108 protein-coding genes and 1 tRNA gene (2 of these 109 cut by a window edge) are annotated in these 115343 nt (G+C 33.7%); 42 read left to right on the top strand and 67 right to left on the bottom strand.

The window, feature by feature from the left end; translation table 11 throughout:
* On the bottom strand, nucleotides 1-4343 hold the 5' portion of the coding sequence (locus AC000W_RS03895) for a DUF8202 domain-containing protein (RefSeq protein ID WP_474746195.1). The gene continues 1732 nt to the left of window position 1, outside the view; only the first 4343 of its 6075 coding nucleotides appear in the window; its start codon is at nucleotides 4341-4343; the stop codon falls past the left edge of the window.
* Nucleotides 4344-4387: 44 nt separating this feature from the next.
* Nucleotides 4388-6778, bottom strand: a complete 2391-nt coding sequence (locus AC000W_RS03890; protein WP_474746194.1) for a right-handed parallel beta-helix repeat-containing protein — start codon at nucleotides 6776-6778, stop codon at nucleotides 4388-4390.
* Between the two features lie 572 nt (nucleotides 6779-7350).
* Here AC000W_RS03890 and cls point away from each other — a divergent pair.
* Nucleotides 7351-8751, top strand: a complete 1401-nt coding sequence (gene cls, locus AC000W_RS03885; protein WP_474746192.1) for a cardiolipin synthase — start codon at nucleotides 7351-7353, stop codon at nucleotides 8749-8751.
* Here cls and AC000W_RS03880 read toward each other — a convergent pair.
* The 11 genes from AC000W_RS03880 to AC000W_RS03830 form a co-directional block, all read right to left on the bottom strand.
* Nucleotides 8746-9753 (bottom strand): 2-hydroxyacid dehydrogenase, encoded by a 1008-nt coding sequence (locus AC000W_RS03880; protein WP_474746191.1) that lies wholly within the window; start codon nucleotides 9751-9753, stop codon nucleotides 8746-8748. The two genes, cls and AC000W_RS03880, sit on opposite strands and share 6 nt — an antisense overlap.
* Nucleotides 9734-10390, bottom strand: a complete 657-nt coding sequence (locus AC000W_RS03875) for a hypothetical protein (RefSeq protein ID WP_474746189.1) — start codon at nucleotides 10388-10390, stop codon at nucleotides 9734-9736. The genes AC000W_RS03880 and AC000W_RS03875 overlap by 20 nt, the downstream gene beginning before the upstream one ends.
* A 31-nt stretch (nucleotides 10391-10421) precedes the next feature.
* Entirely contained in the window at nucleotides 10422-10859 is a 438-nt protein-coding gene (locus AC000W_RS03870) for a hypothetical protein (RefSeq protein WP_474746188.1), read from the bottom strand.
* 58 nt (nucleotides 10860-10917) lie between these two features.
* Entirely contained in the window at nucleotides 10918-11355 is a 438-nt protein-coding gene (locus AC000W_RS03865; protein ID WP_474746186.1) for an Hsp20/alpha crystallin family protein, read from the bottom strand.
* A gap of 111 nt (nucleotides 11356-11466) precedes the next feature.
* Nucleotides 11467-11889 carry a hypothetical protein gene (locus AC000W_RS03860; RefSeq protein ID WP_474746184.1) on the bottom strand — a complete coding sequence of 141 codons (423 nt, stop codon included), beginning with the start codon at nucleotides 11887-11889 and terminating at the stop codon, nucleotides 11467-11469.
* A 76-nt stretch (nucleotides 11890-11965) separates the two neighbouring features.
* Nucleotides 11966-13336 (bottom strand): MBL fold metallo-hydrolase RNA specificity domain-containing protein, encoded by a 1371-nt coding sequence (locus AC000W_RS03855; protein ID WP_474746183.1) that lies wholly within the window; start codon nucleotides 13334-13336, stop codon nucleotides 11966-11968.
* Between the two features lie 7 nt (nucleotides 13337-13343).
* Entirely contained in the window at nucleotides 13344-14186 is an 843-nt protein-coding gene (locus AC000W_RS03850) for an ATP cone domain-containing protein (RefSeq protein WP_474746181.1), read from the bottom strand.
* Between the two features lie 43 nt (nucleotides 14187-14229).
* Nucleotides 14230-14643, bottom strand: coding sequence for a hypothetical protein (locus AC000W_RS03845; RefSeq protein WP_474746180.1), 414 nt, complete (start codon nucleotides 14641-14643; stop codon nucleotides 14230-14232).
* 11 nt (nucleotides 14644-14654) lie between these two features.
* Nucleotides 14655-15503 carry a universal stress protein gene (locus tag AC000W_RS03840; protein WP_474746178.1) on the bottom strand — a complete coding sequence of 283 codons (849 nt, stop codon included), beginning with the start codon at nucleotides 15501-15503 and terminating at the stop codon, nucleotides 14655-14657.
* 61 nt (nucleotides 15504-15564) lie between these two features.
* Nucleotides 15565-16410, bottom strand: a complete 846-nt coding sequence (locus tag AC000W_RS03835; RefSeq protein WP_474746177.1) for a universal stress protein — start codon at nucleotides 16408-16410, stop codon at nucleotides 15565-15567.
* Nucleotides 16411-16414: 4 nt separating this feature from the next.
* On the bottom strand, nucleotides 16415-17263 hold the full coding sequence (locus tag AC000W_RS03830) for a universal stress protein (protein WP_474746175.1): 849 nt from the start codon (nucleotides 17261-17263) through the stop codon (nucleotides 16415-16417).
* A gap of 119 nt (nucleotides 17264-17382) precedes the next feature.
* Here AC000W_RS03830 and trxA point away from each other — a divergent pair, with 119 nt between their 5' ends.
* Nucleotides 17383-17682 carry a thioredoxin gene (gene trxA / locus AC000W_RS03825; protein WP_474746173.1) on the top strand — a complete coding sequence of 100 codons (300 nt, stop codon included), beginning with the start codon at nucleotides 17383-17385 and terminating at the stop codon, nucleotides 17680-17682.
* Between the two features lie 100 nt (nucleotides 17683-17782).
* Nucleotides 17783-18217, top strand: a complete 435-nt coding sequence (locus AC000W_RS03820; RefSeq protein ID WP_474746171.1) for a hypothetical protein — start codon at nucleotides 17783-17785, stop codon at nucleotides 18215-18217.
* Nucleotides 18218-18281: 64 nt separating this feature from the next.
* Here AC000W_RS03820 and AC000W_RS03815 read toward each other — a convergent pair whose 3' ends face one another.
* The 3 genes from AC000W_RS03815 to AC000W_RS03805 form a co-directional block, all read right to left on the bottom strand.
* A complete protein-coding gene (locus tag AC000W_RS03815) occupies nucleotides 18282-18650 on the bottom strand; it encodes a GerW family sporulation protein (protein WP_474746169.1) in 369 nt (122 codons plus the stop codon).
* A gap of 12 nt (nucleotides 18651-18662) precedes the next feature.
* On the bottom strand, nucleotides 18663-18935 hold the full coding sequence (locus AC000W_RS03810; RefSeq protein ID WP_476658665.1) for a hypothetical protein: 273 nt from the start codon (nucleotides 18933-18935) through the stop codon (nucleotides 18663-18665).
* Nucleotides 18936-19252: 317 nt separating this feature from the next.
* Nucleotides 19253-20221 (bottom strand): ROK family protein, encoded by a 969-nt coding sequence (locus tag AC000W_RS03805; RefSeq protein ID WP_474746167.1) that lies wholly within the window; start codon nucleotides 20219-20221, stop codon nucleotides 19253-19255.
* 115 nt (nucleotides 20222-20336) lie between these two features.
* Here AC000W_RS03805 and AC000W_RS03800 point away from each other — a divergent pair, with 115 nt between their 5' ends.
* Entirely contained in the window at nucleotides 20337-20609 is a 273-nt protein-coding gene (locus tag AC000W_RS03800; RefSeq protein ID WP_474746165.1) for a hypothetical protein, read from the top strand.
* 4 nt (nucleotides 20610-20613) lie between these two features.
* Here AC000W_RS03800 and AC000W_RS03795 read toward each other — a convergent pair whose 3' ends face one another.
* From AC000W_RS03795 to AC000W_RS03770, 6 genes are all read right to left on the bottom strand, one after another.
* Nucleotides 20614-21465 (bottom strand): universal stress protein, encoded by an 852-nt coding sequence (locus tag AC000W_RS03795; protein WP_474746163.1) that lies wholly within the window; start codon nucleotides 21463-21465, stop codon nucleotides 20614-20616.
* 10 nt (nucleotides 21466-21475) lie between these two features.
* Nucleotides 21476-22324, bottom strand: coding sequence for a universal stress protein (locus tag AC000W_RS03790; RefSeq protein WP_474746161.1), 849 nt, complete (start codon nucleotides 22322-22324; stop codon nucleotides 21476-21478).
* An 18-nt stretch (nucleotides 22325-22342) separates the two neighbouring features.
* Nucleotides 22343-23185: a universal stress protein gene (locus tag AC000W_RS03785; RefSeq protein WP_474746159.1), complete on the bottom strand. Its 843-nt coding sequence runs from the start codon at nucleotides 23183-23185 to the stop codon at nucleotides 22343-22345.
* 83 nt (nucleotides 23186-23268) lie between these two features.
* Nucleotides 23269-24114 carry a universal stress protein gene (locus AC000W_RS03780; protein ID WP_474746157.1) on the bottom strand — a complete coding sequence of 282 codons (846 nt, stop codon included), beginning with the start codon at nucleotides 24112-24114 and terminating at the stop codon, nucleotides 23269-23271.
* Nucleotides 24115-24210: 96 nt separating this feature from the next.
* Nucleotides 24211-25260: a response regulator gene (locus AC000W_RS03775; RefSeq protein ID WP_474746155.1), complete on the bottom strand. Its 1050-nt coding sequence runs from the start codon at nucleotides 25258-25260 to the stop codon at nucleotides 24211-24213.
* Nucleotides 25257-26495, bottom strand: coding sequence for a PAS domain-containing sensor histidine kinase (locus AC000W_RS03770; protein ID WP_474746153.1), 1239 nt, complete (start codon nucleotides 26493-26495; stop codon nucleotides 25257-25259). Before AC000W_RS03770 ends, AC000W_RS03775 begins: the two co-directional genes overlap by 4 nt.
* A gap of 86 nt (nucleotides 26496-26581) precedes the next feature.
* On the opposite strand from AC000W_RS03770, the gene AC000W_RS03765 reads away from it, so the two are divergent.
* Entirely contained in the window at nucleotides 26582-26995 is a 414-nt protein-coding gene (locus AC000W_RS03765; protein ID WP_474746151.1) for a hypothetical protein, read from the top strand.
* On the opposite strand, the gene AC000W_RS03760 is transcribed toward AC000W_RS03765, so the two are convergent.
* Both AC000W_RS03760 and hpf read right to left on the bottom strand, forming a co-directional pair.
* Nucleotides 26985-27806 (bottom strand): universal stress protein, encoded by an 822-nt coding sequence (locus AC000W_RS03760; RefSeq protein WP_474746149.1) that lies wholly within the window; start codon nucleotides 27804-27806, stop codon nucleotides 26985-26987. The two genes, AC000W_RS03765 and AC000W_RS03760, sit on opposite strands and share 11 nt — an antisense overlap.
* Nucleotides 27799-28107 carry a ribosome hibernation-promoting factor, HPF/YfiA family gene (gene hpf, locus AC000W_RS03755; RefSeq protein ID WP_474746147.1) on the bottom strand — a complete coding sequence of 103 codons (309 nt, stop codon included), beginning with the start codon at nucleotides 28105-28107 and terminating at the stop codon, nucleotides 27799-27801. The genes AC000W_RS03760 and hpf overlap by 8 nt, the downstream gene beginning before the upstream one ends.
* A 118-nt stretch (nucleotides 28108-28225) precedes the next feature.
* Between hpf and AC000W_RS03750 the strand changes: the two genes are divergently transcribed.
* Nucleotides 28226-28678 carry a DUF2267 domain-containing protein gene (locus AC000W_RS03750; RefSeq protein ID WP_474746145.1) on the top strand — a complete coding sequence of 151 codons (453 nt, stop codon included), beginning with the start codon at nucleotides 28226-28228 and terminating at the stop codon, nucleotides 28676-28678.
* Nucleotides 28679-28697: 19 nt separating this feature from the next.
* Nucleotides 28698-29327 carry a WG repeat-containing protein gene (locus tag AC000W_RS03745; protein WP_474746143.1) on the top strand — a complete coding sequence of 210 codons (630 nt, stop codon included), beginning with the start codon at nucleotides 28698-28700 and terminating at the stop codon, nucleotides 29325-29327.
* Nucleotides 29328-29334: 7 nt separating this feature from the next.
* On the opposite strand, the gene AC000W_RS03740 is transcribed toward AC000W_RS03745, so the two are convergent.
* Nucleotides 29335-29733 (bottom strand): DUF302 domain-containing protein, encoded by a 399-nt coding sequence (locus AC000W_RS03740; protein ID WP_474746141.1) that lies wholly within the window; start codon nucleotides 29731-29733, stop codon nucleotides 29335-29337.
* A 50-nt stretch (nucleotides 29734-29783) separates the two neighbouring features.
* Nucleotides 29784-30116 (bottom strand): DUF1801 domain-containing protein, encoded by a 333-nt coding sequence (locus AC000W_RS03735; RefSeq protein WP_474746139.1) that lies wholly within the window; start codon nucleotides 30114-30116, stop codon nucleotides 29784-29786.
* 217 nt (nucleotides 30117-30333) lie between these two features.
* Between AC000W_RS03735 and AC000W_RS03730 the strand changes: the two genes are divergently transcribed.
* Genes AC000W_RS03730 through AC000W_RS03715 form a run of 4 tightly spaced genes read left to right on the top strand, consistent with a single transcriptional unit; the run spans nucleotide 30334 to nucleotide 34457 of the window.
* Entirely contained in the window at nucleotides 30334-31425 is a 1092-nt protein-coding gene (locus AC000W_RS03730) for a site-2 protease family protein (RefSeq protein WP_474746137.1), read from the top strand.
* Nucleotides 31426-31431: 6 nt separating this feature from the next.
* Nucleotides 31432-32514, top strand: coding sequence for an efflux RND transporter periplasmic adaptor subunit (locus AC000W_RS03725; RefSeq protein WP_474746135.1), 1083 nt, complete (start codon nucleotides 31432-31434; stop codon nucleotides 32512-32514).
* Nucleotides 32511-33773, top strand: coding sequence for an ABC transporter permease (locus tag AC000W_RS03720; protein ID WP_474746133.1), 1263 nt, complete (start codon nucleotides 32511-32513; stop codon nucleotides 33771-33773). The genes AC000W_RS03725 and AC000W_RS03720 overlap by 4 nt, the downstream gene beginning before the upstream one ends.
* A gap of 9 nt (nucleotides 33774-33782) precedes the next feature.
* Entirely contained in the window at nucleotides 33783-34457 is a 675-nt protein-coding gene (locus tag AC000W_RS03715) for an ABC transporter ATP-binding protein (RefSeq protein ID WP_474746131.1), read from the top strand.
* 30 nt (nucleotides 34458-34487) lie between these two features.
* Here the strand turns inward: AC000W_RS03715 and pckA are convergent, their stop codons facing one another.
* Together pckA and AC000W_RS03705 are read right to left on the bottom strand one after the other, a co-directional pair.
* Entirely contained in the window at nucleotides 34488-36104 is a 1617-nt protein-coding gene (gene pckA, locus AC000W_RS03710) for a phosphoenolpyruvate carboxykinase (ATP) (RefSeq protein WP_474746129.1), read from the bottom strand.
* Nucleotides 36105-36109: 5 nt separating this feature from the next.
* Nucleotides 36110-36964, bottom strand: a complete 855-nt coding sequence (locus AC000W_RS03705; RefSeq protein WP_474746127.1) for a universal stress protein — start codon at nucleotides 36962-36964, stop codon at nucleotides 36110-36112.
* A 137-nt stretch (nucleotides 36965-37101) separates the two neighbouring features.
* Between AC000W_RS03705 and AC000W_RS03700 the strand changes: the two genes are divergently transcribed.
* Nucleotides 37102-37617, top strand: a complete 516-nt coding sequence (locus AC000W_RS03700; protein WP_474746125.1) for a hypothetical protein — start codon at nucleotides 37102-37104, stop codon at nucleotides 37615-37617.
* A 9-nt stretch (nucleotides 37618-37626) separates the two neighbouring features.
* Nucleotides 37627-37896 carry a heavy-metal-associated domain-containing protein gene (locus tag AC000W_RS03695; protein ID WP_474746122.1) on the top strand — a complete coding sequence of 90 codons (270 nt, stop codon included), beginning with the start codon at nucleotides 37627-37629 and terminating at the stop codon, nucleotides 37894-37896.
* A gap of 36 nt (nucleotides 37897-37932) precedes the next feature.
* Here AC000W_RS03695 and AC000W_RS03690 read toward each other — a convergent pair whose 3' ends face one another.
* The 12 genes from AC000W_RS03690 to AC000W_RS03635 all read right to left on the bottom strand — a co-directional run bounded on the left by AC000W_RS03690 (nucleotide 37933) and on the right by AC000W_RS03635 (nucleotide 49329).
* The gene (locus AC000W_RS03690) at nucleotides 37933-38760 is read right to left on the bottom strand and encodes a hypothetical protein (RefSeq protein WP_474746120.1); all 828 of its coding nucleotides are present in this window, start codon (nucleotides 38758-38760) and stop codon (nucleotides 37933-37935) included.
* 26 nt (nucleotides 38761-38786) lie between these two features.
* On the bottom strand, nucleotides 38787-39083 hold the full coding sequence (locus AC000W_RS03685) for a chaperone modulator CbpM (RefSeq protein WP_474746119.1): 297 nt from the start codon (nucleotides 39081-39083) through the stop codon (nucleotides 38787-38789).
* 10 nt (nucleotides 39084-39093) lie between these two features.
* Nucleotides 39094-39981, bottom strand: a complete 888-nt coding sequence (locus AC000W_RS03680; protein ID WP_474746117.1) for a DnaJ C-terminal domain-containing protein — start codon at nucleotides 39979-39981, stop codon at nucleotides 39094-39096.
* Between the two features lie 5 nt (nucleotides 39982-39986).
* Nucleotides 39987-40781: a DUF6544 family protein gene (locus AC000W_RS03675; protein ID WP_474746115.1), complete on the bottom strand. Its 795-nt coding sequence runs from the start codon at nucleotides 40779-40781 to the stop codon at nucleotides 39987-39989.
* An 11-nt stretch (nucleotides 40782-40792) separates the two neighbouring features.
* Complete coding sequence (locus tag AC000W_RS03670; RefSeq protein ID WP_474746113.1) at nucleotides 40793-41530, bottom strand: sulfite exporter TauE/SafE family protein; 738 nt, start codon at nucleotides 41528-41530, stop codon at nucleotides 40793-40795.
* 147 nt (nucleotides 41531-41677) lie between these two features.
* Nucleotides 41678-42310: a hypothetical protein gene (locus tag AC000W_RS03665; RefSeq protein WP_474746111.1), complete on the bottom strand. Its 633-nt coding sequence runs from the start codon at nucleotides 42308-42310 to the stop codon at nucleotides 41678-41680.
* Nucleotides 42311-42381: 71 nt separating this feature from the next.
* Nucleotides 42382-43425 carry a hypothetical protein gene (locus tag AC000W_RS03660; protein WP_474746109.1) on the bottom strand — a complete coding sequence of 348 codons (1044 nt, stop codon included), beginning with the start codon at nucleotides 43423-43425 and terminating at the stop codon, nucleotides 42382-42384.
* Nucleotides 43422-44585, bottom strand: a complete 1164-nt coding sequence (locus tag AC000W_RS03655) for a M20 family metallopeptidase (RefSeq protein WP_474746107.1) — start codon at nucleotides 44583-44585, stop codon at nucleotides 43422-43424. The genes AC000W_RS03660 and AC000W_RS03655 overlap by 4 nt, the downstream gene beginning before the upstream one ends.
* 8 nt (nucleotides 44586-44593) lie before the next feature.
* On the bottom strand, nucleotides 44594-45199 hold the full coding sequence (locus AC000W_RS03650; protein ID WP_474746105.1) for a flavin reductase: 606 nt from the start codon (nucleotides 45197-45199) through the stop codon (nucleotides 44594-44596).
* Nucleotides 45200-45306: 107 nt separating this feature from the next.
* A complete protein-coding gene (locus tag AC000W_RS03645; protein WP_474746103.1) occupies nucleotides 45307-46506 on the bottom strand; it encodes a M14 family metallopeptidase in 1200 nt (399 codons plus the stop codon).
* A 1-nt stretch (nucleotide 46507) separates the two neighbouring features.
* A complete protein-coding gene (locus AC000W_RS03640) occupies nucleotides 46508-48364 on the bottom strand; it encodes a CBS domain-containing protein (protein WP_474746101.1) in 1857 nt (618 codons plus the stop codon).
* Between the two features lie 2 nt (nucleotides 48365-48366).
* The gene (locus tag AC000W_RS03635; RefSeq protein WP_474746099.1) at nucleotides 48367-49329 is read right to left on the bottom strand and encodes a 1-phosphofructokinase family hexose kinase; all 963 of its coding nucleotides are present in this window, start codon (nucleotides 49327-49329) and stop codon (nucleotides 48367-48369) included.
* Nucleotides 49330-49514: 185 nt separating this feature from the next.
* Between AC000W_RS03635 and upp the strand changes: the two genes are divergently transcribed.
* From upp to AC000W_RS03620, 3 genes are all read left to right on the top strand, one after another.
* On the top strand, nucleotides 49515-50168 hold the full coding sequence (upp, locus tag AC000W_RS03630) for a uracil phosphoribosyltransferase (RefSeq protein WP_474746098.1): 654 nt from the start codon (nucleotides 49515-49517) through the stop codon (nucleotides 50166-50168).
* Nucleotides 50169-50284: 116 nt separating this feature from the next.
* Nucleotides 50285-50749 (top strand): Hsp20/alpha crystallin family protein, encoded by a 465-nt coding sequence (locus AC000W_RS03625; protein WP_474746096.1) that lies wholly within the window; start codon nucleotides 50285-50287, stop codon nucleotides 50747-50749.
* A gap of 130 nt (nucleotides 50750-50879) precedes the next feature.
* Entirely contained in the window at nucleotides 50880-53522 is a 2643-nt protein-coding gene (locus AC000W_RS03620) for a cation-translocating P-type ATPase (RefSeq protein WP_474746094.1), read from the top strand.
* Nucleotides 53523-53546: 24 nt separating this feature from the next.
* On the opposite strand, the gene AC000W_RS03615 is transcribed toward AC000W_RS03620, so the two are convergent.
* Nucleotides 53547-54341, bottom strand: a complete 795-nt coding sequence (locus tag AC000W_RS03615; RefSeq protein WP_474746093.1) for a patatin-like phospholipase family protein — start codon at nucleotides 54339-54341, stop codon at nucleotides 53547-53549.
* Between the two features lie 226 nt (nucleotides 54342-54567).
* On the opposite strand from AC000W_RS03615, the gene AC000W_RS03610 reads away from it, so the two are divergent.
* From AC000W_RS03610 to AC000W_RS03600, 3 genes are all read left to right on the top strand, one after another.
* Nucleotides 54568-55698 (top strand): PAS domain-containing sensor histidine kinase, encoded by a 1131-nt coding sequence (locus AC000W_RS03610; RefSeq protein ID WP_474746091.1) that lies wholly within the window; start codon nucleotides 54568-54570, stop codon nucleotides 55696-55698.
* Nucleotides 55676-56746, top strand: a complete 1071-nt coding sequence (locus AC000W_RS03605; RefSeq protein WP_474746089.1) for a response regulator — start codon at nucleotides 55676-55678, stop codon at nucleotides 56744-56746. The genes AC000W_RS03610 and AC000W_RS03605 overlap by 23 nt, the downstream gene beginning before the upstream one ends.
* 110 nt (nucleotides 56747-56856) lie before the next feature.
* Nucleotides 56857-57624: a sigma-70 RNA polymerase sigma factor region 4 domain-containing protein gene (locus tag AC000W_RS03600; protein WP_474746087.1), complete on the top strand. Its 768-nt coding sequence runs from the start codon at nucleotides 56857-56859 to the stop codon at nucleotides 57622-57624.
* Between the two features lie 58 nt (nucleotides 57625-57682).
* On the opposite strand, the gene AC000W_RS03595 is transcribed toward AC000W_RS03600, so the two are convergent.
* From AC000W_RS03595 to AC000W_RS03580, 4 genes are all read right to left on the bottom strand, one after another.
* Nucleotides 57683-58051 (bottom strand): response regulator, encoded by a 369-nt coding sequence (locus tag AC000W_RS03595; RefSeq protein ID WP_474746085.1) that lies wholly within the window; start codon nucleotides 58049-58051, stop codon nucleotides 57683-57685.
* 167 nt (nucleotides 58052-58218) lie between these two features.
* A complete protein-coding gene (locus tag AC000W_RS03590) occupies nucleotides 58219-59898 on the bottom strand; it encodes an ABC1 kinase family protein (RefSeq protein WP_474746083.1) in 1680 nt (559 codons plus the stop codon).
* A 21-nt stretch (nucleotides 59899-59919) separates the two neighbouring features.
* Nucleotides 59920-61857, bottom strand: a complete 1938-nt coding sequence (gene ftsH / locus AC000W_RS03585) for an ATP-dependent zinc metalloprotease FtsH (RefSeq protein WP_474746081.1) — start codon at nucleotides 61855-61857, stop codon at nucleotides 59920-59922.
* The gene (locus tag AC000W_RS03580; protein ID WP_474746078.1) at nucleotides 61857-62207 is read right to left on the bottom strand and encodes a carboxymuconolactone decarboxylase family protein; all 351 of its coding nucleotides are present in this window, start codon (nucleotides 62205-62207) and stop codon (nucleotides 61857-61859) included. The genes ftsH and AC000W_RS03580 overlap by 1 nt, the downstream gene beginning before the upstream one ends.
* A gap of 157 nt (nucleotides 62208-62364) precedes the next feature.
* Here AC000W_RS03580 and AC000W_RS03575 point away from each other — a divergent pair, with 157 nt between their 5' ends.
* Entirely contained in the window at nucleotides 62365-62751 is a 387-nt protein-coding gene (locus AC000W_RS03575) for a hypothetical protein (protein ID WP_474746076.1), read from the top strand.
* 37 nt (nucleotides 62752-62788) lie between these two features.
* On the top strand, nucleotides 62789-63265 hold the full coding sequence (locus tag AC000W_RS03570) for a hypothetical protein (protein ID WP_474746074.1): 477 nt from the start codon (nucleotides 62789-62791) through the stop codon (nucleotides 63263-63265).
* A gap of 63 nt (nucleotides 63266-63328) precedes the next feature.
* On the opposite strand, the gene AC000W_RS03565 is transcribed toward AC000W_RS03570, so the two are convergent.
* Together AC000W_RS03565 and pta are read right to left on the bottom strand one after the other, a co-directional pair.
* Nucleotides 63329-64513: an acetate/propionate family kinase gene (locus AC000W_RS03565; RefSeq protein WP_474746072.1), complete on the bottom strand. Its 1185-nt coding sequence runs from the start codon at nucleotides 64511-64513 to the stop codon at nucleotides 63329-63331.
* Nucleotides 64514-64527: 14 nt separating this feature from the next.
* Nucleotides 64528-66618 carry a phosphate acetyltransferase gene (pta, locus tag AC000W_RS03560; RefSeq protein WP_474746070.1) on the bottom strand — a complete coding sequence of 697 codons (2091 nt, stop codon included), beginning with the start codon at nucleotides 66616-66618 and terminating at the stop codon, nucleotides 64528-64530.
* A 174-nt stretch (nucleotides 66619-66792) separates the two neighbouring features.
* On the opposite strand from pta, the gene AC000W_RS03555 reads away from it, so the two are divergent.
* Nucleotides 66793-67668, top strand: a complete 876-nt coding sequence (locus tag AC000W_RS03555) for a universal stress protein (protein ID WP_474746068.1) — start codon at nucleotides 66793-66795, stop codon at nucleotides 67666-67668.
* 10 nt (nucleotides 67669-67678) lie between these two features.
* Nucleotides 67679-67975 (top strand): hypothetical protein, encoded by a 297-nt coding sequence (locus AC000W_RS03550; protein WP_474746066.1) that lies wholly within the window; start codon nucleotides 67679-67681, stop codon nucleotides 67973-67975.
* Between the two features lie 509 nt (nucleotides 67976-68484).
* On the opposite strand, the gene AC000W_RS03545 is transcribed toward AC000W_RS03550, so the two are convergent.
* Nucleotides 68485-69432 (bottom strand): 1-phosphofructokinase family hexose kinase, encoded by a 948-nt coding sequence (locus AC000W_RS03545; RefSeq protein ID WP_474746064.1) that lies wholly within the window; start codon nucleotides 69430-69432, stop codon nucleotides 68485-68487.
* 4 nt (nucleotides 69433-69436) lie between these two features.
* Complete coding sequence (gene ppsA / locus AC000W_RS03540; protein WP_474746062.1) at nucleotides 69437-71842, bottom strand: phosphoenolpyruvate synthase; 2406 nt, start codon at nucleotides 71840-71842, stop codon at nucleotides 69437-69439.
* Nucleotides 71843-72412: 570 nt separating this feature from the next.
* On the opposite strand from ppsA, the gene AC000W_RS03535 reads away from it, so the two are divergent.
* Together AC000W_RS03535 and AC000W_RS03530 are read left to right on the top strand one after the other, a co-directional pair.
* Complete coding sequence (locus tag AC000W_RS03535) at nucleotides 72413-72919, top strand: nicotinate-nucleotide adenylyltransferase (protein WP_474746060.1); 507 nt, start codon at nucleotides 72413-72415, stop codon at nucleotides 72917-72919.
* A 62-nt stretch (nucleotides 72920-72981) separates the two neighbouring features.
* Entirely contained in the window at nucleotides 72982-73185 is a 204-nt protein-coding gene (locus AC000W_RS03530) for a dodecin family protein (RefSeq protein WP_474746058.1), read from the top strand.
* A 130-nt stretch (nucleotides 73186-73315) separates the two neighbouring features.
* On the opposite strand, the gene AC000W_RS03525 is transcribed toward AC000W_RS03530, so the two are convergent.
* The 3 genes from AC000W_RS03525 to AC000W_RS03515 are packed head-to-tail and all read right to left on the bottom strand — an operon-like array spanning nucleotide 73316 to nucleotide 75783.
* The gene (locus AC000W_RS03525) at nucleotides 73316-73996 is read right to left on the bottom strand and encodes a phosphoribosyltransferase (protein ID WP_474746056.1); all 681 of its coding nucleotides are present in this window, start codon (nucleotides 73994-73996) and stop codon (nucleotides 73316-73318) included.
* Nucleotides 73953-74600: a dienelactone hydrolase family protein gene (locus AC000W_RS03520; protein ID WP_474746054.1), complete on the bottom strand. Its 648-nt coding sequence runs from the start codon at nucleotides 74598-74600 to the stop codon at nucleotides 73953-73955. The genes AC000W_RS03525 and AC000W_RS03520 overlap by 44 nt, the downstream gene beginning before the upstream one ends.
* Complete coding sequence (locus AC000W_RS03515; RefSeq protein WP_474746052.1) at nucleotides 74578-75783, bottom strand: DUF8173 domain-containing protein; 1206 nt, start codon at nucleotides 75781-75783, stop codon at nucleotides 74578-74580. The genes AC000W_RS03520 and AC000W_RS03515 overlap by 23 nt, the downstream gene beginning before the upstream one ends.
* A 186-nt stretch (nucleotides 75784-75969) precedes the next feature.
* Here AC000W_RS03515 and AC000W_RS03510 point away from each other — a divergent pair, with 186 nt between their 5' ends.
* Nucleotides 75970-76242, top strand: a complete 273-nt coding sequence (locus tag AC000W_RS03510; protein ID WP_474746051.1) for a hypothetical protein — start codon at nucleotides 75970-75972, stop codon at nucleotides 76240-76242.
* A 27-nt stretch (nucleotides 76243-76269) separates the two neighbouring features.
* On the opposite strand, the gene AC000W_RS03505 is transcribed toward AC000W_RS03510, so the two are convergent.
* Genes AC000W_RS03505 through AC000W_RS03495 form a run of 3 tightly spaced genes read right to left on the bottom strand, consistent with a single transcriptional unit; the run spans nucleotide 76270 to nucleotide 78842 of the window.
* Nucleotides 76270-77256 (bottom strand): MlaD family protein, encoded by a 987-nt coding sequence (locus AC000W_RS03505; protein WP_474746049.1) that lies wholly within the window; start codon nucleotides 77254-77256, stop codon nucleotides 76270-76272.
* A gap of 4 nt (nucleotides 77257-77260) precedes the next feature.
* Nucleotides 77261-78037: an ABC transporter ATP-binding protein gene (locus AC000W_RS03500; protein ID WP_474746048.1), complete on the bottom strand. Its 777-nt coding sequence runs from the start codon at nucleotides 78035-78037 to the stop codon at nucleotides 77261-77263.
* Nucleotides 78038-78065: 28 nt separating this feature from the next.
* Complete coding sequence (locus AC000W_RS03495; protein ID WP_474746046.1) at nucleotides 78066-78842, bottom strand: MlaE family ABC transporter permease; 777 nt, start codon at nucleotides 78840-78842, stop codon at nucleotides 78066-78068.
* 168 nt (nucleotides 78843-79010) lie between these two features.
* Between AC000W_RS03495 and AC000W_RS03490 the strand changes: the two genes are divergently transcribed.
* The 5 genes from AC000W_RS03490 (at nucleotide 79011) to AC000W_RS03470 (ending at nucleotide 83422) form a co-directional block, all read left to right on the top strand.
* Nucleotides 79011-79931, top strand: a complete 921-nt coding sequence (locus AC000W_RS03490) for a L,D-transpeptidase (RefSeq protein ID WP_474746044.1) — start codon at nucleotides 79011-79013, stop codon at nucleotides 79929-79931.
* An 83-nt stretch (nucleotides 79932-80014) separates the two neighbouring features.
* A complete protein-coding gene (locus AC000W_RS03485) occupies nucleotides 80015-80857 on the top strand; it encodes a C-GCAxxG-C-C family (seleno)protein (RefSeq protein ID WP_474746042.1) in 843 nt (280 codons plus the stop codon).
* A 23-nt stretch (nucleotides 80858-80880) separates the two neighbouring features.
* A complete protein-coding gene (locus AC000W_RS03480; protein ID WP_474746041.1) occupies nucleotides 80881-81369 on the top strand; it encodes a hypothetical protein in 489 nt (162 codons plus the stop codon).
* Entirely contained in the window at nucleotides 81366-82556 is a 1191-nt protein-coding gene (locus AC000W_RS03475; RefSeq protein WP_474746040.1) for a PQQ-dependent sugar dehydrogenase, read from the top strand. The genes AC000W_RS03480 and AC000W_RS03475 overlap by 4 nt, the downstream gene beginning before the upstream one ends.
* A gap of 137 nt (nucleotides 82557-82693) precedes the next feature.
* Entirely contained in the window at nucleotides 82694-83422 is a 729-nt protein-coding gene (locus AC000W_RS03470) for a DUF4386 domain-containing protein (protein WP_474746039.1), read from the top strand.
* 212 nt (nucleotides 83423-83634) lie between these two features.
* Here AC000W_RS03470 and AC000W_RS03465 read toward each other — a convergent pair.
* Nucleotides 83635-83708: transfer RNA gene (locus AC000W_RS03465), tRNA-Pro, on the bottom strand.
* 219 nt (nucleotides 83709-83927) lie between these two features.
* Between AC000W_RS03465 and AC000W_RS03460 the strand changes: the two genes are divergently transcribed.
* Both AC000W_RS03460 and AC000W_RS03455 read left to right on the top strand, forming a co-directional pair.
* Nucleotides 83928-86819, top strand: coding sequence for a glycosyl hydrolase 115 family protein (locus AC000W_RS03460; RefSeq protein ID WP_474746038.1), 2892 nt, complete (start codon nucleotides 83928-83930; stop codon nucleotides 86817-86819).
* Between the two features lie 67 nt (nucleotides 86820-86886).
* Nucleotides 86887-87345, top strand: coding sequence for a GyrI-like domain-containing protein (locus AC000W_RS03455; RefSeq protein WP_474746037.1), 459 nt, complete (start codon nucleotides 86887-86889; stop codon nucleotides 87343-87345).
* A 190-nt stretch (nucleotides 87346-87535) separates the two neighbouring features.
* On the opposite strand, the gene AC000W_RS03450 is transcribed toward AC000W_RS03455, so the two are convergent.
* Nucleotides 87536-88480 carry a TIM barrel protein gene (locus AC000W_RS03450; RefSeq protein ID WP_474746036.1) on the bottom strand — a complete coding sequence of 315 codons (945 nt, stop codon included), beginning with the start codon at nucleotides 88478-88480 and terminating at the stop codon, nucleotides 87536-87538.
* Nucleotides 88481-88769: 289 nt separating this feature from the next.
* On the opposite strand from AC000W_RS03450, the gene AC000W_RS03445 reads away from it, so the two are divergent.
* Nucleotides 88770-90473, top strand: a complete 1704-nt coding sequence (locus tag AC000W_RS03445; RefSeq protein ID WP_474746237.1) for a glycoside hydrolase family 2 protein — start codon at nucleotides 88770-88772, stop codon at nucleotides 90471-90473.
* Between the two features lie 242 nt (nucleotides 90474-90715).
* Here AC000W_RS03445 and xylA read toward each other — a convergent pair whose 3' ends face one another.
* Nucleotides 90716-92041 (bottom strand): xylose isomerase, encoded by a 1326-nt coding sequence (gene xylA / locus AC000W_RS03440; RefSeq protein ID WP_474746034.1) that lies wholly within the window; start codon nucleotides 92039-92041, stop codon nucleotides 90716-90718.
* A 12-nt stretch (nucleotides 92042-92053) separates the two neighbouring features.
* Nucleotides 92054-93538: a xylulokinase gene (locus AC000W_RS03435; protein ID WP_474746032.1), complete on the bottom strand. Its 1485-nt coding sequence runs from the start codon at nucleotides 93536-93538 to the stop codon at nucleotides 92054-92056.
* A 314-nt stretch (nucleotides 93539-93852) separates the two neighbouring features.
* Here AC000W_RS03435 and AC000W_RS03430 point away from each other — a divergent pair, with 314 nt between their 5' ends.
* Nucleotides 93853-94911, top strand: coding sequence for a LacI family DNA-binding transcriptional regulator (locus AC000W_RS03430; protein ID WP_474746030.1), 1059 nt, complete (start codon nucleotides 93853-93855; stop codon nucleotides 94909-94911).
* On the opposite strand, the gene AC000W_RS03425 is transcribed toward AC000W_RS03430, so the two are convergent.
* From AC000W_RS03425 to uxaC, 6 genes are read right to left on the bottom strand one after another with little or no spacing between them, the layout of a single operon-like run.
* Nucleotides 94888-96174, bottom strand: a complete 1287-nt coding sequence (locus tag AC000W_RS03425; protein WP_474746028.1) for a TRAP transporter large permease — start codon at nucleotides 96172-96174, stop codon at nucleotides 94888-94890. The genes AC000W_RS03430 and AC000W_RS03425 overlap by 24 nt on opposite strands.
* The gene (locus AC000W_RS03420; protein ID WP_474746026.1) at nucleotides 96174-96635 is read right to left on the bottom strand and encodes a TRAP transporter small permease; all 462 of its coding nucleotides are present in this window, start codon (nucleotides 96633-96635) and stop codon (nucleotides 96174-96176) included. Before AC000W_RS03420 ends, AC000W_RS03425 begins: the two co-directional genes overlap by 1 nt.
* A complete protein-coding gene (locus AC000W_RS03415) occupies nucleotides 96635-97609 on the bottom strand; it encodes a TRAP transporter substrate-binding protein (protein WP_474746024.1) in 975 nt (324 codons plus the stop codon). Before AC000W_RS03415 ends, AC000W_RS03420 begins: the two co-directional genes overlap by 1 nt.
* Nucleotides 97610-98275, bottom strand: coding sequence for a bifunctional 4-hydroxy-2-oxoglutarate aldolase/2-dehydro-3-deoxy-phosphogluconate aldolase (locus tag AC000W_RS03410; protein ID WP_474746022.1), 666 nt, complete (start codon nucleotides 98273-98275; stop codon nucleotides 97610-97612).
* Nucleotides 98276-98301: 26 nt separating this feature from the next.
* On the bottom strand, nucleotides 98302-99342 hold the full coding sequence (locus AC000W_RS03405; protein WP_474746021.1) for a PfkB family carbohydrate kinase: 1041 nt from the start codon (nucleotides 99340-99342) through the stop codon (nucleotides 98302-98304).
* A 21-nt stretch (nucleotides 99343-99363) separates the two neighbouring features.
* Entirely contained in the window at nucleotides 99364-100791 is a 1428-nt protein-coding gene (uxaC, locus tag AC000W_RS03400; RefSeq protein WP_474746020.1) for a glucuronate isomerase, read from the bottom strand.
* Between the two features lie 280 nt (nucleotides 100792-101071).
* On the opposite strand from uxaC, the gene AC000W_RS03395 reads away from it, so the two are divergent.
* The 7 genes from AC000W_RS03395 (at nucleotide 101072) to AC000W_RS03365 (ending at nucleotide 111560) form a co-directional block, all read left to right on the top strand.
* A complete protein-coding gene (locus AC000W_RS03395; protein ID WP_474746019.1) occupies nucleotides 101072-103243 on the top strand; it encodes an alpha-glucuronidase family glycosyl hydrolase in 2172 nt (723 codons plus the stop codon).
* A gap of 22 nt (nucleotides 103244-103265) precedes the next feature.
* Nucleotides 103266-104006 (top strand): SDR family NAD(P)-dependent oxidoreductase, encoded by a 741-nt coding sequence (locus AC000W_RS03390; RefSeq protein ID WP_474746017.1) that lies wholly within the window; start codon nucleotides 103266-103268, stop codon nucleotides 104004-104006.
* Nucleotides 104007-104032: 26 nt separating this feature from the next.
* Nucleotides 104033-105193, top strand: coding sequence for a mannonate dehydratase (gene uxuA, locus AC000W_RS03385; RefSeq protein ID WP_474746016.1), 1161 nt, complete (start codon nucleotides 104033-104035; stop codon nucleotides 105191-105193).
* 28 nt (nucleotides 105194-105221) lie between these two features.
* Nucleotides 105222-106412 carry an endo-1,4-beta-xylanase gene (locus AC000W_RS03380; protein ID WP_474746014.1) on the top strand — a complete coding sequence of 397 codons (1191 nt, stop codon included), beginning with the start codon at nucleotides 105222-105224 and terminating at the stop codon, nucleotides 106410-106412.
* Nucleotides 106413-106492: 80 nt separating this feature from the next.
* Nucleotides 106493-109165, top strand: coding sequence for a sialate O-acetylesterase (locus AC000W_RS03375; protein ID WP_474746012.1), 2673 nt, complete (start codon nucleotides 106493-106495; stop codon nucleotides 109163-109165).
* A 9-nt stretch (nucleotides 109166-109174) separates the two neighbouring features.
* The gene (locus AC000W_RS03370; RefSeq protein ID WP_474746010.1) at nucleotides 109175-110710 is read left to right on the top strand and encodes a glucuronyl esterase domain-containing protein; all 1536 of its coding nucleotides are present in this window, start codon (nucleotides 109175-109177) and stop codon (nucleotides 110708-110710) included.
* A 1-nt stretch (nucleotide 110711) separates the two neighbouring features.
* Entirely contained in the window at nucleotides 110712-111560 is an 849-nt protein-coding gene (locus tag AC000W_RS03365) for an alpha/beta hydrolase (RefSeq protein ID WP_474746009.1), read from the top strand.
* Between the two features lie 3 nt (nucleotides 111561-111563).
* Here the strand turns inward: AC000W_RS03365 and AC000W_RS03360 are convergent, their stop codons facing one another.
* Complete coding sequence (locus tag AC000W_RS03360; protein WP_474746008.1) at nucleotides 111564-114809, bottom strand: VCBS repeat-containing protein; 3246 nt, start codon at nucleotides 114807-114809, stop codon at nucleotides 111564-111566.
* Nucleotides 114810-114969: 160 nt separating this feature from the next.
* Nucleotides 114970-115343, bottom strand: partial view of a carbohydrate binding domain-containing protein gene (locus AC000W_RS03355; RefSeq protein WP_474746007.1) — the 3' end only. Its footprint extends 1603 nt past the window's final position; only the last 374 of its 1977 coding nucleotides appear in the window; the start codon falls outside the window, past its right edge — the gene reads right to left on this strand; it ends in the stop codon at nucleotides 114970-114972.

The raw sequence follows: 115343 nt of genomic DNA, 5'->3' as shown, positions 1-115343 counted from the left end.
GTACTGCCTGTACTAAAATTGTCATTATTATCCTTAAGAAGGTGCCACTTGGTACCAAAACCTTCAAACTTAAGATTTATGGTCTGCGTAAAATTGGCTGTCTTGTCTACTTTCCATTCCCTACTAATTCTTCTGTTAAAGTTAATACCGTCTATCTCTGTTAATTGCGTTGTAATGGCATCTCCGTTATGGGCAAATAACATAAACTGCATATTGTTATCATGTTCCGTAGTTCTTGCAGCATCACTATTACCATTGGTAAAATCTTGATCCAAGGCAACAGTAAGTATGCTACCACTATTGACAGACTGGGAAACTCTTTGGTCTAGTTCTGAATAATCATCACGACCAATACCAAAAATATCATTGTTATACCCAATGTTATTTACGGCAGTCCAAATAGAAGACCCATCGGAAGCCAAATAATCTGTATGGGATGTTTGGTCTAAGGTAATACCGTACTTAACGGCTAGGTAAGAAATTATTTTTTGCTTATCCGTAACTGTGTTGTCTGTATTATAGGCGATTACCTCTAAAATACCACCTCCAAAGCGACATGCACCACAATCTGTATTTGCATTGTTTCTACTGTTACCAATCATTACATTGTCAGTATTTCGGTTCCAAGCCCGGTTAGGGTCGCCACCAATAGTAGGGGTTATGCTTACACCTTCAGCAAAATATGAGTCAGCACCTATAACTGAAGAAGCCGGATCTATTGAAGAAATACTAAATAAATGTGCTGAACTATTAAGATTATTCGAAATCCAATCCATATTCCCAGGTGTAACATCATCTTGACCTAAAACAGTACCTTGATGAACCTCTTTTTGCCCCCAAGTACGTGATTGGCCATTTTGAGCATCATTGGCCCCAATGTATATTACTGATTGACCCTCAAACCAATTGTTGGTCACGTAAAAAACATCCATACCTCCCGAAGAAAAATCAACATTGGCTTCCCCATTTGAAATCTTAAAGTAATCGTTGCCGCCATCAAAGTTTATAGCTGGATTAAAGTTGGTACTATTTTCAAATAGATTAGGGCTTCCTACATTTGGAAAGATGTCCCCATTATTCATTGCCTGATCCGTCCACGTAACACCTATAGTTCCGTTGACTCCTTTATCTGCTCTTAACCAAATTTGGTTGTTTGCTATTACACCTCCTGGTGCTGCTTGTAGCTTGGCAAGGGTTAAATACCAACCATCTGTAAGGGCTATATTTGCTATTTCTCCATTGGCATCTAAATTACCCAAAGAAACTGCCCCTGATGTAAAATCATCACTTGTATTGTATAACAACTCCCAAGTTTCATCATAACCTTCAAATTTTAGGTTTACATTCTGGGTAAAATTGGCTGTTTTTTCTACTTTCCATTCTCGAGAAATTCTCCCCGTATAATTTATACCATCTATTTCTGTGGCTTGGCGTGTTGTAGCCCCTCCATTGTTTGCCAATAGTAGAAATTGATAATCGTTTGTATGTTCTGTTGTTCTACTTAGAGCTACATTAGAACTTGCATAATCTGCATCTAAAGACACCGATAGTATGGTTTCTGTATTTACAGATTTAGCTATTTTTTGATTAAGCCCAGAAAGGTCATCGCGACCAATACCAAAAATATCATTGTCATAACCAACATTGCTTGTCGCCTCCCACATAATGGTGCTACCATTGGAGGCCACGTAATCTTGTGAGGTGGACTGATCTAAGGTTTTACCATATTTAAGGGCTAAGTATGATTCTACACGATTGCGCTCTGTAGGATCTAAATAGCGATTGTAAACAATATATTCTGGCATGGTCATAGCGGCAATATAACCACTATGAATAGCTCCTAAGTAATATTGCGTTGCACTATTCCAATTTGTAGTATTGGTATTACCATCTACAGTAAGACCATTGAGATGACTACGACCTAATCCTGCACTGTTTCGTGACACACCATTTATTGCGGGCTCTGTTACATCATTTACGAGGGTTGAAACAAGGTCACCAGTATCAATTAATCGTAAACGTAAATTATTATTTGAAGTAAGCACATCAAACTGAAAACCATTTGAACTGGTAGAGGTGCGCCCCATAAAGATTTGTGAGTTACCATATGTCAAAGTCTTATATTCCCCAACAACAGAATAGGCCGTAACTTCTACCCCTGTAAGCCCAAAATTAGTGGTAGCATTTCTAAAATAATCATCACCATCAAAATCTATAACTGGGTTATAATTTAACAGATTGGTTGCATCCGATTCATAACTAGGATCACTTGAAAATAATTCAAAGTTATCTCCATATAAGTTGTCCCAAGTGTTTATGGTAGTACCATCTGTAACCACGCCCCCATTGTTATCTGCCTTAAGCCATATTTGTAGGTCTGTGACAATACCACCTGGGGCTATAAGTTTTTGTGCAAGGGTTAAAAATTCATCATTTATTAGATCTACATTGGTTAGTTCTCCATTTATATCTAGGACACCTACCTCAGTAGCTCCGCTAGAGAAATCACCATCGCTATCTCGTAACAGAATCCAATTCTTATCAAAACCATCAAATTTTAGGTTAACCGTTTGTGTAAAGTTGGCAGTCATATCTACCTTCCATTCTATACCTGTTCTAAATCCATAAATAGCTGCGTCTAATTCCGTAGTTTGTGTAGCGACTGTACCACCATTGTCTGCTAGTGTTAAAAACTGTAAGTCGTTTGCATGTGCTGTTGTACGTCCTGCATTTTGATTAGAAGATGAAAAATCATTATCCAGGGCAATGGTTAAAATAGCTCCATCATTTACCGATTTTGAAACACGTTGATCCAATCCCTGTTCAGCATCCTTACCTACTCCAAAAATATTGGAATCATAACCATCTGCATCGTTTTCCCACATTGGAGTGGTACCATCGGAAGCTAGGTAATTGGTAGCTATGGTTTGGTCTAGACTAATACCGTATTTAAGCGCCAAATAAGAATCTACCAATTGTTTTTCAGGTGTACTTAGCACTTTGTCAAAATAAAGTACTTCGGCTATATCACCATCATACGGTTCGGCAGCAGAACCTCCTTCCGCTCCCAATACCAATTGTCCTGGTGCTCCAATTGAGGTACTACCAGTAGTCTTGTCTAGTCCATCTATATAAAAAGCGGAGGCTGTACCATTGTTGGTCGCCATTGTTAAACGAGCTTGATCTATCGGTGTTACTACGTCAGTACTGTTTACCCAATACACACCGCTACCATTAGCATCTTGTGTATGATGCCTATCATAACCACCATAAGGACCTATTAACCAATTGTTTGTATAACCTCTAAGTGCACGATTTGTGCCTGGAGAAGCTTGATCTAGAGTATAAATTACATAAAAGGTGTAGGGTGTACTATCTACATTTAATAGCGAAACAAGATCATCTGCATCGTCTTCAAAAGAAACCCCAGGGTTAAAGTTTAACCCAGCTCCCATTTCTCTAAAACTAGGCTCTTGGGCAGCAACCAAATCTTGATAAAAAGTATTCCCAGAAGCACTAGCATCTCTCCATGATTCTATATCGTCTCCTTCTATGGCAATTGTGCTCCCTGGGATAGATCCATTATGATCCGTATATATACCGTCATCCGCTTTTAACCAAAGATTAAGGTTGGCAACAAGGGATCCAGGAGCTTTTTGGTACTTAGCTAGGGTGTAATATTCACCATCTAATAAGGTAACTCCTGTAATTTCACCATTGTTGTCCAAGGTTCCCAAAGAGATAGATCCAGAAGTAAAATCATCTGTACTATTTTGGATTAATTCCCAAGTTGCATCAAAACCACTAAATTGTAGGCTTACAGTTTGGGTAAAATTGGCAGTTTTATCCACCTTCCACTCACGTGCTATTCTACGATTGTAAATGGTACCATCAATTTCTGTTGATTGTCTAGTAAGGTCGTCCCCATTATTGGCAAGGGTTAAAAACTGTATGTCGTTGGTATGTTCTGTAGTACGGGCTGTTGCCTTATTTTCACTTGCAAAATCATGGTCTAGAGCTAGGGTCACAATTGCACCATCATTTATGGACTTTGACACTCTTTGATCCAGATTAGAGGCATTGTCTCTACCAATACCAAAAATATCTGAATCATAGCTATCTGAATCATTGGCCCAGATTGGTGTAGTACCATCCGAGGCTATATAATCTGTTGCCGTAGTTTGGTCTAAGGTCATCCCATATTTTAGAGCCAAATACGATTCTATTTTATTACGAGTTGTAGCATCATGTTCATTTTCAAAAATGATAAATTCTGCTACATTAATGTCTGAATGGTTTTGATTATTTGGGGTAGCGCCTAATGACATTCTTGCTGTTCCCAATAAAATATCGCCAGAGTTAACATTTTGTCCATCCTGCTTACCATTTAAGTATATGATATGGTATTGGTATCGCCTCCTGCATCATCCGTATCTATTAAGGAAAGTATTTGATACTCACCATGGGTAACTGTTGTGGCAGCAATCGCAGCACTGGACTGAGTGGGCGCTCCAAATAAAGGAGGGTTATTTTCTAAATTAAACTGTTCTGTATCATCTGTATGCCCATCACGATATTGAAAAATAACATTGTTACCTGTTACATCGGAGTTTTGGGTATATACGATATAAGCAGTGTTAGAATCCACATCCAAATAATCATCAGCACTTGTTACACCTGATCCTGAAGCTAGTAATCTATCATTGTTATCAATATCTACTACAGAATTAAAATTCAATGTATTTGTAAGTAACCTTGCATCGTCTGCAGCTTCCGACTCAAAAAAACTGAGTACAGGATTGCTGGTTTGGTTAATCCACTCGTCTATGGTATTGTTGTTTAAAGTAACAGCCGCACCAGACTGCTTAGTACCAGAATCAGCCTTAAGCCAAATGGTCAAGTCTGCGACTTCCCCACCTGGGCTTGTAGGTGTTATGGGAAAGCCATCACTAAACTCTGACACAGAATAACTTAAGGTGTTCACCATTAAAGTTGCTGTCCAAAATCCTTGGTTTTCTCCTCCACTATCAATAGTAACCGTATTTAAACCCGTTGCTAAATTGGATGCAGTATATACATAGGTACGTCCTTGATAGGGCGTATCGTTGGGTTTATTGGTATAGAATTCTACATCGCAATCTGTGCAAAATGCAGGCAGTGTAAAGGTAACCTCATAGCTATTACCACCCTGTGGCGTAGATGCCGTTATAACAGGTGCATCACCATCTATATGTTGTAAATCTACATTAGCATTTGTGTTGTTATTAATACCTCTGCTTCCATTATTATAAAAGGAGTTTTCTGAAATCACAATTCCATCAGGATAGTTATCTACATAAACACCGCTTCCATTATTATTGGCAAAAGTATTACCCGTAATGGTTACATCTCTATCTCCATCACCATCATAAAGCCAAATACCATGACCACTGCCAGTATAAACACTATTGGTAAAGGTGTTGTTGGTAATGGTGAAATCTGATGCAGCATTATTTGTATCAATCAACAGACCCGCTCTACCATTGCCATCAAAAGTAGAATTATTGATAAGAATATTTGTCCATTCCCAATCATTATAAAATTGAATACCATCTTCATAACTCGCGCCGTCACCAAACCCAAGTAGATTACAATTTTCTAAGGTTAAGTTTGCAATGTTCCGATTGATATAAATACCATCTTCATCGGCTCCACGTACGGTAACATTGGTTAAAGTTGCTGTTTTTGAAGTCCCAAAATTTACATCAGCTCCAAAGACAATTCCATAGTCACCATCATTGGTGCCAGCAATCTCTGTAAGCTCCATATCTACAAATACATTGGTCATAATTAGACCATTTAACGTACTCGAAAAACGTATACCTTGTGAAGTACCCGTTCCATAACTATTATCAAAAGTGGTATCTGTAATTTCAATATCTGTAGCAACACCAACGAATTCAATTCCGTATATATCACATTTTACGTTGGTCTGTTCTATAGTTATATCTGTAGCCGTGCTATTAAACCTAATTGCATAGTCTCCGTCATTATCTCCTTCATTGGGCATAAACAAGTCTATATCACTATTTTGTATGGTAATATTGTTTGCCCCCAAATTGAAGTAAATACCATGTGAAGCACCCCCACCTGTATCTGATAAATTAAAATTATCTATTACTACATTATCAGTTGTTCCTGTAAAATAAACACCAACATTTCCCGCTTGTAGCTGTGTCATTGTAAAATTACGCACCACAATGTTTGAGAAATTACCAGCAAAACGAATTCCAGCATTAAAATAATTTCCTTCACTATTAAGCGCTACCATATCTTCTATGGTAATATTTGATAAATCACCTTCAAAACGAGAAACATCAACTCCAGTATCCATAATGGTGAAACCTCTATAGGTTTGGTTACTTGCAGTACTAACAAAAACATCTATAGAGACATCAACACTAACTGTATTATTAGCATCAATAATAATCTTACTTTCGCCATCTATGGTTACATTTTCAGACGCTATAGCAGGTAAGCTAGATTGTAAGACTATAGTGCCACTTACCGTAAATGTAATATCGTGTGGCCCTGCTCCAGCTGCATTTACATCTGTAATGGCTTGGCGTAAAGACCCAGCCCCAGCATCGTTTAAATTGGTTACAGGGAACGTACCTGCCTGTATGGACAAGGGAAGTAAAAACAAAAGGAAAGCCAAAAAAAGAAGGGTTTTTTGTTTAATTACTGTTGTAAATTTAGAATTAGGTGTCTCGGGAAATCTTTTGGTACTCGTTTTCATAATTTGTTGGTATTTTGTACGAACAGGAAACGAATATCAATATTTTAGTAATCATTTTCTTACTTTTGTTGCATGATAAGACTATTTATGATGTGTAATTATCTTAATTTGTTGTGAGTAATTTACCTTTTATCCTAATTATTGGTCGTTTATCGATAAAAAAGTGTGTGCCGTATAATAAGGAGCATGTTCTTAAAGAAGAAGAATTTTTAAACAAGAATATAAATCCGAAATTGTAATTCTTGGAAATAAAGAAGTGATTTGCTTTCACAAATCACTTCTCTGCTTTGTCGGGGTGACAGCACTAAATTACCTGCCACAATGCGTTAATTATCAAATGATTACGCTTTATTTTTTTTACTCTTAACCGAAGTCTAAACTTGGTTCAAAATGGCATAAATTGACGCAAATTTTATGTGTCTTTTACATCCGTAAAAATAAAAAATATTTGCTATATTATTTATATATATTTATGCCAATGTATTACTACACCTGACAAGGTGATAAATATCATAGAAAACAATGCTATATTAAACTAGTTTCATTTATGAAACTATTAAAGAATAGCTTTTATGTGGCTGACTGTTTTATTGATTATATACATTATTATTGCTCTTTTTATAATTATAAGTCTTCTAATAAATGGAGTGAGGCCATCAAAAACTTTGGGGTGGCTATTGGCAATTTTCACCATACCAGTTGGTGGAATCTTATTATATCTTATGATTGGCCGAAATAGAAGAAAACAAAAACTATTTCATTCAAAAAAAAATGAAAATACCCTCTTGGTACATCAAGATATTTGCAATTCGGATTATCTCTATGAAGGAAATAAAAAAATTGTAAATCTCATTAAAAAGAATACTGGTTATGCTCCTACTCTCAACAATGAGCTAACTCTTTTGAAGAATGGGCAAGCTACCTTTGAAAGTATTTTTAATGCCTTGAACAATGCAACAGATTACATCCATTTACAATATTACATTTTTGAAGAAGGTATGCTTGCAGATGAACTCTTAGTAGTATTCAAAAAAAAAATAGCCCAAAACGTTAAAGTAAGATTAATATATGATAGTATTGGCAGTTATTCTTTGAGCAAGTCTTATCTAAAAAAACTAAAAGCTCTTGGAGTGGAAACATATTCTTTCCTTCCATATAGGTTTGGTAGATTTCTGTCTTCATTAAATTATAGAAATCATCGAAAAATAATAGTTGTAGATGGTGAAATTGGTTTTACGGGCGGTATAAATATTTCAGACAAATATTTAAAGGGTGATCCCGCTTTGGGCACATGGCATGATATGCACATAAAAATCATGGGATCTGGGGCTTTGTATTTAAATCAAGTTTTTTTGAATGATTGGTATTTGGTATCAAATCAAAATATAGCTTTAACTACATCTATTAAACATAATGCCGGTATAAAACAGGCTATACAAATAGTATCAAGTAGTCCTGATGATGATTTTTCTATCATTGAGCAAGTTTACTTCTCAATTATTACTGAAGCAAAGGAGTATGTTTACATTACTAATCCTTATATAATACCTAGTCAAGCAATTCTGCAAGCATTACAAACTGCATCTCTAAGTGGAGTAGATATTAGGTTATTAGTCTCAGAAAATGCTGATAGCACCATTGTAAGTTGGACGGTGAAATCTTATTTTGAATCTTTTTTAAAAGTAGGGATTAAAATATTTTTATATCCTGATGGGTTTTTACACAGCAAAATAATTGTAAGTGATAACAATATAGTGTCCATTGGAACGGCCAATGTAGATAATCGCAGCTTTCATCAAAATTATGAAGTAAATGCTTTAGTGTACGATGCTGATTTTGCAATTAGGTTAAAGCAAAATTTTCTAATTGATAGTGGAAAAAGTAAGGAACTGCAATACGAAAACCATATTCAAAGACCATGGGTTCATAGACTTAAAGAAGGTGCAGCTAAAGTTTTGAGTCCTATTCTATAAAATCAACGTTTCGTAACCAAGTTCGTTTTCACATTCTTTTCCTTCCAACCAGCATATTAGGTTAAAATATGTAGTTTCTGCTATTTTTTCTAAAGCTTCAAATGTTATATAAGCTTGATGAGGCGTAAGTAAAACATTTGGAAAGGACAACAGTTTCTTAAGACTTTCATCGTTTATTCCTGTTTTTGAATTATCTCTAAAAAATGTTTCTTTTTCTTGTTCATATACATCTGTTGCATATGCAGCTATATTTTTGTTTTCAATAGCTTCTATAAGTGCTTTGGTATTTACAATTGCACCTCTAGCTGTATTAACCAGAATTGCCATTTTCTTCATCATTTCTAGTTCTTCCGTGTTTATAAGATAATGAGTATCCTGAGTCAATGGAACATGTAAACTTATTATATCTGACTTTTTACACAAATCTTCCAAACCCATATATTCTACACCATATTGGTGAACAAGTTTTTCATCTGGAACTAGGTCATTAGCAATTATATTGCATTCAAATCCATGTAATAATTTTACCATTACCTTACCAATTCTTCCTGTACCAACTACCCCTACAATTTTATTTTTTAAATTAAAACCTAGTAGTTTGTCCTGGGTAAAATTATAATTGTGTACCTGTTGGTTTGCTATCGCTATTTTTCTATTTATAGACAATAACAAAGCAATAGCAAATTCTGCAATGGAATGTGGAGAATAATTTGGTGCATTAGCGACTTTTAACCCTAAACGTTTGGCAGATTTTATATGAATATTATTGTAACCAACAGATCGTAAAGTAATATACTTTACTCCCAATGCTTTTAGTTTCTCCAAGACGAGCAATGAAGCATCATCTCCAGAAAATATTGATATAGCATTAAAACCAGCAGCTTGTATAGCAGTTTGGCTGTTTAAAGCATTACTTGTATACGTTGTCTTAATTCTTTCATCTTTCGCTTTATTCAAAAATGGAATTTCAAAATCTTTAGCGCTATAGACCAGTAATTTCATTTTTTTGCTCTTTTCTGAAAATTAAATCCTGTTCTTCCATTGCCAAAACTATCAATCTTACATAGTCATCTACTGTTTTATCAATATTCACGGGATCTGTTATATCTATTGCCCCTCTCCATATTAATTCACGCTCCTTTCCAACACATATACAGTATAATGAGGTTTCTGAATGATATACTTTGAACTCATCATAATAATCTGAATCATAATAAATTCCTTGGTGGCCAATATAATCATCATGAAAATTTCCATAAATTTCATCTATTTCTGATAATCGCTTTCTAAAAATTCTTTTATTTTCAGAACCAACAACCTTAGTAAAAAGGATTGCATCAAAATCTTTATCCAATAACTGTTGTTCTACTTCAGAAAGTTCTTTTTCAGATTGTTTACTTGTAGTAAATTTAATATCAAAAAGGTCTATGCTTCTATAAGACTCTACCCCACGTTTGGTAAATTCATTTTTTAATTCTGTTTCAAATTTTTCTCTTGCAGTTTCATTTTGTGTCATCCCAACAATAAGTACCTTATATGCATCAAATAAGATAATATCTGGATTTTTCCAATTACTTACTATGTGAGTCGAAGAACAGCCTGAAAGTGTTATAATTAGTAAAATAAAAATCTTTTTCATCCTTTTTAATTAAATTATTGTTACATGTAATCTATTTGAGCAATTTTTTTTGTTTTTGTTTTTTCATAAAGCCTGAAACCAACTTAAACAATTTCTTTTTCAATATCCTATACTCCATAACATACTGATTTAAATCGCTAAGCACACTTCTATGGGTATCTCTATATGCTTTTTCCATCTCCAATTGATCTACATCATCTACCATAATTTCCAATTGGTTTCCATGCAATTGTACTCTTTTAAATAGGGGTACTAATTTTTTTTCCAAATCCAACAACGAATTCACCAATCCCTTACTTTTCACATAATTCTCAGAATCCAAAAGTTGGAGTGTATAAGATTTAATCAAATCATTGAGAAATAACTGTTCATCCTTTATAAAAGTAAGTTGGGAGAACCAATTTCTATATTGATTATGCATTTCATCAGCACTAAGCCATTCAACATAAGTATACTCTCTTGTTTCCATAATAATTTAAATTTAAAAAGACAGCAAACCCAATTTTAAATTTGCTACTTAAAATTAGTTAAGCAACCTCAATCATTCTTTTTGATTTCTCTTTATCTTCCTTTTTTAAGAGATTCAATTTTAAAATTCCATTTTTATAGGTAGCCTTTACATTTTTTGTATTATCTATAGTATTTGGAAGTTGTATTGTTCTTTTAAAGGAATTAAAATTAAACTCTTTACGAGTATAATCATCTTCCTCTTCTACCTCTTCATTACTTTTTTGTGCAGATACTTCTAACACATCATTTTCCATAGTAATTTTAAAATCTTTCTTGTTAAACCCAGGAACAGCCAATTCTATTTCAAAATCGGAATTATGTTCCTTTACATTCATTGCGGGTGATGACTTTTCTAAATTGAAAAAATCATCGTTCAAAAACTCTTCTCGATTAAAAAAATCCACTAAACTATCGTTCCATGGTAATCTGCTTCTGTTAAATTTAATAAGTGACATAGTATAAATATTTTAGATTAACATATAATACTTTATTCTTTTCTAAATTAATGCTCAGATTTAAAAACTAAAATGACATATATCAGTTCCTGCCATTAATAATGTACCTTATTATGCTGGCTTTCGTTTTTTTAATATACCTCCAGCATAATTAAACACATCTGATTTTAAAACTTTAAAATTTTCAATACAATTAACTACCTCAGCTTTAATTTTGCTGTGTTTTTGATAATATTCCAAATCACAACTATCCGTGGTACACTCTATCATTCCTCCCAGATTACTTTCGTGCTGGGAAATAAGGTTTCTAACTTCTTGCTTGTTTAATTTTGCTTTTCGTATTCTTTCTAAATAACCTTGCAAACGTTCAAATAAATTGGGAGTATTGGGCTGAAAAACATAAGAATTCAATAAATGGTCAATGAATGTGATTTCATCATCCATAAATTGTAAATTGGACTTCCATATTTGGGACTCCCAATGTAATTCTTCTACTTTCTTTGTTTGGTTATTATTTGCGTGAGTGTCTTCCATGGTTTTTTGTAGCATTCTATAAAGCTACATTTTGTATAAAAACACTAAAATGACAAAGGTCAGTTTTCTATTATTTTTATACGTAAAAAGTAGTACTTCCAAATAATTTAGGGATTTCTATCCGCCAACCCAATGAATCTTCAATTTTTATTCTAAATGTTTGTAAAGCTGTTGGTTCACCATGCATCAAAAATACTTTCTCTGGTATATTTTTTATACCATTTAACCACTGTATAAGCTCCACCTGATCTGCATGAGCAGAAAGACTTTCCAAGTGTTGAATCTTAGCTTTTATGGGTATGTATTTTCCAAATATTTTTATTTCATGCGCTCCTTCCAGCAATTCTCTGCCACGGGTACCTTCTGCTTGATAACCAACCATAAGGACCGTGGTTGAAGTTTTATCCAAAAGCTGTCGCAAATAAGTAAGCACTCTTCCTCCCGTAACCATACCACTTCCCGCAATTACTATTTTTGGTCTTTTGTCATCAATTGTTTCCCATGTTTCTCTATAAGAACTTATGATATTTATATGTTTGCACATTGCTTTATATTCTTCTATAGGCAAGTGATGCCAATCAGGAAAGGTTTTAAAAACAGAAAGTACATTGTTTCCCATTGGACTGTCTACAAAAATGGGAATATTAGGAATACGATTCCTCTTGTATAATTTCCATAGCAAATACATAAGTGACTGTAACCTTTCAATAGCAAACGAAGGAATTATTAAATTACCCCTATTATATATTGTTTCGTTGATAAGAGAAACCAAAATATCCTCTACATTTTCCTTGGGATGAAGCTTGTTTCCATAGGTGCTTTCCATAAATATATAGTCTGCCCATTTTGGCCTATTTGGCGGGTCTAGCAAATAATCTGTATTTCTACCAATATCTCCAGAAAACACAAAAAGCTTTCCATAGATTTTTATTTCTATAAAAGTTGCACCAATAATATGTCCATTATAATTAAATCTACACTTAGTATTATTTCTTAAGTCAATCCAAATATCTTTTTCAATGGGTTTAAAAAAATCAAAAACTTTTTCTGCTTCTTTAAGTGTATAAAAGGGAAGTGCAGGATTGTGTTTAGAATAGCCTTCTTCATTAGCTTTTTTTGCTTCCTCTTCATGAATTTTAGCACTATCCCTCAATATGATTTCCGTAATCGCCAAAGTAGGAGCGGTGCCATATATTTTTCCATTAAATCCTTCTTTGACCAATCGTGGCAAATACCCTGTATGATCTAAATGGCCGTGTGTTAAGAGCACAACGTCTATTGCAGAGGCATCTATTGGCAATTTGTTCCAATTAATCTCTCTTAACTCCTTAAGACCTTGAAACATACCACAGTCCACCATTATATTTAATTCTGGTGTTTCCAAATAGTACTTGGAACCAGTTACTGTTTCTGCCGCTCCTAAAAATTGAACTGTAACTTCTTTCATAAGTCTCTCAAAAGTTGCACAACAGGTCTATTTCTTCAAGTACTTTTTTCTTTCTTACTTCAGACATTCCCAAATAATCCAAATAGAACCTGTCCTTTATAAGTTGTCTACAAAGGACAACATCTCTACTCAACAAAAACTGCTTATCCCTATTGGTGAGGATTGTGGACACCGTTATAGGATAAAGCCCTAATCTATCTATTCTATCTTTTAAACCATTTTCATGTGGATAATCCCAGCTTAAAAGAAACAAATCAGCACATTTACCATATGCAAGGGCATCTTCTGTAAAACGTGTATTAGTAACTACCCATCCCCTATCCAATTTTTGAACTTTATTACCTTGTAGATTATATTGCTTTTTTATATCATTATATCTAGAATGTATATATAGTGGAACTTTTACATTACAATTACGCCCTTCTTCACTGTGAAATTTACACTCGATTAAAACCTTTAGATTGTTTTTGATTGCTACAACATCTAATTCGTGATTTACACAAGCACCATATAAGATTATATTGGTTTCCGAACTATATCCCGAATATTGCATAACTGCATTGATAAATTTTTCAAAAGGAAAACCAGTCGGGCCCAATTCATAGATAGCTTTCTTAAGCTTGTACTTGGATGCTAAAATGGATTTGTTTTTCTTAAGCAGTGCAAAAGCCCTATTATATATTTCCCTGGTAGTAATACCATCGTAAAGTTCATTTTGAACTATTTCAACTATTTTCGCTACCAAACCATCACTGGCTCCACTTCTTCTCAAAGAATTTTTCAATTTGTCTATGGAAAAAAATGCTTTGCTTCCAGAAGATTTAATGACCTCTATTTCTTTATTTTTCATAAATTAAATGGTACATAAAAAATGATTGATAAAAAATTTCCAATCATTTTTGTTTTGCAAAATAGTCTTTAACCAATGCTTTTACTTGATTGTTGGTCATACTATCAACTTTCATTACTGTTTTTACCTTTTGATTTAGTAAAGGATAATTTTCCTTTAATTCTTCTCTAAACTTTTCATTGGTATCAGCTGGGCCAAAAATTGCCACGGCATCAGCACTATCAATAACATTGGCCAATTTTTCAAAATATCGCTTTAATTGATGTTTTTCCCTTTCCAGATATTTACTGTCTTGCACAACATCCTGTGGTCCCCATTTAGTAGTTTTGGTACGAGATCCCCCTTTAGGGTTAAAAAATTCCAATTCAGACATAATAGTTTTAAACTTTTCATCCTCATTTACCAATGTAACCACGTGTGCTTTTTCTTTATCTAACCAAATTCCTATATTTTTCATTTTATGCCTTTTTAGTTATTGTCATTTAATACCAGCACTGGAGTATTAGTATTATACCCAATTTCTTTAACTAATGGATTCGAAAGCAAGCTGTTAAAAAAACGATGCTTCTTGTTCAAAAAAGCAATCATGTTACTTCCCCTACTCTCAACAAATGCCATAATTCCTTTACTAACTTTAATATTGGAAAGTGTATGTATACTATAGTCCATCCCCTCTAATATATCTTCCAAAAGTGCTTTATTATTTTCCTGCTTTTTATTTAAGCGTTCTTCTTTTGAAACATGAAGGATACGAATACTAGATTTATGTGTTCTGGCAATGTCCAAAAGATAATTAAGTTCTCTTCGTTTAAAATCAGTTTTATAATCTGTGGGAAAAACTATTTCTTTTGGAGGTGAAAAGCTATAATTTTCAGGTACCGCAATTACTGGGCAATCCGTAACCTTTTCCATTAATGTTACTGCATTGGTGCCAAAAACAACAGATGATGAACCTGTGTTACCCTTTGTGCCCATTACAATAATATCTATGTCCTTTTTATCTATTATATCTTCAACCGCGAATAACACAGAGTTAAAACTGGAAATGGTGTGAATAATATGTTTTGGATTATCAGGATGCAGCTTTAATATTTCAGTTAATTTCTGTAATCCTTCTTCAGAGTGGCTTTTTGCTGTTTCATACAATTTTTCTCCAGGTTCTGGAACCATCATACTATCCAAGGAATATCCTGAGATATGATATGCGTTCAAAAAATAGAAATCACACTCAAAATCATTATACAAATCCATTGCATATCGTGCAGCATTCAAAGCATTTTTAGAAAAATCGGTGGGTATTAATATTCTTTTTTTCATGATGTTTTTTTAGGTGTTATATAAAGTTATAATCCTAAATCCATACATACCATGATATATATCAGTCTTCAGTGGGAATAACCACAAATGGAATGTTCAGATAAAAACTAATATCAAACACTACGGATTCTTTAAATATTTTTTTAAAAAAATTATGGTGATGATATTCTAAAAGAAGCATATCTATTTTTTCTTTTTCAATGAATTGATTGATTGTTTCTGCTTTGGTTTTCTTATAAGGTATTATATACTCATGAACTTCAAAACCTTGTATTCTTTCCAATAATTCATTTTTATTTTCAACTTGATTGTCCTTCAAATTATAATCTTTATCTAGATGCAATACATGTATTGAAGCCTTAGTAAATAATGCCATATCTTTCAGACTCTTCAATATATTAGAAGCATAGTTTTTCTCATAATTGGTGGTAAATGCTATCTTTTTTGGTGATTTAAAATCAATCTCTTTTGGAACACAAAGTACTGGACATGTTTTTATAGTTTTTATTACATGAATAGTATTGCTCCCTAGGAAAATTTCTTTCGCACCGGTTTTCCCTTTATTGCCCATAACAACAAAGTCAATTTCTTCTTTTTCAACAACCTTTTTTATTCCATCCAACAAGTTATTGTTGATTGATATCGTTTTATAAGTATGTAAGGAGTTACAAGACGTATCAAGCATAATTCTATGATAGGTATGCTCCAATTCTTCTTGGGACTCGTCTGTCAATATATGCAGTAGTTTTTTTTTCGTTTTCTTATTTATCTCTTTTATTGGTGTATGTTCATCATAAGCATTAAGAATATAAAAAGTACATTCTTCTTTCTTAAATAGTTGAGACGCATAAAAAAGTGCATTATATGCATTATTAGAAAAATCTGTTAAGGCAAGAATATTATACATGGTACTAGTTTTTAAGAAAAGGTGGAAACACCATAAATGGAATCTTGGTATGAAAACCTATTTGCTTGATTACAGATTTAAGAAAAATCTTTTCTATAAAAGCATGGTTATTTTGAATCATTACCAAGAGATTTATTTTGGTTTTTAACTGAAAATCGTTGATTGCCGAAATAATTTCTTGATCAGGCATTTCATGAACTAAATAAGAAGTATTCTTTAAAAGTTCTTCCAGTTTAGTTTTATTAATCATTTGTTCATTGGTTAAATCATATCCAGAATGAACATACATAACATTTAATCTTGACAGATGTGTCTTAGTCATATCCAATAAAATTTTTAAATGGTCTTTTTGGTATTTAACCTCAAAATCTGTGGGGAACAAAATCTCCTTAGGTTTTTCATAACTAAATTCTGGAGGTATGACCACAACTGGGTTTTTGGCCTTCTTTATAACATGTATGGCGTGGGTTCCCAAAAATATTTCTTTGGCACCAGTTGCTCCTTGGGTTCCCATAATAATAAGATCAATATCCTCTTTTTCACCTACCTCATTTATCTCATCAACCAAAAGATTAAAAGCGGCATGTTCCACAAATGTGTGTTTATTATTTTTGAATTGCCCTTTAAGTCTTTTACTGGTTTCCATTAATTGGTTCATAGAAGATTCTTGATATATATCCCCCAATCCTATTTGTCCTGGACTATGCAACATATAATCTGCTCTATATATAGCAGGAGAATACGTATGCAACAAATAAAAAGTACATTCGGTTCCCGCAAATAATTGGACTGCATAATCTATTGCATTGTTGGCATTTCCAGAAAAATCTGTTGGCAATAATATACGTTTCATAATATTCTTTTTAAATTAAGTATATCAAAACTAGGATATGAGCATAGTATAAACCATGATATATATCAGTTCGCAAGCAACACATTTTAGTAAATTGCATACGCACAAAAAACAAAGAAATGAAAGGAACTTTTAAGTCTATAATTAATTCTAATATACCTGTTCTAATAGACTTTTATGCAGATTGGTGTGGCCCTTGTAAGGTGCTTGCCCACATTTTAGAACAAGTAAAGGATGAATTGGGAGATAAGGTTAAAATCGTGAAAATTGATGTGGATAAAAACCCGTCAACAGCTAGAAAACATCAAGTAAAAGGTGTTCCAACTATGATTTTGTTCAAGAAAGGAAAACAGTTGTGGAGACAATCTGGGGTATTACAAAAAGCAGATATTGTCAACATAATAAATTCATTCCATTAAATTGATAGTCTTTGAATGATTATAACTGAAGGTGACGAATGTCATTTAATTCATCAGAATTGCTTTTTATCTTTATATACTTCACCTTAATAAAGAAAGTATGAGCAAAATAAATAAAAAAAGATTAGGTCTAGATCAATTATATTTTAATACAGAAGAATACATTTCTGAACTGCAATTCTATAAAGATGATTTAACTTTCCTACAACACTTATTGGATAAATATTTTACTCAAATGATTAAAGTCGAAAATCTTGATGAAATGCGTGAAGCAATGATGAGGCTACAAGATTTAAGATATAGTGGTAAAAGATTATTAGAAAATAGTAAGCAACATATATTAAAATTGTCTAAAATTATTGATGGCACTTCTAAAATAGATTATAACGAAATTTATTCCGAACATAATATTTTAGAAAAAAGTATACATTACTTTAAAAAGAAGTTTAGAGATACAAAAACCGAGCTTTTTAGTATTGCCAATCATGTAATGGAACTACAAAAATTAGAGAAAAAAATAAAAGAAGAAAAGTGATTATAATAAAAATTAAAAGCTGAGAACGAACTCAGCTTTTAATTTAGAATACTTAAATAATAGCCTAAGCAGTTGCTTCCTCTTTACTTCTATTATTTCCTATTTTTTCAATAATCTCTGGTACTCTTTCAAATAAAGAAGCTAATCCTTTGGTTTTTCCGGCAGCAAGAAACGAAATTTCATCGTCCTTACTTACTAAAAAACCAATAGGCTCTATGCCAACTCCTGCTCCTGCACCCATTCCCTGTCCAGAACGAGTTTTAGATTCAGTTCCTTCTCCACCTCCAGAACCAAAACCCATTCCTACCTTAATAACGGGAACACATTTAAATTCTCCCAATTCAAATTGTTCTCCTACTACTGTTTCAGTCTTTGCTTCAGACTTAATAAAATCAGTAATTTTTCCTAATAACTCTTCAAAATGTAAATCCATAATTTTATTATTTTATTTGTGAATAAATGATTTAAGTATATATATTAATCTTCCTTGTATATGTAGTAATATTTTAATTTGTCCATCATAGTTTATATAAAAAATTTCTTTTCTATAATTTAAAATGAAAAATATCGGATATAGTTTTGCGTTCATTACAAAATCCCCTGTATCTATGTTTAAATAAGTTTTTTTTAATTTAAAGGACTTTAAAACTTTATATAGCTGGTTTATTGTTATTTTTCTTCTTTTCTTTTTAATATTTTCCTTCTTTTTATTTTTCACTTTACTATTATTTCGTAAAGGGTAGAAATAAAAGGTTAAAAAAAAATCCTAGCCTTAATTCTCAATAGCTCTATTTCATGAGTCTCAACACTTAACTTAATCAAACCAGGGAGTTTAATATAATATTGGTTTGTATCAGTTTCTATGGCCAAAATGATAGGTATAAACAAGAAGTACAGGATTGTAACTATAATGAGGCCTAAAACAATAGTTAATAACATGACCTTGATTTTTATATAAAGTAATTTGATTTATATAAATACGACAATGACTTAGGTCATTTAAAACGTATTTTTATAAAAAAATAAATTGTTCAACTAATTATAGCCAATACTCTCCCATGCAAGTGCAGCTGGTCCCAGTACCGCATGTGAACTTGGGGATGTAGATATCAAAACTTTGATTTTTTTCTTAAAGGCGTTAAAGAGATTTTCTTCTAGAGCAGAAACAACAGGCTTTAAAAGTATTTCCCCAGCTTGGCTCAATCCTCCAGCAAGAATAAACGCTTCTGGGTCTATATGCGCTGCCGTGTCTGCCATTTTTCTTCCTAAAATTTTTCCAGTATAATCAAAAGCCTTAAGCGCAATAACATCTCCATTGTGGGCAGCTTCTGATATTTTTTCTCCGGACAATTCATTAAAACTCATATTTTTCAATGATGATTCAACGTTCATTTGGGAGATGAGCTCAAAAATTGTTCGCTTCATACCCGTTACGGAAGCATATGTTTCCAGACATCCTTTCAGGCCACAGTTACATTGCCTTCCATTTGGAAAAACATTTACATGGCCCAATTCCCCAGCCATACCGTTTGCCCCAGTAATTAGCATTCCATGACTTACCAATCCACTTCCCAAACCAGTTCCCAAAGTGAGTACTACAAAATCTTTCATCCCTTTGGCCATACCAAAATGCATTTCTCCCAATGCAGCAGCATTGGCATCATTTGTAATTGTAAGTGGTAAATTCAGAATTTTTTTTATACTATCTGCAATTGGAATATAGTCCCCCCACTTAAAATTTGGAGGAAACTCCATTTGTCCGGTATTGAAATTTGCATTGGGTGCACCAACACCTATGGCTAATATTTTCTGGTCCTTAACGAGTGTAGACTGAATATTGAGGATCTCACTTTTTAGTTTTTTTAGAAATAGAGAAAAAGACGATTGGGCATGGGTATCAAAAAAGCTATTGGTTAAAATGTCACCCTTTTGATTAACTAAACCAATTTTAGTGTATGTGCCTCCTATATCTATTCCCAAAACATAATCTAATTCCGCTTTCATTTATATTTATTATTAGTAATAGTTACACAAAGAGACTAAAGAACAATAAACTTAGGAATGACATAAGTCATTTTACGGATAAGTTCATTGATATACCTTTAAACAAAATCATATTATGAGAACATACGCTAAACTTAAAAATTTCACTTCTCCAGATTGCAAAACAATCATTTTGAGAAACCTGAGTAGAATAATGGACATTAGAATAATAGACTTGGATGAAAATGATAATGCAATTACTTTTTTACATAGTTCATTAAAAGCTATAGAAAAAGTAAAAAAAGAATTAAAAAATATTGGGTTTCCCATATATAGTCTCCAAACTAAAGATATATGTTCCAATGAAAATGAATTTCATTCCAGAATTTTAATAGAATCTTTTGCTTAAAATTCTAATCTACTAAATGTGAGACAAGTAATGGTACTTTGGTGTCAAAAGCCATTTTATTTACAACATTTTCATGCGTAAGCTTTTCAATAAAACCATGCCAATATTCCAAGATAGCAACCATTCCTACTTCTTCACTTTCATCAACCATTTTATTTATTGATTGTGAGATTTTTGATATATAATTTACTTCAATCATTTGGTAGGGCACATGTTTTAATTTTTCTTCCAAAACCTCTTTAGCTTTTATCTGTTGAGAACTTAATGGTTCATTTATTTTCACATGAGCAACCACAATTTTAGACTTCCATATTTTTGATATATTAATTATTGGTAACAACTCATATTTTTCATATATATGTTCGTACCCAGTTGGAAAAATAATTTTGTCTATGTTGTTGAACACATAGTCCTCTGGAACAGCTATTAATGTGCAAAAATCTATCTCTTTTATAACCTTCGTAGTATTACTTCCAAGGAAAACTTTTTTTAAACCAGTAGCACCTTTGGTACCCATAATAATATAATCAATACCTTTTTCTATAACTATCCTACCTATTGCATTAAGTAAAGAATCAGCTATGGCCATTGTTTCAATTTGATGCTTTTTAGTATTACATTTTTGTTTAATTCTTTTTAAAACATCTTCCAAATCTCTTAATGCTTCACTTTTTATTGATTTAAATAAACGAGTATCCCGTTCCTTATTTATCCTACCAATTAAATTTGATGCGCTTGTATGGTAAGCATGTAAAATATAAAATATACATTCTTCATTTTTAAAAAAACTAATAGCATACTCAATGGCATTCCATGAATTTTTAGAAAAATCTGTTGGCAATAAAATTCTTTTCATAATTTATTTTTCAATTACGTTCTGGCAATACCAATAAAGGAATTTTTGTGTTAAAACCAACTTTTGCAACTACTGGCTCTTGAGTCAACTTTTCCATAAAAGTGTGTTCATAATGAATTAATACAATCATATCCGCTTTCCTTTCATCACAATAAGCAGAAACAGCTTTTGCTACAGTAGACTTAATGTTTACCTTATGAAAAGAATAATCCAAGTCTCTTAACCTTTGTTTCATTATTCTTATATTGACTTGTTGATCATCATTTAGCTTAAATTCTTGGGCCACATGAAAAATTAAAACTTTGGATTGCCATAATTTGGCCAATTCCACTAATTCCGAAAAGCAATTTTTTGGAAAAAAATGTGAATACTCAGAAGGCAGTACAATGGTTTTAAGAGCTAAAAAATTAAAAGAGCCAGGAACTACAAGAATGGGACAGTTATTTACCGTTTTAATAGTTTTGACGGCATTACTGCCCATGAATACCTTTTTTGCCCCTGTTGCTCCCTTAGTGCCCATAACGATTATGTCCAAATCATTTTTTTGTACCAAATCCTTAATCACATTTTCTAAATACCCATGCCGTGAAACAATCTCAAAAGAATGATTGGCATTAATGTAGTGCTCATTTATATAACCCAGTATCTTCCCTAGTTCTTTTTGTGAATTTTCTTGCATGGATTCATATACCATTCCCGCTCTTATGGAGCTCTTACTACCAAGAATATTTTTGGTCCTGGGTTCATATACATTTAATAAATAAAATGTGCATATTACATCTGAGTATAATTTTAATGTAGTAAAAATGGCATTCCATGCATTCTTTGAAAAATCTGTTGGTAATAGAATGTGCTTCATTTTTTAACTGATTTTAAGTTATCTGGGCAAGTTTTGCATTACTAAAAAGGGGATTTTTATTTTAAGGCCAATTTCATCAACTGTAGATCGGTATAACATATCTTCTACAAAAGAGTGTCTGGAATTTACCATTACCAACATATCAATATCTTTTTCTTTAACATACTCAAGAATTGCATCAGCTTTATTTTTCACTTTAGTTGTTTCAAAACAAAGACGAGCCTTGTAAAGGGACTCTTTTAAAAAAAGTTTATTGTCCAATTGTCTATTGTTCAAGACATCAAAATCTGAAATGTAAAGAGAATGAAGCTCAAATTTATATTCGCAAGCCAAATCATTTAGCAGTTTTAGCTCTCTTCTTTTATAGGGCAGCATATAATCTGAAGGGAAAAGAACTTTTTTAGGATTCCTGTAGTCAAAATCATAGGGAATTGCCAAAACAGGGCACTGTACATATTTAAAGACTTGAACCGTTTGACTGCCAAAAGTGACATTCTTATTTGATGTTTGTCCTTTGGTTCCCATTACGACAACATCTATATTTATTTGATTTACAAAATCATTTACCGTGTCCACAAGGGAATCAAAAGATGATATTGTTTCATATTGATGTTTCGGATTTTTAACCGGATCATTAATTTTATTTAAAATAGTGTTTAGCTTTTTGTTGGATTCTTGCTTAGCTTTTTCCTTATGCTCTTCAATGGAAATATCACTATTCTTAAATAAACCATACACCTCATCTCCATATGAATGTAAAAAATAGAAATTGGTCCTTTCGCATTTATATAGCTTCAGGGCATATTCTATGGCATGCATTGCATTTTTTGAAAAATCTGTTGGAATCAATACTGTTCTCATACATCTTATTCTTTATTCAAAAATATGCTTAAGAACTTGATGCTACTATGATAATTGTCAGTTCAACAATGTTAAACAAAATGCTATTCGTGGATTACAAAAAGAGGTATAGTTGTATGAAAGCTTACTTTCTCAACTAAAGTGTCAAACAATATTTGTTGGAGAAAATTTAGATTTTTTGCTACCATAATAATCATATCCACCTCTCTACTTTCAACAAAACACTGTATCGCGGAAGTAACTTTTTTATTGGTAATGGTATGAAAACTAATCTTATTAGGGAATTTTTCGTGCAAAAAATCATACAAATATTCTTTGTTTTTTTTCTGGGCTTGGGTTAGTTCCGCTTTTATTTTGGAAACATTCATCACCCTTAAATTCCCATTATTTATATGCAAAATACCAGAAATAGCATCCAAAATCTTATGAGAATAAAAAATATTATAATCAGTTGAAAAAGCTATTTCTTCTGGTTTTTTATAATCTACTCCTTCTGGAATAATAAGCGCATTGCACTGTATTTTAGTAATCACATCCCCAGAATTACTCCCTATTATATTTTTTCTTAGACCAGAAGCACCTTTTGTCCCCATTACAATTAGGTTGATTTTCTTTTCTAAAATGTGTTTCCTAATAGACTCAATGAAGAAGGCATGGTCATGTATAACAAAATATTTATGCTTTTTGTTTGTATATGTTGCTTCGACCAATTTTAAAAAATCATTTAGCTTTTTTTTTATTGGAATAGTATGTTCCTCCTCTATTTTCTCCCGGTGTTCAATAGAAATAGGTACTTCAGAGGTATCTAAATAATCACTAATATGTAACAGGTAGAAATTGCAGTTCTCATTCTTATATAATTGTTGAGAATACTTTAATGCATTCCAAGCATTATTGGAAAAATCTGTGGGAATTAAAATATTTATCATTGCACTAGATACTATCGTTGCAAATTTATATTTACTTACATTTTTAAAAAATGACAAATGTCATACTTATTAGAAATGTAATTCCTATAAAAGTATCTATACAACATGTTTAAGAGATTGAAGCTCCAAAATTCTGATATTTCTACCTTCTATTGTTATAAATCCATCTTTTTTAAACCCAGAAAGTGTTCTTATAAGACTTTCAGTTGCTATACCTGCTACACTTGCTAAATCACTTCTAGAAACTTTAATGGCTTCATTTGGGTTTTTATTTAATATTTCTGCAAACTGTAGAAGTGTTTGAGCGGTTTTCTTTCTAACAGAGCTATAAGCCATATGTAATAACTGCTCCTTTATGTTTGATATGTTTTCAGATAAAAGCTCCATCAACTGTAAAGAAATTGTGTGGTTTTCCTCCAAAATATTCTTTAAAACTTCTTTTGAGACACCAGCAAGCTTTACATTCTCCACTGCAGTTGCAGATTCTTGGTAAGGAATATTTTCAAAAAACGAAGTAAAACCTAAAAAATCATCTTCAGGATGTAAGGAAGTCGTTAGCTCTTTACCATCTTCATCCATTTTATGGCACTTTACTGCTCCTGCAAGTATCAGGTATATTTTATTGGAATGATTACCTTCACTATATATAATATCATCTTTTTTAAATGTAGATATATCACCAGTATCATCAAAGAAATTTTTTAACTCATTTAAAGTGCGTATTTGTTCTTTTGATGAGGAAATCTTACTTTTATTTTCACTTATATAAGCAATAAGTTGTGCTTTTGCAAGTCTACTTTCAATAGCACTAATTAAATCCTCTTCTTCAAAAGGTTTAGTCAAATAATCATCGGCACCCATGTCCATTCCCATTCTTATTTCCTTACGTTCTGTCTTTGCTGATAAAAAAATAAATGGAATATGTTTAGTACTTTCATATGATGCTAATTCCTTTAGCACTTCATAACCGTCCATTTCGGGCATCATAATATCACAAACTATAATATGTGGGGTGTATTCTTTAGCCAAATTCACGCCCAATCTACCATTCGGAGCTGTAACCACTTCATATCCTGACAGTTCTAGCAATTCAGAGGTGTTCTCCCTCAATGACATATCATCCTCTATTAGTAAAATTTTTTTCATTGATGTAGTTTACTATTATTTAGCGGTATACATATTGTGAATTCTGTTCCAATTCCATCAGTGCTTTTAAAAGTAATATTACCTCCCAAATTTTCCAAATGCCCTTTGGCTATATTTAATCCTATTCCAGTACCATGTGTAAGTAAAGCATTTGTTGCTCTAAAATAACGATTAAAAATAAATTTTTGGTCTTCTTTTGGAATTCCTATACCCTTATCTATTATGCTAATTTTAATATGTTCTTTGTCTTTACTTACTTGTAAATCAATAATTGAATTTTCTGGAGAATATTTTATAGCATTATGGACAAGGTTAGATAAAATCAATTCTAAAATTTTCTCATCAAATTCAATTGTAATTTCATCAATATTGGATGGATACAAAATTTGTTGCCCAGTTTTTAAAAGCATGTTGGCATTATAAATTACCTCATTCACTAACTTACTCAAAGGAAATAATTCCACTTTGTAATTTACTTTTCCAGATTCTAAACGTTCTACCGATAAAAAATCGTTTAAAATATTGTCCAAATACTTTACCTTATTTTTAATTGTAGTAACATGTTTATTACGTTTTTCTTGCTGTTCAGTCAGTGTATATTTAGAAAGGAGTGTAATAGATGTTAGAATACTACTCAAAGGGGTTTTAAACTCATGAGAAACCAAAGAAAGAAATTTAGTTTTTAAATCGCTTAACTCCTTTTCTTTCTTCAATGCATCTTTTGCTTTCTTTTCTGCTTCTTTTCTTAATAATACTTCAGTTGTTAATTTATTGATTGTTTTCTCCAGCTCTTTGGTTCTAATTTTTATTTTATTTTCAAGATTTACATTTAATTCCTTTATCTCTAATTCATATTTCTTTCTTTCTGTGACATCTATGACAAGCGCCATGACATATGTATTTCCATAAATCTCAAAAGGATTTAACCCAACTTCTACATGAAATTGCTCTTTGCTTTTTCGTATTCCATAAAGGTCTATACCTTGCCCCATCTGCCGTTTACCAGTTCCTTTCATAAAACCATTAAAATGGTTTCCATGCTCAGGGTGATATTTAGGAGGTATTAAAATATTCAAAGGTTTCCCAATGAGGTCTCCCCTACTATAGCCAAACATTTCATTTGCAGCTTCATTTGAAGCAACTATTATTTGTTTCTTATTAACAACAATTATTCCTTCTGAAACAGCTTCAGAAAGTAACTTGAATACATTACTATTTTTCTCAAAAACCTTCATGCTTTAAAGTTAAAAAGTAATAAATGATTAATGTCATTTTTACTACTATAAATACCTTATACATTTATCAATATAAAAAAAGGAATATGAATTATTCAAAAAAAATTAAAAACGAAATGTACCAAAATCTTGGTAAAGCATTTTACTCAGTAGCAATAGCAGATAAAAGTATCCATAGTAAAGAAATAGATAAATTAAAAACTATAATAAGGGAAAAATGGTTAGACATTGATGAAATAGAAGATGAATATGGTACAGATGCTGCATTCCAAATAGAAACAGTTTTTGATTGGCTCCAAGAATATGAAAAAGATGGGGATGCTTATTATAGAGAATTTTCAGATTTTTATAAGGAACATAAAAGTATATTTACACCAGAAATAAAAAAATTGGTTCTACATACAGCGCATTCCATTGCTAATGCATTTGCAGGTAAAAATAAATCTGAATTAATTATGTTGGGGAAATTACAATTGCTTATGGATAAAACTATATTTTAAATGTCATCAAAGGCAAAATGGCATGATTAGCTAAATCCTCCCCAATACTTCTTGAGAAAAAATAGGAAAGACCTTTACGTCCATGGGTTGCAATTGCAATAACATCCACATTATTATTATCACTAAAATTTAAAATACCATCCTCCACATTATAATCATCATAAATAGCCACATTTAAATTTGGTTTTATCTTACCCTTAAATCTAGTTATTCGCTTTTGTATTTCAAAAGTATTTAAAAATTGATTCCCAGGAGTATTTACATATAGAATTTCCAATTCAGCTGAAAAAAAAGCGGCTATATTGTTGGCTTTTTTTAAAGCATTAATACTTTCCTTTTTTAAATCTGTAGCAAAAACAATTTTATTTATTTTAAAATTATGATTCGGGACTTTAATTACCAAAACAGGAACTTCTGAAGTTCTAACTACCTTTTCTGTATTAGATCCAACAAAGTCCTCTTTAAATCCTTTGGTTCCATGTGAACCCATTACAATTAAATCAATCTTTTGCTCTTTAGCCACATAATTAAGTTCATTAAAATCTTTATAATTCTGTACTATTTCAGTGATTTTAATTCCTTTTGTATAGGGTTTATTTAAAAAATCTTTGAAACGTTTTTTGGATAGTTTCATATAATACATGGCCTCTTCATATTCTTGTGCTTCATTTTTGGCATATACTGCCTCCGAAAGCCCCATCATATGAATTACAATAATTGATACTTTTTTTTCTTTCGCAATACAACATGCTATTTCCAAAGCATATTCAGAATATTCAGAAAAGTCAACAGGTACCAAGATATTATTCATTATGATGCTTTTGAAATATTTCTTTACGTTTTCTAAGTTGTCTATCCAAATCATGAATTGTGGCAACTACCGCCTTTTCAAAATCGTCCTCATCTGATTTAGCAAAAATTCTTGGTCCAGGCGCACTAACTTCCATTTCGCAAATTTTACCCTTCCCAGAAGGGTCTTTTTCCAATTTCAAGAATACTTCCGTCTTAATAACCCAATTATATTTCTTTGCCAGCTTTTGAAGCTTGTTATTAATTATAGTACTTAATGATTCACTTGTTGGCATATGTACATACTGAATATTGACTGTCATAATATTTGTTTTATCTATTAGCCAAATTTAACTGAGAAATAAAATGTAGAACATGACCAATATCATTTTAAGTCATCAATATATTTTTCACTTTTATACTTAATTAAAATATTACATCATGGCAATAAATTTTAATCAATACGCTTCAGAGGGAAACAAATTTATAAAGGACTATACTTATGAATTGACACTCGGAGACGATACAGAAAAAGCAGGGCGCATACTTGTTTCTACTTTACATGCACTTAGAGATATTATTCCCATGCAGGAATCATTACAATTTATTTCGCAACTTCCTATGTTCATAAAAGCTCTTTATGTACATGGGTGGAGTTCCAAAAAGAAAAAGATTAAAATTAAACACCTTGCCGAATTTTTAGATTTAGTGAGACATCATGATGGTGCAGCAGCTGTGAATGATTTTGAATATAATGATGAGGTCGCCGAACGATATATTAAAACAACTTTTATTTTTTTAAGAAAATATATTTCGCATGGAGAAATGGAAGATATTATGGATAACCTTCCAAAAGAATTAAAACATATAATTTATTACAATGTTCTTTTTTAGAAAACAAAAATTAAAAAACATGAAAACAAAACTGTTTATAGCATTACTATTTATTAGCATATCCGCACTGGTTTCGGCTCAAACCATTGCTGAAATTGATGAAATAGCTCCTTTTAGTGAAGGTATGGCAGCCGTAAGACAAGATAATACTTGGGGGTTTGTAAATGAAGAAGGTGCCTTGATAATCGATTATAGAGACGATTTACATTGGAACAAGGATGCAAAATCAACAGGTATTGGAATTAATACGACTAAATACCCCCTTTTTAAGAATGGTCTTTGTATCATAAAAAAAATAGTGGAAAACATTCCTCATTATGGATTTATCAACTCCAAAGGAGAGCAAGTCATTGAGCCAAAGTTTTTAAATGTTTCTTCATTTAAAAACGGATATGCAACTGGTATTTATTATGAAAAAGTGTTTAGGGGGAACAATGAATTCAATCTTAAGATTTATGAGTATAAATTTCATGAAGTCCTCATAGACACATCTGGTGAAATTGTTGAATTTCTGGCCAGAAGGGATAATATCCAAATGGTTAGAAAAAGATATGAAGTTCCCAAAATAAGGTCAAAAATGATTGCTAAAAATTTGATTGCAATTCAATCAAATGATATGAATTGGGAAATAAAAAAATTAGAGCTTTAAACTTTATTTAAAACGACTTCAAGTTTTTTATTACCCTTTTAAGTTTTTCATTTACATCACTGGCAATATTAATCAAGGAAGAATTTTTAATGGCTTGCATAGACGCTATTGGGTTTACAGCGGATACTTCAACTGTTTCTTTTTCTCTTTCTTGAACAATTATATTACATGGAAGCATTGCCCCTATTTTATCCTCTGCACATAATGCTTTGTAAGCAAAATTTGGATTACAGGCTCCAAGAATTATATAGTTATAAAAATCAACATCCAATTTCTTTTTCAAGGTTTCTTTAATATCAATTTGGGTTAATACTCCAAACCCTTCTTTTTTTAATTCTAAAGTAACTTTTTCTATTGCATCATTAAAAGACACATTATTCAAAATATTTGTATAATAGTAATTCATCTTATCTGTGTATTATTAATTAATTCGTATAAATCTATTTTTTAACAAAATTATTTCTCCCAAATTAGTTTTAATAGTTTAACAATTTTATCCACATCAATTTCTTTTTCAGATTTTACCTCAATAATTCTCATAGTCTTTCCCTTACCTTCAAATAAGGCTATTTCTTCTTTTGATAGATTTTTAATAGAAAAACCCAAGTTGACATGGGTTTTTAGCGCAACCAAATAATATTTTCCTTCAGCATATGATGGAACACCCCATTTCATTTCCTCTTTTATATTGGGAAATGTTTTGAAAATAATATCTCTCAATTTACCGCAAATCTCTTTTTGAGGAGATTTTTGCTTTTCTATATATTCATCAACTTTTTTTTCTTTCATTTAAAAAATCCTTTTATCAATTCACTTTTAGTTTTAAATACTATTGATTATGATTTCTGTATATACAAAGTCATTAAATAATATATAAAACACTTTAGCCTTTCTCTAACATACTCTTCGTAATACTTAAAAATAATATGTTTGTTACACAACATATATGATAATTGTCATAGTCAAAAACCTATTTACTGAATATTTTCACTAAAAATAATTTTATATGAAAGGAGTGTTGAAATTAGGGAGTATTTCTAGGATTGGGATTGAGATTCACTGGACTTTTTCTTTACTTCTCATATGGATTGCCTATTTAGATTTTCAGAGAGGCGGAACCTTAAATAGTGCACTATTAAGTATTGCTTTTGTCCTTGTCCTATTTCTATGTGTTGTCTTACATGAACTTGGACATGCACAAATGGCAAGGAGGTTCAAAATAAACACAAAAAAAATAACGCTACTACCTATTGGCGGTGTTGCAATGATGGAGAAAATGCCAGAAAAACCAAAACAAGAGTTACTTGTAGCACTTGCTGGCCCTGCAGTTAATGTATTTATTGTATTTCTATTATCATTAATAGTACCTGTAAGAACATTTTTTAGTCTTGACGTGACTAATCTAGAAACACTTCTAAATACATCTACTCTAGACGTGTTTCTATTCTATCTTTTGATGGCCAATGTAATGCTTGTACTTTTTAACTTAATACCGGCCTTTCCTATGGATGGCGGAAGGGCTTTAAGGGCATTGTTATCATTTAAAATGAATAGAGTAAAAGCAACTTCTATAGCCGCCAGCCTAGGCCAATTTTTATCAATATTCTTCTTTATTCTAGGTTTTATATTTAATCCTTTTCTAATTTTAATAGCACTCTTCATTTTTATTGGGGCACAAGGTGAATATCAAATGGTAAAACAGAAGGATCTATTAAAAGGATATAAGGCCAAAGAGGCTATGTTGACTAAAATTAGTTTGCTAAAACCAAGTAACACTATGAAAGAAGTCATTGGTCTTGTCTTGGATACTACAGAAAAAGACTTTGTAGTAATGGATGGTGAAAATATTGTTGGAGTGTTACTGAATAAGGATGTCATTAAATATTCTAATCAACCTACGATGCAAGTACAAGATGTAATGAAAAGCTCTTTTAGAACTATAGATTCATCTGAAGAAATCAATAAAATATTTAACCTTTTTGGAAATGAAAGAAATGGATTCTTCCCTGTTCTCGAAAACAAAAAACTTGTTGGGGCTATAGACCTCACCAACATAAGTGAATTTATATTATTTAAGTCCAAATTAATTCAACCTTAAGTATTCATGTCAAAAATTAAAATTATCCTTCTTTTGAGTCTTGTTATTTCTTGTGGTACAAAGCAAGAAAAAATAAAGCCAGAGATAATGTCAATTACACAATCCATCTATGCATCGGCAACCGTACAACCAGATAGTTTATACCTGGCTTATGCAGCTGTTGCAGGTATTCTAGATGCAAACTTGGTTGAAGAAGGAGATGATGTTCTTAAAGGCTCTCCTATCTTACAAATTGTCAATACCTCACCAAAGCTTTCCGCCGAGAATGCAAGAGTTACAGTAGAATTAGCAAGAGACAATTACCAAGGTAGCTCAGCCTTACTAGTTGACCTTCAAGATCAAATAAATGCCGCTTCTTTAACACTTACCAATGATTCCATTAATTTTTTTAGGCAAAAAAATCTCTGGGAACAAAAAATAGGTTCTCAAGTTGAATATGATAACCGAAAGTTAGCATATGAGCTGTCTCAAAATAACCTAAAGCTTTTAAAAAGTAATTATACTAGAACAGAAAGGGAGCTAGCCGCAAAATTAAGGCAAGCGCAGAATAATTATGAAAGCTCACAGATATTAACCAAAGATTTTACTGTAATGAGTACAGTTAATGGTAGAGTTTATGCCTTATTCAAAAATCCGGGAGAAATTGTAACCACAATGGAACCCCTAGCATCTGTTGGTTCTAAAGATATTTTTATTCTTGAAATGTTGATAGATGAAGTAGATGTAATTAAAATTAAAGTAGGCCAAATAGCCATGATTACATTGGATGCTTATAATTCTCATGTATTTGAAACTAAAATCAATAAAATCTACCCAAGGAAAGATGAACGATCACAAACTTTTAAAGTTGAAGCCGTATTCATTAATCCTCCAGAAGTATTATATCCAGGACTATCTGGTGAGGCTAATATTATTATTGCCCAAAAAGAAAATGTTATGACCATTCCCAAGGAATATCTTATTGGAGAAAATAAAGTCTTAACGGAAAAAGGGGAAGTAGAAATTGAAACGGGATTAGAAAATTTGGAACATGTGGAGGTTTTAAAAGGACTAGATTCAGGAACATATATAATTAAACCTGAACAATGATAAACTGGAAAGTCATATTAAATATAGCCAAAACACATTTGGTTACTAAGCTTAAATCCACAATTACAGCTTCTCTTGGTGTAACTTTTGGCATTGGGGCCTATATAACCTTGGTAAGTTTTATGACTGGATTAAATACTATGTTAGATGATTTAGTTCTAAACCAAACGCCACATATTCATTTATATAATGAGATAGAGCCATCAGTTGCCCAACCAATTGAACTTCATGAGGAGTTTGAAAATGCATTTAATGTAATTCATTCCATAAAACCTAAAAGGAGTCAACAAAAAATTCATAATGCCCTTCCTATTCTTAACTATTTAAAACAGAAAGAAAATGTAAAAGGCGCAACACCCCAAATTAGAGCGCAGATATTCTATATCTCTGGATCTATTGAATTAGGCGGTAGTCTTACTGGAATTGATATTATGGAAGAAGTCCGATTATCCAGTATTCAAGATTATATTATTAAAGGTAGTCCTGAAGCTTTAAACAATAATGATAATGGCATTCTGTTGGGTTCCGGTTTAGCAAAAAAAATGTCACTTGGTGTTGGAGATAGAGTGCAAATAAGTACTATTAAAGGTGATATTTTTCCTTTAAAAATTGTAGGGATTTATCAAAGCGGAATTGCAGATATAGACAATATTCAAAGTTATGCCAATATAAAAACAGTACAACGAATTCAAGGAGTTGCACAAAATTTTGTTACGGATATCAATATAAAACTATATGATATTGTGCAAGCACCAAACATGGCAAATAGACTAGAAAAACAATTTAAGGTAAAAGCGACAGATGTTAATGAAGCAAATGCGCAATTTGAAACTGGTTCCAATATTAGAAATTTGATTACCTATGCAGTTTCCATTACCTTATTAATAGTTGCAGGGTTTGGAATCTACAACATTTTAAATATGCTCATCTATGAAAAGATGAAAGATATTGCTATTCTAAAAGCCACAGGTTTTTCCGGGTCTGATGTTCAACTTATTTTTATGAGTCAGGCTATGATAATAGGAGCCATTGGTGGAATTCTAGGACTATTGATAGGTTTTGGGCTTTCCAACCTAATAGATAATGTAGCTTTTGAGACCGAAGCTTTACCAACAATTACCACCTACCCCATCAACTACAATCCACTTTATTATATCATTGGAATAACATTTGCCTTAATATCAACCTTTATTGCTGGTTGGCTACCTTCCAATAAAGCAAGACGAATAGATCCAGTCCGAATCATAAGAGGAACTTAAAGAAATATCATGGGATTAGTGCTAGAAGCAAAAAATATCAATAAACATTTTAGAAAACCTGTGCTGTTTCATGTCTTAAAGGATATTAGCTTCAACATAAATAAAGGTGAGTTTGCATCAATCATGGGGAAATCAGGGTCAGGAAAATCCACTTTACTCTATATTCTATCTACTATGGATACAGATTACGAAGGACAGTTATTTCTGAATAAAGAATTGGTAACTGGAAAACCTCAACAAGAACTCTCTAGAATACGAAACAAACATATTGGTTTTGTTTTTCAGTTTCATTATCTATTATCAGAATTTAGTGTATTGGAAAATGTGATGCTCCCAGCTAAAAAACTAGCAGAGAAATCACATAAAGAAATTGAAAATGATGCCATTGAAAAATTGAAAATGCTCAACATTGGCCATTTGGCCAAGAAAAGAGCATCTAGAATTTCTGGAGGTGAAAAACAACGTGTTGCAATCGCTAGGGCATTGATAAATGACCCTTCAATTTTAATGGGTGATGAACCTACCGGTAATTTGGATAGCTATAATGCAGAAAATGTTTTTCAAATTTTTAAACAGTTGAAAGAAGAACAAGGGCTTTCTCTGCTTGTAGTTACACATGATGAGGACTTTGCTAAAAGAACCGACCGTATTATTCAAATGGAAGATGGGTACATCATTCAATAAACATAAGAACAATAATTGCCATTTATATAATTAGGTATCAAAGGAATATCTTATAGGTCCCCCTCTTCTTATCTCTTCACTAGCATAGGATTCAAATTGTCTAAAATTTTCCCGAAATGCCAACGCTAATTTAAATGCTGTCCTATAATAATCTTCGTGATTAGCCCAAGCAGACTTTGGACTTAGAATTTGTGAAGGAACACCTGGACAACTCCTTGGCTGCGCTGTTCCAAATACGGTATTAATATGATATGTATCACAGGAATAAGGACCCAAATCTCCATTTAAAGCTGCATTTATCATGGCTCTTGTATATTTTAATTTCACTCTTGTGCCAATACCATAAGAACCTCCTGTCCAGCCAGTATTAACCAACCACACATTTGTCTTGGTCTCTTTCATTTTACTTTGCAACATATCAGCATATTTAGTTGGATGCAATGGCATAAATGGTGCTCCAAAACATGCTGAAAATGAAGGAACAGGTTCTACAATCCCCTCTTCAGTACCAGCAACCTTGGCTGTATATCCAGAAATAAAATGATATGCTGCTTGCGGAGGGGTTAATTTTGAAATTGGAGGAAGTACTCCAAAGGCATCCGCTGTAAGAAAAAAAATATTTTTTGGTTTTTTTCCTATTGAAGGCTCCATTATATTCTCAATATGATATATTGGATAACTTACCCTTGTATTTTTTGTTATTTCTGCATTTGTATAATCGACCACATTGTTCTCTTTAAAAGCGACATTTTCAAGTAGGGCACCCTTTTTTATTGCTGCGTAAATTTCTGGTTCTTCTTCGCTTGAAAGGTTAATTACTTTTGCATAACAACCTCCTTCAAAATTAAATATGGTATTTTCATTTGTCCATCCATGTTCATCATCCCCAATCAATTTTCTACTGGCATCTGTAGATAGGGTTGTTTTTCCAGTTCCAGAAAGGCCAAAGAAAATAGCAGAAGTCCCATCTTCACCTGAATTTACCGAACAATGCATAGGCAAAGTTTCCATATAGGTTGGTAGAAGAAAATTTAAGGCAGAGAATATTCCTTTTTTGATTTCACCTGTATATCCAGTCCCTCCAATTAATACTATTTTTTTTGAAAAATTCAGAATTGCAAAATTATGTTGTCTTGTACCATCAATTTCTGGTTGCGCCTCAAAGCCTGGAGCATTGATAATAGTCCACTCTAGTTCAAACTTTTTTAATTCTTCTTTGGTAGGCCTTAAAAACATATTATAAGCAAACAAATTTGACCAGGGATACTCAGTAATTACTCTTAAATTCATTCTATATTTATCGTCAGCACAGGCGTAACAATCCCTTATATACAATTCTTTGTCATTTAAATAATGAAGCACTTTTTTATAAAGACTGTCAAATTGTTCTGGTTTAAAAGGAATATTCACATCTCCCCACCAGATTAGCTTTTCGGTAATATTATCCCTAACAATAAATCTGTCTTTAGGTGACCTACCCGTAAATTCTCCAGTATTTATTGCCAAAGCTCCTGTTGAGGTCTCCTTCCCTAAACCCTTTTGCAGAGTGATATCATGAAGTTCAGAAGCCGATAGTTGATAATGTGTTTTTTTGCCATTTAAGCCATTTGGTGTTAAACCCGACCATTCAATATTTGTTGTATTCATTTTATTTATTTTATTAAATTTTCTTTGCTTAGACTAAGAATTGGAACGGTACTTTTTGATACCATTAGTTTAACTATATCTCTATGGGTTAATGATTTGATAATTCTATTATTTTCTCTTTCCAACATACCAACAATATTGGCATTTATTTTCTTTGAATACTCTAACAATGTTTTAATAACATCTTCAGAGAATTCAATGTTAAATTTCATGGGTTTATAGAGAATTTTCTCTTGCAACAGTCCTCTAAACCACTCCATTTGCTCTTCACCAGCATAATCATTTTTTGTAGAAACATGAACAACTCTTATTGTGGCGTTAAAAGGTTTTGCAATGTGCTCAACTATAAACTGTATTGCCCAAATATCTGCATGTTCAAAATCTGTCGCATAAAGAATTGTTTCAATATTTGTGATATCCATAATCGACGGTACTGCAATTACTGGGCAAGGTGAGTTGTCTATTAAATTCTTGGTCGTGCTTCCCATAATAATTTCCTTTATTGCACTGCTCCCTTTAGTCCCAACTATAATTACTTCAGCTTTAACTTTTTTAGCTATTTCTCTTATACTTTCATCTGGAATAGGGTTTTCATCCACCACTAATTCAAGCTTTTTATTACTTGGCTTTATATTTATATGTTTTGCACAAAAAGCAGCTAGTTTTTCTCTATTATCCTTAAAAGATTTCTTTTCCATTTTGGCAGAAGTAAGGCTTACTGCACTTATCAGGACCCGGTTTATATCAAAGACATGAAGAACAATAAGTTTTCTATTTAACTTTTTACTCAACATTTCTGCCATTTTGAGGGCTGCCAATGAATTTTCTGAATAATCTGTAGCATATAGAACAGTTCTCATAATTAAGCTTATTTATAATATAAAATTATTTAAATGAGATTAGTTGTAATATGACCAAAGTCATATTAATTATAGTACACCCGTATTAATTTTATATCGTAAGAAGTGAAATGCCTTTAACAACAATATTTATTACTATGAAACACTTAAAAAAGATACTTATTGGGTTTTTAATACTGATAGGGTTATTCTTTGTATTTGCTATATGGTATAAATATCAATATTCCATGGATGAGATTATTGGCTACGAAGTGAATTCTGAAATAATCAATAAAAAACTTCTAATTGCTACTCAAGGAAGCGATTTTAAAAATAAATTAACCAATGAAATAGTAGAGTATTACAAATCGGATTCCACTTATATAAAAATTATTGACATTTCGTCTTTAAAGAATACCGAGTTAAATAATTATAATGCCATTTTAATATTACATACTTGGGAATACTCTAAGCCCCCATCAGTTATTCAGTCTTTTGTGGATAGTGGCATATACAACCCAGAAAATATGATTGTCTTTACCACATCAGGAGAGGGTTCCTATAAAATGGAAAATGTTGATGCCATAACTGGTGCATCAAAAATTGAAAACATTGATATTCATGTGAATGATATTGTACATAAATTAAACCTTATGATCAATAAAACCAATTAATAAAATAACATGAATGCTACCGTTGAAATTCAGAACTTAAAATGTAGAGGGTGTGGAAAAACTATTATAAGAAGACTTGATACCATTGAAGGAATTAGAAACATTGATGTCAATTTGGAAAATTCTACACTTTCCTTTGAGTATGATACATTACTAAATTTTGAAGAACTCAGAAGAAACCTCAGAAAAATTGGTTACCCAGTTACAGGTGACACTAACCATTTAACAACAAAAGCAAAGTCTTATATTGCATGCGCTATAGGAAAGGTTATAAAATAATTTACTACCCAATTCTCTTTTTTTAAAAAGAAATGATTAATGGTTTGAGGTATTGGTTTCGTTTTCATTATCCACTAAACCACTAAAAAAAAATAATGTTAAAATTGTGCCTACAACTCCAATTATAAGCCATAATATAATTAAAAAGGAATCTGGATTTAATTCTTGAATGTACATACTCAAGGACATTGCAGTTAATGCAATACCCAAAGTACTGGTTTTTGTAAGCATTATCCCAGTTAGCTTAATCCCATATTGTTTATTCCTAAAATATCCAATTAATGAAATCATCATTAACGGAATTACTATTGCCAAATCTAAACCATAAACGATTAATAATGGTTCTCCACTTGGTGTGTCTGATTTATAGTCTGACACAGTAATATGAGAAATAATATCTGATAACCATAGAAAACACAACATAGTTGAAATAATAAAAAGGTACGCCATAACTAGTCTTTTTATGTATTTATTTCTGATGTTATATCCCTTTTTCTCATTGAATATGTTTTTCAAAGAAATAAAAAGACCTATTATGGAAAGACTAAAAATTGGAAGATGAAAAAAATAAAGAAAAGTGAGCTCTGCCACTAATACAAAGAAAGCATACGTGTATACAAAATAGAGTAATACTCCACTTAAGACCATTTCCCATTTTTTAATTTTAATTGATTTATAATAAGAAACCAACATCAATGGAATAGCAACAAAAAATGTGGCAATATCTTGGCCTAACCACTGGGCATTTGCCCATTCCCCATCTAGGTATATATCATTATTAATAATGCTCATAGTGCATGATATAATTGCAAGAATTATAATGGAAAAAGTAATCTGTTTTAAATTATCTGTTTTTAACTTCATAATAAAAGTTGCTTCACAAGCTATATTTAATAGCCTTCATATCTATTAAGTTTTCTTTTTAAAACAGTTAATTCTTCATTTAGACTTTCTATCTTCTCCAAAAGATGATGAATTGCCTCTAAACCGTCAATGTTTATATTTAAATCATGATGCAATCTGACCATTTTTTCAAGTTTTGGTAATTCATCAGGATGAAAAAAAGGTTTTTCCTCCAAATAATTAATTTGTACAAGTTCATACTCACTAAGTGCAATAACAAAAGATTCATCAACATCATGGTTAAAGCAGAAATCCGTAATTGCAATATAATTTCCTATTTCCATATATCTTAAATTATAAATTTGTTTTTACCAATTCTTCAAATAATTCTTTTTGTTTATCAGATAATTTAGATGGCATTTTAATATTGTAAGAGACAAATAGGTCTCCAAAATCCCCTTCTTTCTTGTACTTAGGAAAGCCTTTTTTAGCTAACTTAACTTTACTCCCATTTTGGGTTTCTGGTTTTACTTTCATTTTAACTTTTCCATCAAGTGTGTCCAGTGTTATTTCACCACCCAACACTGCCTTAGTCAATGGCAAATCAACCGTTTTATATAGATTTGCTCCATCTCGTTTAAAATTGGTATTGTTAAGAATTGAGAATGTAATATAAAGGTCCCCTTTGGGTCCTCCATTAATACCTTCCCCTCCGTATCCCTTAATTTTAATTGTTTGACCATCTTCTACACCTGCAGGTATAGTCAAACGTATTTTTTTGTTATTTAAAGTTAAAGTCTGTTTATGAGATTTATATACATCCATTAAATTTAACTTTAGTTCTGCATTATAATCTTGTCCTCTATATCTTACACTCCTCCCCTGTGTTCTCGCACTTCCACCAAACATTGATTCAAAAAAATTTGAAAAATCGCCAGCCTGACCACTAGAATACGAATAGCCTTCAGGCCTCCTCTGTTGACGCCTTGAGCTTTTCGCATTTTCAAACTCCTCCGCATGCTGCCAATCTTTTCCATATTCATCGTATTTTTTTCGCTTTTCTGGATTACTTAATACTTCATTGGCCTCGTTAATTTGTTTAAACTTTTTTTCAGCTTCCAAATCATTTGGGTTAAGATCTGGATGATACTTTCTAGCCAGTTTTCGATAAGCCTTTTTTATATCTTTTTCAGAAGCTGCTTTCTCAATCTCCAATACTTTGTAATAGTCAATAAATTTCATAAAAATTAACCCATTTTATAACTATAAATATTATTAGTAAAATACTCAAAATCTCCTTCTTCTAAATTCCAAATAGCCTTCATAGATGTAGGAATATACAATCCGTCCATAACTTTATAATTATTCGCCTTTCCTGTAAAATACTCAAGAGTATCTTCTTTATATCTTTGTGCTTCAAAAGAAACTATTAATCCTTCTTTATTAAAACTAAAAACACCTTCAGTAGAAACGTCATTTATTGAAATGCGTGCTTTTACTGAATTTTCATCTATTTCTTCCCAACTTATATTTTTGGATAAGAATCCAGGAGGATAAAATATTAATTCTCCTAAATATCTACCCAAAGCACTAATGTCTGTTTTTATCCCCTTGGATAGCGCTATTTTCTTCAAACCGAATAAACTCACTTTTACTTCAGCTATTCCGTTAATACTTTTATCACTTATGAGTAATGGGTAAGCTTTTGCACTCCATATGAACCCAGGATGTATAGCAGTCATATACTGTGTTGCATTAAAGCTGGTCCATCCTTTTTGTGGGTTAGTCTTTATTTTTCCTATTTGTTTGAAAACCACGTTACAATCTTTACACATTCCTATAACTCCAACTTTCTCCATATATCTTTTCATAACAAATGGTAAATTCTCCAAATCTTCCTTGCTAATAAGGTTTTCTTTCTTATCGTACATATTAAACAGAAAATCTTTTTCCCTTTCCACAACAGCATTAAAATGATAAAGACCATAAAAGATTATGAAAGCAAATACCAAAACAACCACCAACACAATGTATAATATCATACTCATCCTTTTTAAGTATTAAACAAATTGAACAATAGTGTAGCAACACCTATTCCCATTAAAAGAAGAAGTACGAATTTCTTAAACTGAGCTTGTGTTATTTTATCCAATATTCTTTTTCCAATATAAGTCCCTATAATACTCACTACTATCAGTATGGGGATTAAATAAAGATCATGCATATGCACATACCCATTATAGGTATAAATTATGCTTCTACTAAAATCTATCCCTAAATCTATTACAGCAGAAGTAGCAATGAATTTATTCTTATTTAAATTAAAGGCAGTCATTGTAGCTCCCCTTATGGCCCCATCTGTCCCCAATAACCCTGCAAAAAAACCGGATAAAGTTCCGCCAATAATTGCATTTCCATTTGAAGGTTTTACGACAATATTTCTTTTGACAATAAATATTAAACTAAATAAAATAAGAAAACCACTTAAAGCATACATTAATAATTCAGGGTTAATATATTTACTTATAAAGGCTCCAATAGATACAAACAATACTGCTGGTATGCCTAAATATATTGCGAGTTTCTTATCAAATCCTTTTTTAAAAAAAGCAATTTTAGTGATGTTACTTGAAAGATGAAATAAAGCCGTTACTCCTAAAACAGTTTGAAAATCTAAAAAATAACTGGCCATAGGTACAAAAAAAACAGAGGAGCCAAAACCTCCTACTGTTCCAAAAATTTCAGCCAAAATGGAGAGAATAATAAAAAGTGGTGAAAACTTATCTAACATTCAATGATTTTTCTATTTCAAATCTAATATTTGAAAACATTATTGAATATGATAAATATCATCTTGAGCCTAATACGCCATAACTGTTTTTTTTTAACACCAAAAAATCATCAAATATCTATGAAGAGTTAATACTAAAAGTTATTATTATAAGTTCTGAATTAACCCTTCCTTTTCTAATTGTAGAACAATTTTATCAACATAATCTTCAATAGTGGTGCTAATTGTTTGCGGGTTGGTAATATCAAAAGACCCCACCCATATTAAAGACTTATTTTCATCTTCATCGAAACCATAAATAGAAGTTTCAACGTGATAAACTTTATAATTATCATAATACTCTGGATTAAAATATATATCCTGATATCTGTAATAATAATGTCCAAATCGCACGTAATGATTTCCATAACTATAATAACCACGAGTATAACCTCTATTTTCATCCACTCCCTTTACAGCAGTTATCATAATAGCATCAAAGCCATCCATACCAAGCTGGTCTATCATTTGTTTAATTTCTTCTTCGCTTTTTTTAGCTTCAATAAATGAAGTCCCAAGTGCTTTACCACTTTCAACACTATTGATATTTCTTCGCCGAAGAGCGTTTTTTAAATTCTCTTCAAAAATTTTCTTGGCTGTTAAACTATTTGTCATTCCAACAACCAATAATTTATTAGGATTAAATGTTGTTATTTCAGGATTTTTCCAACTCTCAACAAAACGGGTTGAAGAACAAGATATAAGAGTTAAGAATCCAAATAAAAGAAATATACGCTTCATAATAGATTATTTTAGTTTATAAAACTATCCTAATCTTCCACCTTAGACAATGATATATATCATCCAAAACATTATGTGAATGGGTATTTTTTTTCTTCTAAAGATAATCCCGTGGTTTTAGATAATAATTGTTTTAATTTTTTAGTGGTAGTAGCATCAATTAAATTTAATACCTTAACATTACAGAGTTTTTCTACCATTTGTATACCAGCTAATGTATTAGATGTTGCTCCAGTCACTATATCTGGTACAATATCAAATGCCTTCATAAGACCATAGACTGCATATGGGTCAGAAGCACTTAAAATAGTACATTTTACTTGCTCTCTTATAGCATTAATTGCTAAATCACCATTATATGGTTCTAAAGGCGAAGCACCAATTTCAACGATAGCCACATCTGCCTTTTCTTTGGCAATTAGACTCAAAAGCTGATCTAATTTAATTTTATACTCTTCTCTGGGGCAAATAGATGAGGGAAGGCCAACATCTACAAAATCCAAAACTGCATGAGCTCCGGCATCCTTAATGGCTATTATGTCTTTTAATCTCCCTGCACCTGTAAGCTTGGCGCCTACAACTTTGTGCCCTGCGAGTTTAAATAAGTTAGTAGCTATCCTAGCTGAAGTAGTTTTACCAGCCGACATTGATGTTCCTACAAAAAGCACCACTGGGGTATCAAACACTATTTTCTTGATGGGTTTTACAAAATAATCCATTGTAAGTCGTGTATCTCCCCTAAATGCATGACCTATATATTTAACTTTTATCATGCGAGGCATAAAAACTGACTTAGAAGTCAATCTTCCTAGAAGCCCTGCTCCAGTTAAGACATGCATTTTTAAGTCATCTTCCACATTTCTCCATGTGCCAGTTGCTTCCAGTGTTGCGAAACGCTCACCTAAGGCTCCCACTATGAATTCTCCACCAATCACCCCACGCATTCGACCATTGGGAAGTTCCAATCGTAAGATTTCACTACCTACATTTACAATTTCACAAATTACATAATCACCTGTTTTCCATTGTTTTTTGGGCAACTTTTTAAGCGTAAATTCTTTTTCTTGTAAATCGGAAATACGGGTAAGAGATGTATAAATATATTTATGGTTCATGATTTTTTATTTAATGGTTCAGTAATTAGTAAAAGTGTTAGCAAGGCTGTTCTTTCAATTAGCTTACTTGATATTATATATTCATGCTCAGCATGTGCTCCATCCCCAGGTGTTCCCAATCCATCTAAAGTTGCCGTAAACAAACTTGTAGTATTACCATCAGAACCACCGCCAGCAGTAGCTTGCTTAAGCTCAATTCCTAATTGTTTACCTTTAAACTTGGCTACTTCCCACAACTTTTGATTGCGCATATTTTTTTCCATGGGCCTTCTTCCAATTCCTCCTTCTACATATAATACTACATTTTTTAGATAGGGCTTTAATCCTTTTATTTTTTTAGTTATGTAATTCCCATCTGCTTCTTTTAGTACCCTAACATCTACTACCGCTTTGCTACTAGGAGCAACAACATTTGGAGAAATTCCACCCTCAATCATTCCTACGTTTACCGTAATACCCTTTTCTAAATCGTTCATGGTATATAATTTTTGTACTTGATGTGATAACTCTACAATTGCATTGATTCCTTTCTTGGGATCTAATCCAGCATGAGCTGCTTTACCTTCTACCGTGATTGTGAATCTTCCTATTCCTTTTCTGGCTGTCTTTAATTTCCCTTCCAACTCAAGTGGCGGTTCTAAAACAAAGGCGCGGTTCGATATTTTAGCCAATTTTACGATACTATTTGTGGATTCCCTACTTCCTATTTCCTCATCCGAATTAATCAAAACAATCGGAGTTACGGATAAGGACAAATTCAATTCTTTTATGGCTTTGAGTGTAAAAATAAGCTGTGTTAATCCTGATTTCATATCATAAATTCCAGGACCTTTTATCTTGTCTTTGATTTGCACAATGGGCATTTGGGACAAGGTGCTTTCTGGCCAAACAGTATCACAATGCCCAACCAATAATTGCAATGGAAGTTTTTTATCTCTATTTATAGGGCGGGCATACAAATAACCTCCTGTTTTATTGCCTGGAACATGTATAGCATAATATCCCAGCGCTTCTAATTCATTCTTTATAAAAGTTAATATTACATGCTGCATTTTAACCTCTAGCGAAGGAGTTTCCATCGCAACGAGTTCTTTTAAAAAGCGAATCATTTCCTCCTCATGAGACTTTAAATATTTTTGTATATCATTTATAACATTCATAGATTCCTTTATGACTTAAAATCCTTTGGAAATGGAAAATTGAATGTTTCCGAAATATTGGCAAATCTCCCGCTGGCAACATAAGCCAATAATGGATGTTCATAAATCTGTTGTTGCTCATCTTTTTCTGAAACCCTTTGGTAATCTTTATGTACGAATGCAGCTTTCACCTTACCCGTTATAAAACTAAATTCATCAAAGCCATCAATGATTTGGAACAGTTCACATTCTAAATACAAGTATGAATTTTTTATAAATAGCGAATCAATAGTAGTGGTCTTAATCGTAGGCAGGGATTGTAAAATACTTTTAACACCTGATTCATCCTCACAACGGGGTGATGCACTTAAAGAAGCCAATACAACTTGATTGGGTAATGGAAAACTGACTGAAAACTCCCTATTTTCATTAACATTATGGTATGTGGAATGATTGGGAGTACATACAAAACCAAAATAGTTTGATGACCCTATAGGAGTAGCCATATGTTTTGGAGCTAAATCATAACCACTACCCTCTTTGGTACCTACTACAATTAAAGGAGCAATTGTAAAAAAACGATTCCAAATGGGCAATGAAGTGTCCAACGCAATAAAATCTTTTTGTTTTTCCATTTTTTAAAAATTCAATAGAACAATTTACAAAGTGTAAGTCTCCCATAAGGTGATTTTTATCAGGAAAAATGGACAAGAAAAAGTAGAACTACTTGCACAGTATATTCTTAATACCAAATACTATTTTGATATTCTTTCTTCCTTGAATTTGCTTCCCGGTTTTTCATTATCATATAGGTATTATCTAACTGCATACTTCTATAGCCTAGTAGATGAAAAATTTTCTTGGCAATAAACTTTGTGATTTTTAAATTAACTATTAATATGTCACGCTTTTTAGATACCCAGGAAACACCAGGCAATAATGGCAATATATAATCCGCATGAATAGTACGCAAAAAGGTAGATAAGTTCAGAAATATGAATGGTATGGGTTTAATTATAAAAAAACCATCATCCCCTTGTTTTTGGTATAAAGGCATAAAAATTTCACCGTATTGAGGCACTAAAACTTTCTTTCCATTACTAATGGCAATTTCTTGATTTTTATGAATAGGTTCAAAATTGATGAATCCCTCTTTCATGGTAAAAACTTCCTTTTCTTTAATTTTATAATGATAAACTATTTCATAAAATTTAGTCAAATCTTTTGTCGCGTTGGTCAATAGTTTATAATGGGCATCAAAATCCACTTGGGATTTATCAATATTTCCAGAAAATACTATGGTAAGATAAATGAAGGCAATATGGTTTTCTATGGAAGATACTGCATCATGCTGACCAGATTCAAAACCAAAGGCTACATACCCCAGCTGGTTAATATAGTTTAATAAGGGACCCTCCAAATATTCTTCTATTCCTAATAGTAATGGCACAGGATATTGTTGGGTAAATTTTCTATTCAACAAATTATCATTGACAGTAGCAAAGGGCTTTGTTTCACTGGAAGTAGTATGTAAGTCCACAAAATAAAATGGCCCACTTTCGGTTTTCAGAATTTCTGATATGGTCTTGTATATATCCAATTGCTGAATAGCTTCCAAACTTTTTAAATGGTCTTCTCCCCTTGTCATTTGATCTATGTTATCATTGGTCCAGAGACGATTTAAATCTTCGTTATGGTAGCGAATCCCTTTTTCCAATGCAGTTAAATTGCCTGCAATAGCATACATATTTCCTTTGAAGGATGCGTGTTTTGAGTTTAAATTTTCCAAAACTTTGTGTAAAGCAAATACGCCAGAAGGTTCATTACCATGAATACCTCCAGTAAAAATTACGGTTGGACCAGATTGCTCTCCCTTAATACTACCTATAATACGATTTACTTGAATAGATTTTTCTAAAGCCTTACTATAAACAATTGCCATATTATATGCCAGTAATATCGTTTTTTGTGATTATTCCAATGAGGTTATAGTTTTGTATAACTGGAAGGCAACCAATCTCATGCTCCTTCATTAATTGAATGATTTTCTTAATTGGCACCTCAGAGGTAGTGGTTATTATATCTGTTATCATGATATCTGCTACTATAACATCACTTTGGTTTGATTGGGCCTTAATGTATTTCATCATGTGAGACCAGGTTAACAATCCACATAATTCACCTTCATCGTTCTCAACAGGAACATGGTGAATGTTTTTCCACTGCATTATACTAGTGGCCATATCTGCCAAATCATTTTCATTTACTGTAAAAAGTTGCTTAGACATTATGTGTTCCGCCAAGTGTGCATGTTCCACATCTTTTGAGATATTTTCTACCATTGGCCATTCATGAATTGGTAATTGCCCCTGTTGGTTTTCATAAATGGATTTGGTCAAAATTACCAAAGCATCATCCTGTTTCATTTCCTTTTTAAGCTGACGATAGTTTTCAATACTCCACTTGGCACCTGTCATACCAATTGTACGTTTTTCTATAATCCTAAGAAACTTTTCTATATCGTCCTTATTAATACATGTTTTTTCTAAACCAGAATATGCAATTGGAAGCAATTCTTTAACAATAAGTTCAGAAGTTGGGATGCTCTTACCCATCCATTGCATAACACTATCTATACCAGTTCTTGCAGATTTTATAAAATTAGACTTTACGCCCTTAAAATCCATTCTATTGGGCATATCATCAAATTCTGACGGTCTACCTATCATTAATCCTACCCAAAAGGCAAAGTTGGCCATTTCATCCAATACAGTTGGTCCAGCGGGAATATATCTATTTTCAATACGTACATGGGCTTTTTTCTCTCCGTGTCCATAACAAGGGCGATTCCAACGATAGATAGTACCATTATTTAATGCCAAAGCTTTAAGTTTGGGTATATTTCCGTTTTCCAGCTCTTCAAGGGAATTTTTTTCTATATGAGTTCCCAACAATACTTCATATCTTGAAATATCATCCTTGAAAATATCAGCAATTGAGCCAGATGCCCAATGGTTTCCAAAACTTACACGTGCCTCTTTGTCTTTTAGAGAATATGAAGAACTTCTTGTATCTATACTTTGTTGAAAAAGTGCAATGCGTGTTTCATTCCAAAGTTCTCTACCTAGAAGCAATGGAGAATTGGCTGAAATACCCATAACTGGACCAGATATAGCCTGTGCCCAATTATAACTTGGCACAAAGTCTTCTGGAGAAATTTGAAGGTGAATCTGAAAACTGGTATTACAAGCTTCAAACAAAATTGAATCGTGAATTATAGAAAGCTCGTCCACTCCCCTAATGTGAAGCTCCAAATCCTTTTTTCGCATCTGTCTTACTGTTTCGTTTAACAACTGGTATCTTTGACTTGGTGTCATATATTCCAACTGAAGCTCGTTTTTACTAATTGTGGGCAATATTCCTGTAAGCAATATCTTAGTTTCCTGCTCTTTTGCCACCAAAGAGGCTTTCTTCAACAAATCCCTCAACTGATTTTCAGCTTTAGAAAAACAATTACCTTTTAATTCCAAAGGATCCAAATTAATTTCAAGGTTATAAAGAGCCATCTCCGTAGTAAAATGTGGGTCATTAATTGCTTTAAGAATAGCCATTGCATTCTTTGTTGGGCGCCAATTTTCATTGACCAAACAAAACTCCTGCTCTGAGCCAATTCGGTTGATACCAGTTTCTATCAACCCTTTTTCCAACATTAGCTCCAAAGCCTTTACATCGTTCAACAGATGTCTCACAAATTCTGCCCTTGTCTCTCTATCAATTTTATTTACTTGATGTGTTCCCATTTTTAAGGTGCTAAATTTTTCGTAGGTTCTTTAGAATTAGAAACAATCCATTCATAGAGTTCATCCACATCTTCCTTTCTACAAAGTTCCGAGCCTGGGGTTATTGTGGCCGCAGTACCGCATGCCACCCCATACTTTATCATTTCACTATATGTTTTTCCTTCTGCCAAAGCAAGTGCCATACCTGCCAACATACTATCACCAGCACCAATTGTACTTATTGGTAATACCGTAGGTGCAGAAATATATTGAGTGTTATCCTTAGTTACCAGTAATGCCCCCTTTGCACCCAAAGAGATAACCATAATTTCACACGGGTATTCTTTTATATATTTCTTAGCCAAGGATTCAAGGTTGTTAGAAGTAATTACATCAATACCGCATAGTGCGCTCAACTCCCCTAAATTGGGTTTCAATAGAAATACACCTTCGCCAACACCATTACTTAAAGCTTGTCCAGATGTATCCAAAATATACCTGACTTTTTTACCTTTAGCTATTGACGCCACATTAGCATAAAAATCTTGTGGCATTCCGGGCGACAGGCTTCCACTAGCAACCAAGTAGTCCCCTTCTCTCAAAACATCTTCTAAATTACCCAACGCCTGTTTCCATTCCTGTTCTTTTATTTCTGGACCAGGCATTCCAAATCTATATTGCAAATTGGTATTTGTATCGGTAACCGCTAGGTTTTCCCTAGTACAATTTTCAATGGGGACTATCTGCTGCAGAATATTGGCTTTAGTTAGTATTTTTTTTAAATGGATTCCCGTAGGTCCTCCAGCTAAATACATACATAGTGAATCTCTACCAAGCTCCTTTATTACTTTTGATATATTTATTCCACCACCCCCTGCTTCATAAACAGGCTCAACACAACGCAATTTTTTATTTGGTTCAATGCCAGCCACAGTAGTACTTTTATCTATAGCTGGGTTTACCGTAAGTGTAATTACTTTTTTCATTTTTTTACTATTACCCAAATATAATTTTCTCTATTATACACACATATGATAAATGTCATTGTTGTAAAATGACATCAGAAATACTTTCGTTTTTTAATTGTATAAATAAGTTGTTTTTAAAACAGAACTAGAACATGCTATACCAAGTATAAAAAAATGTAATTTCAATACAAACACAATAAACTATGACCGTTCATTACTTTGGCCAAGAAAATTCACTATTAAATCAATTTGTAGCTGAAATAAGAGATGTTAAAATACAGAAGGATACCATGCGCTTTCGAAGAAATATAGAACGCATTGGAGAGATTTTAAGCTATGAAATGAGCAAAACCTTGAATTATCAAAACAGAATAATCCAGACCCCGTTTGGTACTAAGGAAATATCACTACCAAAAGATGAACTAGTACTTTGTTCTGTATTACGGGCTGGACTACCTCTTCACCAAGGCCTGTTAAATTATTTTGATAGCGCAGAAAATGCCTTCATTTCTGCTTATAGACATCATCCTTTAGGTGATGATAATTTTGAAGTAATTGTAAAATATTTTGCTGCTCCATCTTTAGGTGGAAAAACCTTGGTGTTAACAGACCCTATGTTGGCTACTGGAAAGACATTGGAAAATGTATTTAGAACGTTACAATCCCATGGCAAACCAAAACAAATACACATAGTATCTGTAATTGGATCCCAAGCTGGGGTGGAGTATATTAAAAAAAATTTCCCTAAGAACACTCATTTATGGATTGCAGCCATTGATGAAGAGTTGACAAGCAAAGGTTATATAATTCCTGGACTTGGGGATGCCGGAGATCTTTCCTTTGGGGTAAAACTATAAGGCTCTTTCTTTATACCATCATATAATTTTGTAATCCTGACCTAGGTCATTTCAAGAATATTGACATGATTCTACCTTAGCATTATTAAATTGTTTAATCTTAAAAATATAAAATTATGTCACTAGTAAAATTTAAAAGAAGGCCATTTGGAAATCTTATTTCACAGGATTTTTTTGATATGGATGATTTTTTTGACAATCGTTCATGGAGTAAGAATTTGTTGTCTGATAATTTTTGGAATGGAAAAACCGCAGAACCTGCATTGAACATTAAAGAAACAAACGACAAGTTTGAAATTGAATTGGCTGCTCCAGGATTTTCCAAAAAAGATTTTAATGTCACCATTGATGATGGATGCCTCAATATTTCTGCAGAAAAATCCAGCTCTGAAGAAGAAAAAGATGAAAACTATACTCGAAGAGAATTTAGTTATAATTCTTTTGAAAGATCGCTTCTATTACCAGATAGTATAAAAGAAGAAGAAATCAAAGCCAAATACAATGATGGAATTCTAAGTTTTAATCTTGTAAAAAAAGAAGAGGCCAAAAAACAACCACCAAAGGTGATTGAAATAGCTTAATTCTATACTGTTCTAAAATGCCCCTTAATGAACCTACTTGTATCCATCTGCAAAGGGTTTATTAAGAGGGCATTTTAAAATATCTCAAAATTACACTTAAATCCATTTTATTTTTGAGTCCATTCTTGATATGATTTCAAATCCATATACATATACTATCAAGAATCTTTTGCAACTACTAAATAGTAATTTGGACTATGGATTAAGCAAGCAAGAGGCATCTATTCGTCTCTCTATTTATCATAAAAACGAAATTCCCAAAAAAGGACCAAAAAAAAGATGGCGAATTCTAGCCAAACAATTTGCAGACCCTATCATATATATTTTAGTTTTTGCAACTTTATTGGCCTTTTTTTTTAGTAATTGGTCAGAAGGTGTAGCCATACTGATAGTAATTATAATTACCATTGGCATTGGTTACTTCATGGAGTTACAGGCAGAACGCTCTTTGGAATCCCTTCGTAAATTAGGGCAAACTATGACCCGTGTTTTACGGTCTGGAAAAATATCAAAAATAAGAGCTTCTCTATTGGTTCCTGGTGATATTATATTATTAAATGTAGGTGACATAGTCCCAGCTGATGCTCGCATAATCAGACATGATACTCTTATAGTTAAAGAGAGTAGTTTAACAGGAGAAAGCGCGTCCATAGAAAAAAACACAGCTGTTTTACCAAGTCGAACACCATTACCTGAGCAATATAATATGGTTTTTAAGGGAACTTTAATAAGTGGTGGAACTGGAAAAGCTATTATAACGGCCACTGGCATCCACACACAATTGGGGAAAATTCAACAAATGGGATTGGAGGTTAATAAAAAAAATACACCTCTAGAAAAAAAATTGAACCAGTTAAGCAAATGGCTTATTAGATTAACCCTTGTTTTTACTGTTCTTATTGTTATTGCAGGATTAATAAGAGGAAGGGACTTATTTTTTATGTTAGAAATTGGAGTAGCTCTAGCCGTTGCAACAATACCCGAAGGATTACCCATTGTTGCTACCATAGCATTGGCCAGAGGTATGCTAAGATTGTCCAAGAAAAACGTAATTGTTAAAAATCTGGAAGCTGTAGAGACATTGGGAGCTACAAATATTATTTGTTCGGATAAAACAGGGACACTTACCGAAGACTCATTAAAAGTGCACACATTACTTTTCGAAACCAAATCCATCTCGGATATTTACCATGAGGATAATACTCTTTTTAAGACACTTAAAAACGAAAAGGCCTTTCATGAGATGTTGATGACAAGTATTCTTTGCAACGATGCCCAGCTACTTGATAAAACTTTATTAGGAGATACCTTAGATATATCCTTAATGGATTTTGCAAAATATGTAGGATATGATTTAATAACTATCCAAAACCAACATCCTGAAATAACCCAAATCCCCTTTGACAATCAACATAAAATGATGGTTACCGTTAACCAAAGTAAAACGGGTTTTCATACATACGCCAAAGGAGCATTTGAAAGTATTGTGACCCAATGTAATACTATTCTTAAAGGTAATAAAGTCATCGCTTTTGATAATAAAAACAAATGGGCGCTCTTAGTAGATGAATTAGCTTCCAAAGGACTCCGCACTCTAGCTTTTGCCTATAAAGAAATAAAAGCTCAACCCAAAAAAGAAATGTTACTGCAACAACTCACTTTTATTGGGGTAATAGGTTTTTTAGATCCAGCGAGAGAAGATATTAAAGCTACAATTAACATATATAAAAATGCAGGTATTAAAGTGGTTATGATGACCGGAGACCATCTGGGTACTGCTAAAAAAATAGCTGAAGAGGTGGGTATATTACCATTGAATGCGCCAATTGAAAAAATAAAACACGGCAGAAATCTAGAAAACCAAAATATAAATGATGAAAATGCAAAACAGATACTAGATGTCTCCGTCTTTGCAAGAGTAGTTCCAGAACAAAAATTAAACTTGGTTACTTTCTACCAGAAACACAAAAATATTGTGGGAATGATAGGTGACGGCATCAATGATGTACCTGCATTAAGGAAAGCAGATATTGGTATAGCCATGGGAATTCGTGGAACGGAAGCAGCTAAGGAAGCTGCGGATATGATTCTAAAAAATGACAAGTTTACAGCAATAGAATTGGCTATTAGACAAGGAAGAGTCATTTATCAAAATATACGCCAATTTGTAGTATATCTCTTGTCTAGTAATTTGGCTGAAATTATTTCTGTTGGCCTTGCGGCCCTTTTTAATTTACCATCCCCTTTGTTGCCATTGCAAATTTTATTTCTAAACTTAATTACGGACATTTTTCCCGCATTAGCCTTAGGTCTAGGGAAAGGTGATAATAATATTATGCAACAACTGCCAAGAAAATTTGATGAACCGATTATGACCCCTAAACTTTGGTATGCCACTTTAATCTATGGATTATCAATTAGCACAGCTATTCTTGGCATTACAATTTACACCCATTTTATTATGAAATTACCTTCCGAAACTATTAATAACATGGCATTTTTTACTTTAATTATAGCCCAATTATTTAACATATTTAATATTCCAAGTGAAAAAGTATCCTTTTTCAAGAATGAGGTAACAACTAATTTGTGGGTGTGGATAGCCATTATTCTATGCGCTATGCTAACCCTAATTTCATTATCAATACCTTCAATTACCAAAGCACTTTCTATAGTCCATCTTTCCTTAAATCAATATGCTCTTGTTTGTTTGTTTGCATTTGGGTCTCTTTTATTGGCGCAATTCATAAAACGTTTTACAAATATTTTATAAAACCAAAAATACTTTTCAACCTATTTAATTTTGAATAGAGCTAATGGAAATTTTTGGAATTAGTAATCTGTTTTTAGCTTGTAAAGCTTCATTTGCTGCTTGGTAACCAAGCTCAAAAATGACATCTATATCTTTTAAAGAGAAAGTACTGAAACCCCCTATGTTCTTTGGGCAAATTAATAAATCACAATCATCAAATTTTAATATTGAATCATTTGCTGTTCTTATTTTATAAGCGCGTTCCAAAACAGAATATGAGTGTTTAAGACTTTCAATTTTTATTTCATCAAAATAATTCACGTATACACCAACAATCTGGTCACAATACATCTGTATTAAATCTACAGGAAAGTTATTCAATGTTCCCCCATCCACATAATACTCATTATTGACTTTTACAGGAGTAAAGACACCAGGAAAAGCAGCAGAAGCTAAAATAGGTCTAATTAGTTCTCCTTTGTTAAACACCTTTAAACTACCATCTAGAATATTAGTTGCAGTGATAAAAAGAGGTTTTTTTAAACTTTCAAAATCATCTATTGGTAAATATGCCGCCAGTAAATTGTAAAATTTTTCAGTATCTACAAATCCTGGTTTTTTTCTGGCAAATTTGTCTATTTTAAAAATTTGAATTGTTTTAAAAAAATCCAATATTTCATCCCATTTACGTCCCCAAGCATATAAAGCCCCTACAATAGCTCCTGAACTTGTGCCAGCTATATGAGTAGGAAAAATATCATGTTCTTCTAATGCCTTTATTGCTCCAATATGGGCAATACCTCTAACTCCTCCACCTGAAAGTACTAATCCCGTATTCATTTTATATAAAGTTTGATTATTACTTCGAAAATATTTTATACAGAACAATAATAAAATGATATGTATCATATTTTCCTTTTTAATACTTAAGTGTTAATGACCAATATCATTTCTCAGAACAGATGGCACTGATACTTTTGATTAACTTTTGTAATCTAAGTATATAGAAGTTATGATTGTCCATAATAGAGGCAATTATGCTAAAGAATATAGTATTATATAAAACATGGAAAATCAAGCAGTTGACATAACCCTTTATCAAAGTATTTTTGAATCTTCTTTGGAGGCAATATTAGTAGTGGATATACAAGGCAATATTCTAATGACAAACCCATCATATGAACATATGCTTGGATACAATTCTGGAGAACTAATTAATGCAAAAAATATTGGTCATAGTATTTATGATATTACAATTCTTTCTCAGAAACAGATTTCAAAAATAAAAGAAGATATTCAAAAAACATTACAAGGAAACAATTTAGTCTTTGAAGTAGAGTATATGAACAAAATATATTCTGCAACCTCTATTCCACTGCACACAAGTCATAACCCAGCTCCAAAAATTTTATTTGTTTATACCAATATTTCAAAACAAAAACGGGCACAACAAGAGTTGACAAATGCCCTTAAACTGGAGCAAGAGGTAAATGAACTTAAGTCTCGTTTTATATCCATGGCCTCGCATGAATTTCGTACACCGTTAAGTGCAATTTTGTCTTCAGCTATTCTAATTGGAAAACAAAATGAACCTGGAATGGAAGAAAGAAGGGAAAAACATGTGGCTAGAATAAGAACAAATGTAAAAAATCTAGTAGTTATCCTAAATGATTTTCTATCCCTTGGAAAGCTTGAAGAAGGGAAAATAAAAGTTAAACCACAATATTTTGAGCTTGTTCAATTCACAAAATTATTGATTGAGGAAATGGAATCTAGCAAAAAAAATGGTCAAATTATAATTTTTGAACATAATAATAAAGTCATAAATACTTACTTAGATCCAAAATTATTAAGCCATATTCTTATAAATATTTTATCAAATTCCATAAAATATTCAGGTGAAAACACAAAAATACTATTCAACCTAAATCAAAAAAAAGAGTATTTATCATTAGAAGTTATAGATGAAGGTATCGGGATTCCAGAAGATGAGCAAAAGAACTTATTTGAACGTTTTTACCGTGCCAATAATGCAACTAATATACAAGGTACCGGATTGGGATTGCATATAGTAAAACAATATATAGAATTAATGGGAGGTACTATAAGCTTTACTAGTAAAGTAAACATAGGAACCTCTTTTATAATACACCTACCCTTAAATCTAAAAGAAAATGAAAAAAATACTACTAATTGAGGACAATAAAGATGTTCGGGAAAATACAGCTGATATTTTAGAATTGGCAAATTATATAACAACTACCGCTGAAAATGGTAAAATTGGAGTGGAAAAAGCAAAAAAAGATGTGCCCGATTTAATTATTTGCGATATCATGATGCCAGAATTGAATGGATATGAAGTAATAAAGGCCTTGAGTAAAAATAGCGCAACCGCAAGTATTCCTTTTATATTTTTGACAGCAAAAACAAGTAAAGCAGACATACGAATGGGCATGAACTTGGGAGCAGATGATTATTTAACCAAACCCTTTGAGGAAAAGGAATTACTAGATGCAATTTTTAGTAGGCTAAAGAAACATGATTTTCTTAAAAAAGAAATTGCTAAAAACATGGAAGGGATTAATGTTTTTTTAAAAGAAGCATCACAATATGTTGATTTGGAAAGTCTATATAAAGACCAGCGTTTAAAAAAAATTAAGAAAAAAGAAATTGTATTTTGGGAAGAAGATGCTGCCCATTCTCTATATTTTATAGAAAGTGGTATTATTAAAACTTATAAGAGTACAGAATCTGGAAAAGAACTTGTTACTGGTATTTATGGTGCTGGTAATTTTATAGGTCAACTATCCTTGGTAAGCGATAGGGGCACCTATTCCGAAACCGCAATCATAATCGAAGATGCAGAAATATTTGAAATACCAAAAAACGATTTTACAAAACTACTTTATGGAAACCATATGGTTTCTCAAAAGTTTATTGAAATGATTTCAAATAATTTAATTAATCTTCAAGAACAACTAATAGATATGGCATTTGTCTCCGTTCGACAACGAGCAGCAAAAGCACTTTTAAAATTATATGAAAACGGTATAATCCATGATAAAGCTCAAAATGGCATTGGTATTCCACGAGAAGATTTTGCGGGGATGATAGGAACGGCAACCGAAACTGCAATTCGAACACTATCAAATTTTAAGGATGAAGGTTTAATAGCTACAGATCAAGGTAGAAGAATTATTCTTATAGACAAAAATAAACTAAATCATATTTCAAATTTCGGTTAAGTTTTTTAATGAAAAAATCAATAAAAAAGTTCATTCATGATATATATCATTTCAACTAACATAGCAAGTTTGCATTTTTATGGTGTTTATAAAAGATAAAATAATTAACCATGGAAAGCACAGTAAATTACAGTGAAAAAGAATTTCGCATATATATATCAAATATATTTCCCAGTCTTATAGAATTCAAAGACAAAGAGGATAAAACCTCATTCAATGCATTACTGATTAAAATTTTACCCAAAGTAAAAAAATATATTTCTAAAAGATTATATACGGCAATATCCAAAGGCAATATTTCAAAAGGCAAGTACAAAATTGATGATTTTGTGGATCAACTTTTTATTGAAGTTTATGACAACCTGGATGAAATTGAAAACAAAAAAGACTTTCATACATGGTTATTTAAAAAGGCTGACCAATTAATGGAAGATGTTATCATTGAAGAAGAATTTGATACACTTTTTTTTGAGAACATTGATGATTATTCTAGGGCTGAATGGGATGATATGGCTGAAAAATTTACCACAGATGGGGATGGCGATTTAGTTATGATGGAAGAAATGGATGATATCTCTTATAGAAAACACGATTATATTTCGAAGAATATTTTTTTAGACGATAGTTATAAAGACTTAATGGTCAAATTAAATAGGGATTTAGGCAAAGAAAATATTATAAAACACACTGAAATGGTAATGCATCATTTACCTCCTTCTATGCAAGCAGTTTTTGACCTATTTACAGAACAACAATTTAATTTGGATGAAATTGCCCAAATACGAAACCATACTATTCAGGAAGTTGAATCTTTATTGGAAGAAGCAAGAAAAATTCTTGAAACAAGTTTTTACAATAGGTATTTTAGAAATAAGTAAGAATTCACAATGCAGATTTAGCAATTCACATTATCAATAGAAAACAATCCAAAAAAGGCTAACTTCTTTGCAAACATTGCTGTATAGATAATATAAGGTCTTCCAAATCAGAAGGTTTTACAATATAGTCATATACTCCAAAATCAAATGCCTTTTTAATTTCAGATTTTTCACTTTTTGCACTAAAAAAAATTACTGGTATTCTCTTATGGTATGGGTTTTTTCCCAATTCTTCTAGTAGTTCAAAACCATCCATTTCAGGCATAAGAATATCGCAAACTATAATGTCTGGAATAGAAAGAGATATTTTATCCAGGCCCTCTTTTCCATTATTAGCAGTAATAGTTCTAAACCCTTCCATTTCTAAAAATTCGGCTGTATTTTCCCTAATGACACGATTATCTTCAATGATTAGAATGGTAGCCACTTTTACAAACAATTTGTGTTTAACAATAATAAAAACTTAGGGGGTATTGTTTAAAAGTAAGTAATTTCTTAATAGGAAACACAAGAAATTTAAGGATTGGTCAAGTGTTGTTCATTATAATCTAAACTCACCCTTTTTAAATACTAAAAAATATGAATCTGAGGTTTTTAAAATTGGTCGTTCTTGAATATAGAAATAACAATATAGAAACCTAGTATAGCAGATAATACAAATCCTATTGCACCCAACAATGGGACTCCATATACCATTGGCGGCATTTTTGTCATAACTAAAATTGAAGACCCTATAGACAAAGCAGCAATTATAACCGCAAATGCCAATCGGTTGGAGGCTTTACTCAATGAGTGTTGAAGTTCTTTTAACCCCTTATGTTCATGGACCACTACTAATTTGCCATCTTTTATCTTCTTTAATATACCATTTAAATCCTCTGGAAGATTACTTACAAAATCGCTCATATTCCATAAACGTGTCAAATTCTTTTTAAAAAGGTGCTTAAAATTAAATCTATTTCGGGCTATCTTAGAAAGATATGGTTGTAAATTATCTGTAATATTAAATTCTGGATCTAATTTAAGTCCAACACCTTCTATAATAATCAAAGAGCGCATAAGCATATACAGATAATGTGGCAATACTATCTTGTTCTCAAAAAGAATATTCTTGAATTGTGTAAGTGTATTCCCCAATTTTATATTTTGAATGGCTGTATTACTAACTCCTTCCACCAATTCATACAAGTCATACTCTAGTTTTTTTCTATTTGTAATTTCAGTTTTTACAGCAATACTTTCCAGTAGTGGAATAATTTTCTTGAAGTCTTTTTGCAAAAAACAAAGAAGAAGGTTACTTAAGGCCTCCCTATCTTTTGGCATTATTGTTCCCATCATACCAAAATCCAAAAAACAAATCTGTCTGGTTTTTGGCAATACAAAAATATTTCCGGGATGTGGATCAGCATGAAAAAAACCATGTTCCAGTACTTGTTCCATATATAGGTCTACACCAACTTTTGCCACTAGGGCAGAATCTATATTCAAAGAATTTAAGGTATCTAATTTTGATACCTTGACTCCCTCAATAAACTCCATACATATTATTCTATTAGTGGATAGTTCTCTATATACAACCGGTACATGAATAGCCTCATTATTCTTAAAATTTTTGGCGAACTGCTCCATGTTATCTATTTCTCTTAAAAACTGAAGCTCTTCCTTGATGCTTCTTTCAAATGAAGCTACAATTTGCATAGGTTGAAAAGCTTGTGCTTGCGCACTGTGTTTTTCAAGGCTTTGGGCAATTTGTTTCATTATCAAGATATCAGCGTCTATAACCCCCTCGATATTGGGTCGTTGAATTTTGAGAATTACATCCTCCCCATTAAGTAGTTGTGCCTTATGCACCTGTGCAAGAGATGCAGAAGCAAGTGGTTCAGGGTCAATGAACTTAAAAAAATCAGTAACTACAATGTTAAGTTCTTCTTCTATAACTTTATCAGCTATAAAATCTTTTAAAGGAAGGGAATGATCTTGTAATTTTTCCAGTTCAACAATTAAATCTTTAGGGAACATATCTTCTCTATTGCTGAAAATCTGACCTAATTTCACATAACTAGGCCCCAATTCTTCCAAAACCATTCTTATACGCTCAAATTTTGAAAAAGAAATATTTTTTTGAGTATCTGGATGTTTTTCTAGATAACTATTTGGTATTAAGTTTTTAAACCTGTTACTGGCTATGACATTTTCAAATCCATACTTGGCAAGTACAGTAAAAAGCCTATTATATCTTTTAAGTTCTTTTGATTTAAGAAATTTTACCCCCATCACACCTTCTTAGTTCCTCTTTTAATTAACAATTTTGTATGTGCTCTTTAAGGTTTCTGGGGTTCTGACTCCCAAAACCTTTTCTAAACCCTCTTCATAAATCACTTCTTTTTTTAATAAAAGTTGTGCTAAATTTTCTAATTCCTCTCTATGAATAATCAATAGTTTCTTGGTTCTTTCATAAGCGTCACTTATAAGGTTTTGAACTTCCTTATCAATCTGCATAGCCATATTCTCACTGTATGGTTTCCATAACAAGCGCTCATTTTCTCCAGTAGAATCATAAAAACTTATATTACCAATCTCTTTGTCCAATCCATAATAGGCTACCATATTATAAGCCTGCTTGGTGACTTTTTCTAAATCATCCAAGGCACTAGAAGAGACTTCATTAAAAATTATTTCTTCTGCTGCCCTACCTCCCAATGAAGCACAAATTTGGTCCATGAATTGACTTTTAGTGATTATCTGGTGTTCTTCTGGCAAATACCATGCAGCCCCCAAGGATTTACCTCTTGGAATAATGGAAACCTTGACCAAAGAAGCTACATTTTTTAAATGCCAACTTGCAACGGCATGGCCCGCTTCATGATAGGCAACAATTTTTTTTTCTTTAGGAGAAATAATTTTACTTTTCCTTTCAAGACCGCCTACAACTCGATCTCTGGCTTGCATAAAATCTTCTTGTTCTACCCTTACCTTTTTTTTCCTTGCAGCTATCAATGCAGCTTCATTGCAAATATTGGCAATATCCGCCCCGGAAAAACCAGGGGTTAACGAAGCCAAAATGTCCACATCAACATTTGGTTCTTTTTTTATGGGTCTTAAATGAACCTGAAATATCTCTTTGCGTTCTTCTTTAGTGGGTAATTCCAAATAAATATGACGATCAAACCTACCTGGGCGCAATAATGCTTTATCAAGAATATCTGCCCTATTTGTAGCGGCGAGAACAATAACACCTGTGTTTGTACCAAACCCATCCAACTCAGTCAACAACTGGTTTAAAGTACTTTCTCTTTCATCATTTGCCTGAAATGAATTGGCCTTGCCACGGGAACGACCAATAGCATCAATTTCATCAATAAAAATAATACTAGGGGCTTTTTCTTTAGCTTGTTTAAATAAATCCCTTACCCTTGAAGCCCCTACTCCAACAAACATTTCTACAAACTCTGAACCAGATAAAGAAAAAAATGGCACTTTAGCCTCTCCTGCCACTGCTCTTGCCATTAAAGTTTTACCAGTTCCTGGAGGGCCTACAAGCATAACACCTTTTGGTATCTTAGCCCCAAGTCTTGTATATTCCTGTGGGTTTTTAAGAAAATCAACTATTTCCTTTACTTCTATTTTGGCTTCTTTTAGACCCGCAACATCATTGAACGTAACTGTACTTTTTGTATCCGTGCCCAAAAGTTTTGCTGTTGACTTTCCAAAAGTAAAAATAGAGTTTCCCATTCCACCCGTTCCCATTCTTCTATAGATTAAGATCCAAAAGAAAACTATAATTACCAATGGAAATAACCAAGTAACAATACTGGTCCAATTGGTGCGATTTATGTATCTAACATCAATTTTACTTTCTACTGGGAAACCCTGTTGTGCTTTCTGTAACTTATTTTCAAAACTTTCAACTGACCCTATATAAAGATTATAATGTGGGCCTATTTTGGTCTTAAACAGATTTTCTGCGATATTCTCGTATTTTGAATCTTTTAGATGTTTTTCCTTAATATATATTTCTGCCACTTCTTTATTGACAACTATAATCTTATCCACTTCATGCTGACTTAACATGTCCTTTTCAAATTCTAACCATCCTATCTCTTTTGTAGCAGCAATAGGATTTGATAAAAAAGAAAATAGAATAATGAAAACAGTCAATACAACATATATCCAATAAACCCCAGAAGTAAATTTTGGTTTATTGCTTTTTGATGGTTCAAGATCTTCATTCATTATTTTTCCAATATTACAAATTGGTCCAGTGCTTCCATGGCCTCACATCCATATACCACAGATGGTCCACCACCCATTAGTATGGCCACTCCAATAGTTTCTAAAATCTCTTCAGAAGTTGCCCCAGATTGTAATGCATCATGAACATGAAAAGCGATACAACCATCACAGCGAACAGTAATTGCAATCCCCAGTGCTATGAGTTCTTTAGTTTTGGAAGTTAATGCTCCTTGGGTTATACCTGCCTCATGCAATGAGGAGAAACTGTTCATTACAGTAGGTATTCTTTCACCTAACTTTTGCATGTTCTTCGATAAGTCATTATAATTTTTTGAATAGTCCTTTGCCATTTTATAAATATTTAGTGAGGTAAATTAATTCTTAACCAATGATTGCCATATCACTGAGAGATTCAAAACTATTTCATATCTATATCTTATAAAATGATTTATATCATTTTCAATTTATTGACTATCAACTTACTTTATAGAATTAAATTAATAAGACATGAAAAGAACAAAGTTTCATATTCTAGTCATTTCCATTTTAGGTCTTTTAGCTTTTGAAAGTTGTGGTTCTATTGTAATTACATCTAGACCAGACCACCCTCCCCCACCATGGTTCTATCCAAATAGGTTGGAAGTAGTACGATATGTCTATTTTCCCGAATACAATTTCTATTTTGATTTAACATTAAGAAATTATATCTATTTGGATAGGGGTACTTGGATACGGGTCAATACATTGCCTCCAAAATATAATGGTATTGATTTAAGAAGGTCCAGATATGAAAGGGTAAGAGAATATAATGGGGACAATATAAAACGCTACCATGATGAAAACAATTTAAATAGAGGTAGAAGCAATAGAAGTACTACAAGAAGAATTAATTAATGAAAAAAAATAATTCAAAAATCTTAATCTTATTAAAATGAAAAAGGCAATAGCGTTCTTGTTACTATTACTCATTGCTGGATGTAATGGACAAGAAAAAAATAAGTCAGAAAAAGAAGAAAAGAAAGAAACTGCTGAAAAACCCGAAGGACAGTGGGATGCAAAAAAAGAATACGATGAGTTTGGAAATCTTATTAAATATGATTCTATCTACTCCTATTCCTATTCCAATATCGAAGGTGACTCACTAAAAGTAAATCTGGATAGTATTATGGATTCCTTTAGGGGGTTTTTTGATGAAAGGGTTCCTTTTTCTTGGAAAAATAGATTCTCTTACTTTCCCGAGACTGATTCCCTTTTTATGAAAGATTTCTTTACTGAGGACTATTTTTTTAAAAATTGGGAAAAACAACATTCAGAATTACAAGAAATGATGAAGAAAATGGATTCTACCAGAAACGCTTTTTTAAAGAAATATCATCCTGGATTATTGGAGTCCAAAGAATACAATTAAGGTAATAAGTGGCATCCGTTTTTAAAATATAGGCAATACTTTGTTTTAAAAACGGATGTTCATTTAACGGACCAATTGAAATGCCTGCTTTGCTATTTCCAATTCTTCATTGGTCGGGATGACCAAAATTTTAACCTTGGAAGAAGAGGTGCTTATATCCCTCAGAGAATTTGATTTCAGTTTGTTTTTTTCCTTATCTAAATTAATTTTTAAATAATCCATATTTGAACAAACAAGTTCCCTGAGCACACTTGAATTTTCTCCTACTCCAGCTGTAAATATGATTGCATCCAAACCGTTCATGATAGCTCCATAAGACCCAATATATTTTTTAATACGATAGGCGTTCATTTCCAAAGCCAAAATACAGTCTGCACTTCCTTTTTCTGCCTCGGCTTGTATATCCCTTAAATCACTATATCCGGTAAGTCCCAACATACCACTTTTTTTAAGTAATATTTCTTCGACCTTGTACAAATCATAACCTAGAATATTTACAAAATGAAAAATAATGGAATGGTCTATATCTCCACTTCTAGAACCCATAATGAGTCCGTTGGAAGGGGTAAATCCCAAACTATGGTCCAAACTTTTTCCATTCTCTATTGCTGTTATACTACAGCCATTCCCTAAATGGATTGAGATTATTTTTGCTTTTGGGTTCTGCAAATAATCAATGGCCTTTTCGGAAACATACTTATGGCTTGTGCCGTGAAAACCATATACCTGAATTCCATACTTTGTGTACAGTTCATTGGGAATGGCATACTTTTTTGCCTTTATGGGTATGGATTGATGAAAAGCGGTATCAAAAACCGCAACCTGTTTGGCAGCGTTAAAAATATGCTCTGCTAGCACAATTCCTTCCAAATTGTGGGGATTGTGTAAAGGAGCTAATACCGAATATTCTTTAATTTTGTCTTTTACCTCCCGGTTTACCAAAGTTGTTTTGGAATAAGTATTCCCTCCATGAACAACCCTATGGCCTACAGCATCAATTTCTTTTACATCAGCAATAACACCTTTTTCTGAATCCAATAAAAACGCTGCTATTTTTTTTAATCCAACTTGGTGGGTCAATATTTCTTCCTCTTCTTCAATTGATATTTTACTCGTTTTATATTTTATAATAGCTTTCTTGGAACTTATTCGTTCTATAATACCTTCACAAATTACTTTTTCTGAAGGCATTTCTATTAACTGATATTTTATGGATGAACTTCCCGAATTAATAACCAATACTTTCATTACAACATCCATTTTTAAATTCCTTGTGCCTGTATTGCCGTAATTATGACCGTATTGAAAATATCTTCCACTGTACAGCCACGACTTAAATCATTCACGGGCTTCTTTAGTCCCTGTAACATTGGCCCTATGGCCAAAGCTCCTGTTTCCCTTTGCACTGCCTTATAAGTATTGTTCCCCGTATTTAAATCGGGGAAAATAAATACACTTGCCCTGCCTGCAACTTTGGAATCTGGCATTTTATTTTTAGCTACCCCTATATCCACAGCGGCATCATATTGTATAGGTCCCTCTACTTTTAAATCAGGTCTCATTTTCTTTACTAATTCCGTTGCCTTACGAACTCTATCCACATCCTCCCCAGTACCAGAACTTCCCGAAGAATAGGATAACATGGCTATACGAGGTTCAATTCCAAATGCCAAACTTGTAGTTGCTGAAGAAATTGCAATTTCAGCCAACTGCTCTGCTGTTGGGTTTGGATTAATGGCGCAATCACCAAAAATGGTCACCCGATTGTCCAAACACATAAAAAATACCGAAGATACCACAGAAACACCTGGGACTGTTTTTACTAACTGAAGAGCTGGGCGTATGGTATGCTGGGTAGTATGTACGGCTCCGGAAACCATACCATCTGCATGACCTTTATAGACCATCATGGTGCCAAAATAGGAGACATCTCCCATAAGATCACGGGCCACTGCAAGGTTTATGTTTTTGTGCTTCCGTAATTCATATAATGTATTGGTGTAATCTTCAAAATTTGAGGATTCAGTCGGGTTTATGATTGCGATTTCATTCAAATCAAGAGAAATATCCAGTTGCAAGATTTTGGCTTCAATTTCCTTAGGGTCTCCCAATAACGTAATTTTCACCGCATTGGAATCTATCAATTGTTTTGTCGCAATAAGAATACGTTCATCTGTTCCTTCTGGCAGCACTATATGTTTCTTTTGTGATTTTGCCCTTTTCAAAAGGTTATACTGAAACATTCTTGGTGTTATCCCTTCAGGTTCAAATGTTATTAGACGCTCTGCCAAATCATCAACAGGCACAAATTTTTCAAAATCCTGAATGGACGTCTTTATTTTCTGTGAATTCTCAGCATATATTTTTGATTTAATGGCACCAATTCTATTGGTAATGGAAAAAGTGCCACCCTTTACGGAAACGATTGGAACAATATCTGTTAAGCCCTCCATTAGTTTAATAATAGAGTCTTCGGGTATCAGCCCCCCCGTAAGGACAATCCCAGAAATAGTAGGATAATTACTGGAAATATTCGCCTGTAGCGCTCCCAAAATTATATCTGCCCTATCTCCAGGGGTAATGACTAAACTTTCCTTTTTTAAATGGGTCAAATAATTACGTAGCTGCATAGCACCTACACTATAAGCTCCTGCTTGGTTATTGATATACGATTCCCCAAATAAAATTTTACCCTTAAGGTTTTCCACAATTTCCTTTACCGTGGGTTTAGCCAAAACAGGATTTAATGGTATAACTCCCGCAAGCACATTTTTGGGAAGTTTCATTTTCAATTCACTTATTACCAAAGGCACATTCTCAGCTTGTATTTTATTGGCCACTGCCATTAAAACCTCAACACCTTTTTCTTTAAAAGAGTCACAGGCCATATATAAATTACCAACCAGTTCTTCTAAGGTCTTGCCAATACCACTGGCTAGAATAATTGTTGGAATACCTAAATTCTTAGCTATCAACACATTAACATCCCATTCTATTATGGCTCCTTCACCAGAAAAATCAGTGCCTTCCACCAATATAAAATCAAAGCGATCTTCAATAGCTTTGTATTTCCTTATAATGGTACTTATAATTTCATCATCTTTATCCTGATTCTTTTTTTGGATTATCTCACCACGTGTGTAGGCATAGGTATCCTCATATTTTTGGTTTAAATCAAAATACGAAATCATGGTATTGATATGATTATCCATACCATTGGCATTGTCATCAATAATAGGTCTAAAATATCCAACTTGGGCTGTCTTGCCCAATAGTATTTGCATAAGCCCCAAAGAAATAATGGACTTTCCACTATTGGATTCTGTTGTGGCAATATATATGGCTTTACTCATTATTACGCTACTTCTTTAATATCAAATTTAATAGATTCTTGTTGGTCTTATTCTTAATAATCTAAATAAGTTATTGCAAAATTATGTTTAACAAGAAGCCTTAAGCATGACTTTGGTCATATACATCACGGTTATAGATTAATAAATTTGACTCTAATAGATAACTATATTAAAGTGAAAACAATACTATACGCTACAGATTACTCAGAGAATTCAGCAGCCGCTTTAAAATATGCCTGTGAAATGAGTACACAATTAGGAACTCGGTTGGTCATCACCCATGTTTTTGAATATCCTACCATCATTAGTACGGAGGGACTTAACGAACCTTTTCCCCATTTGGAAAGAAATGCCCGTAAAATGCACCGTTCCAAATTGGAAGAATTCTGTACTCAACATTTGGGCAACAAATGGGAGAACCCAAATATCCAATTAGAGGCGGTAGAAAACAATTCTGTTGTACAAGGTATAATCTCAAAAGCCGTTGACTGGCATGCCTATTTAATTGTTACCGGAATAAAAGGTGGAAGTGCTCTAAGAGAAATTATTATGGGAAGTACTACCAAACGTCTTATTGACCAAGCTCCCTGCCCCATTATGGCCATTCCGGCCGATGCCAGCTATATGCCTCTCAAAACCATTGTTTACGCCACGGACTTTGAGGAAGAAGATGTTTACGCTATTAGAAAGCTTTCTGAAATGGCAGAACAATACAGCGCCAAAATAAACATCGTACATATTTCAACACAAAAAGAATATAAAGGAGATATGCTTTTGGAGTGGTTCAAAGAAATGCTGCAAAAAAAGGTTACATACAAGAATATAGATTTTAAAATATTATTTACGGATAATGTTTTTGATTCCCTTATAAAATACCTCAATGATGCCGATGCAGATTTAATGGTGATGCTAGAAAGAGAAAATGAAGGCTTCCTAAAAAAATGGTTCCATAGGGATCTGGTAAAGAAAATGGAGTCTTATGGTAAAGTACCTCTGTTAAGTTTTAGGGGTGCCAATCACCAACTGTTTTATTTTAAAAAAGCTCTATAAATTCATTAAAATGGCGAGAAGATTATACATCATATTGATTATTATATCCTTGGGATTGGGATTTTATCTATACTCTATAATAGAAACACATTCTAAAATATTCCTCATAATAATTGCAGGAATCATTTTTTCATTTTTTAGCATGGGTATCCACGGATTAATAGCGCATTCCACAAATCCAAAGACAAAAGAAGGTGGTGTTTTACTATACCCTCTTCTTATGGGCGCTCTTTGGGCATTTCTTTTCTTTTTGTTTGTATTCTTTATCCTACCGGTTTTTTGCCCAGATTTTTTAATTCAAATGTAGATGGTTTTTCAAACCATATAGTATAAAAAATATAGTAAAATGGGGTTTTTATAAAACAAAAACGGGAGACTAAAGTCTCCCGTTTTCTATGAAAAGATAAAATTTGTCAATACTTCCAATTTAGCCTTTAAATCTCTTTATTTCTAAAGCAACATAAAGATTAATTTTTCAATAAAAACTCCATTCACCTCTTCATTAAGACTCCCAATCCCCTAAAGGAACAGGAACATATCTTGATATTTTAAAGAAACCAGGGTACGCAGGCACCCTGGTTTCAATGAAAGTATGAGCTCTACTAAATAATCACTAACATGATTGGCACACAAACTTATCTCTAAATTCATATGAAATCAAAAGTTTTAAGAAGTATCTCTGATACCTTCATAAGGGGTGGATTATATTGCTACTCTCCAACACCTATACTTTATTATTTTCAAAGAACTGTTTTTCATTTAATTATACAGCTAATATACAAGGTCTTTATTACTGGGAAAATGACCTAGGTCAGTTTATTGTTTTTTTTTCATATTTAATTTAATTCCTTCATATAATGCATCCACGTCATCCTTTTGACAAAGTTGAGTTCCATGGTGCATTGTGGCCGCTGTTCCACAAGCTACTCCATATTGTACCATTTCCCTATAAGACTTGCCTTCCAATAAACTAAGAACCATGCCAGCGACCATGCTGTCCCCCGCTCCTATCATACTTTTTTGTTGAACTATGGGTGCCGGTACATACTCCAACAGGTTTTTGGTAACCAACAAAGCACCCTTTCCTCCAAGTGAGACCACCATGACCATACAGGAATGCTCCTCTACAAATTTTTTGGCCAATGTTTCCAATTCCGAAAAAGAAATAGAACTAACACCAAATAAATCACTGATTTCCAACAAATTGGGTTTAAAAAGAAAAATATCTCCAGAAACAGCTTGCTTTAAAGCATTACCCTTTGTATCAAGAATTAATTTTGCTTTTTTTTGTTTTACAATTGAAGCCACTTTGACAAAAAAATCATCGGGAATACCAGGAGGAAGTTTTCCACTGGCCACAAAATAATCTCCTTCATTTAAAAATTTTTCAATACATTCTAAACTTTCTCTCCATTCTTTTTCCAATACGAAAGGTCCTGGCACACAAAAGCGATACTCCAAATCCGTGGAAATATCCCTGACCGATAAATTTTCCCGTGTACTACCATTGATGTCTATGACTTCTTGAAGTAATCGTTCATGTTCCATTAAATTATACAAATGCTTACCTGTAGGTCCGCCTGCCAAATAAATGGCTCTGGAAGACCCCTCGAGATTTCCAATAGCCCTGGACACATTAACACCACCTCCACCAGCATAATAAATTGGAGTGGTACATTGGGATTCAATATTTGGTTTAAGTCCCCTTATCGTAGTATTCTTGTCAACGACTGGATTTACGGTAAGAGTAATTACATTGCTCATTAATTCAATTGCTGCTCAATGCTGTACCAAAAGTGACAAAACTTTCTTCAGCCTTATTAATATTTTCTATTCCTTTTAGCAATGCATCCGGATTAAAGGAAATACTGTCTATTCCTTCTTTTACCAAGAACTTTGCAAACTCGGGAAAATCACTGGGTGCTTGTCCACACAGACCTATTTTTGTACCAGTCTCCCTTGCCGACTTTATAGCCATTGTAATCATGCGTTTTGCAGCCATATTGTTTTCATCAAACAACTGACCCATTATTTCAGAATCTCTATCAATTCCCAAAGTAAGTTGGGTTAAATCATTGGAACCAATTGAAAAGCCGTCAAAAATCTCCGCAAATTCCTTGGCTAAAATCACATTGCTTGGAATCTCCACCATGGTATACACTTTAAGCCCATTCTCCCCTCGTTTTAATCCATTGCTTTCCATAATATTGATGACCCTTTTTCCTTCTTGAAGAGTTCTACAAAAAGGAACCATTACCTTGAGGTTTGTAAGTCCAATGGTATCCCTCACCTTTTTTATTGCTGCACATTCCAATGCAAATCCTTCTTTGTACAAATCACTATAATATCTTGAGGCTCCCCTAAATCCCAACATCGGATTTTCTTCTTCTGGTTCAAAATCTTTTCCCCCAACTAAATTGGCATATTCATTGGTTTTAAAGTCACTTAACCTAACTATCACTTCCTTTGGGTAGAATGCAGAAGCAATCACAGAAATGCCTTCCGCCAATTTGTCAATAAAATAATCTGTCTTGTTCCTATAGTTTTTTGTAAGTAGTTCTATTTCCTTCTTAACGGATACATCCTTGATTCTATCATAATCCACAAGTGCCATAGGATGTATTTTTACCATATGCGTAATTATGAACTCCATTCTCAAAAGGCCTACACCATCGTTTGGGTAAAATGAAAGTTGAAATGCATTTTCTGGGTCTGCCAAAATCATTTTGGCTTCCACTTTTGGCATTTCTATATTGGAAAAATCTATTTCCCGCTCCTCGTAATTTAAATTACCCTCATATACATAACCCGTTTTTCCTTCGGCGCAAGAAATTGTAATGGTAGCTCCATTGGCAATTTTTGAAGTTGCATTGCCACAACCCACTATAGCTGGAACACCCAATTCTCTAGCAACTATTGCCGCATGACTTGTTCTTCCACCTTTATTTGTGATAATGCCCCCAACGCGCTTTAATAGGGGGTCCCAATCCGGGGTTATGGTATCAGTTACAATTATGGTTTTTGAAGATAGTTCATCAGCATCCCTAGGGGATTTTAGAAAAACAGCATTGCCCACTTTTATTTTGGACCCTACTGCATTGCCATCCACTAGTACCTTGCTTTTTTCCAATAACTTATATTCTATATGAATACTTTTATTTCTAGTTTGGTGCACTGTTTCTGGTCTAGCTTGAATTATGAACAATTCATTCGTAATTCCATCTTTTGCCCATTCTATATCCATGGGTTGATTATAATGTTCTTCAATGAGCATGGCCCATTGTGCCAGTTTAATTATTTCATCATCAGTAAGTACATACTGCTCTTGTTTATGGGATGGGGTGTTTACATTTAGAATAGGTTTGTTTTCGGTATCTATACCATAGACCATAGTGAGTTTTTTATCTCCAAGTTTTTTTTGCAGAATGGGGTACTTGCCCAGCTTTAAGCTTGGCTTAAAAACATAAAACTCATCGGGGTTAACAGTTCCTTGCACAATGTTCTCTCCTAGCCCCCAAACCCCAGATAGTAATATTGCATTTTCAAAACCAGATTCTGGTTCAATGGTAAAACCTACCCCTGAGCAGCCTTTATCGGCTCGCACCATTTTTTGCACCCCAACAGACAGAGCCACATCTCCATGTTTAAAACCCTTATCATCCCTATATTTAATAGCTCTATTTGTATATAATGAGGCAAAACATTTTTTAACGGCTATTAAGATTTCATCTTTACCCTTTACATTTAAAAAAGTATCATGTTGCCCAGCAAAACTTGCATCTGGAAGGTCTTCCGCTGTAGCACTACTTCTTACGGCAACTGCACAACTTTCATGATTGCCGCACAAACTTATATAAGCGTCCGTTATTTCTTTTGAGATGGAAATTGATAATTCCGCATCCATAATGAGTCCTCTTGCCCTTTCCCCAATCTCATTTAAATTGGAATAATTTTCTGTATCCAATTCTTTTAAAACACTTTCCAAAGGCTTCCTAATTAAATTTTCTTCCAAAAAATCCCAAAAAGCATTGGAAGTAGTCGCAAAACCATCGGGAATTTTAATTCCCTCTGATGTTAATTGATTGTACATTTCCCCCAAAGAAGCATTTTTGCCCCCTACATGGGCAATATCCTTAATACCTATCTCACTGAATTTAATTATTCTGGATTCCATTTTCTTTTATAGTTTTTTATTTATAGGGTAAAATTCCGTATCCCATGTTCAAAAGAAATATTCCAACAAAAAATAATATTACATAAAGAACCTGCATTAGCTTAACATTAATAAGTTGTAAAGCTGCGGAAGATCGAATAGGAAACGTGAAAAGTGCGATTCCTATAGATATAGAAATCCATCCTAGAAAAGTAATTATTATGGGCCATTCACTTGTCCATACATTATGAAATAGAATATTTAGCAATCCAACAATGATTGCAATGAACGCAGTTATAAGCAAAAACTTGGGGTCTTTCAAATATTCAAAAATATCGCGAATACGTTGTGGGTTAAAACTCAGTACCAAGAAGAAAATTATTAGGTAGAAGCCCCAAAATTTTGCCAAAAACAAAGAAACGACCATAATAGTAATTTATTGATTATCTGAGGTTAAATGTAAGCTGAAGATATCATCACAAAAATGATTTAGGTCATTGTCCAACACTGGAAAGAAAGATAATTTTGAAGCAATGACCCTAAAGAACAAAGGTCATTTGTACACTCGAATATTAATTAAAAAATAAAATCATGAAAAAAATTCTATTTAGTTTATTGGTTCTTGGAACAACAGCCCAGGCTTTTGCACAAATTATTAAGCCTGAAGAACTTTCAGAGGTTATAGTTATGGCCACAAACTATAAATACCTTAATGATGTGGATTCTAAAGAAGCACCTGTTAATGCAAAAATGTTAGAGCGTATGGTGGCTTCATATGATGTTAAAGATTCTGAATTTTACCAAGATGAATACGATCTCTACAATATTACATTCTTTATTCCCGATGGAAAAATCCTTGCTGCATACGATAAAGATGGTAAAGTCTTACGAACAGTTGAAAAGTTTAAGGACATTAATGTTCCAGAGGTTGTAAGAAATTCAGTTTATAAAAGATTTCCCGGATGGATAATTTCTAAAGATGTATACTTAGTGAACTTTCATCAAGAAAAAGGGGCAAAAAGACGGTATAAATTAAAATTAAAAAATGGCGAAAAGACAATTAGAGTTAAGACTGATGAAGATGGAAATTTTCTTTAGCAATCTAAAAAAGTATTGAAATATGAAACCCAATACTAAATAATCATTTAAAATAAAACATTATGTCAGTACTAAAAGTAATAGAAATCCTTGGGAATTCATCTGAGAGTTTTGAAGATGCTGTTCAGAATATAATAGATGAAGCATCCAAAACAGTAAAGAATATGAAATCGGTTTACATCAATGATATGCAAGTAACCGTGGACAACAATAACCAAATTGAGGAATATCGTGTAAATGCCAAAGTGAGTTTTGGTATAATGTGACAATAAAATAGCATTTATTTATTGGTCTATATATATTAAAAGGACTGCTCAAACATTCATTGGGTAGTTCTTTTAGTATAGTTGAGAAGTTATTATCAAGGTTTAAAAAACACCATTAAAATTTTACAATTTACGTTGTATTACTTTCCTCTAGTATTTTTATTGCTTCATCGTCTGTAACTTGATTAAATTCTTCATAAAACTGCCCGACAGCACGGAAGTTAGCAGGTGTTATCAAACAGATGACATCATCTATATAAAGTGATTTTTTTAATTTTTTGATTGTTGATTTTGGAGCCACAGGTATAGCAACCACAACTTCTTTGGGGCTTTGTTCTTTTATTAACTGTGTCGTTGTTAAAATAGTATTTCCAGTGGCTATTCCGTCATCTACAACGATTACTATTTTCCCGTTTAAATTTTCGGGAAATTTGGTCTTGTAATATTCATTTTGACGTTTTCTTAATTTCTCCCTTATTCTAACCGTTTCTTCTTCTATATACTTTTCAGAAACACCCATGAAATCATTTAACAAAATATTCTCCAAACTAACAGCCCCAATTGCATATTCTTTGTTGAATGGATGACCTATTTTTTTAGAAAGTACAACATCCAAAGGTGCATTTAATTTCTTAGCTACAACGGCTCCCAATGGCAAACCTCCTCTTGGAATGGCCAAAACAACTACATTTTTATTTCTATAATGAAGTAATCTATTGGCAAGTTGAATAGCGGCATCCATTCTATTTACGAACATACTCTTTTTCTTAATATAACCATTTTCTAAACCAGTTGGCAGAAATGTTAGCAACAATCTCTAGTTTTCCTTCTTCCTTAAATAAATGTGTTGCCCCTGGAACAATTTCCAATTTCTTTATACATTTTAAATTCTGGAAGACCTTTTCATTTAATTGTATTACCATATCATCCCAGCCTCCTACAATTAAAAGTGTTGGAGATTCAACTTCTTTTAAATGTCCAAATGCAAGGTCTGGTCTACCTCCTCTTGAAACTACAGCGCCAATGTCTTTACCAAAAAAAGCTGCAGCCCTTAAAGCAGAAGCTGCACCTGTACTGGCCCCAAAATATCCTACTTTAAATCCTTTTGTTTTTTGGTTATCATTAATCCATTGAGTTACGTCTATTAATCTTATGGTCAATAAATCTATATTAAACCTATTGTTGTAGATTCTATCTTCCCCTTCGGTTAACAAATCAAATAATAAAGTGGCCAATCCATTTTTTTGCAATATTTCAGCAACAAATCTATTTCTGGGGCTTAATCTATTACTACCACTTCCATGAGAAAAAATCACAATACTATTTGCATTTTCTGGCACAGACAAATTTCCTTTTAAAATAATCCCGTCCAACCTAATTTCAACTACACTACTATATGTTTTTTTTAAAACCATTACCACTTACCAATTTTAGAACTTTTCTTTTCTTAATTAAGAAAAATATGAGTAAGCCATAACCTATGCTTATAGTTAGTGCCGAAATAAGGACTCCAATAAAAGGAATAAAGGTCAACAATCTTATTACAGCTGCTATTCCAGTTGCCATCAATATCATAATCCAAAAACCCCAAGGTTCTTTACTTTTATTGTTGAAATAATGACTTATTAGTAACGATGTAACTAGATGTCCAAATATTAGACTGAAAATATAAAAGGACAATAAAAATACTCCCAATGGGATACCTATGATTATTACAAAACATAAAACAATAATAATAGGTAATCCAAAAACATATATCAACCCATATCCTAAACTAGGTAGTATTTTACTATTATAATCTTTTACTGCTTGAAGGAATAAATTATTAAAAGCATAATTTAGTATTAGTATAATTAGAAAGGCAGAGAATAAATAGAAAATCCAAAAACCCATAGCTGCAATTCCAAAACCTTTCCATGTAAAAGTTTCAATTTCATTTTGTAGATTCTCATTAAAAAAAGCTCTTGAGGTTATTAATGAGTTCTTAAAATCTACTTCCCCATCACCTGACCAATACTCAACATTGTCATGGAATTTAGCATTATCACCAATTTCAATGAACTCTGCAACTATTTTGGTTTTACCATCTATCTCTCCATTAATCATGATATTTCCTCCATTAAGGTAAACGTCTTTACCTACTTTTCCATTACTATGAAAATCACCAGCATAAGATTTAATGGTACCCTTTATTTCTCCTTCTATATTTATGTCCCCAGAAAAATTAATTAAATTGCCGTAAATAACCGCGTTTTTACCGATAAGTACCTCTCCTCCTGCTACAATAACATCATCCCCAATTTCAGAATCTATTATAAGTTTTCCACCAGCTGCTCTAATATCGTCAGCTACATATCCATTTACTATGACATCACCACCCGCTACAACTAAATCTTGACTTATAGAATCATTAACTGTAATTGTTCCCCCTGCTATAACCGCATCACCATCAATAAATGAGTTAATATTTATGGTTTCAGCAGCAAGGTATATATCATCTTTTTGCTCCTGTGAAATAGTTATTTTTTCATTTGCTTCAAATTGTGACATTATCAGCATTGGAAACAACAGAATAAAAAAAATAATTGTTTTTTTCATGACTATATATGTATTGGTTTAAGCATCAAATTAACAGATATATCATTGGCTAGACAATGATTAAGGTCATTCTAGATATTATTTCAAAGCTGATTTAAATCATTTTATTTCATGCCGTTATAAAGTAGATTTGTTATGCAAATACAGAAAATATCATTCAATGATAAGAGATAATAACAAGTAAAGATGAATGATTTACAATCCATATTAAGTGAAATATTATTACTTACAAATACTATTGAAACAGATTATCCAGAGCTCTATAAATTTTTGGATGAAAACCCTATGACTATTTCTTCAGATCAGCATCCAGATATAAATAAGCAAATTATGCAGGAATATTCGGATAGTTTAAAACAATTATTGGAGCATCATTTGGAAACACATAAAATAGGTTATGGATTATTAAGAAGAAACAACCATGCCGTTGCAGGTGATAATCCTAAAAAAGAGCACTAAGATTTTTGTAAATGCTTAGGTATATTATTACTCTAAATTTTCCTTTTCTTTTTTCTGTTGCCTTTCTATTTTCCTGAAATACCCTCTAGTAAGAAAGTTATGTTTTAAAGCTTCCATGTTTTCATTAAAACGCTCAGTCCCTTGTTCAATATTTTTTAATGTGGCATCAAGGCTATTGACCAAAATGGTATCTGTTGTTAAATAATTAACAGCTCCTTTCCCATCTTTTATTTTACCTATAATTAAATTTATATTTTCTGTCATCTTCTTAATTTCTTTACTTGAAACTTCAAAATTAGTGATGATGTGCTGCATTTTTTTACCAGAAATTGTATCATTTAAGAGAGCTCCAACTGCACTTTCTTCAAGGTTTATTTTTCCTATAGCTTGATTGAGCTCATAAATTGTGGAATTTGCTTCATTACTGGCATATTTAAGGTTGGTAATGGTTTGCTGTAAATTTGTTGCCATAATGGTATCGTTAAGGAGTTTTCCTAAAGTTCCATTACCTTGGGTCAATGAATGGGTAACTTTTAGTAAATCTGAAGTTAATAAAGCCGCATTTTCATTTGTTATGTTAAGAGTGCTCAACATATCCTGTGTTACCAATCTACTTTGTGTATGAAGCTCATCTCCTGAAACAATCAATGGAGCTGTGCCCTCTCCAGGAACAATACTTATTAGCATACTGCCAACAAGGCCATCTGAACCTATAGTTGCAATAGCATTCTTTTTAATGTGTTTCAACATTTTTTCTTCAATAACCATGTCTACTCTAATAGTACTATCATTTATCATTTCTATATCATCAACAGTACCTATATTAATTCCTGAAAAACGGACATTATTTCCATTCTGAAGTCCATTTACATTTTTAAAAACAGCACTGATTGAAAAAGTATTGCCAAACATATTTTGTCTATTTCCAATAAGATAAGCAGCAAATACTATTAGTATAGTTCCCAGAATCACAAAGATTCCCAATTTTAAATTTTCTAAATTCGTTTTTGCCATGCCTTTATTTTTTAAAAAATGCCTCTACCTTTGGGTCTTTTGATTTTGATAATTCTTCATAAGTACCTTCTGCATAATTTATTCCATCTACCAATAAAATCATACGTTCTGAAATTACACGTGCACAATCTACATCATGAGTAATAATTAAAGAAGATGTATTATATTTTGCTTGTATACTACGCATTAGTTCAATAATTTCTTTAGCAGTAATGGGGTCTAGTCCACTGGTTGGTTCATCATATAAAATCACTTTAGGTCTTAATATTAGAGTTCTTGCTAAAGCCACCCTTCTCTTCATTCCACCAGATAATTCAGAGGGCATTAAATCAATTGCATCTGCAAGTCCAACATTTTCTAAAGCCTCTAAAACTCGAGACTCAGTATCTGCATTATTATTCTGTTTACTTTTATGTCTTCTCAAAGGAAATTCTAAGTTCTGGCGAACAGTCATAGAATCATATAAAGCACTACCCTGAAAAAGAAATCCTATATCTGACCGAAGTTCATCTAAAGTTTTCCTATCCAAAGTAGAAACCTCTTTTTCCATAACTTCTATAAATCCACTATCTGGCTCCATAAGACCCACCAGACATTTAATCATTACTGACTTACCAGAGCCAGATTTTCCCATAACCACCAAATTTTCCCCTTTGACTAGCTTAAGATTAAAACCATTTAATACATGGTTATTTCCAAAACTTTTGAATAAATCCTTAATATGTATGACCACATTTTCATCCTGTTCTGATATATCTTGGAGATTGAAACTTTTTTTCATCTGTAATATTTGGTTGCTTTCAATCATATTACAATTCATAAAAGATATCTGAAATAAAAACAGCAATAAAATCCACAAAGAATAAAAGCATGGATGCGAAAACAACTGCAGTATTAGCGGCCACCCCCACTCCTGCTGTACCCTTTTTACAGTAATATCCTTTATAACAGCCAACAAGACCAATAGCAAATCCAAAAAAGAAAGACTTTAAGGTAGCTGGTACTAAATCTCCATATTCCAAAGCATTAAAAACCTTGTTAAAATAGAGTTGAAAAGAAACATCTCCTTTAAGGTTTTCAACTAGGGCAGAACCATATAAAGCGATTGCATCACCTATAATAACTAATAATGGCAACATTAAGGTAGTAGCAAGAATACGAGTGACAATTAAATATTTAAATGGATTTGTCCCAGATACTTCCATTGCATCTATTTGCTCTGTTACACGCATAGAACCCAGCTCAGCTCCAATTCCAGAAGCTATTCGGCCCGCACAAATTAAAGCAGTGATGACTGGTCCAAGCTCCCTAACAATAGAAATACCCACCATATTGGGCATCCATGAAACTGCTCCAAATTGAATAAGTGTTGGTCTGGATTGCAAAGTTAGTACTAAACCAATAATAAAACCTGTTACACTTACCAATACAAGGGAACGATTTCCCATATGGTAACACTGTCTAAGTAATTCTTTAAACTCAAATGGTGGTTTAAACGCTTCTTTAAAAAATCGAGATGCAAAATGAGAAAGGTCTCCTATTTCAATAAAAAAGTTTTTGGTCCTATCTATTATTTGTAATGCCATTTTATTGGGTGTAATAAGAACTGTATGTAAAGGTAGAGTACCCTAAATCCTTAAATAATGACAAAAATCATGTGTTGAATAGTGATCTTGGTCATTTTATATGGTAAAATCACTTCTTAATTTCACCAATAAATAAATACTGTACTTTAAGAAAAATCTCTATTTAACATGAAGTATTTAAAATTTTCCCACTTATACATTACGCTTATTCTCATTGTTATATTTTCTTTTACACTAAAGTTTTCCATAGCGAATAGAGGAACTTCCCCATCGTTACAATTTGCAAAAGAACCCATTACAACCAAATGGATATTCATACAACGTAATGTAACTATTAAAGACTATTTTAATTACATGGATTCCTTGGTGGTCAAATATGACTCTCTATTACCTTACCACTTATCCGAACATATTTTGGTCAGAGCAAATCCTTGGATTATTGATACTTTGGCAAACACAGATTATTATAAAATGATTGAACAAGATTCTTTTGTATATGATCAAAGAGAAATGATAGTGTTACGAAATACGGATTCACTTATTGTTCCCAGCTCTATTATTGCTTCTTCAATTAATAAATCAATACAAAACACCCTAATCGATGTTAATATTCCAGAATTTAAGCTTCGTATTTATCAAGATAGTTCACTACAACATACATTTCCTATACGAGTTGGAAGAAATACAAAGAAGTATTTAGAAATGGCCAATGGAATAACAGATTTACGAACTATTACTGGTAATGGTCAAATTGTAGCGCACCATAAAAATCCTGATTTCTATAACCCAGTTGATGGTAAACAGTTTTATTTAACGAAAAGGGATGATGAAAAGACAACCATAATGCCACAGATACCATGGATTGAAACAGAAATAAATGGTATAAGAAATGGCCAAATGATACATCCTACCACCAATCCAAAGACACTAGGAAAAGCATATTCAAATGGATGCATTGGAACAAAAGAATCTGATGCATGGACTATTTATTATTATGCCTCCATTGGTACTCCCCTACATATACGCTATGATTTAAAAGTTAAAGATATAAATGGAAAAGAATTATTATTGAATGATATATATAATTAAAAATTAACACTAAACTGATGAATATCATATAATTACATTTTTATTTTCTATATTTTTTAAATACAATTCAAAGGATATTACAAATGGATTCAAATGTATATAATATAAAAAATGGTCCTACGGACGGAAAAAAAGTATTTAAGAAATTAGGAACGTGTTCACGAACTTTCTTCCATATTTTAAATAGAGAATTTGGACATCCAAAAGAATTAGAAGAACGTGCAGCCGATTCATTAGCTGGTGGAATAATGCAGAAAGGTCATCAATGCGGAATGCTTTGGGGAGCTTCCTTAGCTACAGGTGCAGAGGCGTATCGGAGATGTGACAATAAAAACCAAGCAATAAATGTTGCCGTTAGGGCCACACAAAGTATCATGGAATCTTTTTCGAAAAGAGAACACACTATAAATTGCAAGGATATTACAAAATGTGACTTTTCTAGCAAATTAAGTCTTGCTAAATATTTTTTCTCTGGAAAATTCAAACACTGCTTTAACCTTGCTGAACAGTGGGCTCCTGAAGCTGTACAATCTGCTTACAATAGCTTAACCAGCAAAGAAACTGTATTACAAAAAAATTATATGAGCTGTGCTACAGAAGTTGCGATAAAAATGGGTGCAAGTGATGAAGAAATGATTATGGTTGCGGGTTTCGCAGGTGGACTTGGTTTAAGTGGTGCTGCTTGTGGTGCATTGAGTGCTACCATTTGGATGAAATCTCTTAAATGGTGTCGAGAAGAAGTGAAAAAATCGCCGTTAAAAAACCCAGATTCAAAAAAAATATTAGACACATTCTATCATGCAACAAATTCAAAAATATTATGCTCAGATATTACAGGTAAGCAGTTTAAGAATATTGACAACCATACAAAATTTATTAAGAATGGTGGTTGCAATATATTAATCAATGTTCTTGCTCAATCGTAATTAATTATAAAACGAATAAAGACATGGAACTTTTAAAAGAATATTCTACCCCTTGGATTATATCAAATATTAGTGCTTTAATATTCTTGCTTACAGCCATTCTAAAACCAAAATTAACACGTTTACTTTTTGCTTTATTATTCTTTTGGGCCAGTTGGATTAATTATACAACGGTCCACAATAGTCCAAATGAATATTTATTTTATGCAGAACTTACCCCAGTTAGTTTATACACTAACTTCATCAATGGTTGGTTTAAATTAAACATCATTTATATGGTTACTATCATTTCATTTGGTCAAGGATTAATAGCAATAGGTATTTTACTTAAAGGTTGGATAGTACGTCTATCATGTTTTGGAGCCATTGTTTTTTTCATTGCGATAACACCTCTTGGTATTGGCTCAGGGTTTCCTGCTACTATAGTAGGATGTATCTCAATTTATTACATTTTGAAGAAAGATGATTTAAATTACATATGGCGTTTAAGAACTAAAAAACAACTACAATGATGACTAAATTAACTTGCAGTTTTTTATTAATACTAACATTCTTCCAAAGTTGTAAGAATCATAATGTTATACTGGAAATACCCGATTCTCCTTTCCCTATAAGTGAAACTCCAATAAAAATAGAAACTATTGTTGAAGGGTTTGTTATACCCTATGGGATTGAGGTTTTGAAAGAAAATGAATACTTCATCACGGACAGAAAAGGTGCGTTTTTTCATTTTAAGGACAATAAACTTGTTGAGGTAACTGGAATGCCTAAAGTCCTCACTTTTGGTGACCCAGGAATTCCCTTTATTCTTCATGGTGGACTTATGGATGTTAGTAAACATCCAAAATATCCGAGCAATCCATGGATTTACATTTCATATCTTTCAGAAAAGGGTTTTTGTAAAGTGGACCGTTTTCAAATAAAAAATAATAGCGCTGTTCATTTTGAAACAATTTTTTCAACCAGAACTTCTGGGTATTATGGAAATGGTACACGGATTGTTTGGGAAGATGACACTCATTTTTTCTTAAATGTAGGCGGATCTACTTTAAGTACTATTTCCCAACCAATTTTAATTGCCCAAGACCTTAAGGAAGATTGGGGGAAAATTCACAGAATTGAAGACGATGGAAATATACCGTTTGACAATCCTATTTTTGAAAATTATGTATCTCCTTCAACCATATGGAGTTATGGACACAGAGACGTGCAAGGTTTGTATTATGAAAAATCAAGCAATACACTTTTTGGGGTTGAACATGGACCTAAAGGTGGTGATGAATTTAATATAATAGAAAAGGGCCAGAATTATGGATGGCCTTTATTTACATATGGAATAGATTATAGTGGGGTTCAAGTTTCTACAATATCCAAGGATTCATCAGCAACTTTTACTATACTACCTGAACATTTCTGGACCGTACCTACCGATGATGGTGGACAAGCCATTGCCCCAGCTTGTTTATTCAAAATAAAAGATAGTAACATTAACGAATGGAATAATCAATTTTTGATTGGTTCATTGGCTTATCGAAGATTATTAATATACAATCGTGAAACTGATGTCACCAAAGCATTACCAATAACGGGTAGAATTAGAACCATTAAACAATTACCAAGCGGAGATATAATTGCATTAATTGAAAGAGATAATTTTAACAAATCGAATGGAAAAATTATAAGAATAAGTAATCAATAGAAAAGAAAATTGCAGTGAATAACGTGTCTAAAAAATTGTAAAGGCGTCTAAATATTGACTCAGAAGATACCTATCAATTCACTAGAGTTTACAGCTTCATATGATATTAATTAAACGTAGAAAATAACTCAAACGAAATGACAAATAATATTACCAACATATCACAAAAAAAACCTGTGAAACTTGCAGGTTTTATGTTCCTATTTGCCTTTATAGCACCTACACTGAACTGGACTTTTATTCTTTCTAAACTTAATATTGCAGACAATGCTATAGCCACAGCTAATAACATTATGGCTAACGAATTTATATTTCGAATAGGAATTACCATCGAATTATTTATGTCTGTTGGTTTGATTATATTAGGTCTAACTCTTTATACAATTCTTAAACCCGTAAACAAGAATTTAGCTTTGTTTGCACTCCTTTTGAAATTGATTGAAGCAACAATAATGGCTGTTACTGTGCTTGTTCCTTTTATTGCCTTGCAGGTTTTAAGTAACGATTCGAATTTAACCGTATTTATGCAAGAACAATTGTTGTTTTCTCTCGGATTAATTTTCAATTCTCACACTGCAATAACTTCTATTCCTATGATATTTCTTGGACTGAATATGATAATATTCTCTTACTTATTTTTAAAATCAAAGTATATACCAAAAATATTATCAGGCTTTGGAATTATTTCATTTGTTTTTATTTTGATACAATCCTTAATGTTCATGCTTGCACCTGAATATGCAACTATGCCTATTAATCAAATCATTTTTTGGGTTCCAAGTGGTCTTTTTGAAATAATAATTGGTATTTGGCTTTTGTTTAAAGGCATAAATATTCAACAGATAAAAAAGCAAGAAACTCTTTAAAGAAAGTAACCTTAAGAAATCATTAGTCAGAGAAAAAAAATAAAATAGTAGAGAATAAATTATAAAATTACCATACGAAACATGCCAATCCATTCACCGAACTCTACACCTTTTATATGATATTAGATGGTTTCAATTGAATGCAGAAAAAATAAAAAGTGCTGAAAATCAATAAATTAACAGCACTTTGATGACCACTAAAAAGTGGTTCGTCGGGGTGACAGGATTTGAACCTGCGACCACTTGACCCCCAGCCAAGTACGCTACCGGACTGCGCTACACCCCGTTATTGGCTATCGCCCAATACAATAATCAATTTCCAATATCCAAACTTTAACAGTCCGCTTACCGAAATTGGAAAGCAAAAATAGGAAAGTTGTTTAAAATCTCCTCTCTTTTGCAAAAAACATTGAACATTGGTTTTAACATATCCTTTAACAAAGGAATGCAATCGATTGCGGTATCTTTTATTATATTTGGTAGCATCAACCAAATACCGCCAAAAATGAAGTTCTTTTCCAATACAAATAAATTGAAATTCAATACTTTATCTCTTTTTTTTCTAGGTTTATTCTTTATAGGGAATGCTCAAAATAAATATGTTACCAGTACTTCTTCTTCCAGAAGTTTTTCGGTAGCATCAAAAGGAAAAGCAGCTCCCCTATATGTGAGTTCTGAGGATCATGCAGGTGTCCAACGCGTTGTAGGACACTTACAGAACGATATTAAAGAGGTTACAACTATACAACCTTTACTTATTACAAATGTAAACGAGCTTCCCAACCAATTAATAATTATTGGTTCTCTAGATAAAAGTCCCATCATTCAACAATTGGTAAAAAAAGGAAAAATTAAAGGTTCTCAGTTAGAAGGAAAATGGGAAAAATTCATTATCCAAACTGTAAAAAATCCGTTACCAGGGGTTAAGCAAGCATTGGTCATTGCCGGTAGCGATAAACGAGGAACTATTTTTGGGATTTATGATCTTTCCCAACAGATTGGAGTACATCCATGGCACTATTGGGCAGATATGCCTATTCTTAAACAAACGGAATTGCATGTTACCAAAGGCATTTATACCCTTGGAGAGCCCAAAGTAAAATACAGAGGCATTTTTATAAATGATGAAGCTCCTGCACTAAGAAATTGGGCCAAAGAAAAGTTTGGTGATTTTAATCATGAATTTTATGAAACCGTTTTTGAACTGATTCTTAGAAATAAAGGAAACTATCTGTGGCCAGCTATGTGGCAACCAAGCTCTTTTGTAACGGATGATCCAGAAAATACAAAACTAGCCAATGAATATGGAATTGTAATCTCTACAACCCATCATGAACCCATGATGCGGGCCCATGCCGAATGGGACAGTGGTAAAAATGGTCCGTGGAACTATGAAACCAATAAAGAAAAACTACAAGAATTCTGGAAAGAAGGGATTAAACGTATGGGGGACAATGAGAGTGTTGTAACACTAGGAATGCGTGGCGATGGTGATGAAGCTATGAGCGAAGACACTGCCATAGACCTTATGAAAAATATTATAGAAGACCAGCGTACCATTATTGCCGATGTTACTGGAAAACCTGTGGAAGAGACGGCACAGGTTTGGGCCCTGTATAAAGAAGTTCAAGACTATTATGATAAAGGAATGCGGGTAGATGAGGATATTATTGTTCTCTTTTGTGATGATAATTGGGGCAATGTGCGTATTCTACCTAAAAAAGAAGATTTAAATGAAAATGGAAAATTTGGAATGTATTATCATTTTGATTTTGTTGGGGGGCCTGTCTCATATAGATGGTTAAATGTAAGCCAAATAGAACGTGTTTGGGAGCAAATGAACCTCACCTATGAGCGAGGTGTAAAAGATTTGTGGTTGGTCAACGTGGGTGATATTAAACCCATGGAATTACCTATTAGTTTCTTTCTGGATTTTGCATGGAATCCAGATATGAAAGCTCAAGATTTACCCAACTATTATGTTAACTGGTTAAAACCTCAATTTGGGGAAGAACTAGCAACGGAAATTGCAGATATACTTGCCTTGAGTACAAAATACAGTGCACGCCGCACCCCAGAAATGTTAAAACCAGACACTTACAGCCTTGAAAATTATCGCGAGGCTGATAAGGTTCTAGAAGATTATAAGAAATTGTTGGTTAGAAGTGAAAATATTTATAATAAACTTCCTGAAACCCATAAATCGGCATTTTATCAATTGGTGCATTTCCCAATAGCAATAAATAGCAATCTCAATGAAATGTATGTCGCGGCTGGTAAAAATCAATTATACGGACAACAAGGAAGAGCCTCTACCAATTATTACGCAGATGTTACAAGAACTACTTTTTTTAAGGATGCGGAACTTGTAAAAGAATATCATGAAATGGCAGATGGAAGGTGGAACCATATGATGTCTCAAACCCACATTGGGTATACTTCTTGGAACAATCCCCCTTTTAATAAAATGCCATCTGTGAATTATTTACAGCTTGGTGATGATGCCCAATTGGGTTATGTGTTGGAGTATGGAGAAAGATCACGTAGAAATAGGTTTGGTTTGTTCAGTAGAAGTTTTTCGACCTTTGACCCCATAAACAACCAGAATTATTATATTGAAATTTTTAACAGGGGAACAGCTGTATTGGACTATACAGTAACCACAAAAAATGATTGGATAAAGCTGTCATCACAAAAAGGAAGTATTCAATATGATGAAAAAGTTTATGTAAGTATTGACTGGGATAAGGCGCCAAAAGGAGAAGACTCTGGAGAGATTACAGTATCAAGTTCAGGTAGGGATTTTGCCATAAAAGTCCCAATACAGAATGATTTCCCTGTAACCAGTGGTTTTATTGAAAATAATGGTGTTGTTGCTATAGAAGCTGCGCATTACACAAAAAAAATAGACTCCAAGAACATTCATTGGACTGTAATCCCAAATATGGGCCGAACCAACTCAGCCATTACCATAGAGCCTGCCAGTGCCGACCAACAAACAGTAGGAGCAAAAACACCACGTTTGGAATATGAATTTACCGTTTTTAACAATGGTGACCTAAAAATAGACAGTTACCTCTCTCCTACTTTAAACTATAAGAAAAATGAAGGTTTAAAATATGCCATTGCCATTGATGATGAAACTCCCCAGATAATTAATATGCATAAAGGAGAAACAGTGCCAGACTGGGAATACCCAGATTGGTGGAACAATTCTGTAACAGACCATATTAAGAAAAAGCAATCAACACACCAAAATATAAAGAGTGGAACGCACACTTTAAAAATTTGGATGATTGACCCTGGTATTGTTTTTCAAAAATTTGTGATTGATGCTGGCGGATTAAAAGATTCTTACTTAGGCCCTCCAGAAAGTGTATTTATAACCAAAAAATAGACCCCTGACGTATTCTGACATTTGCTCAACTTAATTTTGTGGTAAATCATTAAAAACACCACATATAATGGAAAAACTACAAATGAACGGGTTTCAGGTTATTGGACTCTCAATACGTACAAGTAATGAAAAAGGTCAGGCAGAAAAAGACATTCCTGGACTTTGGAAAAAGTTTATGTCAGAAAATATCGTTGCCAAAATCCCCAATGTTTTAGACCAAACAATTTATGCAGTTTACACCAATTATGAGGGTGACCATACCAAACCATATACTATGGTTCTTGGATATAAAGTATGGGCATTGGATACTATTCCAGAAGGAATGGTGGGAATAGAAATTGAACCATCCACTTACCATAAGTTTACTGCTAAAGGTGATTTAACAGATAATGCCGTTATAGATGCATGGATGAAAATTTGGAATGCCAACTTAGACAGAAAATACACTGCTGACTTTGAAGTCTATGGTGAAAAAGCAATAAACCCTACTAATGGTGAAGCTGATATTTATGTTGGGGTAAAATAGTCTTATAAAATATAAAAGCCCTTGATGAAAATTTCATCAAGGGCTTTTAGATATCTCGTTTTACTCGATATGACAAGTAAATTTTTCTAGTCATTTCGAAGGAGTGAAACGACTGAGAAATCTTATAATATACTTAGCAAACCAACAGATTGCCACACCTCACTTTCAGGAGGTTCGCAATGACATTTGACTAGCCTATTGCACTAGCAACACTTGCCTGCATTTTGGCAAGTCCCAATTTAGCCGCCTCCAAAGCATCCATTTTCCAGACATCCTCATTAAATATTTCTAATGAAAGTACAATGGGTACTCCTTTGCTGTTCAAGGTTTGTAAAATACTGTCCATAGGAGCATCTCCATCCCCAGGAAGAACACGCATGGCGTCCGTTAATTCTTGTTTGGCAATATTTCCTGGATAATCATTTATATGGAACATCTGTATTTTACTACCATTTATCATTTCCAAAGCTTCAAAAGGAGAACCTCCTCTGCGCAAGTGATATACGTCTGGTAAAATAACAGCATCTGGATGTCCGCACTCAGCAGCTACAAAAAGTGTCTCTCCAAAAAGATGTAGGTTTTGGGAGAAACCCCATAATTCCAATTGTGGCAAGACACCAATTTCTTTTCCCATATCACACAATTTTCCAAAACGCTCAGCAGCCTTTAGTAAATCTAGCCCAGGTTCGTTTGTGGCGCCCATTGGTGGAGCAGCTATGCGCTTACAACCAATCTGTGCCAATAGATCCATTTCTTGTTTTGCCTGTTCCATGCCTTTTTTCCTAACCTCATCATCATCTGCAACCCAAGATGCAAAACCAATAGAGTCTTCTATAATGAGTCCTAAATCCTCCGCTTTTTTACGAACCTCGGCTGTAGTGCCACCATTTTTTAAATAAGCCTGTAAGGTGGGCATCCAAATCTCTATTCCACTAAAACCTGCTTTTGCGGCCACATCCAACTCTGCCATGATACCGATATTCTGTTTTTGAATAGTACTGGTGTTTAAGCAAAAGGAAAAATTATGCTTTGTTTCTGTTGGTTTTTTTGGTGAGGCAAATAACTCTGTTGTTCCTCCTAAGGTTAGGGCTGCTCCTGTAGCCAGCGTGGATTTTAATAGTTTTCTTCTGTTCATAATTGGTATTTATTGCTTCTAAAAATTAAGGTTGGTAATTGCCCATCTAAGATACAGAAAACTAAAAAGGTTTTAAACAAATATGAATAACTTAGCTTTAAGTTCATAAAGTATTCTATTGGCACTAAAAAGATTAAAGGTGTTTTTATACAGAACCATGAAAGGTTAAATGTTTATTTTAGTGTTCATATAGCAGTTAGATAACACAAAATGAAAAATAAATTTGCAAAAGTATCAGTAGTAATTTTAACTTTTCTTCCAATATTCTTAATGGCTCAAAGTGCCATGAATAAATATAGAAGGAAGAAATGCAGCAAGCCTAAATGGTGATTGGAAAGTAATTATAGACCCCACAGGTACAGGTGATTGGAGGCAAGTTTGGTTAGAAAGGAAACCAGAGAAAAAAACCGACTTTTTTGAATATTCATTTGATGAAAGTCCCGAAATGAGTGTTCCTGGTGATTTTAACTCTCAAATGGTAGAAATCACATATCTTGAAGGGATTGTCTGGTATAAAAAGGAATTTGTTCATTCAAAAAAATCCAACAAAAGAACTTTTATTCATTTTGGAGCTGTAAACTATCTTTCCGATGTTTATCTCAATGGCGAATTTATTGGAAGTCATGAAGGGGGATTTACTCATTTTCAGTTCGAAATTACAGATAAAATTAAAAATGGAAAAAATGCTCTCATTGTTAAAGTCAATAATAAACGCTTAAAAAATGGACTGCCAGGTTTAGGCTTTGATTGGTTCAATTATGGAGGAATAACAAGAGATGTTAGCTTAATTGAGACGAATAAGGTTTACATAGAAGATTACCATATCCAATTAGCAAAAAGTTCTAAAAGTAAAGTGTCTGGATGGGTTCAGTTAAATGGAGCCTATAAGCCAGAACAAATAAAAGTAAAAATTCCAGAACTTAATATTGAATACGAAACTGTGTCGAATTCTGAGGGCTTAGCTAAAATCGAATTTTCATCAAATTTTAATCTTTGGTCTCCAAATAATCCAAAATTATATACTGTAGTCATAGAAAATAAAGCGGACATTGTTGAAGATGAAATAGGCTTTAGAAACATTGAAGTTCGTGGCAGTGAAATTTACTTGAATGGTTCTCCTATTTTCCTAAAAGCAGTTAACATTCATGAAGAAAATCCATACAAAGCCGCAAAAGCACATTCAAAAGAAGATGCTCTTATTCTATTAGATTGGGCAAAAGAATTGGGATGCAATGTGGTTCGCTTGGCTCATTATCCACATAACGAACATATGGTAAAGCTTGCAGAGAAAATGGGCATAATGGTTTGGAGTGAAATTCCAGTTTATCAACATATTGAATTCTCAAATCCAGAAGTTCCACAAAAAATGGATTTGATGATGAAAGAAATGATTCGTCGTGATAGAAATCGGGCAGCCGTTATTATTTGGAGTCTTTCTAATGAGACCTATCCTTCCACTGCCAATAGAGATAATGCTTTGATTGAGTTAACTAAGCAATGTAAATTAATAGATTCTACAAGATTAATAACTCATGTTATTAATAGTCAAGGATATGAAAACAACACTTTCAATGTCTGGGACCCCTTATATAACTATGTAGATTTTATTGCACTGAATGAATATCTAGGATGGTATGTTCCATGGCAAGGAAAACCTTCTGATACAAAATGGAAATTTGTAAATGACAAGCCTGTTTTTATTGCAGAATTTGGAGGAGAGGCATTATATGGAAGTAATTATGGGCCAAAAGATGAGGCTGCCTCTTGGAGCGAAGAGTATCAAGAAAAAATATATCAAGATCAAATTGAAATGTTTAGCAATACTCCAAATCTAATTGGGGTATGTCCATGGCTTTTGGTCGACTATCGTTCTTCTGGCAGAATGCATCCTGTTTACCAAAAAGGGTATAATAGAAAAGGATTGGTATCGGAAAATGGGAAAAGAAAGAAAGCGTTCTATGTAATGCAGAACTATTTTAAACTTAAGCAATAAAGAAACACAAACACCCAACAAAGACTATAATGTTCATTTTACGTAATGGAAAAGCCATAGCAATGCTTCTTAAAAGCATCAAAAAAATCCCTCTTGAAATTTTCAAGAGGGATTTTATTTTTATTTAAACTAAGTTACCTTGAGCAAAGCCGAAAGTCTCCATCTCGACAGAGTTCATCTTGAGCGTAGTCGAAAGACTCTATCTCGTCTCCGCTCGATATGACGGCTCAATTAGTAAAGGTCTAGATATACTGATTAATGATATTCTCAAACAATTCTTGTTTACCACTTTGTAAGTCTAGCTCACCGTTCTCCATGGCAATATCATACAAATCTTTAAACTCTAATTTACCATCTTCAAAAGCTTTTCCTTTTCCATTGTCAAAAGAACTGTAACGCTTTTCTCTTAGTGCATCATAATGAGAGTTAGAGATAATTGCATCAGCTGTAATCAACCCTCTTGCAAAGGTATCTGCACCTCCAATATGTGCATGGAATACATCGTCCATATCAGTTGAGTTTCTTCTGATTTTAGCATCAAAATTAACACCACCACCTTGTAAACCACCAGCTTTTAAGAATACCAACATGGCTTCTGTAACTTCTTGAATGTTGTTTGGAAATTGATCAGTATCCCACCCGTTTTGGTAATCACCTCGGTTAGCATCTACACTACCTAACATACCTGCACCTGCAGCAACTTCTAACTCGTGTTGCATGGTATGTTGTGCCAATGTAGCATGGTTTACTTCAATATTCATTTTAAAATCGTCCTGTAAGCCATATTTGTGTAAGAAACCTATTGCGGTAGCACAATCAAAATCGTACTGATGTTTCATTGGTTCCATTGGTTTTGGCTCAATAAAGAACGTACCCTTAAAGCCTTGTGCCCTTGCATAATCGCGTGCCATTGTTAGAAAACGACCCATATGGTCCAATTCACGGTTCATGTCTGTATTTAACAAAGACATATAACCTTCACGACCACCCCAGAATACATAGTTTTCGCCACCTAGCGCTATGGTAGCATCCAATGCTAATTTTATTTGTCCACCTGCTCTTGCCAACACATTAAAATCTGGATTGGTAGCAGCACCGTTCATATAACGTGGATTAGAGAAGCAGTTGGCCGTACCCCAAAGTAATTTTACTCCAGAAGCAGCCTGCTTTTCTTTGAGAACATCTACAATGGTAGCTAATCTCTTTTCTGACTCAGCAAAGGTTGCTCCTTCTTGTACTAAATCGTAATCATGAAAACAATAGTAATCAAAGCCCATTTTGGTTGTAAACTCAAAAGCAGCATCAGCTTTTGCCTTAGCAGCTTCAATAGCGTCTGTTGGTGCATCCCAAGGAAAATTCTGAGTTCCAGGTCCAAACGGGTCTGCTCCCTGACCACAGAATGTGTGCCAGTATGCCACCGAGAATTTAAACCAATCCTTCATTTTTCTACCCGCCACTACCTGCTCTGGATTGTAATATTTAAATGCCAAAGGATTGTCAGATTCCTTTCCTTCAAATTTAATTTCGCCAATACCTTTAAAGTATTCTTTGTCTCCTATTGTACTCATTTTTATGCTTATTCAATTATTAATATAATCTGTTAATTCTTTTTTCCAGTTATTGTAGGCTTCTTGGTATGCTTCTTTATTACCCAAAGGCTTATAAATATATTGAACCTCATCGGATTTTACGGCATCCCCAAAAGATTTAAAATCACCAAAGGCGTAGGCCGCAGCCCGTGCTGCACCAACTGCTCCAGTGGTTTCTACTATTTTAATTTCGCTTCCTGTAAGCGTTGCTATTGTATTTGAAAAAATTTCAGCTCTAAATAGGTTGTCATTCCCTGCTTTTATAGACTTTACATCTACGCCATCTTTGGCAAGAATTTCCATTCCGTACACAAATGAAAAGGCAATGCCTTCCAAAGCCGCTCTAAACAAATGTCCTTGCTTGTGAATATTGAAATTTAAATTTGTAATGCGAGACCCTTTGTTGCTATTGTTCAACATACGTTCCGCCCCGTTACCAAAAGGTAAAATTACAAGTCCGTCTGAACCAATCGGTGCTTCTGATGCTAAATCGTTCATCTTATCATATGAAAACTCTTCGGTAATCTGGTTACGCATCCAGCTATATTGAATTCCGGTTCCATTAATACACAATAACTTTCCTATTCTTGGATTTGCTTCTGTATGGTTTACATGTGCAAAACTGTTAATACGAGTATGCTCTACTGTATTTGTACTATCTGAAACGGCATAAACAACCCCAGAAGTACCACCAGTTGCAGCAATTTCACCAGGCTCCAAAACATTTAACGCCAATGCGTTATTAGGTTGGTCACCAGCACGGTACATAATTGGAATACCTTCTGGAAGTCCACTTTCCAAGGCACCTTCTGAATTTACTTTTCCTTGATCTGCGAATGTTGGCAATATTTCAGGGATTAAATCAGTATCGATACCAGCCTCTTTAAACAACCAATCTGCCGAATCATTTGAGCTGAAATCCCACATAATACCTTCTGATAATCCTGAAGGTGTAGTGCAACATTTTCCAGAAAGTTTTAAGGCTATATAATCACCTGGAAGCATAAATTTGTAGATTTTATTGTACACTTCAGGTTCATTATCCTTCACCCATTTTAATTTTGATAGGGTAAAGTTCCCGGGTGAATTCAACAAACTATCGGCACATTTATCAACTCCGCATTGTTTAAACAATTCCTCGCCAACACCCACAGCTCTACTATCGCACCAAATAATGGAAGGCCGCAATACTTTCATATCTTCATCGACCAAAACCAAACCATGCATTTGGTATGAAATTCCAATACCTTTTATATCTTCTTTATTAACACTATTCTCTTGTAGCAACTTCTCTGTGGCCATACATAGATTTTCCCACCATAGTTCTGGTTCCTGTTCTCCCCAACCAATTTCTTTAGAAATTATGGGCATCTCCACAGATGGGTATTGGGAAACACCCTTTACCTCACCGCTTTCCGAACTAATTAATGCTGCTTTTATAGATGAGCTGCCTATATCATATCCTATCCAAAACATATAAAGAATATCTTAAAAAAGTTATCAAAGATAGTTAACGCAATCGATTGCAGAAAACTAATTAGGGATTTATTTGAACCCTGTTTTAAATTTAATTTCAAACCAACTAATTTAACTAAAATATAGCCAACTAACGTTTATAAAATTTGAAAAACAGAAACCACATCTATACATTTAAAATAAAATAAGTTACTATCGTTGTTGTTAGGCTTAAAAAAATCCAATACCTAAGAATAGTTTATATATAATTAGTATCTTACACTATACGTGGGATACCCAACGGTAAATACCACTAAAAAAATAGCATACTAAACATGAATATTAAAAAAGAGATCACTATTTACGATCTTGCGAAAGAATTAAATTATTCTCCTTCCACAATTTCCAGAGCTTTAAACGATCATAAAAGCATCAGCAAAAAAACCATTCAAAGAATAAAAAATGCTGCTAAGGAAATGGGGTACAGACCTAATACTTTAGCTGCAGGCCTAAGAAACAATAAAAGCAAGACTATTGGTATATCCATATCAAGAATAAATAGACCCTTTATGTCCTCATTAATCAGTGGAATAGAGGAAGCTGCTCGTAATGCTGGATATAATGTTATTATTAGCCAATCCAATGACAAGTTCAAAAATGAGATAAGCAATACTAAAGCGCTCTATGATAGTAGAATAAGTGGGCTAATTGCCTCTCTTTCCATGGAAACTTCTAGTTATGAACATTTTAACCAATTTATAGAACAAGGTATTCCCATAGTTTTTGTAGATAGGGTTCCCAATGGTTTTAATTCTTATAAAGTAGTCATAGACAACTATGCCGCTGGTTATTCTGCCACAAAGCATTTAATAGAGCAAGGTTGTAAAAGGATTGCCCACTTTGCTGGAGCACAGCATAGAAATGTATATGAGGAACGAAAAAATGGGTATATAGATGCTTTAAAAGAATATGGGTTGCCAATAGAAAAAAATCTAATTAGATATTTTAAAACTTTAAGTTTTGAAGAAGGAAGAAAAATGACTGCCAAACTTATGGGGTCATCCAACCCACCTGATGGTATTTTTTCTGCCAATGACACAGCTGCTGTTAGTGCTATTATCTATGCCAAAAGCATGGGGATAAGAGTACCTGAAGACTTGGCCATTATTGGTTTTAATGATGATCCCATATCATCAATAGTTGACCCAGCATTGTCCACTGTCTCTCACCCTGCGTCAAAAATGGGTGAAATTTCAGCCAAACGAATTTTAGAGCATTCAAATAATGATTATGATGATACGGTATCTGAAGTCACTATCTTAAATACCGAACTTATTATTAGGGACTCTTCCAACAGAGCCAAAGCACTATTAAAAACCAAAAAACCTAGGTAACCATAAACTTAGTTCAGGGAAAATACTAATTAATGCCAAAGCAACAATCATAGCCACAAAGAAAGGCAGTAAAGGTTTAATTACTTTTCTAATAGATGTTTTTGCAACTCCAACCCCAATGAACAAAACAGAACCAACTGGAGGCGTACAAAGACCGATACACAAGTTAAGCACCATGATAATACCAAAGTGAACAGGATCTATTCCCATCGCTGTAACTACTGGAAGGAATATGGGTGTAAATATTAATACTGCTGGGGTCATATCCATAAAAATCCCAACAAAAAGTAATATTAAATTGATAATGATCAACACCATTATTTTATTATCACTAATACTTAATAGTGAATCTGTAACCATCTGGGGTATATTTTCATAGGACATCACCCAAGACATAGCTATAGACATGGCAATTAACAACATTACTATGGCAATGGTAGATGAAGACTCTACCAAAATAGATTTTATATTTTTAAGGGAAATCTCTTTATAAATAATAGCCAGTACCAAGCAATATATAACCGCCACGGCTGAAGCTTCCGTAGCAGTAAAAATACCTGCAACAATACCGCCCATAACTACAAACAACAATAAAAGGCTTGGTAGTGCTCCAATAAATGTTTTAAAAATCTTTTTAAATGAGCTTTTATCAGCTGTGGGATATTTTTTTTTCTTTGCCCATATAAAAGCAACAGTCATTAAAAGTAAACCTGTTAAAATTCCTGGGATATAACCCGCTAAAAATAACGCTCCTATACTAACACCTCCACTGGCAAGTGAATATACAATAAACACGTTACTTGGTGGAATTATGAGACCGGTAGTTGCAGAAGTAACATTTACAGCAACACCAAATTCTTTGTTATAGCCTTCCTCCTCCATTTGATCTGACATAAAACTACCAATGGCAGCGGCAGCAGCTCCCGCCGAACCGGCAATAGCTCCAAACAACATGGCAGCAACAATATTTACATGCGCCAAACCTCCCGGAAGTGCTCCAACAATGGACTTTGCAAAATCAATAAGTCGTCTTGCAATACCTCCTCTATTCATAATGTGACCTGCCAGAATAAAAAATGGAATCGCCAATAATGAAAAACTATCCAATCCAGTTGCCACCCGTTGGGCAACTGTTGTAAAGGCCGGTAATGATTCTACGCTTAGCAATAGTGTAAGCAATGCCGAAATTCCCAAACTATATGCTACAGGAACTCTCAGGGCTATTAAAACAACAAAGCTTAATACAAGTATGGCTATTTCCATTAGTTATGTGGTTTTTTTAGCAAATCAGAAATTTTATAATAAATAATAAAAAAGCCTGAAATAGGTAACACCATATAAACTATTCCCATTGGCAGGTCTAAAGCCGGTGAACTTTGACCCAAAGTAAAAGATATATATACATACCTTAATCCACCAATTAAAAATATGGCTATTACAAATAGAATAATTACAAGAGCAATAAAAACATTTAATCGCTTATTGTTTTTTTCATTTAGATATTGGGGCAATAAATCTATGGCAATATGGTAATTTTTTCCAGAAGCGTAAGCAGCACCCAAGATACCAACCCATATCATTAAAAAACGAGCAAGCTCATCAGTCCATGAACTTTGACTGCCCATTACGTAACGTGTAAGTACACCCCAAAATACATCTATTACCATTACTCCTAAAAGTATGGCCAACACCCATTCTAAGAAAGTGTCTACCTTTTTACGCATTATTCAACACCTTTTATCTCATTAATAACATTATAAAGCTCTTGATTTTCCCCTTTAAGAATTTCAATCATTTCTGCAGATTTACCTTGGAAGTCCTCTTTATTGGGGTAAAAAACTTCTACTCCAGCTTTCTTGATTTCAACAAGTGCTGTTTCTTCGGCTTTTCTCCATAATATTCTTTGCTGAGACGCTGCTTCATCTACTGCATCTGAAAGCCATTTCTTTTCCTCATCATTTAAACCATTCCATACCAAAGTACCGATTACTAAAATATCTGGCATTGCCGTATGTTCATTCATTGAAAAATACTTGCACACCTCATAGTGTTTTGAAGTATGAAAACTTGGTAAGTTATTTTCTGCACCATCCACAACTCCCTGTTGTAAAGAAGTATATAATTCTCCCCATGATATTGGGGTTGGAGCGCCCCCAAAACTTTGCACCAAATTTATGGCTGTTGGGCTTTGCATTACTCTAATTTTTAACCCTTTTAAATCATCTGGAGTTTTTACCATTTTCTCCTTAGTATAAAAAGAGCGGCTACCCGCATCGAAATAAGTTAATCCTCTTAACCAAAATTTTTCGCCCCCAAGAAGCAACCTTTCACCTACTTCACTATCGTAAAAGTTATATCTGTGCTGAGTATCCCTAAAAATATATGGGTAGCTAAGTACTCTTAAATTGGGAGAGAAATTTTCCATTACGGCAGCAGATACTTTTGTCATACCTAGACTTCCAATTTGTAATAGCTCCAAACACTGCCGTTCTGAACCTAACTGACTACTTGGATATATTTTTATTTTTAACCTACCATTTGAGTTTTTATCCAAATTCTCTGCCATATGGACCATGGCATTATGAACTGGATGGGAAACTCCCAGACTATGTGCAAGTTTTATAGTTTTACCAGTTTCCTTCTCTTTACATGAAGTTAAGAGTAATAGCCCGGATAAAACAAACAATAAAATTCGCATTTATTTTAGTTTTTTTATAATTGATATAACGGTTTTTACTTTTTCTGTTAAGCCATTATAATCTTGCTTCTCAACTATTTCTTTGGTAATTAATTTAGAGCCCATACCAACACAAGTGGCGCCAGCATTAAACCATGCTTTTAGGTTTTCTTCTGAGGTGTCCACACCTCCTGTTGGCATAATTTTAGTCCAAGGTTGCGGTGCTTTTGCGGCTTTAATAAATCCAGGTCCGTAAACTGCTCCTGGGAATAGTTTTACCACTTCACAACCTAATTCCTCAGCTGTTGCAATTTCTGTAAGAGATCCACAACCAGGTGACCACATTACTTTTCTTCGGTTACAAACTCTAGCTATATCTTCTCTAAATACAGGAGTAACAATAAATTGTGCCCCAATATTCATATAATGAGCGGCAGTGGCGGCATCCACAACAGAGCCAACTCCCAAAACCATTTCTGGGCACTCTTTAGTGCAATATTTACTAAGTTCATTAAAAACTTCATGAGCAAAAAGTCCACGATTGGTAAATTCTAGAAGTCTTGCACCGCCTTCATAACAAGCCTTTACAACTTTTTTAGCCACTTCAGCATCTGCATGATAAAACAAGGGAACCAATCCTGTCTCTTCCATAACATGCAACACTTCTACTCTTGAAAATCTACTCATTTTTATTAGTTGGTTATTTTTGGTTTTTATCTTGCTACGCGACCAGAAGCATCACCTCCCATTAATTTTTCAACTTCTGCAACAGTGGATAAATTGGCATCTCCATAAATAGTGTGCTTTAAACAAGAAGCAGCCACAGCAAAATTTAATGCCTTTTGATCGTCTTCCTTATAGGCGTTTAATCCGTAAATTAAGCCTCCCATAAAACTATCTCCGCCTCCTACTCTATCTACAATATGTGTAATTTGATATGTTGGCGATTTATACATTTGCTTTCCATCATACATTACCCCAGCCCATGTATTGTGCGATGCACTTATGGAACCACGCAACGTGGTAATAACTTTTTTGGCTCTTGGGAATTTCTCCATCATTTGTTTGCAAACAGACAGAAAGGCTTCTGCCGTAACATCATGCCCATCCTTATGAACATCTAACCCTTCCGGATGAATGCCAAAATGTTTTTGGGCATCTTCCTCATTTCCTAAAATAACATCGCAGTAAGATGTCAATTCTGTCATTATTTCTTCTGGCTCCTTGCCATACTTCCACAGTTTGGCACGATAATTTAAATCTGTAGATATAGTAATACCCATATCACTTGCCACTTTTACCGCTTCCAGACAGGCATCTGCAGCCCCTTGAGAAATAGCCGGAGTTATTCCGGTCCAGTGAAACCAATGTGCATCTTTAAAAACTTCTTTCCAGTCAACCATGCCAGCTTCAATTTCTGCCATAGCGGAATGGGCTCTATCATAGACTACTTTACTTCCTCGACTAACAGCACCAGTTTCTAGGAAATAAATACCCAAGCGGTCACCTCCAAAAGCAATATGAGATGTACCTACATTACGCTTTCTCATTTCCATAAGTGCACATTCGCCAATATCATTTTTTGGTAAACGCGTTACAAATTCAACAGGCAAGCCATAGTTTGCCAAAGAAACAGCTACATTAGATTCACCTCCTCCATAGATTACATTAAATTCTGATGCTTGCGAGAATCTTAAATTATTTTTTGGGGCCAATCGGAGCATAATTTCCCCAAAGGTTATTATTTTCTTCACTTAAATTATTGATTTTTTAGTTTAGCTTATTGATTGTTTTTCAACCAGATTGGGAAATTCAAAGTACTCGTTGGCATTATTATAACATATGTCCTGAACTATCTTGCCAATCCACTTAATATCGTTTGGAAGTTCTCCATTTTTAATATCATTTCCTAAAATATTACATAGAACCCTCCTATAATACTCATGTCTTGGAAATGACAGAAAACTTCTACTGTCTGTTAACATTCCCAGCGCACAGCTTAAGAGGCCCATATTAGATAAGGCATCTAGCTGTTTAGTTATTCCATCTTTCTGATCCAAAAACCACCAGCTGGCACCAAATTGAACTTTTCCTTTTATACCTTCCTCGCTAAAATTACCAGCCATGGTGGCAAAAACTTCATTGTCTGCCGGGTTAGAATTGTAAAGCACTGTTTTTGGTAAACTTCCATTATTATTTAACTTATTTAAAAAGGAAGCCAGTTGTTCTGCTTGTTTGTAATCTCCAATACTATCTACTCCTGCATTAATGCCTATTTTCTCAAGTAACGCTTTATTTGTATCTCTAATGGAACCCAAATGCAACTGCATTACCCAGTTTTTTTCTGAATAAAGTGTCCCTAAAAAGAACAATATCGCTGATTTGTATTTTAATGCATCTTCAGCTGATACAGGATTATCTTTTAAACGATTCTTAAGAATTGTATTTACCTCCGCTTCACTATAATTTGACCCATATGTATAAGGAAGGCCATGGTCAGCCAGCCTACATCCTAAATCATTAAAATAATCTACCCTATTCTTAATCGCATCTTTGAGAGATTCTAAATCTGAAATTTTAACTCCACATATTTTGGAAAGTGTATCCAAATAATCTGTAAAATCTATCTTATCTATATGGATTAAACTGTCCGGTCTAAAAGTGGGTAAAACCTGTACTTGATACCCTGAGTTTTTTAATTTCTTATGATGAGACAAATCATCAATGGGGTCATCCGTTGTGCAAACAACTTTTACATTCATTTTTTGAATCAGGTTTCTCGCTGAAAACTCTGGTGTCTTTAACAAACCATTACAGTGATTGTATATTTCTATAGCACTGTCTGGAGAAAAATTATCATCAATATCAAAATACCTTTTAAGCTCTAAATGTGTCCAATGATACAAAGGATTTCTAAGTGTATACGGCACAGTATAAGCCCATTTTTCAAATTTCTCCTGGTCAGAACTTTTTCCTGTAATAAATTTTTCGGCCACCCCCATACTCCGCATGGCTCTCCATTTATAGTGATCACCATCTATCCATAATTTTGTCATATTTTCAAACCTTCTGTTGTTTGCTAATTCATCAGGAGGCAAATGACAATGATAGTCTATGATAGGCTGATTTTCAGCAAAATCTTTATACAGTATTTTTGAATACTTATTATCTAAAAGAAAATCAGGATTAATTATACTCTTCATCTACATTTACTTTATAAAAAACCATTGTAAGTTAGTAATTCTTTTTATATCCTGTATCGGTTGGGCATATCTCAACTGCAACTTTTTAAAACCGCTTCAGCAATTGTCAAAAATATAGGTAATTAAGCGGCTAATTTCGTAAATATAACAAAATATGCAATCGATTGCGTTAAATATTTTGTCAATCTCTATAATTTTCACTTTATTTACCTGTAACTATTGATTAGATAATCAAAAAAACATTCATTTTTTAAACAATTCCTAAAATCATCATATTATTTTGATACATAAAAGAACATTGTTGTTATTTATTGCATTAGTGCAATGCTCCTTCTTTATTTATGCAAACAATGGCTATGACCTATGGCTTAGATATGCCAAAGTGGAAAATGAGCAATTATTAAAAGAATACAAATCTGCACTAACTTCCATTCATCTTAATGGAGAAAATGAAACACTATTAGCAGCCAAAAAGGAATTAATCCGAGGGTTAAAAGATATGCTTGGAACCAATGTTCCCTTTAAGGAGCTTGAAAAGACATCCAGCTCTCTAATTGTTTCCAATATTAGCCAATTAAATTCATCTATTCTAAGACAGGTTAGTAGTGAATTAAATGCTTTAAAAAAAGATGGGTATATAATTAAGAGTATTCGTATAGATAATAAAAATCATCTCCTTATTACTTCTAATGAAGACGTTGGTGTTCTTTATGGTGTTTTTAATTTTTTACGATTAATGCAGCAAAATAAGCCCATCACAGATTTATCCATTGTTGACTCCCCTAAACTGGATGTTAGAATGTTGAACCACTGGGACAATATGGATAGAACCGTTGAACGTGGTTTCGCTGGATTTTCCTTATGGAATTGGCATACCCTACCAGATTATATAGATCAACGGTATATTGATTATGCCCGTGCAAATGCGTCCGTTGGGATTAATGGTACAGCTCTCACCAATGTTAATGCCAATGCCTTAGTGTTAACACCCCATTATTTGGAAAAAGTAAAGGCCCTTGCCGATGTTTTTAGGCCTTATGGTATTAAAGTGTATTTAACTGCGCGTTTTTCTGCTCCTATAGAAATAGGAGGTTTAGAAACTGCCGACCCACTTGACCCATCTGTACAAGAATGGTGGGACAGTAAGGTTAAAGAAATCTATGACCTCATACCAGATTTTGGTGGGTTCTTGGTCAAAGCAAACTCTGAAGGGCAGCCTGGTCCACAAAACTATGGAAGAAACCATGTAGATGGTGCAAACATGATGGCCAAGTCCTTAGCTCCTTATAACGGAATTGTAATGTGGCGCGCATTTGTATATTCCGAGCATGACAACTCGGACCGGGCAAAGCAGGCTTATAGCGAGTTTATTCCTTATGATGGTCAATTTTTGGACAACGTTTTGGTTCAGGTTAAAAATGGGGCCATAGATTTTCAACCCCGTGAACCTTTTCATCCAATGTTCGGAGCTATGCCAAAAACACCAATTATGATGGAATTCCAAATAACCAAAGAGTATCTTGGTTTTGCCACACATTTGGTCTTTCTACCAAAACTGTATGAAGAAGTGCTAAATGCCGATACATATCAAAAAGGAAAAGGTTCTACCGTTGCCAAAGTAATTGATGGTACACTGCACAATAAAAAATTGACTGGAATGGCGGGTGTATCCAATATTGGAAATGATATAAACTGGACAGGCCACCCCTTTGGACAAGCAGATTGGTATGGCTATGGTCGATTGGCATGGAATCCACATTTAACTGCAGAAATTATTGCCGATGAATGGTTACGAAGTACATTCTCAAATGATAAAAATTTTGTTGAACCCGTAAAAAAATTAATGCTGGAATCCAGGGAAATGGTAGTTAATTATATGAACCCTCTTGGATTGCACCATATATTCGACACTGGTCACCATTATGGTCCTGGTCCATGGGTAGGTAATTTATCCAGACCAGAATGGAACCCAGTTTATTATCACAAAGCAGATAGTTTGGGAATTGGATTTGACCGCACTAAAACCGGAAGCAATGCTTTGGAACAATATGCGCCAGAAGTGGCAGAAATGTGGGGAAATTTAGAAATTTGTCCAGAAATAGACTTATTATGGTTTCATCATCTACCATGGAATCATAAATTAAAAGATGGAAATACCCTGTGGGATGGTATGGGGCTTAAATATCAAAAAGGTGTGGATGATGTTCAGGAAATGGTTACAACATGGGAATCCATGAAACCATATGTTGATGCCCAAAGACACAAGCAGGTCTCCATGCTTTTGAATATTCAATTAAAAGAAGCAAAATGGTGGAAAAATGCCTGTATGTTGTATTTTCAAACTTTTTCTAAAATGGATTTTCCAAAAGGAATGGAGACACCAGACAACACATTGGAATATTACCAATCTTTAAAATTCCCATTTGCGCCAGGAATAAGGCCCAGATGGTAACAAAACAACCTTCAATATAAAAATGAGTAAAAAAATAGCGATTGTTACCGGAGGAAACTCTGGTTTGGGATATGCAACTGCCAAAAAATTATGTGATAATGGTATTATTACATACATCATAGGAAGAACCAAAGAAAGAACTGAAAATGCATGTGCAGAAATTGGAGATAACGCAAAGCCTTTGATTTTTGATTTGGGTAATTTAGATCAAATTCCAGAATTAATTGCTGGTGTTGCAAAAACCGAAGGAAGAATAGATATTTTGGTCAACAATGCGGGCATCAATATGAAAAAAGAATTGGTTGATGTAACAGATGAAGATTTCCAAGATGTAATAAAAATAAACCTATCTAGTGTTTTTGCTATAAGTAGAGAAGTTGCCAAGGTGATGAAAAAAAATGACGGAGGAAGTATCGTAAACATTAGCTCTATGGCAGCTCAGTATGGATTGCCAAAAGTAATTGCATATTCTTCTAGTAAAACGGCCATTGAGGGCATGACCCGAGCCATGGCGGTTGAACTTGCCCAATACAACATTAGAGTAAATTGTATTGCGCCTGGGTTTATAAAAACCAAAATGACAGCAAAGGCTTTGAATTCTGATCCCGCAAGAAAAGAAAAAGTATTTTCAAGAACTCCCATGGGAAAAATGGGTGAACCAGAAGATATTGGCGATGCTGTGTATTTTTTAGCTTCTGATGAAGCAAAATTTATTACAGGAGTTGTATTGCCTGTAGATGGGGGTAATTGTATAGGATTTTAAGACGTATGGAACAAATGCAACAATCAATGCGGTGGTATGGTCCGCATGATGAAATAAAACTGAGAGATATTAAACAAAGTGGTGTAACCCACATTGTAAATGCTTTGCATCAAATCCCTGTAGGAGATGTATGGACCATTGATGAAATACAAAAACGTAAAGAACTTATTAATGCTGAAGAGCTAGAATGGACGGTAGTTGAAAGTTTACCTGTTCATGAGGATATAAAACGCAGAAAAGGAGATTTTGAAAAGCTTATTGAAAATTACAAAGAAAGCCTTAAAAATTTGGCTCAGTGCGGCATTAAAGTAATTACCTACAATTTTATGCCTGTACTAGATTGGGTACGTACACATCATGCACATTTAAACCCAAACGGCACCAAAGCATTGTTGTATAATAGAACTGCTTTTATATATTTTGATTTGTTTTTATTACAAAGACCCAATGTAGAAAAGGACTATACAGCTAAAGACATAGAAAAAGCTAAAGCCTATGGTGATTCTCTATCAGCAGAAGAGAAAGAAACCTTATTCAATAGTGTATTGTTAGGTTTACCGGGAAGCACAAAAGCTTTCACAAGAGATGAAGTTCTAGAATTATTAGATAATTATAAAGGAATTGATGAAAAGCAATTAAGAGATAATTTAATTGCTTTTTTAAACGAAGTTGCGCCTGTTGCCCAAGAATTAGGTTTAAGTCTTGCTATTCATCCTGATGACCCCCCATTTTCAGTGATGGGGTTGCCAAGAATTGTCTGTACGTATGATGATATTAAAAAAATATTAGAAGGAGCGCCAGTAGGGGCGAATGGATTGTGTTATTGTACTGGTTCATTAGGTGCAAACCCAGACAATGATTTAGTAAAAATTGTTAAAGATTTTGGAGACAGAATCCATTTTCTGCATTTAAGGAATGTTAGTAGAAGTTCAGACGGAATATTTCAGGAGTCAGAACATCTAAATGGTGATAATCCTATGGAAGCCATTATGGAAAACTTAATTCTATTAATGAATAAAAGAGGAATTAGCCTCCCAATGCGGCCAGACCATGGTTTTTTGCATGATTTTGAAGGAGAAAAAGAGCAGTTTGTTGGCTATTCACTTATAGGTAGGCTTAAAGGTTTGGCAGAGCTTAGAGGATTAGAAAAAGGAATACTATATAAATTAACTAGTGACAGGATATAAAAAAAGTTCCACAATAAATATAATGATTATGAAAACAGGAAAAATTTTAATGCTTAGCATTGCATTTGTACTTTTTAGTTGTAGTTCATCAAGTGATGATACCCCCCCGCCAATGATTGGAGGACCCACTCAAGGTGGTGGCACTGGAGGAGGCGGTACAGGTGGAGGCGGTACAGGTGGGGGAACCACAGATCCGCTTCTTTATGATGCAACAGACAATCTTAAGGATGTAGCTAATTTTCCCATTGGAAATGTTATTTCTGCTACAAGGCTAGCTGGATCTGGAGATACTGATGTTGCCAGAAAGGAGATTCTTATTGGAGAATACAACAGTATTACTGCTGAAAATGATATGAAAATGGCAAATATGTTTACGGCAGCAGACACATATGATTTTAGCGATGGTGATGCAATTGTGGCGTACGCAAAGGCCAATGGGTTTCGTGTGCATGGGCATGCACTTATATGGCATAGTTCCATTCCTGGTTGGTTGAATAATTTTTCTGGAACGGATGAAGAGTTTGAAACTCAAGTTGAAAACTATGTTAAAGCCACCGTTGCTCATTTTGCAGAGGAAAAGGACGGTGATGGTAATTCTATTGTTACCAGTTGGGATGTTGTAAACGAGTATTTTGATGGCGGTACTATTCGTAGTTCAATTTTTAGCCAAAGAATAGGAGATGATTTTATTGATAAGGCATTTACATGGGCAAGAGAAGCAGATGCCGATGTAAAACTATTTTACAATGATTACAATATAGCTGGTGAGGTAGGCAAAAGAGGAGCCATAATTAACAAAGTTAATAGTATGATTACCAATAGTGTTCCCATAGATGGTATAGGAATGCAAATGCATTTAAATCATAATTGGCCAAATACAGATTTGCCAACGGCAATACAGGATGTTGCAGATACGGGGCTTTTAGTACATGTATCTGAACTGGATGTAAAAGCCAACTTTAATGATGATGTAACAGAGCTTACCCAAGAAAGAGCCGAAGAACAGGAGAACCAATACCAGAGAGCTGGGTATTACTACACAACAATAGTACCTGTCGCGCAACAATTTGGTATAACGGTATGGGGATTTAGGGATACTGAAAGCTGGTTATATGATGGAGGCAACGACTGGCCATTACTATATGATGGTGATTTTATGACCAAAATATCCCATAGAGGATTAACAAATGGATTGGATGGTGAAGATCCAGGAAACTAAAATAATTTAATGGAATAGACACTAACTATAAGGAGCAAAAGAACATACTTTTTGTTCCTTTTTTTATATTATTTATAGGCATGAACAAATCAGCTACATTATTTTTCTTAAGTATTTTTTCATTTTTTATCGCTCATTCACAAATTAAACTCCCTCAATTAATAAGTGATGGTGTTGTTTTGCAAAGAGATGCTGAACTAACCCTTTGGGGTTGGGCATCACCTGGTGAAAAAGTGGAACTAACTTTCCGAAACACAAAATATCGGGCGATTGCAGATTCTTCTGGGGAATGGATAATGATGCTAAAGCCTCAAAAAGCTGGTGGACCTTATAAAATGACTTTTAAAGGGAACAATAAAGTCTCCATAAACAATATTTTATTTGGTGATGTCTGGATCTGTACCGGGCAGTCCAATATGGTATTGAACATGGGGCGCGTTAAAGAAAAATACCCCGAAGAAGTAGCATCTGACCATTACCCAGAAATAAGAAACTTTTTTATCCGAACACTTACAAATTTAGATGGACCTCAAAACGATTTACCATCTGGCGAATGGAAATCTGCCGTTGGTGACGATATTCAGGGAATAGGTGCATTAACATACTTTTTTGCAAAAGATTTACATAAAAAATATAATGTCCCAATTGGGATAATAAATGCAAGTGTTGGTGGAACCCCTATTCAATCATGGATTAGCGAAAGTGGGTTTAAAAAATTTCCCAGAGAAACGGAAATCATTAAGAAAAACAAGGACAAGGAATACATTGAATCTGTAACGGCAAGACCTAATTTTTCCAATTCATCACCCCCAGAAGTTAAGGACAAAGGTTTAATTGGTCCGCATAAATGGTTTGAAGATGCATATGTACCAAAAGGATGGAAAAGATTCAATATTCCTGGTTATTGGGAAGATCAAGGTGTAAAAGATTTAAACGGTGTTGTATGGTTCAGAAGAGAAGTGAATGTTCCCGAGGAAATGATAGGTACAGATGTTAAACTCTTCATGGGGCGTATTGTCGATGCCGATGAAGTTTATGTAAATGGAACCAAAGTAGGCAATATAACATACCAATACCCCCCAAGAAGATATACGGTGGAAAGCGGTATTCTTAGAAAAGGAAAAAACACCATCACTGTTAAAGTTACCAATTATGGTGGTAAAGGAGGTTTTGTTCCTGACAAAAATTATGAACTAACTGCAAACGGAGTAAGTATTGATTTAAAGGGAGATTGGCAATATAAAGTTGGTGAAGTTTTTGTGCCCCGAAGCGGTTCTTTTGGTGGAAGAAGGTTTTCGGCCCAAAATCAACCAACATCTCTATATAATGCCATGGTCGCGCCTTTGACAAATATTTCGGCAAAAGGGTTTTTATGGTATCAAGGGGAATCCAATACGGGAAATCCTAAACCTTATAGAAAGTACCTACCTGCCTTGATTAATGATTATAGAAATCAATTTGAATTGCCCAATGCACCCTTTTTATACGTGCAATTGACCAATTTTCAAGATGTAGACTATGTGCCAACAGAAAGTAATTGGGCAGAGCTAAGGGATGCACAATTCAGTGCATTGTTAGTTCCCAATACGGCAATGGCCGTTGGTATAGATTTGGGAGAATGGAACGATATTCACCCTTTGGATAAAGAGGGAGTGGGCAAACGTTTGGCTTTGGGCGCTATGAAATTGGCTTACGGAGAAGATATTGTTCATTCCGGTCCCATTTATAAATCGTCCCAAATTGATGGAAACAAAATTATTTTGACTTTTAATTCTGTTGGAAGTGGTTTGGTTTCAAACGATGGAGAGCCTTTAAACCGATTTGAAATAGCCGGTGAGGACCAACGATTTGTTTGGGCCAATGCCAAAATCGAAGGCAATACCGTTGTGGTAGAAAGCAATGAGATTTCCAATCCAAAATATGTGCGTTATGCGTGGGCAAACAATCCCCAAGGAGCTAATTTGTACAATAAAGAAGGGCTGCCGGCCTCACCCTTTAGAAATTATAATCCAGATGCATTAGACGATTTGCCGTGGCAAGGAAAAAAAGGAGCAGTTATTTTAACCTATGATGATGCCCTAAATGTTCACTTGGACAATGTGCAACCACTATTGGACTCTTTAAACCTAAAGGGTACCTTTTACGTATCCACTTATTCCGAAGCCTTTAGAAATAGAATTAAGGATTGGAAAAAATTAGCCGAAAAAGGGCATGAATTGGCTAATCATACAATTTTTCATCCCTGTATAGGAAAAGAAAGTCGACCGTGGGTCAATGAAAATTATGATATGGGTACGTATACTGTACAACGTATGGTAGATGAAATCAAAATCAACAATACGCTCTTAGAGGCCGTTGATGGTAAAAAGGAAAGGACTTTTGCCTATACCTGTGGCGATTTTACAGTAAATGGCGAAGACTTCTTTATTGATGGGCTTAAGGATGATTTGGTGGCGGCTCGAGCGGTTCGTTCAGAAATGCATACCATCGATGAAATAGACATTTATAGTATGGATAGCTATGCCATTGTAGGTGAAAGCGGTGAACAAATGATCAATTTAGTAAAACAGGCAGTCGAGAGTAATTCGCTTCTAATATTCCTATTTCACGGCGTTGGTGGTGAACACGCTATGGATGTTTCTCTTTCTGCCCATAAAGAACTTTTAGAATACTTAAAACAACATGAATCTGAAGTGTGGACAACTACGCTTATCAATGCTGTAAAAAACATAAAAAAACACCAATCTAAATAATTCAAGAAAATGAAAAATCTTTTTTACTTGCTAGCCGCGTTTCTTTTTACAGTTACGCAATCCAATGCACAGTCATGGTTATTGTCCCAGGCGGAAAGAGACAGTATAAACCAGCTTGGTCAAAGGAACCAGGAAACCATGATGAAACAGCTTGGGATTTCAGAACTTAGGCCTGGCCCAAGTGGTAATGAGAATGCCCCGAACCATGCCAATTACGATGAATCAATAGCGAATCCTTGTCCACAACTCCCAGAATTGCTGGTGACCAACAAAGGGGGGAAAGTAAAAAATGCCGATGATTGGTGGAAAAAAAGACGTCCAGAAATAGCTGAGGATTTTGAAAGGGAAGTATATGGTAGATTGCCAAAGAATATTCCCGATGTCACGTGGACCGTAAAAGTTACCGATAATGAATTTGTACGTAGAACGCCTGTAATTGTAAAACAATTGGTAGGTCATGTTGATAACAGTTCGTATCCCGAAATAGATGTAAATATCAATGCCATGCTGGTAGTCCCTACCAATGTAAAGGGACCTGTTCCAGTTTTGATAATGTTCGGCCGACCTTCTTTTCCCGCTCCGGCTCAACCGTCGTCAAAAGATATGGAAGTGTTGAATGCTTCTTTTAAGGAAATGATGATTAAGCATGACCCAAAAACGAAGGCCATTTTTGATAAATACCCAGCCTATAGTCCAATTACAAGATTACCTGGTCCAAATTTTTGGGCTCCGTTACCTGAAGGTGACCTACCCTCTACAGAACAATTATTAGCTGCCGGTTGGGGATATGTTACCCTAGAGCCAGCGAGTATACAGGCCGATAATTCAGCCGGACTTACAAGTGGTATAATCGGCTTGGTAAACAAAGGACAGCCACGAACTCCTGAAGACTGGGGTTCTTTACGGGCTTGGGCTTGGGGAGCTGCTCGTACATTGGATTATTTGGAAACAGATGCTTTGGTTAATGCTAAAAAAGTGGGAATAGAAGGTGTTTCAAGATATGGAAAGGCAGCCTTGGTAACTTTGGCTTTTGAAGAGCGTTTTGCAATTGGTCTAATTGGCTCATCAGGTAAAGGAGGGTCAACTTTGCACAGAAGAGTTTTTGGGGAGGCGGTAGAAAGTTTGACCGGTTCTGGTGAAAGTCATTGGATGGCAGGTAACTATATAAAATACGGAACAGAAAAATCTTCTTTTGGTAGAATGACAGGGTGTGACCTACCGGTAGATTCACATCAGCTAATTGCGCTATGCGCTCCTCGTCCTACTTTTATAAGCTATGGCATTCCAGAAGAAGGTGATGCAAAATGGTTGGACCAAAAGGGAAGTTATATGGCAACTATAGCCGCTGGTGAGGCATTTAAGTTATTGGGAGCAAATGACCTTGGGGTTTCCAATGATTATTTAAAGGAAGAGATGCCTCCATACAATACCGACATGTTGGATGGTGAATTGGCATGGCGCCAACATGATGGTGGTCATACGGATTGGCCCAATATGAAACATTTTATTCCTTGGGCAAATAGGGTTTTGGGTTATGAAAAATAGAATGAAAATTTTCTTTTCGAGTTTATTTTTTATTTTTTTTGTTCTGGGGGCTCAATGCCAAGAACGGGACACCTTATACTTATGGCCCACTGAAGTGCCAAATGAGCTCAATCCAAAGCATAGACCGGTACAATATCCAGATACCAGCAGGGCGGTCATTAGAATTACAGGAATCACGAATCCTTCTTTGACTGTTTTTAAACCAAAAAAGGAAATTTCAAATGGCACATCTGTAATCATTGCCCCTGGTGGAGGCTATCGATACTTGGCCATCAACATAGAAGGTTATGAAATTGCGGAATGGTTAAATACATTAGGGTTCACCGCCTTTGTTTTGGAATACAGAACCCCAGACAACAGATTGGGCGCATTAAATGACATGCAACGGGCAATTCGCTTGGTTCGTGGTAAATCGAAAGCATTAGGGTTAAATCCCAATAAAATAGGGGTCTTGGGCTTTTCGGCGGGTGGTCATTTGGCAATGTTATCCAGTTCAAATTTTAATGAGAACTCATATGAACTTTTGGATGAAATAGATAAGACATCATCCCGTCCTGATTTTGCTGTATTAATGTATCCTGCATATTTGGACCGAGGAGAAAGCAACACCTTGTCTGATAACATTCATCCTAATGAAGAAATGCCCCCTCTTTTTATTTTTGGAACATTGGACGACCCTCTTTCAAACGGGTTCTTGGTTTTGGCACAAACCTTAAAGAAAGAAGCTATTCCTTTTGAAATGCATCTACTGCCGACCGGTGGTCACGGATATGGAATGCGAAAGGGAAATCCTGCTGCCGAAGAATGGCCAAATTATTTAAAAAAATGGCTGAAAAAAACTCTCAATTAATATCTATTTCATTCCATAAATAGTAATTGGGCCATCATTATTTGCTATTAAAAAGTAATCCCTGTCGGCTACTTTTATTTTGTCCATATCCTTTACGTTTCCATTATTATAAAAACTGATATCTGTATAAGGATGTAAATCCCCTTTTTCATCACCCAGTAAAATGTAGCCTGTATTGGAATCGTACCTAATGGTTTCCACTTCTGCCTCAAAAATACCGCCTACTCCCAATACATCCATATATCCATCATTGTTAACATCATTTACAACAAAGGACATGGTTGGACCAACTTGAGCTGTAGTAGGAAGCTTCTTTATTGTAAAAGTTCCATCACCATTATTTAGAATAAATGAAGAGCTAAAAGTATATACTTCTTTATGATAAGAATTTCCAATTTCTTCTTCACCGTATATATCAATTAAACTAGAATTTGCAAATTCTTTATAGGTCTGTATTTTTTCACTAACAAAGGCATTTTGTTCCGTTGAACATTCCTTGCCCCTTACTGGAACTAATTTGCCATTATAGACTTTACTTAAAACCATATCATACGTAGCATTCCTATCAAAATTATTTCCATATATATGAAGCGGCTTTTCCTTTGTAGGATGAAATTTGTTATTGTTCCCAAGATTGCCCACTAGATAATCCATATCACCATCCTTGTCCAAATCAACTTCTTTTATAGTGTTCCACCAACCACTTGTATCTGCAAATTCTGTTAGGCTTTTTTTTGAAAAAACCCCATTGGAAAATTCAAATAAAGTTATTGGCATCCACTCCCCTACCACAAATAAATCTTTATCTCCATCACCATCATAATCGGAAAATATTAAGTTGTTCACAATTCCTACTTCTAAAAATTCTGGTGCTATGTTTTTGGTGACATCTTTGAATTTTCCATTGCTATTCTCCAAGAAATAAGACCTTGGAGCCAACGGATACTTTCCTGGAACTACATTACCGCCTATTGCCAAGTCCAAATCACCATCACCATCAAAATCAATGGATTTAACGCTTTTGGTACTTGTAATTATTTTTGGCAAACCTGAACTCTTGGAAAATGAGCCATCACCCTTATTCAAATATAACCTGTCCTGTAACAGCGGGCTGCTTTCAGCTAGTTCATACCCGCTACTGGTCACATAAAGATCTAAATCCCCATCAGAATCCGCATCAAAAAAATGTGCTCCTATATCTTCATATTTTTTTTCGGAAACAAATAATGCTTCACTTACCTTGTCAAACGCTCCACTATTTGTCTGCAAATACATTTCAGCCGGTTGGTTGAAGGCACCTCCAACAAAAAAATCATCCAATCCATCATTGTTTATGTCTGCGACCTCAATACAAGGACCTTGTTGCGACTTTTTCTGTGGCAACAATACTTGTCTTTCAAAATCATTAAACGGGTTTTCTTTATGTTTATAATCGATCCCAAAAGCTTGTGGGCTTATTGATTTAAAAGCTTGTGGAATTGTTTTTTTTATCTGCCCATCAAACTTGAACTTCTTTTTGTCAAAAACAAGTGTTTGATTTACTTCTACATTATCCATTGCCAAAACAGAGTTATCGCTCCAAACTACTTCAATTCTTTCAATTATTTCTTCATCTCCTAAACCAAAATTAAGTACTGGAGACATTGAAGATTGGTAGCCTCTGGATAAATAATGCTCTTTAAATTGTTGTTTCTCATTCGAATATACTTTTACCTTTGCGCCAATTGCATTTCTATTCTTTTCGTCTCCAATAAGTTTAAGGTTTATATAATTTGCATCGGTGTTATTCCTGTAAATTGAAGCTACTTCATCAATATTATTAATGACCAAATCCAAATCACCATCATTATCCAAATCTGAATACGCAATGCCGCTGGAGTTGACTTTTTTGTCCAACCCCCAATCTTTAGTCTTGTTGGCAAAAGTTAGGTCTCCATTATTCTTAAAAACATAATTTGCCAATTTCTCAGATGGCATAGAGGTTAAAAGATCTTCAACGGTTATATCATTACCTAATGAATCTTGTCTTTTTTTTAAAATTTTTCTATAGTCTTGGTTTCCCAGTTCATATGAAATACCGTTGGTCACAACAATGTCCTTATATCCATCATTATCAAAATCAGCAATAAGAGGCGCCCAACTCCAATCTGTCTTTGAAACTCCCGCCAATTGCCCCACATCACTAAATGACCCATTGCCGTTGTTTAAATTTAGAATATTGGACATATATGAATAATGGTAGCCCTCATTCACCATTCTCCAAAAACCTTTTGTGTTCATACTAGGCATATTCTGCTTACCCCTTATATGATCTTCGGCAGACATATCCAGTACAATTAAATCTGGTAAAAAGTCATTGTTGATATCTGCATAGTCAGAACCCATACTGGAATAAGAAGTATGTTTAATTCTTTGGTTTATCTGATTGGAAAATGTACCATTCTTATTATTGATGTACAAATAATCTGGGGTGATGAAGTCGTTGGCAACGTATACATCTGGCCAACCATCATTATTAAAATCTCCAATTGATGCACTTAAGCTATACTCTTTATTCATTATGCCAGAGGAAAGAGTGACATCAATAAATGTATTCCCGTCATTTCTAAACAAATGATCTGAGGTTTCAGAAAAATACTTTCTATCTTTTCTGTCTTCCAAGGCATTGGCATTCACAAAATCGTTCCTGTGATTAACCAAAAACATATCCAAATCTCCATCTTTGTCATAATCAAAAAAATAGGATTGAATAGAAAATCCATTATCATCCAATCCCCACTTTTGGGCCTCTTCCTTGAATGAGCCGTTTCTTTGATTTATATAAAGTCTATTTTTTCTTAAATTTTCATTGCCTAAAGAAGCAGATTTACAAACATAAATATCTAACCATCCATCATTATTTATATCAACCATAGATGCCCCAGTACTCCAACCTTGTAAATCTTCTACACCAGCATTAGTTGTAACATCTTCAAACTCCAAATTACCCTTATTAATATATAACTTATTGGATTGTTGGTTACACACCAAGTAGATATCATCAAAACCATCATTGTTTATATCACCTATAGCAACACCACCACCATTGTACGTATAAGAGTAATTAAGTCCATTAAAGGCAAAATCCTCTTTAACTGTATTCTTAAAATTTACATTGGATTTTGAACTGGCTACAAGTTCAAAAAGTTTTCCAGAGGTAGTTTTTGTCTTTTTTGATTCATTATCCTTACAACTAATGAATATTGACATAAAAGTTAAGAGGTACAAAGAAACCTTAATTTTCATAAAATTTTTCATGAGACCTAAATATAAAAAAACAAAAAATAAATTATCAAAAAAGCCGCCTACTTTCGTAAACGGCTTCAGTTGAAAATTGCTACTAACTCAATTAAAAACTATTTTTTTTAATTTACTCGCATGGATCATATTCCACTACAGAAACATCATCTACAAAGAACGTCTGTCCTGTTTCTCCCATATCAAATAACAATCTATAAACACCTGATGCTGGCTGAGGAACATCCGTTAAAACAAATGAAAAGTATGTCCAGTCCTCTGGAATGTCCATATTGTCTGAATAGAAGAAATCTGAACCGTCCCCACCATTATATTGCGACATAGAAATTCTGAAGAAACCATCAGGTCCGGCAGCTTTTGCCCAGAAACTGATTTTATAATCATTTCCTGCTTCCATATCCAATGGGTCAGAAGCCATTTGCGTATCCCATGGATTACTGGCTGCACCAGTAGCAGTCAAAGAAGCTCCACCAGATACAAACTCTG

The sequence above is a fragment of the Saonia sp. genome (genome assembly GCF_056326165.1).
The sequence above is the reverse complement of the archived record's forward strand: the minus strand, read 5'-3'. Positions and strand labels throughout refer to the sequence as shown.

What these genes read in the sequence shown, in the direction of transcription:
- AC000W_RS03890 (WP_474746194.1), bottom strand. Translation starts at nt 6,778, where the DNA reads ATGAAAACGAGTACCAAAAGATTTCCCGAGACACCTAATTCTAAATTT.
- cls (WP_474746192.1), top strand. Translation starts at nt 7,351, where the DNA reads ATGTGGCTGACTGTTTTATTGATTATATACATTATTATTGCTCTTTTT.
- AC000W_RS03880 (WP_474746191.1), bottom strand. Translation starts at nt 9,753, where the DNA reads ATGAAATTACTGGTCTATAGCGCTAAAGATTTTGAAATTCCATTTTTG.
- AC000W_RS03875 (WP_474746189.1), bottom strand. Translation starts at nt 10,390, where the DNA reads ATGAAAAAGATTTTTATTTTACTAATTATAACACTTTCAGGCTGTTCT.
- AC000W_RS03870 (WP_474746188.1), bottom strand. Translation starts at nt 10,859, where the DNA reads ATGGAAACAAGAGAGTATACTTATGTTGAATGGCTTAGTGCTGATGAA.
- AC000W_RS03865 (WP_474746186.1), bottom strand. Translation starts at nt 11,355, where the DNA reads ATGTCACTTATTAAATTTAACAGAAGCAGATTACCATGGAACGATAGT.
- AC000W_RS03860 (WP_474746184.1), bottom strand. Translation starts at nt 11,889, where the DNA reads ATGGAAGACACTCACGCAAATAATAACCAAACAAAGAAAGTAGAAGAA.
- AC000W_RS03855 (WP_474746183.1), bottom strand. Translation starts at nt 13,336, where the DNA reads ATGAAAGAAGTTACAGTTCAATTTTTAGGAGCGGCAGAAACAGTAACT.
- AC000W_RS03850 (WP_474746181.1), bottom strand. Translation starts at nt 14,186, where the DNA reads ATGAAAAATAAAGAAATAGAGGTCATTAAATCTTCTGGAAGCAAAGCA.
- AC000W_RS03845 (WP_474746180.1), bottom strand. Translation starts at nt 14,643, where the DNA reads ATGAAAAATATAGGAATTTGGTTAGATAAAGAAAAAGCACACGTGGTT.
- AC000W_RS03840 (WP_474746178.1), bottom strand. Translation starts at nt 15,503, where the DNA reads ATGAAAAAAAGAATATTAATACCCACCGATTTTTCTAAAAATGCTTTG.
- AC000W_RS03835 (WP_474746177.1), bottom strand. Translation starts at nt 16,410, where the DNA reads ATGTATAATATTCTTGCCTTAACAGATTTTTCTAATAATGCATATAAT.
- AC000W_RS03830 (WP_474746175.1), bottom strand. Translation starts at nt 17,263, where the DNA reads ATGAAACGTATATTATTGCCAACAGATTTTTCTGGAAATGCCAACAAT.
- trxA (WP_474746173.1), top strand. Translation starts at nt 17,383, where the DNA reads ATGAAAGGAACTTTTAAGTCTATAATTAATTCTAATATACCTGTTCTA.
- AC000W_RS03820 (WP_474746171.1), top strand. Translation starts at nt 17,783, where the DNA reads ATGAGCAAAATAAATAAAAAAAGATTAGGTCTAGATCAATTATATTTT.
- AC000W_RS03815 (WP_474746169.1), bottom strand. Translation starts at nt 18,650, where the DNA reads ATGGATTTACATTTTGAAGAGTTATTAGGAAAAATTACTGATTTTATT.
- AC000W_RS03805 (WP_474746167.1), bottom strand. Translation starts at nt 20,221, where the DNA reads ATGAAAGCGGAATTAGATTATGTTTTGGGAATAGATATAGGAGGCACA.
- AC000W_RS03800 (WP_474746165.1), top strand. Translation starts at nt 20,337, where the DNA reads ATGAGAACATACGCTAAACTTAAAAATTTCACTTCTCCAGATTGCAAA.
- AC000W_RS03795 (WP_474746163.1), bottom strand. Translation starts at nt 21,465, where the DNA reads ATGAAAAGAATTTTATTGCCAACAGATTTTTCTAAAAATTCATGGAAT.
- AC000W_RS03790 (WP_474746161.1), bottom strand. Translation starts at nt 22,324, where the DNA reads ATGAAGCACATTCTATTACCAACAGATTTTTCAAAGAATGCATGGAAT.
- AC000W_RS03785 (WP_474746159.1), bottom strand. Translation starts at nt 23,185, where the DNA reads ATGAGAACAGTATTGATTCCAACAGATTTTTCAAAAAATGCAATGCAT.
- AC000W_RS03780 (WP_474746157.1), bottom strand. Translation starts at nt 24,114, where the DNA reads ATGATAAATATTTTAATTCCCACAGATTTTTCCAATAATGCTTGGAAT.
- AC000W_RS03775 (WP_474746155.1), bottom strand. Translation starts at nt 25,260, where the DNA reads ATGAAAAAAATTTTACTAATAGAGGATGATATGTCATTGAGGGAGAAC.
- AC000W_RS03770 (WP_474746153.1), bottom strand. Translation starts at nt 26,495, where the DNA reads ATGAAGGTTTTTGAGAAAAATAGTAATGTATTCAAGTTACTTTCTGAA.
- AC000W_RS03765 (WP_474746151.1), top strand. Translation starts at nt 26,582, where the DNA reads ATGAATTATTCAAAAAAAATTAAAAACGAAATGTACCAAAATCTTGGT.
- AC000W_RS03760 (WP_474746149.1), bottom strand. Translation starts at nt 27,806, where the DNA reads ATGAATAATATCTTGGTACCTGTTGACTTTTCTGAATATTCTGAATAT.
- hpf (WP_474746147.1), bottom strand. Translation starts at nt 28,107, where the DNA reads ATGACAGTCAATATTCAGTATGTACATATGCCAACAAGTGAATCATTA.
- AC000W_RS03750 (WP_474746145.1), top strand. Translation starts at nt 28,226, where the DNA reads ATGGCAATAAATTTTAATCAATACGCTTCAGAGGGAAACAAATTTATA.
- AC000W_RS03745 (WP_474746143.1), top strand. Translation starts at nt 28,698, where the DNA reads ATGAAAACAAAACTGTTTATAGCATTACTATTTATTAGCATATCCGCA.
- AC000W_RS03740 (WP_474746141.1), bottom strand. Translation starts at nt 29,733, where the DNA reads ATGAATTACTATTATACAAATATTTTGAATAATGTGTCTTTTAATGAT.
- AC000W_RS03735 (WP_474746139.1), bottom strand. Translation starts at nt 30,116, where the DNA reads ATGAAAGAAAAAAAAGTTGATGAATATATAGAAAAGCAAAAATCTCCT.
- AC000W_RS03730 (WP_474746137.1), top strand. Translation starts at nt 30,334, where the DNA reads ATGAAAGGAGTGTTGAAATTAGGGAGTATTTCTAGGATTGGGATTGAG.
- AC000W_RS03725 (WP_474746135.1), top strand. Translation starts at nt 31,432, where the DNA reads ATGTCAAAAATTAAAATTATCCTTCTTTTGAGTCTTGTTATTTCTTGT.
- AC000W_RS03720 (WP_474746133.1), top strand. Translation starts at nt 32,511, where the DNA reads ATGATAAACTGGAAAGTCATATTAAATATAGCCAAAACACATTTGGTT.
- AC000W_RS03715 (WP_474746131.1), top strand. Translation starts at nt 33,783, where the DNA reads ATGGGATTAGTGCTAGAAGCAAAAAATATCAATAAACATTTTAGAAAA.
- pckA (WP_474746129.1), bottom strand. Translation starts at nt 36,104, where the DNA reads ATGAATACAACAAATATTGAATGGTCGGGTTTAACACCAAATGGCTTA.
- AC000W_RS03705 (WP_474746127.1), bottom strand. Translation starts at nt 36,964, where the DNA reads ATGAGAACTGTTCTATATGCTACAGATTATTCAGAAAATTCATTGGCA.
- AC000W_RS03700 (WP_474746125.1), top strand. Translation starts at nt 37,102, where the DNA reads ATGAAACACTTAAAAAAGATACTTATTGGGTTTTTAATACTGATAGGG.
- AC000W_RS03695 (WP_474746122.1), top strand. Translation starts at nt 37,627, where the DNA reads ATGAATGCTACCGTTGAAATTCAGAACTTAAAATGTAGAGGGTGTGGA.
- AC000W_RS03690 (WP_474746120.1), bottom strand. Translation starts at nt 38,760, where the DNA reads ATGAAGTTAAAAACAGATAATTTAAAACAGATTACTTTTTCCATTATA.
- AC000W_RS03685 (WP_474746119.1), bottom strand. Translation starts at nt 39,083, where the DNA reads ATGGAAATAGGAAATTATATTGCAATTACGGATTTCTGCTTTAACCAT.
- AC000W_RS03680 (WP_474746117.1), bottom strand. Translation starts at nt 39,981, where the DNA reads ATGAAATTTATTGACTATTACAAAGTATTGGAGATTGAGAAAGCAGCT.
- AC000W_RS03675 (WP_474746115.1), bottom strand. Translation starts at nt 40,781, where the DNA reads ATGATATTATACATTGTGTTGGTGGTTGTTTTGGTATTTGCTTTCATA.
- AC000W_RS03670 (WP_474746113.1), bottom strand. Translation starts at nt 41,530, where the DNA reads ATGTTAGATAAGTTTTCACCACTTTTTATTATTCTCTCCATTTTGGCT.
- AC000W_RS03665 (WP_474746111.1), bottom strand. Translation starts at nt 42,310, where the DNA reads ATGAAGCGTATATTTCTTTTATTTGGATTCTTAACTCTTATATCTTGT.
- AC000W_RS03660 (WP_474746109.1), bottom strand. Translation starts at nt 43,425, where the DNA reads ATGAACCATAAATATATTTATACATCTCTTACCCGTATTTCCGATTTA.
- AC000W_RS03655 (WP_474746107.1), bottom strand. Translation starts at nt 44,585, where the DNA reads ATGAATGTTATAAATGATATACAAAAATATTTAAAGTCTCATGAGGAG.
- AC000W_RS03650 (WP_474746105.1), bottom strand. Translation starts at nt 45,199, where the DNA reads ATGGAAAAACAAAAAGATTTTATTGCGTTGGACACTTCATTGCCCATT.
- AC000W_RS03645 (WP_474746103.1), bottom strand. Translation starts at nt 46,506, where the DNA reads ATGGCAATTGTTTATAGTAAGGCTTTAGAAAAATCTATTCAAGTAAAT.
- AC000W_RS03640 (WP_474746101.1), bottom strand. Translation starts at nt 48,364, where the DNA reads ATGGGAACACATCAAGTAAATAAAATTGATAGAGAGACAAGGGCAGAA.
- AC000W_RS03635 (WP_474746099.1), bottom strand. Translation starts at nt 49,329, where the DNA reads ATGAAAAAAGTAATTACACTTACGGTAAACCCAGCTATAGATAAAAGT.
- upp (WP_474746098.1), top strand. Translation starts at nt 49,515, where the DNA reads ATGACCGTTCATTACTTTGGCCAAGAAAATTCACTATTAAATCAATTT.
- AC000W_RS03625 (WP_474746096.1), top strand. Translation starts at nt 50,285, where the DNA reads ATGTCACTAGTAAAATTTAAAAGAAGGCCATTTGGAAATCTTATTTCA.
- AC000W_RS03620 (WP_474746094.1), top strand. Translation starts at nt 50,880, where the DNA reads ATGATTTCAAATCCATATACATATACTATCAAGAATCTTTTGCAACTA.
- AC000W_RS03615 (WP_474746093.1), bottom strand. Translation starts at nt 54,341, where the DNA reads ATGAATACGGGATTAGTACTTTCAGGTGGAGGAGTTAGAGGTATTGCC.
- AC000W_RS03610 (WP_474746091.1), top strand. Translation starts at nt 54,568, where the DNA reads ATGGAAAATCAAGCAGTTGACATAACCCTTTATCAAAGTATTTTTGAA.
- AC000W_RS03605 (WP_474746089.1), top strand. Translation starts at nt 55,676, where the DNA reads ATGAAAAAAATACTACTAATTGAGGACAATAAAGATGTTCGGGAAAAT.
- AC000W_RS03600 (WP_474746087.1), top strand. Translation starts at nt 56,857, where the DNA reads ATGGAAAGCACAGTAAATTACAGTGAAAAAGAATTTCGCATATATATA.
- AC000W_RS03590 (WP_474746083.1), bottom strand. Translation starts at nt 59,898, where the DNA reads ATGGGGGTAAAATTTCTTAAATCAAAAGAACTTAAAAGATATAATAGG.
- ftsH (WP_474746081.1), bottom strand. Translation starts at nt 61,857, where the DNA reads ATGAATGAAGATCTTGAACCATCAAAAAGCAATAAACCAAAATTTACT.
- AC000W_RS03580 (WP_474746078.1), bottom strand. Translation starts at nt 62,207, where the DNA reads ATGGCAAAGGACTATTCAAAAAATTATAATGACTTATCGAAGAACATG.
- AC000W_RS03575 (WP_474746076.1), top strand. Translation starts at nt 62,365, where the DNA reads ATGAAAAGAACAAAGTTTCATATTCTAGTCATTTCCATTTTAGGTCTT.
- AC000W_RS03570 (WP_474746074.1), top strand. Translation starts at nt 62,789, where the DNA reads ATGAAAAAGGCAATAGCGTTCTTGTTACTATTACTCATTGCTGGATGT.
- AC000W_RS03565 (WP_474746072.1), bottom strand. Translation starts at nt 64,513, where the DNA reads ATGAAAGTATTGGTTATTAATTCGGGAAGTTCATCCATAAAATATCAG.
- pta (WP_474746070.1), bottom strand. Translation starts at nt 66,618, where the DNA reads ATGAGTAAAGCCATATATATTGCCACAACAGAATCCAATAGTGGAAAG.
- AC000W_RS03550 (WP_474746066.1), top strand. Translation starts at nt 67,679, where the DNA reads ATGGCGAGAAGATTATACATCATATTGATTATTATATCCTTGGGATTG.
- AC000W_RS03545 (WP_474746064.1), bottom strand. Translation starts at nt 69,432, where the DNA reads ATGAGCAATGTAATTACTCTTACCGTAAATCCAGTCGTTGACAAGAAT.
- ppsA (WP_474746062.1), bottom strand. Translation starts at nt 71,842, where the DNA reads ATGGAATCCAGAATAATTAAATTCAGTGAGATAGGTATTAAGGATATT.
- AC000W_RS03535 (WP_474746060.1), top strand. Translation starts at nt 72,413, where the DNA reads ATGAAAAAAATTCTATTTAGTTTATTGGTTCTTGGAACAACAGCCCAG.
- AC000W_RS03530 (WP_474746058.1), top strand. Translation starts at nt 72,982, where the DNA reads ATGTCAGTACTAAAAGTAATAGAAATCCTTGGGAATTCATCTGAGAGT.
- AC000W_RS03520 (WP_474746054.1), bottom strand. Translation starts at nt 74,600, where the DNA reads ATGGTTTTAAAAAAAACATATAGTAGTGTAGTTGAAATTAGGTTGGAC.
- AC000W_RS03515 (WP_474746052.1), bottom strand. Translation starts at nt 75,783, where the DNA reads ATGAAAAAAACAATTATTTTTTTTATTCTGTTGTTTCCAATGCTGATA.
- AC000W_RS03510 (WP_474746051.1), top strand. Translation starts at nt 75,970, where the DNA reads ATGAATGATTTACAATCCATATTAAGTGAAATATTATTACTTACAAAT.
- AC000W_RS03505 (WP_474746049.1), bottom strand. Translation starts at nt 77,256, where the DNA reads ATGGCAAAAACGAATTTAGAAAATTTAAAATTGGGAATCTTTGTGATT.
- AC000W_RS03500 (WP_474746048.1), bottom strand. Translation starts at nt 78,037, where the DNA reads ATGAAAAAAAGTTTCAATCTCCAAGATATATCAGAACAGGATGAAAAT.
- AC000W_RS03495 (WP_474746046.1), bottom strand. Translation starts at nt 78,842, where the DNA reads ATGGCATTACAAATAATAGATAGGACCAAAAACTTTTTTATTGAAATA.
- AC000W_RS03490 (WP_474746044.1), top strand. Translation starts at nt 79,011, where the DNA reads ATGAAGTATTTAAAATTTTCCCACTTATACATTACGCTTATTCTCATT.
- AC000W_RS03485 (WP_474746042.1), top strand. Translation starts at nt 80,015, where the DNA reads ATGGATTCAAATGTATATAATATAAAAAATGGTCCTACGGACGGAAAA.
- AC000W_RS03480 (WP_474746041.1), top strand. Translation starts at nt 80,881, where the DNA reads ATGGAACTTTTAAAAGAATATTCTACCCCTTGGATTATATCAAATATT.
- AC000W_RS03475 (WP_474746040.1), top strand. Translation starts at nt 81,366, where the DNA reads ATGATGACTAAATTAACTTGCAGTTTTTTATTAATACTAACATTCTTC.
- AC000W_RS03470 (WP_474746039.1), top strand. Translation starts at nt 82,694, where the DNA reads ATGACAAATAATATTACCAACATATCACAAAAAAAACCTGTGAAACTT.
- AC000W_RS03460 (WP_474746038.1), top strand. Translation starts at nt 83,928, where the DNA reads ATGAAGTTCTTTTCCAATACAAATAAATTGAAATTCAATACTTTATCT.
- AC000W_RS03455 (WP_474746037.1), top strand. Translation starts at nt 86,887, where the DNA reads ATGGAAAAACTACAAATGAACGGGTTTCAGGTTATTGGACTCTCAATA.
- AC000W_RS03450 (WP_474746036.1), bottom strand. Translation starts at nt 88,480, where the DNA reads ATGAACAGAAGAAAACTATTAAAATCCACGCTGGCTACAGGAGCAGCC.
- xylA (WP_474746034.1), bottom strand. Translation starts at nt 92,041, where the DNA reads ATGAGTACAATAGGAGACAAAGAATACTTTAAAGGTATTGGCGAAATT.
- AC000W_RS03435 (WP_474746032.1), bottom strand. Translation starts at nt 93,538, where the DNA reads ATGTTTTGGATAGGATATGATATAGGCAGCTCATCTATAAAAGCAGCA.
- AC000W_RS03430 (WP_474746030.1), top strand. Translation starts at nt 93,853, where the DNA reads ATGAATATTAAAAAAGAGATCACTATTTACGATCTTGCGAAAGAATTA.
- AC000W_RS03425 (WP_474746028.1), bottom strand. Translation starts at nt 96,174, where the DNA reads ATGGAAATAGCCATACTTGTATTAAGCTTTGTTGTTTTAATAGCCCTG.
- AC000W_RS03420 (WP_474746026.1), bottom strand. Translation starts at nt 96,635, where the DNA reads ATGCGTAAAAAGGTAGACACTTTCTTAGAATGGGTGTTGGCCATACTT.
- AC000W_RS03415 (WP_474746024.1), bottom strand. Translation starts at nt 97,609, where the DNA reads ATGCGAATTTTATTGTTTGTTTTATCCGGGCTATTACTCTTAACTTCA.
- AC000W_RS03410 (WP_474746022.1), bottom strand. Translation starts at nt 98,275, where the DNA reads ATGAGTAGATTTTCAAGAGTAGAAGTGTTGCATGTTATGGAAGAGACA.
- uxaC (WP_474746020.1), bottom strand. Translation starts at nt 100,791, where the DNA reads ATGAAGAGTATAATTAATCCTGATTTTCTTTTAGATAATAAGTATTCA.
- AC000W_RS03390 (WP_474746017.1), top strand. Translation starts at nt 103,266, where the DNA reads ATGAGTAAAAAAATAGCGATTGTTACCGGAGGAAACTCTGGTTTGGGA.
- uxuA (WP_474746016.1), top strand. Translation starts at nt 104,033, where the DNA reads ATGCGGTGGTATGGTCCGCATGATGAAATAAAACTGAGAGATATTAAA.
- AC000W_RS03380 (WP_474746014.1), top strand. Translation starts at nt 105,222, where the DNA reads ATGAAAACAGGAAAAATTTTAATGCTTAGCATTGCATTTGTACTTTTT.
- AC000W_RS03375 (WP_474746012.1), top strand. Translation starts at nt 106,493, where the DNA reads ATGAACAAATCAGCTACATTATTTTTCTTAAGTATTTTTTCATTTTTT.
- AC000W_RS03370 (WP_474746010.1), top strand. Translation starts at nt 109,175, where the DNA reads ATGAAAAATCTTTTTTACTTGCTAGCCGCGTTTCTTTTTACAGTTACG.
- AC000W_RS03365 (WP_474746009.1), top strand. Translation starts at nt 110,712, where the DNA reads ATGAAAATTTTCTTTTCGAGTTTATTTTTTATTTTTTTTGTTCTGGGG.
- AC000W_RS03360 (WP_474746008.1), bottom strand. Translation starts at nt 114,809, where the DNA reads ATGTCAATATTCATTAGTTGTAAGGATAATGAATCAAAAAAGACAAAA.